Source organism: Enterobacter cloacae complex sp. IR5450 (assembly GCF_049238665.1).
In the GTDB taxonomy this organism is placed as follows: Bacteria; Pseudomonadota; Gammaproteobacteria; order Enterobacterales; family Enterobacteriaceae; genus Enterobacter; species Enterobacter hormaechei_C.
Map to the genome: position 1 here is coordinate 115,344 of NZ_JBMKIC010000002.1, position 115,343 is coordinate 230,686.

At 55.7% G+C, this 115,343-nt stretch carries 98 protein-coding genes, 1 pseudogene and 1 riboswitch (2 of these 100 cut by a window edge); of the genes and pseudogenes, 47 read left to right on the top strand and 52 right to left on the bottom strand.

From position 1 onward, the window contains the following. The 13 genes from wcaI to ACOTYB_RS02955 all read right to left on the bottom strand — a co-directional run. On the bottom strand, positions 1–405 hold the start of the coding sequence (wcaI, locus tag ACOTYB_RS02895; protein WP_022651482.1) for a colanic acid biosynthesis fucosyltransferase WcaI. 819 nt of this gene lie to the left of the window's left edge; the window shows 405 of its 1,224 coding nt (coding positions 1–405); it begins with the start codon at positions 403–405; its stop codon lies beyond the left edge, outside the window. Continuing rightward, entirely contained in the window at positions 402–881 is a 480-nt protein-coding gene (locus ACOTYB_RS02900) for a GDP-mannose mannosyl hydrolase (protein ID WP_003863519.1), read from the bottom strand. The genes wcaI and ACOTYB_RS02900 overlap by 4 nt, the downstream gene beginning before the upstream one ends. Positions 882–883: 2 nt before the next feature. Next, complete coding sequence (gene fcl / locus ACOTYB_RS02905; RefSeq protein WP_003863516.1) at positions 884–1,849, bottom strand: GDP-L-fucose synthase; 966 nt, start codon at positions 1,847–1,849, stop codon at positions 884–886. A gap of 2 nt (positions 1,850–1,851) precedes the next feature. Continuing rightward, a complete protein-coding gene (gene gmd / locus ACOTYB_RS02910) occupies positions 1,852–2,973 on the bottom strand; it encodes a GDP-mannose 4,6-dehydratase (protein ID WP_003863514.1) in 1,122 nt (373 codons plus the stop codon). A 21-nt stretch (positions 2,974–2,994) separates the two neighbouring features. Further along, on the bottom strand, positions 2,995–3,549 hold the full coding sequence (gene wcaF / locus ACOTYB_RS02915) for a colanic acid biosynthesis acetyltransferase WcaF (RefSeq protein ID WP_015572376.1): 555 nt from the start codon (positions 3,547–3,549) through the stop codon (positions 2,995–2,997). Positions 3,550–3,565: 16 nt separating this feature from the next. Next, a complete protein-coding gene (gene wcaE, locus ACOTYB_RS02920; RefSeq protein ID WP_003863510.1) occupies positions 3,566–4,312 on the bottom strand; it encodes a colanic acid biosynthesis glycosyltransferase WcaE in 747 nt (248 codons plus the stop codon). 16 nt (positions 4,313–4,328) lie between these two features. Continuing rightward, positions 4,329–5,549 (bottom strand): colanic acid polymerase WcaD, encoded by a 1,221-nt coding sequence (gene wcaD, locus ACOTYB_RS02925; protein WP_003863508.1) that lies wholly within the window; start codon positions 5,547–5,549, stop codon positions 4,329–4,331. Beyond that, a complete protein-coding gene (gene wcaC / locus ACOTYB_RS02930) occupies positions 5,524–6,741 on the bottom strand; it encodes a colanic acid biosynthesis glycosyltransferase WcaC (RefSeq protein WP_058648587.1) in 1,218 nt (405 codons plus the stop codon). Before wcaC ends, wcaD begins: the two co-directional genes overlap by 26 nt. Then, complete coding sequence (wcaB, locus tag ACOTYB_RS02935) at positions 6,738–7,229, bottom strand: colanic acid biosynthesis acetyltransferase WcaB (protein WP_003863505.1); 492 nt, start codon at positions 7,227–7,229, stop codon at positions 6,738–6,740. The genes wcaC and wcaB overlap by 4 nt, the downstream gene beginning before the upstream one ends. After that, complete coding sequence (gene wcaA / locus ACOTYB_RS02940; protein ID WP_017693085.1) at positions 7,229–8,071, bottom strand: colanic acid biosynthesis glycosyltransferase WcaA; 843 nt, start codon at positions 8,069–8,071, stop codon at positions 7,229–7,231. The genes wcaB and wcaA overlap by 1 nt, the downstream gene beginning before the upstream one ends. A gap of 151 nt (positions 8,072–8,222) precedes the next feature. Beyond that, complete coding sequence (gene wzc, locus ACOTYB_RS02945; RefSeq protein WP_220153211.1) at positions 8,223–10,385, bottom strand: tyrosine-protein kinase Wzc; 2,163 nt, start codon at positions 10,383–10,385, stop codon at positions 8,223–8,225. 2 nt (positions 10,386–10,387) lie between these two features. Beyond that, a complete protein-coding gene (gene wzb, locus ACOTYB_RS02950; protein WP_220153212.1) occupies positions 10,388–10,831 on the bottom strand; it encodes a low molecular weight protein-tyrosine-phosphatase Wzb in 444 nt (147 codons plus the stop codon). Positions 10,832–10,837: 6 nt separating this feature from the next. Then, a complete protein-coding gene (locus tag ACOTYB_RS02955) occupies positions 10,838–11,974 on the bottom strand; it encodes a polysaccharide export protein (protein ID WP_003862079.1) in 1,137 nt (378 codons plus the stop codon). A 692-nt stretch (positions 11,975–12,666) separates the two neighbouring features. Here ACOTYB_RS02955 and ACOTYB_RS02960 point away from each other — a divergent pair. Then, positions 12,667–14,250 (top strand): TerC family protein, encoded by a 1,584-nt coding sequence (locus ACOTYB_RS02960; protein ID WP_023314474.1) that lies wholly within the window; start codon positions 12,667–12,669, stop codon positions 14,248–14,250. A gap of 113 nt (positions 14,251–14,363) precedes the next feature. On the opposite strand, the gene asmA is transcribed toward ACOTYB_RS02960, so the two are convergent. The 3 genes from asmA to udk all read right to left on the bottom strand — a co-directional run bounded on the left by asmA (position 14,364) and on the right by udk (position 17,552). After that, positions 14,364–16,214: an outer membrane assembly protein AsmA gene (asmA, locus tag ACOTYB_RS02965; RefSeq protein WP_220153213.1), complete on the bottom strand. Its 1,851-nt coding sequence runs from the start codon at positions 16,212–16,214 to the stop codon at positions 14,364–14,366. A 23-nt stretch (positions 16,215–16,237) separates the two neighbouring features. Then, positions 16,238–16,819: a dCTP deaminase gene (dcd, locus tag ACOTYB_RS02970; RefSeq protein ID WP_013097886.1), complete on the bottom strand. Its 582-nt coding sequence runs from the start codon at positions 16,817–16,819 to the stop codon at positions 16,238–16,240. Positions 16,820–16,910: 91 nt separating this feature from the next. Then, complete coding sequence (gene udk / locus ACOTYB_RS02975) at positions 16,911–17,552, bottom strand: uridine kinase (RefSeq protein WP_000130320.1); 642 nt, start codon at positions 17,550–17,552, stop codon at positions 16,911–16,913. Positions 17,553–17,894: 342 nt separating this feature from the next. On the opposite strand from udk, the gene ACOTYB_RS02980 reads away from it, so the two are divergent. Continuing rightward, entirely contained in the window at positions 17,895–21,224 is a 3,330-nt protein-coding gene (locus ACOTYB_RS02980; protein WP_421765742.1) for a diguanylate cyclase, read from the top strand. On the opposite strand, the gene alkA is transcribed toward ACOTYB_RS02980, so the two are convergent. Next, the gene (gene alkA / locus ACOTYB_RS02985) at positions 21,189–22,061 is read right to left on the bottom strand and encodes a DNA-3-methyladenine glycosylase 2 (protein ID WP_003862082.1); all 873 of its coding nucleotides are present in this window, start codon (positions 22,059–22,061) and stop codon (positions 21,189–21,191) included. The two genes, ACOTYB_RS02980 and alkA, sit on opposite strands and share 36 nt — an antisense overlap. 130 nt (positions 22,062–22,191) lie before the next feature. Between alkA and yegD the strand changes: the two genes are divergently transcribed. The 11 genes and pseudogenes from yegD to yegS all read left to right on the top strand — a co-directional run bounded on the left by yegD (position 22,192) and on the right by yegS (position 39,469). After that, positions 22,192–23,544: a molecular chaperone gene (gene yegD, locus ACOTYB_RS02990; RefSeq protein ID WP_023314478.1), complete on the top strand. Its 1,353-nt coding sequence runs from the start codon at positions 22,192–22,194 to the stop codon at positions 23,542–23,544. Positions 23,545–23,760: 216 nt separating this feature from the next. Then, positions 23,761–24,963 carry an MdtA/MuxA family multidrug efflux RND transporter periplasmic adaptor subunit gene (locus tag ACOTYB_RS02995; RefSeq protein WP_022651490.1) on the top strand — a complete coding sequence of 401 codons (1,203 nt, stop codon included), beginning with the start codon at positions 23,761–23,763 and terminating at the stop codon, positions 24,961–24,963. Further along, positions 24,963–28,085 (top strand): MdtB/MuxB family multidrug efflux RND transporter permease subunit, encoded by a 3,123-nt coding sequence (locus tag ACOTYB_RS03000; protein WP_048240481.1) that lies wholly within the window; start codon positions 24,963–24,965, stop codon positions 28,083–28,085. The genes ACOTYB_RS02995 and ACOTYB_RS03000 overlap by 1 nt, the downstream gene beginning before the upstream one ends. Further along, positions 28,086–31,163: a multidrug efflux RND transporter permease subunit MdtC gene (mdtC, locus tag ACOTYB_RS03005; RefSeq protein WP_220153215.1), complete on the top strand. Its 3,078-nt coding sequence runs from the start codon at positions 28,086–28,088 to the stop codon at positions 31,161–31,163. Beyond that, entirely contained in the window at positions 31,164–32,579 is a 1,416-nt protein-coding gene (locus tag ACOTYB_RS03010) for an MFS transporter (RefSeq protein WP_003862087.1), read from the top strand. It begins immediately after the preceding gene. Further along, a complete protein-coding gene (gene baeS, locus ACOTYB_RS03015) occupies positions 32,576–33,979 on the top strand; it encodes a two-component system sensor histidine kinase BaeS (RefSeq protein ID WP_006811258.1) in 1,404 nt (467 codons plus the stop codon). Before ACOTYB_RS03010 ends, baeS begins: the two co-directional genes overlap by 4 nt. Beyond that, positions 33,976–34,698, top strand: coding sequence for a two-component system response regulator BaeR (gene baeR / locus ACOTYB_RS03020; RefSeq protein ID WP_015572364.1), 723 nt, complete (start codon positions 33,976–33,978; stop codon positions 34,696–34,698). Before baeS ends, baeR begins: the two co-directional genes overlap by 4 nt. 352 nt (positions 34,699–35,050) lie before the next feature. Continuing rightward, positions 35,051–36,412, top strand: coding sequence for a tRNA 5-hydroxyuridine modification protein YegQ (gene yegQ, locus ACOTYB_RS03025; protein WP_022651495.1), 1,362 nt, complete (start codon positions 35,051–35,053; stop codon positions 36,410–36,412). Positions 36,413–36,820: 408 nt separating this feature from the next. Then, positions 36,821–37,786, top strand: a pseudogene (locus ACOTYB_RS03030) (hypothetical protein). A gap of 7 nt (positions 37,787–37,793) precedes the next feature. Beyond that, entirely contained in the window at positions 37,794–38,399 is a 606-nt protein-coding gene (locus ACOTYB_RS03035) for a hypothetical protein (RefSeq protein ID WP_022651497.1), read from the top strand. A 170-nt stretch (positions 38,400–38,569) separates the two neighbouring features. Further along, complete coding sequence (gene yegS / locus ACOTYB_RS03040) at positions 38,570–39,469, top strand: lipid kinase YegS (RefSeq protein WP_023324950.1); 900 nt, start codon at positions 38,570–38,572, stop codon at positions 39,467–39,469. A 57-nt stretch (positions 39,470–39,526) separates the two neighbouring features. On the opposite strand, the gene fbaB is transcribed toward yegS, so the two are convergent. Further along, the gene (gene fbaB, locus ACOTYB_RS03045; RefSeq protein ID WP_000129585.1) at positions 39,527–40,579 is read right to left on the bottom strand and encodes a class I fructose-bisphosphate aldolase; all 1,053 of its coding nucleotides are present in this window, start codon (positions 40,577–40,579) and stop codon (positions 39,527–39,529) included. Between the two features lie 248 nt (positions 40,580–40,827). On the opposite strand from fbaB, the gene ACOTYB_RS03050 reads away from it, so the two are divergent. From ACOTYB_RS03050 to ACOTYB_RS03060, 3 genes are read left to right on the top strand one after another with little or no spacing between them, the layout of a single operon-like run. Then, the gene (locus ACOTYB_RS03050; RefSeq protein ID WP_003859236.1) at positions 40,828–42,105 is read left to right on the top strand and encodes a nucleoside permease; all 1,278 of its coding nucleotides are present in this window, start codon (positions 40,828–40,830) and stop codon (positions 42,103–42,105) included. Continuing rightward, positions 42,102–43,106, top strand: coding sequence for an ADP-ribosylglycohydrolase family protein (locus ACOTYB_RS03055; protein ID WP_220153216.1), 1,005 nt, complete (start codon positions 42,102–42,104; stop codon positions 43,104–43,106). The genes ACOTYB_RS03050 and ACOTYB_RS03055 overlap by 4 nt, the downstream gene beginning before the upstream one ends. After that, a complete protein-coding gene (locus ACOTYB_RS03060) occupies positions 43,103–44,056 on the top strand; it encodes a PfkB family carbohydrate kinase (RefSeq protein WP_058656755.1) in 954 nt (317 codons plus the stop codon). The genes ACOTYB_RS03055 and ACOTYB_RS03060 overlap by 4 nt, the downstream gene beginning before the upstream one ends. Here ACOTYB_RS03060 and ACOTYB_RS03065 read toward each other — a convergent pair. The 3 genes from ACOTYB_RS03065 to thiM are packed head-to-tail and all read right to left on the bottom strand — an operon-like array spanning position 44,030 to position 46,386. Continuing rightward, on the bottom strand, positions 44,030–44,776 hold the full coding sequence (locus ACOTYB_RS03065; protein WP_058656756.1) for a GntR family transcriptional regulator: 747 nt from the start codon (positions 44,774–44,776) through the stop codon (positions 44,030–44,032). The two genes, ACOTYB_RS03060 and ACOTYB_RS03065, sit on opposite strands and share 27 nt — an antisense overlap. A gap of 42 nt (positions 44,777–44,818) precedes the next feature. Further along, positions 44,819–45,619 (bottom strand): bifunctional hydroxymethylpyrimidine kinase/phosphomethylpyrimidine kinase, encoded by an 801-nt coding sequence (thiD, locus tag ACOTYB_RS03070; RefSeq protein ID WP_003859244.1) that lies wholly within the window; start codon positions 45,617–45,619, stop codon positions 44,819–44,821. Next, on the bottom strand, positions 45,616–46,386 hold the full coding sequence (gene thiM, locus ACOTYB_RS03075) for a hydroxyethylthiazole kinase (RefSeq protein ID WP_032609682.1): 771 nt from the start codon (positions 46,384–46,386) through the stop codon (positions 45,616–45,618). The genes thiD and thiM overlap by 4 nt, the downstream gene beginning before the upstream one ends. A 35-nt stretch (positions 46,387–46,421) precedes the next feature. Then, positions 46,422–46,518: riboswitch (TPP riboswitch) on the bottom strand. A 615-nt stretch (positions 46,519–47,133) separates the two neighbouring features. Here thiM and ACOTYB_RS03080 point away from each other — a divergent pair. The 4 genes from ACOTYB_RS03080 (at position 47,134) to ACOTYB_RS03095 (ending at position 52,027) form a co-directional block, all read left to right on the top strand. Further along, positions 47,134–48,225 (top strand): YadA-like family protein, encoded by a 1,092-nt coding sequence (locus ACOTYB_RS03080; protein WP_276523956.1) that lies wholly within the window; start codon positions 47,134–47,136, stop codon positions 48,223–48,225. Positions 48,226–48,410: 185 nt separating this feature from the next. Further along, positions 48,411–48,854 carry a hypothetical protein gene (locus ACOTYB_RS03085; RefSeq protein ID WP_104469175.1) on the top strand — a complete coding sequence of 148 codons (444 nt, stop codon included), beginning with the start codon at positions 48,411–48,413 and terminating at the stop codon, positions 48,852–48,854. Positions 48,855–49,165: 311 nt separating this feature from the next. After that, positions 49,166–50,542, top strand: a complete 1,377-nt coding sequence (locus ACOTYB_RS03090) for a diaminobutyrate--2-oxoglutarate transaminase (RefSeq protein WP_015572345.1) — start codon at positions 49,166–49,168, stop codon at positions 50,540–50,542. Between the two features lie 18 nt (positions 50,543–50,560). Continuing rightward, entirely contained in the window at positions 50,561–52,027 is a 1,467-nt protein-coding gene (locus tag ACOTYB_RS03095) for a pyridoxal phosphate-dependent decarboxylase family protein (protein WP_023314529.1), read from the top strand. 44 nt (positions 52,028–52,071) lie between these two features. Here the strand turns inward: ACOTYB_RS03095 and ACOTYB_RS03100 are convergent, their stop codons facing one another. From ACOTYB_RS03100 to ACOTYB_RS03110, 3 genes are read right to left on the bottom strand one after another with little or no spacing between them, the layout of a single operon-like run. After that, positions 52,072–54,270, bottom strand: a complete 2,199-nt coding sequence (locus tag ACOTYB_RS03100) for a polysaccharide biosynthesis tyrosine autokinase (protein ID WP_409248739.1) — start codon at positions 54,268–54,270, stop codon at positions 52,072–52,074. Then, complete coding sequence (locus ACOTYB_RS03105) at positions 54,270–54,719, bottom strand: phosphotyrosine protein phosphatase (protein WP_023314531.1); 450 nt, start codon at positions 54,717–54,719, stop codon at positions 54,270–54,272. The genes ACOTYB_RS03100 and ACOTYB_RS03105 overlap by 1 nt, the downstream gene beginning before the upstream one ends. Continuing rightward, positions 54,719–55,858, bottom strand: a complete 1,140-nt coding sequence (locus ACOTYB_RS03110; protein WP_045331179.1) for a polysaccharide export protein — start codon at positions 55,856–55,858, stop codon at positions 54,719–54,721. The genes ACOTYB_RS03105 and ACOTYB_RS03110 overlap by 1 nt, the downstream gene beginning before the upstream one ends. Positions 55,859–56,338: 480 nt before the next feature. On the opposite strand from ACOTYB_RS03110, the gene ACOTYB_RS03115 reads away from it, so the two are divergent. Next, entirely contained in the window at positions 56,339–56,671 is a 333-nt protein-coding gene (locus ACOTYB_RS03115) for an RcnB family protein (RefSeq protein WP_003859260.1), read from the top strand. Further along, complete coding sequence (locus ACOTYB_RS03120; RefSeq protein WP_421765743.1) at positions 56,622–57,101, top strand: GNAT family N-acetyltransferase; 480 nt, start codon at positions 56,622–56,624, stop codon at positions 57,099–57,101. The genes ACOTYB_RS03115 and ACOTYB_RS03120 overlap by 50 nt, the downstream gene beginning before the upstream one ends. 89 nt (positions 57,102–57,190) lie before the next feature. On the opposite strand, the gene apbC is transcribed toward ACOTYB_RS03120, so the two are convergent. Then, on the bottom strand, positions 57,191–58,300 hold the full coding sequence (gene apbC, locus ACOTYB_RS03125) for an iron-sulfur cluster carrier protein ApbC (protein ID WP_409248738.1): 1,110 nt from the start codon (positions 58,298–58,300) through the stop codon (positions 57,191–57,193). 137 nt (positions 58,301–58,437) lie between these two features. Here apbC and metG point away from each other — a divergent pair, with 137 nt between their 5' ends. After that, on the top strand, positions 58,438–60,471 hold the full coding sequence (gene metG / locus ACOTYB_RS03130; protein ID WP_421765744.1) for a methionine--tRNA ligase: 2,034 nt from the start codon (positions 58,438–58,440) through the stop codon (positions 60,469–60,471). Positions 60,472–60,580: 109 nt separating this feature from the next. Here metG and ACOTYB_RS03135 read toward each other — a convergent pair whose 3' ends face one another. From ACOTYB_RS03135 to ACOTYB_RS03145, 3 genes are read right to left on the bottom strand one after another with little or no spacing between them, the layout of a single operon-like run. Further along, positions 60,581–61,051 (bottom strand): DUF1456 family protein, encoded by a 471-nt coding sequence (locus ACOTYB_RS03135; RefSeq protein ID WP_015572337.1) that lies wholly within the window; start codon positions 61,049–61,051, stop codon positions 60,581–60,583. 46 nt (positions 61,052–61,097) lie between these two features. Further along, positions 61,098–61,817, bottom strand: a complete 720-nt coding sequence (btsR, locus tag ACOTYB_RS03140) for a two-component system response regulator BtsR (RefSeq protein ID WP_022648676.1) — start codon at positions 61,815–61,817, stop codon at positions 61,098–61,100. Continuing rightward, complete coding sequence (locus ACOTYB_RS03145) at positions 61,811–63,496, bottom strand: LytS/YhcK type 5TM receptor domain-containing protein (protein WP_409248736.1); 1,686 nt, start codon at positions 63,494–63,496, stop codon at positions 61,811–61,813. The genes btsR and ACOTYB_RS03145 overlap by 7 nt, the downstream gene beginning before the upstream one ends. Positions 63,497–63,714: 218 nt before the next feature. Here ACOTYB_RS03145 and mlrA point away from each other — a divergent pair, with 218 nt between their 5' ends. Both mlrA and ACOTYB_RS03155 read left to right on the top strand, forming a co-directional pair. Beyond that, positions 63,715–64,455, top strand: a complete 741-nt coding sequence (gene mlrA, locus ACOTYB_RS03150) for an HTH-type transcriptional regulator MlrA (RefSeq protein ID WP_045350289.1) — start codon at positions 63,715–63,717, stop codon at positions 64,453–64,455. A gap of 69 nt (positions 64,456–64,524) precedes the next feature. Beyond that, positions 64,525–64,638, top strand: a complete 114-nt coding sequence (locus ACOTYB_RS03155) for a protein YohO (RefSeq protein ID WP_022648678.1) — start codon at positions 64,525–64,527, stop codon at positions 64,636–64,638. On the opposite strand, the gene ACOTYB_RS03160 is transcribed toward ACOTYB_RS03155, so the two are convergent. From ACOTYB_RS03160 to bglX, 5 genes are all read right to left on the bottom strand, one after another. Further along, on the bottom strand, positions 64,613–65,350 hold the full coding sequence (locus ACOTYB_RS03160; RefSeq protein WP_003859277.1) for an ABC transporter permease: 738 nt from the start codon (positions 65,348–65,350) through the stop codon (positions 64,613–64,615). The two genes, ACOTYB_RS03155 and ACOTYB_RS03160, sit on opposite strands and share 26 nt — an antisense overlap. Beyond that, a complete protein-coding gene (locus ACOTYB_RS03165) occupies positions 65,334–66,284 on the bottom strand; it encodes an ABC transporter ATP-binding protein (RefSeq protein ID WP_421765745.1) in 951 nt (316 codons plus the stop codon). Before ACOTYB_RS03165 ends, ACOTYB_RS03160 begins: the two co-directional genes overlap by 17 nt. Continuing rightward, entirely contained in the window at positions 66,277–67,434 is a 1,158-nt protein-coding gene (locus tag ACOTYB_RS03170) for an ABC transporter permease (protein WP_409248735.1), read from the bottom strand. The genes ACOTYB_RS03165 and ACOTYB_RS03170 overlap by 8 nt, the downstream gene beginning before the upstream one ends. 12 nt (positions 67,435–67,446) lie before the next feature. Continuing rightward, positions 67,447–68,364: a glycine betaine ABC transporter substrate-binding protein OsmF gene (osmF, locus tag ACOTYB_RS03175; RefSeq protein ID WP_003859284.1), complete on the bottom strand. Its 918-nt coding sequence runs from the start codon at positions 68,362–68,364 to the stop codon at positions 67,447–67,449. A 136-nt stretch (positions 68,365–68,500) separates the two neighbouring features. Continuing rightward, on the bottom strand, positions 68,501–70,798 hold the full coding sequence (gene bglX / locus ACOTYB_RS03180; RefSeq protein WP_022651510.1) for a beta-glucosidase BglX: 2,298 nt from the start codon (positions 70,796–70,798) through the stop codon (positions 68,501–68,503). 189 nt (positions 70,799–70,987) lie between these two features. Between bglX and dld the strand changes: the two genes are divergently transcribed. Together dld and ACOTYB_RS03190 are read left to right on the top strand one after the other, a co-directional pair. After that, entirely contained in the window at positions 70,988–72,745 is a 1,758-nt protein-coding gene (gene dld, locus ACOTYB_RS03185) for a D-lactate dehydrogenase (RefSeq protein ID WP_003859288.1), read from the top strand. A 102-nt stretch (positions 72,746–72,847) separates the two neighbouring features. Continuing rightward, a complete protein-coding gene (locus ACOTYB_RS03190; RefSeq protein ID WP_003859289.1) occupies positions 72,848–73,402 on the top strand; it encodes a GNAT family N-acetyltransferase in 555 nt (184 codons plus the stop codon). Between the two features lie 96 nt (positions 73,403–73,498). On the opposite strand, the gene pbpG is transcribed toward ACOTYB_RS03190, so the two are convergent. Beyond that, positions 73,499–74,422 carry a D-alanyl-D-alanine endopeptidase gene (pbpG, locus tag ACOTYB_RS03195; RefSeq protein ID WP_129256076.1) on the bottom strand — a complete coding sequence of 308 codons (924 nt, stop codon included), beginning with the start codon at positions 74,420–74,422 and terminating at the stop codon, positions 73,499–73,501. Between the two features lie 167 nt (positions 74,423–74,589). Next, a complete protein-coding gene (locus ACOTYB_RS03200; protein WP_220153235.1) occupies positions 74,590–75,177 on the bottom strand; it encodes a Yip1 family protein in 588 nt (195 codons plus the stop codon). Between the two features lie 157 nt (positions 75,178–75,334). Between ACOTYB_RS03200 and ACOTYB_RS03205 the strand changes: the two genes are divergently transcribed. Beyond that, on the top strand, positions 75,335–75,907 hold the full coding sequence (locus tag ACOTYB_RS03205) for a DedA family protein (RefSeq protein WP_045340718.1): 573 nt from the start codon (positions 75,335–75,337) through the stop codon (positions 75,905–75,907). A 56-nt stretch (positions 75,908–75,963) separates the two neighbouring features. On the opposite strand, the gene ACOTYB_RS03210 is transcribed toward ACOTYB_RS03205, so the two are convergent. The 3 genes from ACOTYB_RS03210 to dusC all read right to left on the bottom strand — a co-directional run bounded on the left by ACOTYB_RS03210 (position 75,964) and on the right by dusC (position 79,465). After that, positions 75,964–76,728 carry an SDR family oxidoreductase gene (locus ACOTYB_RS03210; RefSeq protein WP_220153236.1) on the bottom strand — a complete coding sequence of 255 codons (765 nt, stop codon included), beginning with the start codon at positions 76,726–76,728 and terminating at the stop codon, positions 75,964–75,966. A gap of 50 nt (positions 76,729–76,778) precedes the next feature. Then, the gene (mdtQ, locus tag ACOTYB_RS03215) at positions 76,779–78,197 is read right to left on the bottom strand and encodes a multidrug resistance outer membrane protein MdtQ (protein WP_045343062.1); all 1,419 of its coding nucleotides are present in this window, start codon (positions 78,195–78,197) and stop codon (positions 76,779–76,781) included. Between the two features lie 332 nt (positions 78,198–78,529). After that, positions 78,530–79,465 carry a tRNA dihydrouridine(16) synthase DusC gene (gene dusC / locus ACOTYB_RS03220; RefSeq protein WP_045343060.1) on the bottom strand — a complete coding sequence of 312 codons (936 nt, stop codon included), beginning with the start codon at positions 79,463–79,465 and terminating at the stop codon, positions 78,530–78,532. 168 nt (positions 79,466–79,633) lie between these two features. Here dusC and ACOTYB_RS03225 point away from each other — a divergent pair, with 168 nt between their 5' ends. From ACOTYB_RS03225 to ACOTYB_RS03250, 6 genes are all read left to right on the top strand, one after another. After that, complete coding sequence (locus ACOTYB_RS03225) at positions 79,634–80,029, top strand: CidA/LrgA family protein (protein WP_003859308.1); 396 nt, start codon at positions 79,634–79,636, stop codon at positions 80,027–80,029. Then, a complete protein-coding gene (locus tag ACOTYB_RS03230; RefSeq protein WP_003859310.1) occupies positions 80,026–80,721 on the top strand; it encodes a CidB/LrgB family autolysis modulator in 696 nt (231 codons plus the stop codon). Before ACOTYB_RS03225 ends, ACOTYB_RS03230 begins: the two co-directional genes overlap by 4 nt. Before the next feature lie 128 nt (positions 80,722–80,849). Continuing rightward, a complete protein-coding gene (cdd, locus tag ACOTYB_RS03235) occupies positions 80,850–81,734 on the top strand; it encodes a cytidine deaminase (RefSeq protein ID WP_003859312.1) in 885 nt (294 codons plus the stop codon). Positions 81,735–81,861: 127 nt separating this feature from the next. After that, a complete protein-coding gene (gene sanA / locus ACOTYB_RS03240; protein ID WP_003859314.1) occupies positions 81,862–82,572 on the top strand; it encodes an outer membrane permeability protein SanA in 711 nt (236 codons plus the stop codon). Between the two features lie 134 nt (positions 82,573–82,706). Beyond that, positions 82,707–84,056: a type II toxin-antitoxin system HipA family toxin gene (locus tag ACOTYB_RS03245; RefSeq protein WP_023314540.1), complete on the top strand. Its 1,350-nt coding sequence runs from the start codon at positions 82,707–82,709 to the stop codon at positions 84,054–84,056. Further along, positions 84,053–84,490: a helix-turn-helix transcriptional regulator gene (locus ACOTYB_RS03250; protein WP_003859317.1), complete on the top strand. Its 438-nt coding sequence runs from the start codon at positions 84,053–84,055 to the stop codon at positions 84,488–84,490. The genes ACOTYB_RS03245 and ACOTYB_RS03250 overlap by 4 nt, the downstream gene beginning before the upstream one ends. A gap of 38 nt (positions 84,491–84,528) precedes the next feature. Here ACOTYB_RS03250 and mglC read toward each other — a convergent pair whose 3' ends face one another. From mglC to ACOTYB_RS03285, 7 genes are all read right to left on the bottom strand, one after another. Further along, positions 84,529–85,539, bottom strand: a complete 1,011-nt coding sequence (gene mglC, locus ACOTYB_RS03255) for a galactose/methyl galactoside ABC transporter permease MglC (RefSeq protein WP_003859318.1) — start codon at positions 85,537–85,539, stop codon at positions 84,529–84,531. 15 nt (positions 85,540–85,554) lie between these two features. Beyond that, positions 85,555–87,075, bottom strand: a complete 1,521-nt coding sequence (gene mglA, locus ACOTYB_RS03260; protein WP_003859320.1) for a galactose/methyl galactoside ABC transporter ATP-binding protein MglA — start codon at positions 87,073–87,075, stop codon at positions 85,555–85,557. A 79-nt stretch (positions 87,076–87,154) separates the two neighbouring features. Continuing rightward, on the bottom strand, positions 87,155–88,153 hold the full coding sequence (mglB, locus tag ACOTYB_RS03265) for a galactose/glucose ABC transporter substrate-binding protein MglB (RefSeq protein WP_017383382.1): 999 nt from the start codon (positions 88,151–88,153) through the stop codon (positions 87,155–87,157). A 295-nt stretch (positions 88,154–88,448) separates the two neighbouring features. After that, the gene (galS, locus tag ACOTYB_RS03270; protein ID WP_045337656.1) at positions 88,449–89,471 is read right to left on the bottom strand and encodes an HTH-type transcriptional regulator GalS; all 1,023 of its coding nucleotides are present in this window, start codon (positions 89,469–89,471) and stop codon (positions 88,449–88,451) included. Between the two features lie 155 nt (positions 89,472–89,626). Then, positions 89,627–90,784 carry a DUF418 domain-containing protein YeiB gene (gene yeiB, locus ACOTYB_RS03275; protein ID WP_003859326.1) on the bottom strand — a complete coding sequence of 386 codons (1,158 nt, stop codon included), beginning with the start codon at positions 90,782–90,784 and terminating at the stop codon, positions 89,627–89,629. Positions 90,785–90,802: 18 nt separating this feature from the next. Next, entirely contained in the window at positions 90,803–91,471 is a 669-nt protein-coding gene (gene folE, locus ACOTYB_RS03280) for a GTP cyclohydrolase I FolE (protein WP_003859328.1), read from the bottom strand. A 102-nt stretch (positions 91,472–91,573) separates the two neighbouring features. Beyond that, positions 91,574–92,722, bottom strand: a complete 1,149-nt coding sequence (locus ACOTYB_RS03285) for a YbfB/YjiJ family MFS transporter (RefSeq protein WP_058675071.1) — start codon at positions 92,720–92,722, stop codon at positions 91,574–91,576. Between the two features lie 137 nt (positions 92,723–92,859). Between ACOTYB_RS03285 and fghA the strand changes: the two genes are divergently transcribed. Both fghA and ACOTYB_RS03295 read left to right on the top strand, forming a co-directional pair. Continuing rightward, the gene (fghA, locus tag ACOTYB_RS03290; protein WP_104469184.1) at positions 92,860–93,687 is read left to right on the top strand and encodes an S-formylglutathione hydrolase; all 828 of its coding nucleotides are present in this window, start codon (positions 92,860–92,862) and stop codon (positions 93,685–93,687) included. 267 nt (positions 93,688–93,954) lie between these two features. Then, the gene (locus ACOTYB_RS03295) at positions 93,955–95,940 is read left to right on the top strand and encodes a ligand-gated channel protein (RefSeq protein WP_421765746.1); all 1,986 of its coding nucleotides are present in this window, start codon (positions 93,955–93,957) and stop codon (positions 95,938–95,940) included. A 56-nt stretch (positions 95,941–95,996) separates the two neighbouring features. Here the strand turns inward: ACOTYB_RS03295 and ACOTYB_RS03300 are convergent, their stop codons facing one another. Both ACOTYB_RS03300 and yieE read right to left on the bottom strand, forming a co-directional pair. After that, complete coding sequence (locus tag ACOTYB_RS03300; protein WP_003859336.1) at positions 95,997–97,463, bottom strand: amino acid permease; 1,467 nt, start codon at positions 97,461–97,463, stop codon at positions 95,997–95,999. 170 nt (positions 97,464–97,633) lie between these two features. After that, the gene (gene yieE, locus ACOTYB_RS03305) at positions 97,634–98,500 is read right to left on the bottom strand and encodes a DNA-binding transcriptional regulator YeiE (protein WP_220153238.1); all 867 of its coding nucleotides are present in this window, start codon (positions 98,498–98,500) and stop codon (positions 97,634–97,636) included. A gap of 97 nt (positions 98,501–98,597) precedes the next feature. Here yieE and ACOTYB_RS03310 point away from each other — a divergent pair, with 97 nt between their 5' ends. Together ACOTYB_RS03310 and nfo are read left to right on the top strand one after the other, a co-directional pair. Next, positions 98,598–99,644, top strand: a complete 1,047-nt coding sequence (locus ACOTYB_RS03310; RefSeq protein ID WP_220153239.1) for a YeiH family protein — start codon at positions 98,598–98,600, stop codon at positions 99,642–99,644. 64 nt (positions 99,645–99,708) lie between these two features. Beyond that, the gene (gene nfo, locus ACOTYB_RS03315) at positions 99,709–100,566 is read left to right on the top strand and encodes a deoxyribonuclease IV (RefSeq protein ID WP_032623904.1); all 858 of its coding nucleotides are present in this window, start codon (positions 99,709–99,711) and stop codon (positions 100,564–100,566) included. Positions 100,567–100,612: 46 nt separating this feature from the next. Here the strand turns inward: nfo and fruA are convergent, their stop codons facing one another. The 3 genes from fruA to fruB are packed head-to-tail and all read right to left on the bottom strand — an operon-like array spanning position 100,613 to position 104,383. Beyond that, the gene (gene fruA, locus ACOTYB_RS03320) at positions 100,613–102,298 is read right to left on the bottom strand and encodes a PTS fructose transporter subunit IIBC (RefSeq protein ID WP_003859344.1); all 1,686 of its coding nucleotides are present in this window, start codon (positions 102,296–102,298) and stop codon (positions 100,613–100,615) included. Between the two features lie 16 nt (positions 102,299–102,314). Then, positions 102,315–103,253, bottom strand: coding sequence for a 1-phosphofructokinase (fruK, locus tag ACOTYB_RS03325; protein ID WP_006811313.1), 939 nt, complete (start codon positions 103,251–103,253; stop codon positions 102,315–102,317). After that, the gene (gene fruB, locus ACOTYB_RS03330) at positions 103,253–104,383 is read right to left on the bottom strand and encodes a fused PTS fructose transporter subunit IIA/HPr protein (RefSeq protein ID WP_220153240.1); all 1,131 of its coding nucleotides are present in this window, start codon (positions 104,381–104,383) and stop codon (positions 103,253–103,255) included. Before fruB ends, fruK begins: the two co-directional genes overlap by 1 nt. Before the next feature lie 75 nt (positions 104,384–104,458). Between fruB and ACOTYB_RS03335 the strand changes: the two genes are divergently transcribed. Together ACOTYB_RS03335 and setB are read left to right on the top strand one after the other, a co-directional pair. Beyond that, the gene (locus ACOTYB_RS03335) at positions 104,459–104,638 is read left to right on the top strand and encodes a hypothetical protein (RefSeq protein WP_139152730.1); all 180 of its coding nucleotides are present in this window, start codon (positions 104,459–104,461) and stop codon (positions 104,636–104,638) included. A 103-nt stretch (positions 104,639–104,741) separates the two neighbouring features. Next, the gene (setB, locus tag ACOTYB_RS03340; RefSeq protein WP_220153241.1) at positions 104,742–105,923 is read left to right on the top strand and encodes a sugar efflux transporter SetB; all 1,182 of its coding nucleotides are present in this window, start codon (positions 104,742–104,744) and stop codon (positions 105,921–105,923) included. Here the strand turns inward: setB and ACOTYB_RS03345 are convergent. Beyond that, positions 105,920–106,174 carry a YkgJ family cysteine cluster protein gene (locus ACOTYB_RS03345; protein WP_003859353.1) on the bottom strand — a complete coding sequence of 85 codons (255 nt, stop codon included), beginning with the start codon at positions 106,172–106,174 and terminating at the stop codon, positions 105,920–105,922. The two genes, setB and ACOTYB_RS03345, sit on opposite strands and share 4 nt — an antisense overlap. Before the next feature lie 164 nt (positions 106,175–106,338). Here ACOTYB_RS03345 and yeiP point away from each other — a divergent pair, with 164 nt between their 5' ends. After that, on the top strand, positions 106,339–106,911 hold the full coding sequence (gene yeiP, locus ACOTYB_RS03350; RefSeq protein WP_003859355.1) for an elongation factor P-like protein YeiP: 573 nt from the start codon (positions 106,339–106,341) through the stop codon (positions 106,909–106,911). A 116-nt stretch (positions 106,912–107,027) separates the two neighbouring features. On the opposite strand, the gene uxuA is transcribed toward yeiP, so the two are convergent. Next, entirely contained in the window at positions 107,028–108,218 is a 1,191-nt protein-coding gene (gene uxuA / locus ACOTYB_RS03355; protein WP_023324974.1) for a mannonate dehydratase, read from the bottom strand. 205 nt (positions 108,219–108,423) lie between these two features. On the opposite strand from uxuA, the gene ACOTYB_RS03360 reads away from it, so the two are divergent. From ACOTYB_RS03360 to ACOTYB_RS03385, 6 genes are all read left to right on the top strand, one after another. After that, on the top strand, positions 108,424–109,890 hold the full coding sequence (locus ACOTYB_RS03360) for a mannitol dehydrogenase family protein (RefSeq protein ID WP_100154429.1): 1,467 nt from the start codon (positions 108,424–108,426) through the stop codon (positions 109,888–109,890). Between the two features lie 123 nt (positions 109,891–110,013). Beyond that, a complete protein-coding gene (locus tag ACOTYB_RS03365) occupies positions 110,014–111,000 on the top strand; it encodes a CobW family GTP-binding protein (protein WP_003859361.1) in 987 nt (328 codons plus the stop codon). A gap of 33 nt (positions 111,001–111,033) precedes the next feature. Beyond that, complete coding sequence (locus ACOTYB_RS03370; RefSeq protein ID WP_003859363.1) at positions 111,034–111,747, top strand: phosphatase PAP2 family protein; 714 nt, start codon at positions 111,034–111,036, stop codon at positions 111,745–111,747. Between the two features lie 415 nt (positions 111,748–112,162). Beyond that, the gene (gene mepS / locus ACOTYB_RS03375) at positions 112,163–112,732 is read left to right on the top strand and encodes a bifunctional murein DD-endopeptidase/murein LD-carboxypeptidase (protein ID WP_003859364.1); all 570 of its coding nucleotides are present in this window, start codon (positions 112,163–112,165) and stop codon (positions 112,730–112,732) included. Between the two features lie 127 nt (positions 112,733–112,859). Then, complete coding sequence (locus ACOTYB_RS03380) at positions 112,860–114,413, top strand: cyclic di-GMP phosphodiesterase (protein WP_003859366.1); 1,554 nt, start codon at positions 112,860–112,862, stop codon at positions 114,411–114,413. 75 nt (positions 114,414–114,488) lie between these two features. Next, positions 114,489–115,343: the 5' portion of an extracellular solute-binding protein gene (locus ACOTYB_RS03385; protein ID WP_220316991.1), read on the top strand. Its footprint extends 951 nt past the window's final position; the window shows 855 of its 1,806 coding nt (coding positions 1–855); the start codon lies at positions 114,489–114,491; its stop codon lies off the right edge, out of view.

The window sequence follows — 115,343 nt, forward strand, 5'->3', positions numbered from 1 at the left end:
CAGCAGGGTGCGCGCGCCGGAGAGTTTTCCCAGCAGGCGCATGCCTGGCGTGCAGAACAGGGTCGGCACCACGCCGATGATGCGATCCGGCTTCCAGCGACGCTGCGCCATCAGCGGGAAGAAACTGCTCAGGGCAAAGCTGCCCAGATGAATTAAACGTTTCAGCGTCGAGGGCTGTTTCGGCACGTAGAGCGGGCAGCGCCAGACGGTCGCGGCGCCCTCTTCGCGGCGGTAGCGCCAGCTGGAATAGCGTTCGCCTACCTTCCACTCCGGGTAATACGGCGGGGCAGTAATCACCCGCACGTCATGTCCCTGGCTCGCCATCCACTCGACCATCTCGCCGGTGTATTTCCCGATACCGGTAAGCTCCGGCGAGTAGTTAATTCCGTAGACGAGGATTTTCATAGACCTGGCACCTCGGCCTGACGTTCCGCAAGGAAGTACGCCCGACTGTTGTCATGGACGTTGTCGCTTGCCAGCAGCGCCTCTGGCGTTAACCAGCGGTAATCGTCATGCTGAGAATCAGGCAGACGCAGGTCTGCCTCACTCACCTTCAGGCGGAACCCCAGCACGACGTAGTGCGTGGTGAACCCGGTGCCTGAAAAGTTATCGTCATAGAAGTGCTGCCAGACCCCGTAAAATTGGCCCGCTGCCATCGGCAGTTGCAGGCCCAGTTCCGCCAGAGTGAGACGCTCAAACGCATCTGTAAGCGTCTCATCCTTCTGCACGCGCCCGCCGGGCACGAACCAGAAGCCCTGTGCAGGACGATTGGTTCGTTTCCCCAGCAAGAACTCGCCGCGTTCGTTCTCCACGATCAAATCAATTGAGATCAGCGGAGTGGAACGCACTACCGTGGCAAAATCTTCCTGACTTAAAAACATCATTACCCCCGGAAGCGGTGCTGGTTTTCCAGGAACCACTGGTAGGTGCTGGCCAGCCCCTGCTCCAGTGAGACCTCGTGATACCAGCCCAGCTGATGCAGACGGGTCACGTCCAGCAGCTTGCGCGGCGTGCCGTCCGGTTTGGTGGCGTCAAACACCACGCGTCCTTTGTAGCCCACCACCTGCGCGATGGTCTGCGCCAGCTCGCGAATGGTGCAGTCCACGCCGGTCCCGACGTTAATGTGCGACAGCATCGGCTCGGTGTTTTCCTGCCACACTTCGCGATCCAGCTCCATGACGTGAATGCTGGCCGCCGCCATATCGTCCACGTGAAGGAACTCGCGCATTGGCGTACCGCTGCCCCACACCACCACGTCCGGGGCGTTTTCGGCAGTCGCCTCGTGGAAACGACGCAGCAGCGCCGGGATCACGTGGGAATTGCTCGGGTGGAAGTTGTCGTGCGGTCCGTACAGGTTGGTCGGCATCACCGAGCGATAGTCGCGGTTATACTGACGGTTGTAGGATTCACACAGCTTGATCCCGGCAATTTTGGCAATCGCATACGGCTCGTTGGTGGCTTCAAGCGTGCCCTGCAACAGTTCGCTCTCGGCGATCGGCTGCTTCGCCATTTTCGGGTAGATACAAGATGAGCCGAGGAACAGCAGCTTGTTCACGTTGTGCAGATGCGCCGCGTGAATGATGTTGCTCTCAATCATCATGTTCTCGTAGATGAAATCCGCCGGGTAGGTATTGTTAGCGATAATGCCGCCCACCTTCGCCGCCGCCAGATACACCTGGTCGATACGTTCGCTGGCGAAGAAGTCCTGCACCGCTTTGCTGTCAAGCAGGTTCAGCTCGTCGCGGGTGCGAACAATCACCTCCACGTCACCGCGCTGTTCCAGCTGGCGAACAATCGCGGAACCCACCATTCCGCGATGACCGGCGACAAAAATACGTTGTTTTGTCATTCTCAGGACTCCAGCGCGATGGCAACCTCGTAGCCATGAGACTTGAGCAGGGAGTGTTTTTTCGCTGCTTCAAGATCTTTGGCCACCATCTCGGATACCATTTCTTGCAGGGTGGTTTCTGGTTTCCAGCCCAGCTTCTCGTGCGCTTTGGTTGGGTCGCCCAGCAGGGTTTCCACTTCAGCAGGACGGAAGTAACGCGGATCAACCTGGACAATCACGTCGCCTGGCTTCACGCCCGGTGCGTCATGGCCGGTCACGGAAACAACGATACCCTTCTCTTCCACGCCGGTGCCTTCGAAGCGCAGCTTGATGCCCAGCTGTGCCGCAGCCATCTCAACGAACTGACGTACGGAGTACTGCACGCCGGTCGCAATCACGAAGTCTTCTGGCTGCTCCTGCTGCAACATCATCCACTGCATTTTCACGTAGTCTTTCGCATGGCCCCAGTCACGCAGGGAATCCATGTTGCCGAGGTGCAGGCAAGACTCCAGGCCCTGAGCGATGTTAGCGATCGCGCGGGTGATTTTGCGGGTCACGAAGGTTTCGCCGCGACGTGGAGATTCGTGGTTGAACAGAATGCCGTTACAGGCGTACATGCCGTAGGATTCACGGTAGTTCACGGTGATCCAGTAGGCGTACAGTTTCGCCACAGCGTACGGAGAACGCGGGTAGAACGGCGTGGTCTCTTTCTGTGGAATTTCCTGCACCAGACCGTACAGCTCAGAGGTAGATGCCTGGTAGAAGCGGGTTTTCTTCTCAAGACCCAGGAAGCGAATCGCTTCCAGCAGACGCAGCGTACCCATGGCGTCCACGTCAGCGGTGTACTCCGGGGACTCGAAGGAAACCGCAACGTGGCTCATCGCGCCCAGGTTGTACACTTCATCCGGCTGTACTTCTTGCAGGATACGGGTCAGGTTGGAGGTATCGGTCAGGTCGCCGTAGTGCAGATGGAATTTCGGGTTTGCCGCATGCGGATCCTGGTAAATGTGATCGACACGCTCGGTGTTGAATGAAGAGGCACGACGCTTAATACCGTGAACTTCATACCCTTTTTCCAGCAGCAATTCTGCCAGGTAAGAACCATCCTGCCCGGTAACGCCGGTGATGAGAGCGACTTTAGACATGTTTATATTCCTCTGTACTTATCAAAGTTTTTCAGTTTCAACGCGTTCGCGTATCACCACTGCGGGGTTGCCACGGCAAATTTTATTTGCCGGAAGCGATTTAAAAACGCTGCTGCGGGCACCGACTACCGTGCCATCGCCAACAGAAACACCGGGTGCAACAAAGACGTCTGTTGCCAGCCAGCATTTTTCACCGATCACAACAGGCGAAGCGGTAATATCAAAATGCGGGCTCATAAAATCGTGGCTGCCGGTGCACAAATAACACTTCTGTGAAACCACCGAATTTGCGCCAATCGTAATCTCACCAAGGGTATATAACACTGCGTCATCCCCAACCCAGGCGTAATCCCCAAGCGTTAATTTCCAGGGATAAGTAATTTTCACCGAAGGTCGAATGACTACGTTTTTTCCTATTTTTGCGCCAAACAGACGCAGTAAAAATGCGCGCCAGCGGTACAGTATTTGCGGCGACCAGGCAAATAACGTTGCCTGTACAGCCCACCACAGTTGAACTTTAATACCGCTCCCTCCCCGAAAACCTTTAGGTACGGAGAATCCATTTAATTCCTGCATTACGTTTCCTTATATCTCAGGCTTTGTTATATAAGGCTTTCGCTTTACCCGTCGTTTTCAGACGTAAGAAATAAGATAATTCCGCCCAGAACCCTGGCACGCGTAATATTTTACGCTGCACGTTTTTTGCATCCTGGCACAGTTCCAGATTATTTGAGGTTGACACGCCGCCCATTGAAAATTCAGATACCAGTCCTTTAATTCGACGGAACGGGTAGCCAGATTTGTAAAGGCTGGCGGCCAGGGCATAATCTGATGACACTTTATAGCGCAAATCGTAAGGCTGTTTTTTCAGGCCGCTCATTGGGAAGAAAATAGCCTGATGGCTGGCCGGGAGGCTGTGGTAGATATACCAGCCTGGTTTCGCACCGCGCAGCACTTTTTTCCCCTCGCCGAAATCAAGCAGCGCATCACCGATAAACATGGCATCTTCTTTCTGGCGCGCCAGCTGACGGGCAAACAGCGCCACATCTTCATGGAACACATCGCCGGAATTGAGGAAGATGGCGTAACGCCCCTGCGCCATGTTGATGCCTTTATTCATGGCATCGTAAATGCCTTTATCTTTCTCGCTGATGTAACGTAAGTTGAACTCACCGTTGAGTTTTTCCAGGAACTCCGCCGTGCCGTCGTTCGAGCCGCCATCGACCACGATCCACTCAAACGTGAGGCTCGGATCGCGCGCCAGGTTGCGCAGCGAGCGCCAGGTTTTTACCACCCCTTCGTAGTTACGAAAGGCGACAGTAATGACGCTAAGAAACATAAATCACCTCATTTCGTCATACGCTCGTAATATTCAGCGCCTTGCGCAAAATAAACGGACATACAATTAAGAATGCATATTCCGGGCTAAATATTGACCCGGTAAAAAACAACGACACCGGTGTGAACAGATAAAGTTGCACGCGAAAGTTCTGGTTATCACCAAACGCGTTAATCATCATTTTGAAAACTTTAAACAGATACCACAGTGTCAACAGTACGGCGAACCAGGAAAAATAGATAATTAACAGGTACAGACCATTGTCTATGGTTTTACCGACATCCGCACCGTTAAAAATTCCGAATGATGCAACATATTCATAAAGTGAGCCGAATCTTACTACGCCATCTATATGGGTTAAGGAATAACCCACCATCACCAGTGGACCAATGATGCGATAATAGGACGATGACCCTTCCGTTCCCAAATCACCCAGACGCTCAGAAATGTACGGAAACGCAAATATCACGCCCACTAAAAATACCGTCAGAGAGATTATCGCCAGCGGCAGTTTTTTCTTAATCGCCTCTTTGTTCAGGTACTGGAACGCCCACTCCAGCAGGTAAAACAGAATAAACGTCATTACCCCGGAGAACGACCCTGACAGAACGATTCCTGCAAGAATCATAGCATCGGTCTTGGGGGTTTTGATACCGAACTGTTTGATGCTGAGCCAAATTGAGATTAATGCCAGAGCAAAAAACGCCGGTTCAAAATAGAGCGCGGTTGTACGCTTGCCACCAAACTTAATGAAGTTCAGTACATAGCTGTTACTGTATATAAGATATTTCGAAATTATTTCCATCAGGCTGCTTCCGCCTGTGAGAATAATTTGCGCCATCTCCATTGCCGCAAGCACAACAATCAGCCCGACGACAATATAAAAGAACCTGAGGATTTTCCTATAATTGTGCGGAGAAATAGTTTTAAAGCGAATACTCCACACCATGCCAATAATGATAACGATATAAACAAACAGCATGGTGGAGGTGACATATTTGCTGGCGTCCAGCGACTGACCAAAGATGTAGTTAAACGCCGTAAGACCAAACCCGATGCCCAGCGCAATCATCAGCTTTTTGAGGTTAAGCTTGTCAACGTAAAGCAACAGCAGAACCGGCAGGAAGGTGACGATAGTGATCGGGAAGCTTTCGCCGAGCTGGGCAATCTTAACGTTGACCAGCAGGTAGATCAGCGGCAGCAGCAGATAACTACAGATTCTGATAGAACGAGACATACTCCTCCAGCATCTGTTGTCCACTGTACGCTTTACGGCTGCGGTTGCGGAACGATTCCAGGTCAGTGCCAAAAACAGCCTGCGCGATATCGGCCTTCGACAACTGCACCAGCGGCAGCACCTCGTTTTCACTGAAGGTTTTACCGCCGGATTTCTCCAGCACTTCCCGCGCGGCGTCGCTGTGGGTGGCAATCACCGGCACGCCGATGGAAAGCGCTTCGCACAGGATCAGCGGGTAGTTGTCCACGCGGGAGCTGAACACCAGCGCGTCCATACCGTTCAGCGCGCTCATCAGTTTGCGTTTGTCGGTTTCAAACCCGTGGTTCACCACGTTAGCGCCTTCAAACGGGGAGAATTTGCCAAAGGTATGCAGCTCAATCTTGTCGCCGAGCGCCATCATGTCGCGCACCAGCTGCTGGTTAGTTTTGCCGTCGTAACGCAGGTCATGGGCGACGACCGCAATTTTCGGCTTACCGGCGGTAACGGCTACGGGCGTCAGTTCGGCCAGGATCGCTTCCGTCGCCACATCAATACCGTTGTTGATGATCTGGCAACGCCCTGCTCCGTACAGGCTATTAAAAGCATCCGCCACGTGCTGGCTTGGGGAGATAAAGGTGCAGCCGAGCGAGAGCATATCGCGGAACAGCTGACGCTTACCCTCAACCAGCTGATGCGCGCGATCGATCTTCACCGGCGGGTAGTTGCTGAGCGTAGGGCATTTCTGACAGTTATCTTTCCAGCCTTCGCAGCCGTCGGTAAAGGCGCAGCGTCCGGTCACGCTCCAGTGGTCGTGCAGCGTCCAGACGAATCGGGTATCCGGCTTATGCGCCTTCACCTTGCCACAAAACGCCACCACCTCTTCCAGATTCAGCCAGTAGCTGTGCAACACGTGAAAGTGCAGCACAACCGGGCCGCGAGTGCGGGTGACGGTGCGGTAGAGATTGTTCAGGTTGCCGAACAGGTCGCGGTTAAACAGGCGGAACAGCGCGATATTGGCGATGGAGGTCAGACGTGGCGTCTGCTTCAGCACCTGCGGATAGTTATCATGGCTGACGCTTTTCTTGCCACCTTTGCCGTAACCGTAAACGAAGCGCGACTGTAATCCTTTTTGCAGCGCGCGCTGGTGCAGATCCAGCGCTACGCCTGCCGCCCCGCCCTCTGCGAGGCGTACGTTAAATTGCAGAATGTTCATTTTATCACCTTCACGCGGGCTTTCTCGCCCACCACCAGCGCGTTGTCCGGAATGCTGTCCAGCACCACGCTGCCTGCGCCAATCGTCACGTTATTGCCCACGGTAATGTCCCCAATCATCACTACGTTGGCACCCAGCTCGACGTTATTGCCGATGACCGGGCAGGCCAGGCTGTCCGGCCCGCGGTTGCCGATCGTCACCCCGTGGCGAATGGTGAAATCATCACCCGCGACGACGAACTTGTTGATGACCACCGCATAACCGTGATGAATGGTAAAGCGGCGGCCAATGGTGGCTGCGGCCTGAATTTCATAGCCAAAAAAGCATTCGGTGATGATGCGGTACAGCACCAGCACCGGCGCGGCCCAGATATTGTTCAGCACATTTTTTTTGCGCCACACCGAGCAAAAGTGCGCAATACGGTAGGCCAGAACCATGCAGCACGGGCGCAGGCTCCAGCTGTTAGCGCGACAATCTTCCAGAAACATTATTTCCCCCGAAGCCCGTCAGCCAGACGCTTGCCGTTACGTACCGACAGCAACGTCAGCAACGTGCGCCAGTTCATGCGCTTGTTACGGATCTGATACAGGGTGAAGAGCTGATACTTTCGGCTGGCACGGTCAAACTTGTCCTTGTGCTTGCGGTAAAAATGGAAGTAGCCCGAGAATTTCTTCGGCGACGAGGTGATTTGCATCTCCCCGTGATTGATGTGCAGGATCTGCGTGGCCTCTTCCACCTTCCACGGCTCGCCGTACTCCACCACCATCCGCAGGAAAATGTCGTAATCCTGCGCGGCCTTCAGCTCGGTATCGAACAGGCACTCCTTAAAGCGCCATGCCCAGGTAAACACCTGATTGCCGATAATGTTGCGCTTGTAGAACAGGCGGCGGGAATACGGTGATTTCGGATACAGCGGCAGGCTGGCCGGCTGCGAATAGACCTCGCCCTGGCAGACATAGTCATTGGCATACAGAAACGCGTGGGTCACCAGCTGCGCTTTGTGCGACAGGAAGATCGACAGACGGTTTGGCGTCCATTCGTCATCGTCGTCGATACCGGTCAGATACTGCCCTTTCGCCTGCATAATCGCCTGGTTGCGCACCGCACACGCCCCGGAGTTGATAGCGTTGTGCGTGTACATCACGCGTGGGTCGTTCAGGTCTTCTACAAACTTTTGCAGTTGTTCGTAAGAGGAGGAACAGTCATCCACGATAATCAGTTCCCAGTTATCGTAATCCTGACGCAGGACCGATTTAATCGCGCGGATCGCCAGCTGCTGACGATTCCATGTCGGCATATAGATAGAAATCAAAGGGCGTTGTGTGGTCATATTTTCCCCTCACCCCGGCCCTCTCCCCATAGGGGAGAGGGTGAAAGGCATCCAGTGGTTATCATTACGTTCGTCCCCCAAATCCAGCACCGAACAGTCCCCTCTCCCCTTTGGGGAGAGGGTTAGGGTGAGGGGTGTGGGGTGCATTTTGTTATTTACTGTCAGACTTGTATTCGTACTCGTAGTAGCCGTAATCCTGATACCCGGTCGCGCGGCGGAAGATGGAGTTCAGAATGACCCCCTTCACCTCAATACCGTTCTGCTCAAAGCGGCTCAGGCTGGTTTCCACTTCCTTAAGGGTGTTCACCGCATAGCGTGCGACCATCAGCGTGGTGCCCGCATGACGCCCTACCACGGCAGCGTCGGTGACCGCCAGAATTGGTGGGGTATCGATCAGCACCAGGTCATAGTTTTTGCTCGCCCACTCAATCAGATGCGTGAAGCGCTCGCTCATCAGCAGTTCAGACGGGTTCGGCGGCACCTGTCCACGCGGGATCAGGTCAAATTTCGGAATCGACGTCGGCTTGGCGCTCTCGCTGATTTCCCCTTTACCGAGCAGGATTTCCGACAGTCCGTTAACGTTGTTGGTCCCCAGCAGCTCGTGGGTGTAGCCCTTACGCATATCGCAGTCGATCAACAGCACGCGCTTGTTGGTCTGGCTCACCACCGCCGCCAGGTTGGCGCAGACGAAGGTTTTACCGATTGATGGGCTAACGCCGGTCATCATCAGGACGTTGTTTTTGGCCTGCATCATGGCGAAGTGGAGGCTGGTACGCAGGCTGCGCACCGCTTCAATCGCCAGGTCAGTCGGGTTACCCACGGCCAGCAGCTGGCTCTGTTTGTAACGCTTGACGCCCTTAACGGTTTTGACGCTGTCACGGGACTTCTGCCACTCGGAGAGCGGGATGCTGGCGTACACGCTGATCCCGTTCTCTTCCAGCACCTGCGGGCTTTCGATACCGCGGTTGAACAGCGAGCGCAGCAGCACGCCGACGATGGAAAGCATCAGGCCGAGAATAATACTGCCGAGGATAATCAGCGCCTTCTTCGGCTTCAGCACGCCCGGCTGGGTAATCGCCGGGTCAACGATACGCACGTCGCCGACGGTGCTGGCTTCGGTGATTTTCAGCTCCTGCTGTTTGTTCAGCAGCTGCATGTAAACCTGCTGGCCGGATTCCACATCACGCGTCAGGCGTACAATTTCCTGCTGCGTCTTCGGCATCGCGGTCACGCGGTCATTCAGCTTCGCCTTCTCTTCTTCCAGGGTACGACGTTTCTCCAGCAGCGTGCGGTACGCCGGGTGACGTTTGGTATAGAGCTTGGAAATCTCCGCCTCTTTGAAGGTCAGCTCGTTCAGCTGCGCATCAATATTCACCATGGAGTCGAGAACCGATTTCGCCTCCAGCGGCAGATCGACGGAATCCTTGTCCTGACGGTACGCGTTCAGCTTGTTCTCAGCGTCATCCAGACGGGCGCGCACCTCCGGCAGCTGTTTACTGAGAAACGCCAGGCTTTTTGCGGCTTCCGCTGACTTGCGCTCAACGTTCTGCTCCAGATAGTTGCGGGTGATGCTATTGAGGATGTCGCGAATTTGATCCTTGTCTTCACCGGTGAAGGTCATGCTCAGAACGCCGGTGTCCTTGCCGTTTTCGGTGACGGTCAGGTTGTTTTGCAGGTTGTTGATCATCCCGAGCGTCGAGAATTTGGTGACCGTAAACTCCCCGCCCTCATGCGCCTGAATTGCGCTGACCTTGATGCTGACGCCCTCTTTGGTCAGCATCTGCCCCACCTCGCCGCGCGCGCTGAAGCCCGCGTCGCTGGTCAGCTGATACTGTTTTGGTCCCAGCACGGTCAGGGTAAAGGTTTGGTCCCCTGCCCCTTTTGGGATCACGAAGTCGGTCACTTTTACCGTATCGTTACTGCGCCCCATCAGGCGATCCCAGCCTGCGCCAAACACCGGGAAGGTGTTTTTGGTGACCGCGATATCCAGCCCCAGGTCGTGAACCGTTTTGCCCAGTACCAGGCGCGACTGAATCAGCTGAATTTCGGCTTCCGATGCCGGCGGCTTGTTGGCCAGCGCCGAGCCGATATCCTGAACCAGCGAGTTTCCGGTATTTTGTTCGATCTGCACCAGCGCGTCGGCGCTGTAAATAGGCGTCGCGAACAGCGTATAAACGATCGCCGCCACGGCAAAAATGGCGGTAATACCCAGCACGCACCATTTCGCTTCAATAACGGTCCCGACCAGGCGACCGATATCGATTTCATCACTGCCCGACGTCGGGGCGGCAGAAGGTCTTGTTTTTTCTGTCATTGTTATCCCTGCTGAGCTTTCAGTGCCTGCGCCCACTGACGGGCAGACTGGTCTAGTAAGGTGTATACCGCCTCAAAGGCCTCGCGGCTCTTGCGATACGGATCGGGAATTTCGCGCTCACCATCCCAGTGACCAAACAGCATCACCTTGCCGCGCATCTCCGGTGCGATATCGCACAGCGCGTGAATGTGGCGTTTTTCCATCGCGAGGATCAGGTCATATTCCCGGCACATCCGGCCAGAGACCTGACGGGCAACGTGCCCGTCGAGTGAGAGGTTATGCTTAAGGGCAACGCTTGCGGCACGTTCGTCGGCACCTTTTCCGACCAGCGCGCCCAGCCCTGCGGAGTCGACCGTTAACGCAGGCTGGTAATTTTTCAACAGCCTTTCAGCCGTGGGGGAACGGCAAATGTTCCCCACGCACACCACCAGAATTTTGTTAAACATCGCGGCTTACCAGTTATGAACGTCGCTCGCCGTATCCGTCATGTAGCGAACGCCACTGATGGTAGGCAGCAACTGGTTGATCAGACGGTTCCAGCGGGCGACCGGCGCGGTGGTGACATAGACCACATCGTACGGCTGGAGACGGAACGACGTTGCCATGACCAGCGACGTCGCGTCGGACATATCCAGCTGGTAGATGTTGGCAATCTTGCCCTTCGCGTTCTCGCCTTTGATAGGACGGATCACGAAGATACCGCTGGCGTTGGAGGCGGTCAGGTCGATGCCTTCCGCATTGCCCAGCGCTTCGGTCAGGGTCATACCGCTGAAGTCCATCTTGAGGGTGCTCTGTTTCTTCACTTCACCCATCACGAACACTTTCAGATCGTCATTGCGCGGCACGTACAAAATGTCGCCCGGATAGAGGAGGCGGTTCTGGGTCAGGTCACCGTTTTGCATCAGCGCCTGAAGCGAAATGCGCTGCTCTTTGCCGTTGTGGGTTAGCACCACGTTGCGCCAGTCAGCGCCGTCGGTTAAGCCGCCTGCGGCATTGATCGCATCAAGAACGGTGAGCGGGACGTTAGTAATAGCCTGCTGGCCGGATTTATTGACCTGGCCAGAGATATAGGCTTTCTGGGATCGGAACGCGGCGATATTAACGTCCACCTGCGGGTCAGCAATGTACTGCGCCAGGCGGCCGGTAATATCACTACGGATCTCAGCAAGCGTTTTGCCCGCGACGTGCACTTTGCCAATGTAGGGATAGAACATGGTGCCATCGGACTGTACCCAGTTACCGGTGTCGCTTGAGCTGCGGTACTGGCCCGCAGGCGTGGTCAGCTCCGGGTGATCCCAGACGGTCACGTTAATGACATCACCCGGACCCACGCGATACTGGTAAGAGGCAATTTCCTGGTCCAGAGACATATTTGGCTGAGCAACATTTGGACGTGGGCGTAATTGTTCCACCAGACGTGGGGTTAATGGATACACATTCACCATTTTGTCGAGATCAAAATCAGCATCCTGCTGTTTAATCACATCCTTGCCCATTGTCGACATATTGCTGCCGGGAAAGACCGTGCAACCACTCATCAAGGTCACAGACACCAATAATGGCATCAATTTCATTTTGGATTTCATCATTGATTATTTATCACTTTGGCAGAGTAATTATCCTGTGCAATTAAAATAAGCGCGGGTCGAGGTGACAATCAGAATGCAGTTAATCATTTAGCAATATAACTGGCATCAGTCCTAAAAAAAGCTTATTCATCAATTGGCTATTGACAGAATAATTGAGGCTGATTCACACGCTTTCAGGCACGCTACCGCCCTTGGCTTTCAGTTACCAATCCACTGACTAAACAATGCGTTATGGTTAGACACCCTCTTGGATAAGGCCTTTTGCGAAATATATCAAACGCCTCACAGGGGCGATTGATAATGTATAACCTTCACCAAAGACCGAAACAAAATAGCAACAAGGAGTTTTAACATTTGATGCTGGAAGAATTGTTGCAGCTAACCTAATAGCAGGCAAGGAGACAACCGTCCTAATATCCGTTTTTAAGATTAATATTAAGAGCAAAGTTTTAAGGTTTTCGGATTTTCTTTATATTGACAAAATAGAACGCCGGACCATTTATTGCGATATTTCCTAAATAACGACTTCTGTAATTAAACCTTCGCAATTAACTTATTTACACCGCCCGGCAAACGGGGTTTACCTGAGTGTAGCATTAAGAGAAATCTCACCCCGGCATTGCAATTTCCGTCGGCTTTATCCATGATCGAAGTGTGACATTAGTCATATAACAGAAGGTATTGCATTTACTATGGAATGGATTGCCGATCCATCAATCTGGGCCGGGCTGGTGACGCTGGTCGTCATCGAATTAGTGCTCGGCATTGATAACCTGGTGTTTATCGCCATCCTTGCCGATAAATTACCCCCTTCACAACGCGACCGCGCCCGCGTGACGGGTCTTCTGCTCGCCATGGTGATGCGTCTGCTGTTACTGGCCTCAATCTCGTGGCTGGTGACGCTGACCAAACCCTTATTCAGCGTGCAGGGTCTGAGCTTTAGCGCCCGCGACCTGATCATGCTTTTCGGCGGATTGTTCCTGCTGTTCAAAGCCACGGTTGAGCTTAATGAGCGGCTGGAAGGAAAAGACAGTGAAAACCCCACCCAGCGACGCGGCGCTAAATTCTGGCCGGTGGTCGCACAGATAGTGGTGCTGGATGCCGTCTTTTCTCTCGACTCCGTGATCACGGCCGTCGGGATGGTTGACCATCTGGCGGTGATGATGGCCGCCGTGATCATCGCCATCACCCTGATGGTGCTCGCCAGTAAAGCCCTGACGCGCTTCGTGAACAGTCACCCGACTATCGTCATCCTCTGTCTGAGCTTCCTGCTGATGATTGGCTTTAGCCTGGTAGCGGATGGTTTTGGCTTCCATATCCCGAAAGGGTATCTGTACGCCGCCATTGGTTTCTCGGTGCTGATTGAGTTTCTCAACCAACTGGCCATTTTCAACCGTCGCCGTTTTCTTTCCGCGAACCAGACATTACGGCAGCGCACCGCAGATACGGTGATGCGCCTGCTGAGCGGCAAAAAAGAGGATGCCGAGCTGGATGCTGAATCCGCGGCGATGCTTGCCGACCACAGCGACGGGCAGATCTTCAACCCGCAGGAACGCCGGATGATAGAGCGCGTGCTTAACCTCAACCAGCGCACAGTGAGCAGTATCATGACCTCCCGCCATGACATTGAGCATATTGACCTGACGGCGCCGGAAGAGCAGATCCGTGCCCTGCTGGATAAAAACCAGCACACCCGCGTGGTCGTGACCGGCGGTGAAGAGGAAGAAGAGCTGCTGGGCGTGGTACACGTGATTGACCTGCTGCAACAGCAGCTTCACGGCGAGCCGCTAAACCTGCGCGCGCTGGTGCGCCAGCCGCTGGTCTTCCCGGAAGCGCTGCCGCTGCTCTCCGCGCTGGAGCAGTTCCGCAACGCGCGCACCCACTTCGCGTTTGTCGTTGATGAGTTTGGTTCTGTGGAAGGGCTGGTGACGCTCAGCGACGTGATGGAAACCATCGCCGGTAATCTGCCTAATGAGGTGGATGAGATCGATGCGCGCCACGATATTCAGAAAAACGCCGACGGCAGCTGGACCGCCAACGGCCATATGCCGCTTGAAGATCTGGTGCAGTTCGTTCCGCTTCCGCTGGACGAGAAGCGCGAATACCACACCATCGCCGGTTTGCTGATGGAAAATCTGCAACGTATTCCGCAGCCGGGGGAAGAGGTCCAGGTGGGGGATTACATGCTCAAAACCTTGCAGGTTGAGAGCCATCGCGTGCAGAAGGTGCAGCTGATACCGCTGCGCGGTGAAGATGAGATGGATTTTGAGGTGTAGGTAAAAAGCAAAACGGCAACCTCGTTGCCGTTTTTAGTGTTTGCTCCCTCTCCCCGTCGGAGAGGGCCAGGGTGAGGGCATCAGGCCGTACATGCCACCCGGCACAACAGGCATCACAGCTTATCGAGCAGTTTTTTCACGTCCTTACCTGACTGAGTCTCTTTATTGCGGTCCGCCCAGTCATTCAGCCGACGTTTCGCTTCACCCTGAAGGTGCTTACGCAGGATCTGATCGACCTGCAAACTGTAATTCAGCGCCTGCCATTTTCCGTAAACGCGCAGCGGTATCGGCGTCTCTTTCAGGAACTCTACAAGCTGGCCTTCGCCTTCCCAGCCAGCCTTCACGCGGACGTTGAAGCGGGTGTCTGCCGTCTCTTTCACCAGATCCAGCGCGCCGGTTCCGGTCAGCGCCAGCAGTGACGAAGTGCCCTGCATGTCGTCAAGCGAGAGCTGACCGTCGTCGAGGGCAAGCTCACTGGTAAAGCTGTCGAGACGGGTTGCGCTGTCGTAGTTTTCATTCGCTTTCACGCTGCTGCTGCGCTCTACCGCCTGCTGCACCAGCTGCTGGAAGTTCAGCCCTTCCATGCGCGTATCTTTCAGCTCAACGTGCGCCTGCCCCTGCCAGCTACGACGGAAGGCATCCGCATCAATCTTCGTGCCAGAGAAATCCCCTGCCAGCGACAGCTGCCCCGTGAGGGCAATTGGGTAATTAAAGGCTTTCAGGATGGTGCCAATTTCAACGTTTTCCAGACGCGGCTGGAACGCGGCGCTGGCAACGTCTTTGCGTACATCCAGCGTGCCCGGCAGCGAGAGGTTCCCTGCTCCCATTTTTCCGCTGAGCTCGGAGATGACCAGCAGGCCGTTGTGGTTGAACATCTGGCTGCTGACGTCGGTAAAATCAATTCCACGCCAGCGCACGCTGTTCGCTTTCAGCAGAATGTCGGCGGTAAATCCGCGCAGGCCGTTGTAGTCAGGCAGATCGAGATTTGAGGAGATCACCGGACGCGACTGCGTGGCCTGGCTTTGCCCTACCTGCGTGGCTCCCTCATCGGTCGCGTTCACCGGTTGGAGCGGAAGCAAGTTCTCGAGATTCAGCTTGTCGAATTGCAGATCCAGCACCCACTTAGGTTTCTCATCAAGCGTGACGCTCGCCTGCCCCTTCAGGGAACTGTCGTTGGCCTGGAGGTTGAGCGCGTTCAGTTCGAGCTGTTTGCGCTCTTCATGCCACACCGCCTGCATCGTGCCCTGGCCGGCAATCCCCTTCGCGGGTAAATCCGCGCCGGTCAGCTGCCAGTTGAGCTGCTGAACGTCCGCCGTCAGCTGGTGCGGATAGTCAGAAGCGTTCACGTTTGCGTTCATCGACAGGTTGAGATCGCGCTGATTGCGGTTGATCCGCCCGGAGAACTCCATGGTGGCGTGATGATTGGCGTCCTGCTCCATCCTGAGATTGATATTGCGTACGGTGATCTGTTCGTCATCCTCATGCTGGAAAACCAGCACGCTGTCAGCAACTTTCAGATTACCAATATCGAACGACCAGCCGGTATCAGAGGGGACGTCAGGCAAGGTGTTTTCACGCGGTGCGACCGGCGCATCCGCCTGACGAACGGCTTCGGTTTGCGGCGTAAGCTGAATCACCGCCCCTTTCAGCATCACCTGTTCAACCTGGAGCTGATGGGATAAGAGCGGGATGAGCGCAACATCAAGACGCATGTTATCCGCCGTCACCAGCGGCTGCGCGGCGCCCGGCGCGGTGAGCGACATACGTCCGGAGAGAATGCTGAGCTGCGGCCAGACGTGCCAGCGCAGGGGCCCGTCCAGCTTGAGTTCATACCCGCTGCGCGCTTCCACCTGCCGCACCATGTAGGCCCGGAAGTCATTCGGGTTAACCAGCAGCACCAACGCTGAAAGGCCAGCCACCAGCACCACCAGCAAAATCATCAGCGTTGTCAGAACTCTTCTCATGGCTTCCTCAGTGAACTCACAGATCAGTCTTTATCGATACGACTGGCAACCGCACCCTGCTGGTCGCGATATTTTGCGTCCTGACGGCGGTTATAAGGACGGTCTGCCGGGCCGGTCAGCGGTTCGAAGCTCAACGCACCAATCATCATTCCCGGACGAAGCGCCAGCGGCAGTTTACCGGCGTTAAAGAACTCCAGCACGATACGGCCCGACCAGCCCGGATCGATACGGTGCGCGGTGACGTGCACCATCAGGCCCAGACGCGCCAGGGAAGAGCGTCCGTCAAGCCAGCCGACCAGATCCGCAGGCAGCGTGACCGATTCAAAGGTCACCGCCAGCGCCAGTTCGCCGGGATGGAGATAAAACGCCTCTCCTTCGTCGATGACGATTTCGTCGCTCATGACGCGATCCAGCGCCGCGCTGACTTCGTCTTTCGGCCCGCTGAGGTCGATAAACGGTGCCGTGTGGCCGCTGAAGGTGCGGAATTTATTCCCCAGACGCACATCGACGGTCACGCCGTTAATACGCTCAACCGGCGGACGCGGGGTGATAGACAGGCGGCCTTCATCCAGCCAGGCTTCTATATCGCGGTCACAAAGACGCATGGCACTTTCTCCTTTCGTGCATCGCGCCCTGAAGCCTTACGGCGTCAGGGCAAAACCAGGTTATCTCTGAACGGTACACAATTCACACGGCTTATTCAAAAAACTGACTGATTTTCGCTTTTAAGATATCAATGGCAATACGGTTTTTACCGCCACGAGGCACGATAATATCGGCGTATTGTTTCGAAGGCTCAATAAATTGCAGGAACATCGGGCGAACGGTTTTCTGATATTGCGCCATCACCGAGTCCATGGAGCGGCCACGTTCATTAACGTCGCGTTTGATACGCCGCATCAGGCAGATATCCAGAGGAGTGTCGACGAAAATCGAGAAGTTCATTGATTCGCGCAGACGGGCGTCGGTGAGCAGCAAAATCCCTTCAAGGATAATCACCTTCTTGGGCTCGATACGGATCGTTTCCTGGGTGCGGGTATGTTCCACGTAGCTGTAGACGGGCAGCTCAATTGCCTCGCCGCGCTTTAGCGCTTCCAGATGCTGGAACAGCAGGCTGTGATCCATCGCACTGGGGTGGTCGTAGTTGGTTTTTACGCGCTCTTCCATCGAAAGATGGGATTGATCTTTGTAATAGCTATCTTCGGGAATAACACCGATATGCTCATCACCCACTTGTTCACGTAGTTCGCGATAAAGCGTACTGGCAATAAGACTTTTACCTGAAGCCGATGCGCCGGCGATGCCTATGATGACGCACTGATGAGACTTATCAGTCATAAATTTAGCGACCTGATTAACCTGGATGTAAGGAAGGACGACGCCGGAGCGTCAAACGCGGCAATTATAGGGATTTCGGGGGCGTGATACCAGTCGAATGCGCAGGTTATGCGAGGCGGGCTGAAAAGCGCCGTTTCACGCCTTTAGCGAAATTTTTACGCGCGGATTTTCACCATTTCATCACCATTCTTCGCAGAGTAACTATTTTATAAGTCTATGAAGTCAAAATCTGAGCACTCGGCATATGAATTGTAAAATGTTTGTACTAGCATAAACCAAATTATTAATTTCACGCGTCCGGACCTGGCTCCTGACAACATGGCGTCCCTGGATAGAGCGGTAATGAATAAACAATACCAGCGGGTTTTGGTTACTACCCCACATCCTTTACTGCGGCTTGTCTGTCTGGGTCTGGTCACGTTCATCTTCACCTTATTTTCCCTCGAGCTGACTCGCTTCGGTACGCTGCTGGCGCCATTGTGGTTCCCGACTTCAATAATGATGGTAGCGTTTTACCGCCACGCGGGAAAAATGTGGCCCGGCATTGCCCTCGCCTGCTCTTTTGGCAATATCTTTGCCTCGTGGATGCTCTTCTCATGGGAATCGCTCAACATCACCTACACGGCGATCAATATCATTGAGGCCACGGTTGGCGCGCTGTTACTGCGTAAACTGCTCCCCTGGTATAATCCGCTGCAAAACCTCAACGACTGGGTCCGGCTTGCCCTCGGCAGTGCCCTTGTGCCGCCGCTGGTGGGGGGCGTTCTGGTTCATTTTCTGGTGCCGAGCGCGGAGCCGCTGCGTAATTTCCTTGTCTGGGTACTTTCAGAGGCCATTGGCGCGCTGGCGCTGGTGCCTTTAGGTCTGCTGTTTAAACCGCATTACCTGCTGCGCCACCGCAATCCGAAACTGCTGCTGGAAACGCTGGTGACCCTGGTCGTTACGCTGGTTCTTTGCTGGACGGCAATCACCTGGCTGCCGTGGCCATTCACCTGCATCATCGTTCTGCTGATGTGGAGCGCGGTACGTCTGCCGCGTATGGAAGCGTTCCTGATATTTTTATTCACCATCATGATGGTGTCCCTGATGATGGCGCGAAATCCGCTCTCCATGACGCCCTCCTCCATGATCGTCACCTTCAACGCGCCGTGGCTCCCCTTCCTGATGATGCTGCTCCCCGCCAATATTATGACGATGGTGATGTATGCCTTCCGGGCCGAGCGTAAACATATTACGGAAAGCGAAGAACGTTTTCGTAATGCGATGGAATATTCCGCGATTGGTATGGCGCTGGTGGGCATTGAGGGCCAGTGGCTCCAGGCCAACAAGGCGCTGTGCAATTTTCTCGGTTACAGCCAGTCTGAACTCCAGTCGCTCACGTTTCAGCAGTTAACCTGGCCAGAAGATTTAAATACCGACCTGGAGCAGTTGGGACAGCTGATTAACGGGGAGATCAATAGCTACAGCCTCGAAAAACGCTACTACACTCGCAGCGGCGCGGTGGTGTGGGCGCTGCTGGCCGTCTCCGTTGTGCGCCATACCGACGGCACCCCGCTCTACTTTATTGCCCAGATTGAAGATATCAACGACCTGAAACAGACCGAGTGGGTCAATAAGCGCCTGATGGAGCGTATCACCCTCGCGAACGAAGCCGGTGGCATCGGGATATGGGAGTGGGATCTCGAGCCGGACGTGATCAGCTGGGATAAGCGGATGTTTGAGCTGTACGAGATCCCCCCGCACATTAAACCCACCTGGCAGCTCTGGCATGCGGCCATGGTGCCTGAAGATCGCACCCACGCCGAACAGGTGCTGCGAGAATCCCTTCAGGCCAGGGTGCCTTTCAAGCTGGAATTTCGCATTCGCGTCAAGGATGGCATCCGCCACATTCGTTCGCTGGCGAACCGGGTACTGAACAAACAGGGCGAAGTGGAGCGGCTGTTAGGGATCAACATGGATATGACCGAGGTGAAGCAGCTGAACGAGGCGCTGTTCCAGGAAAAAGAGCGCCTGCATATCACCCTCGACTCCATCGGCGAAGCGGTGCTGTGCACCGATATCGACATGAACATCACCTTTATGAACCCGGTCGCCGAGAAGATGAGCGGCTGGTCGCAAAGCGAAGCGCTGGGTCAGCCCGTTCTGAAGGTGCTGCACATTACCTTTGGCGAGAACGGTCCGTTAATGGAAAACATCCACAGCGGCGATATGTCCCGTACCGATATCGAACAGGACGTGGTGCTTAACTGCCGCAATGGCGGCAGTTTCGACATTCATTACAACATTACCCCCCTCAGCACTCTGGAAGGTAACACCATCGGCTCGGTGCTGGTGATTCAGGACGTGACCGAGTCGCGCAAAATGCTGCGCCAGCTGAGTTACAGCGCCTCACATGACGCCCTGACTCACCTGGCGAACCGCGTCAGCTTTGAAAACCATCTGAAGCGTCTGTTGCAGACAGTACAGGAGACCCATCAGCATCACGCGCTGGTCTTTATCGATCTTGACCGTTTTAAGGCGGTGAACGATACGGCAGGCCACGCGGCGGGCGACGCGCTCCTGCGCGAACTCTCTTCGCTGATGCTGACCATGCTGCGCTCCAGCGACGTGCTGGCGCGTCTGGGCGGCGACGAGTTTGGCCTGCTGCTGCCGGACTGCAACGTCGAAAGCGCACGCTACATTGCGGGCCGGTTGATCGACGCCATCAACAACTATCATTTTTCCTGGGAAGGACGCCTGCACCGTATTGGTGCCAGTGCGGGGATTACGCTGATTGACGACACCAATTATCAGGCTGCGGAAGTGATGTCTCAGGCCGATATCGCCTGCTACGCCTCGAAAAACAGCGGGCGCGGCGTGGTCACCGTCTACGAACCCCAGCAGGAGAGGATCCACAGCACGCGCAGCATGATGTCGCTGGATGAGCAGTGGCACATGATTAAAGATAACCATCTGCTGATGATCGCCCGCAGCGTCGCCTCGCCGCGCATTCCCGAGAGCAGTAGCTTCTGGCTGATTTCCTTGCGGCTGTGGACCAGCCAGGGGGAAGTGCTGGAAGAGCATGCCTTCCGCGCCGGGCTGGCGGAGCCGGAGCTGCTGCACGCCCTGGACCGACGTATCTTCAGCGAATTCTTCCGTACCTATGCCGCACAGGTGGCGGCCAAAGGAATGGGCGTCGCGCTGCCGCTCTCAGAAGCGGGTTTAGCCAGCGTCACGCTGGTGGATGAGCTGCTCGACCTCATTTCCAAAGGTCCGCTGCCGGCGCGGCTGCTGCATCTGGCGATTGCCGCTGATGTGCTGAGCAATACGGATGAAAACGTGCAGCAGGGTCTGCAAAAGCTTCGTCAGGCTGGCTGTCGCGTGGTGCTGTCGCGGGTTGGACGCGATATGAACGTCTTCAGCCAGCTCAGCGCCAACACCGCTGATTATCTGCTGCTGGATGCAGACGTGGTGACCAACGTCCACGGCAATCTGATGGACGAGATGATGGTGACCATCATTCAGGGCCATGCCCAGCGTCTGGGCATAAAAACCATTGCCGGGCCATGCCATCAGTCGATCATGATGAATACGCTGTCGGGCATCGGCGTTGACTTTATCTACGGCGACACCATTGGGGAAGCGCAGCCGCTCGATCTACTGCTGAATACCAGCTATTTCGCCATCAACTGACGGCGACCAACCGTCGGTGTACCAAATATGTAACAGCGCATACGAGCGCCACGGCTGCCAGCGCTCGGCGTAGCGACGGATCTGCGCGGGCGTCATACCGGCAAAGCGCTGTTTAATCAGATAATCATCCGGCAGGAAAACATCCTTCGCCTGCCAGCCGCGCAGGGCCAGATAATTCGCGGTCCAGCGCCCGATGCCGGGGCGCTGCTGTAGCGCCTTCATCCCGTCCTCAACGTTCGCGGGCGGGAACAGCGGGAATTCACCGTCCACCACCGACTGCGCCAGATGAATCAACGACTCCGCACGCTTGAGCGGCATCCCGAGTGCTTTCAACGCCAGCGGATCCACCGCGGCCAGTACCTCTGGCGGAGGAAAGCAGAGGTAGCCCGGCGCGTCCTGGATGGGTTCACCGCACAGCGCCACCACCCGTGACGCCAGTTTAGCCGCCATCGCCACGCTTACCAGTTGTCCAAGAATGGCGCGCACGCCCTGCTCGTAAGCATCCATTGCGCCGGGCAAACGTAACCCCGGCCGCGCCGCGCCGAGATCGCCGAGGGTCTGTGCAATGTGCTGCGGGTCGCAATCGAGGTCAAAAAGGCGGGCGATGCGGTCCAGGCAGATATCCGCCACCGGGATCAGGCCAGGGCTAAGCGACACCGCAAGCGTATGGGTTGCGCTGTCTGGCGTAACCCGGAAAACGCCCTTGTGCCCGGCATAGCCAAAACTGCGCTCGTAGTAATCCTTCGTAACGGTCTCAACCCCCGTGACCGCACGCGCGGCAAGAAAGCCAAACATCCACGACCAGTCGTAAGGCGGTTGCCAGTTCAGGGTGTACATTGTCTCTCCTTTTGTATTTACCTCAGCATAAACCGAAAGATCGCGTTGCGCCTTGCTTTCATATTCCTGTTGTCGCCTGGCAGACATTTCGCTAAAGTCTCGCCCCTTCTCACCGGCATGGGGATTTATTGTGTTTATTGGATTCGACTATGGCACCGCAAACTGCTCGGTTGCGATAATGCAAAACGGACAACCGCAGCTCCTGAAAATGGAAAACGGCAGTACGCTGTTGCCGTCAATGCTCTGTGCGCCGACGCGTGAAGCGGTGAGCGAGTGGCTGTTCCGCCATCATCAGGTTCCTGCTACCGCAGCGGAAACCCAGGCGCTGCTGCGCCGTGCGGTCAGCTTTAACCGCGAGGAAGATATCGACGTTACCCCTTCCAGCGTGCAGTTCGGCCTCTCTTCCCTCGGGCAGTACATTGAAGATCCGGAAGAGGTCTACTTCGTTAAATCGCCGAAATCCTTCCTCGGCGCCAGCGGCCTGAAGCCACAGCAAGTGGCGATGTTTGAAGATCTGGTCTGCGCGATGATGCTGCACATCCGTAATCAGGCGCAGTCCCAGGTGCCGGATGCCATCACCCAGGCGGTGATTGGCCGTCCGATCAACTTCCAGGGGCTGGGCGGCGACGAAGCCAACCAGCAGGCGCAGGGGATCCTTGAGCGTGCAGCGCACCGGGCTGGCTTCCGTGACGTGGTATTCCAGTATGAGCCGGTTGCAGCGGGGCTGGATTTTGAAGCCACGCTGACAGAAGAACAACGGGTGCTGGTAGTGGACATCGGCGGCGGAACGACGGACTGCTCATTACTGCTGATGGGTCCGAAGTGGCATCACCGTCGCGATCGTGAAAACAGTCTGCTGGGGCACAGCGGCTGCCGAGTGGGCGGTAACGATCTGGATATTGCCCTGGCATTCAAGAGCCTGATGCCGCTGCTCGGCATGGGCGGTCAAACCGAGAAAGGCATCGCCCTGCCGATCCTGCCGTGGTGGAACGCGATTGCCATCAACGACGTCCCTGCCCAGAGTGATTTTTACAGCACCGCGAATGGCCGTTTCCTCAACGATCTGGTGCGTGATGCACAGGATGCAGAGAAGGTCGCGCTGCTGTATAAGGTGTGGCGTCAGCGCCTGAGCTACCGCGTGGTGCGCACCGCCGAAGAGAGCAAAATCGCCCTTTCCGATCGTCCTGAGCATGCGGTTTCGCTGCCGTTTATCAGTGACGATCTGGCTACGGCTATCACCCAGGAAGGGCTGGAAATGGCGCTGACTCAGCCGCTTCAGCGTATTCTGGAGCAGGTGCAGCTGGCGCTTGAGAATGGCAAAGTGAAGCCGGACGTGATTTACCTGACCGGCGGTAGCGCCCGTTCGCCGCTGATCAAGAAAGCGCTGGCGGAACAGCTGCCGGGGATCCCGATTGCCGGCGGCGATGACTTTGGCTCCGTTACAGCAGGGCTGGCGCGCTGGGCGCAGGTGGTGTTTAGCTAATGGAGTTGTGCCGGGTGGCGGCTTCGCCTTACCCGGCCAACAAGATCCTCCAACCGTTGGCCGGGTAAGCGCAGCGCCACCCGGCGAAGGCGAAACCGCGGCACCACACTCAGACCATTCCTGACAGTCTTCCATATTTCCTCCATTTTTCCACTGTGTTACCTGACTAAACTAGTATCATTCCCCGAAAGAGTTTCAGGATGAGAACGTATAACGATGAAAGGCAGTAACAAATCCCGCTGGGCAATCGCCGCTGGTCTGATTGTGGTGGTCCTGGCCGCCGCCTGGTACTGGCACAGCCAGTCCGCGAACTCCACGGCACCTGCTGGCGCCAGTAGCCCCTCACAACGCCCAACGGGCGGCGGGCGCCACGGTATGCGCGGCGGTGCGCTGGCACCGGTGCAGGCGGCAACGGCGGTGAATAAAGCGGTGCCTCGTTATCTCTCCGGGCTGGGAACCATCACTGCCGCCAACACCGTGACGGTACGTAGCCGCGTGGACGGTCAGCTGATGGCCATCCACTTCCAGGAAGGTCAACAGGTGAAAGCGGGCGATCTGCTGGCGGAAATCGATCCAAGCCAGTTTAAGGTGGCCCTGGCGCAGGCGCAGGGGCAACTCGCGAAAGACAAAGCCACCCTCGCCAATGCCCGCCGCGATTTAGCCCGCTATCAGCAGTTGGTAAAAACCAACCTCGTGTCGCGCCAGGAGCTGGATACCCAGCAATCTCTGGTCAGTGAATCTCAGGGCACCATCAAGGCCGACGAAGCCGCGGTCGCCAGCGCCCAGCTCCAGCTCGACTGGAGCCGGATCACCGCGCCGATTGACGGCCGCGTGGGCCTGAAACAGGTTGATATCGGGAACCAAATCTCCAGCGGCGATACCACGGGCATCGTGGTGATCACCCAGACGCACCCTATCGATCTCGTCTTTACCCTGCCGGAAAGCGACATTGCGACGGTGATACAGGCGCAGAAGGCCGGAAAATCGCTGGTAGTTGAAGCCTGGGATCGCACCAACAAGCAGAAGCTGAGCGAAGGTTCGCTGTTGAGCCTGGATAACCAGATCGACACCACCACCGGCACCATCAAGTTAAAAGCACGCTTCAACAATCAGGACGATGCCCTGTTCCCGAATCAGTTCGTCAATGCGCGAATGCTGGTCGCGACCGAAGAAAACGCCGTGGTGATCCCGACGGCGGCCCTGCAAATGGGCAGTGAAGGCAACTTTGTCTGGGTGCTGAACAGCGAAAACAAGGTCAGCAAACACCTGGTGAAAACCGGGATCCAGGACAGTCAGACGGTGGTGATCAGCGCCGGGCTGTCCGCAGGCGACCGCGTCGTAACCGACGGTATTGACCGGCTGACCGAAGGGGCGCAGGTCGAGGTGGTGGAAGCGCAGAATACAGGAGCAAAAGCCTGATGCAGGTGATGCCGCCGAGCTCTACAGGTGGGCCATCACGCCTGTTTATCTTACGTCCAGTTGCGACGACCCTGTTGATGGTGGCGATCCTGCTGGCCGGGATCATTGGCTACCGTTTTCTGCCCGTGTCGGCGCTGCCGGAAGTGGACTACCCGACTATTCAGGTTGTCACCCTCTATCCGGGCGCCAGTCCGGATGTGGTGACATCCGCCATCACCGCCCCGCTGGAGCGTCAGTTTGGCCAGATGTCTGGCCTGAAGCAGATGTCCTCCCAGAGCTCGGGCGGCGCCTCGGTCGTCACGCTTCAGTTCCAGCTCGCCCTGTCGCTGGACGTCGCGGAACAGGAGGTGCAGGCCGCCATTAACGCCGCCACCAACCTGCTGCCGTCTGACCTGCCGAACCCGCCGGTTTACAGCAAGGTGAACCCGGCAGACCCGCCGATCATGACGCTTGCCGTCACCTCCTCCGCCATGCCGATGACGCAGGTGGAAGACATGGTCGAAACCCGCGTGGCGCAGAAGATTTCGCAGGTGACCGGCGTCGGGCTGGTTACGCTCGCAGGGGGACAACGCCCCGCGGTGCGCGTTAAGCTCAATGCCCAGGCCATTGCCGCGCTGGGGTTAACCAGCGAAACCATTCGCACCGCCATCAGCAGCGCCAACGTTAACTCAGCGAAGGGCTCGCTGGACGGCCCGACCCGCGCGGTCACGCTCTCCGCCAACGACCAGATGCAGTCCGCCGATGAATACCGTCAGCTGATTATTGCCTACCAGAACGGCGCACCGATCCGCCTGGGCGACGTGGCAACCGTCGAACAAGGCGCGGAAAACAGCTGGCTCGGGGCGTGGGCTAATAAGCAGCAGGCGATTGTCATGAACGTTCAGCGCCAGCCGGGCGCGAACATTATTGATACCGCCGACAGCATTCGCACCATGCTGCCGCAGCTGGTGGAAAGCCTGCCAAAATCGGTCAGCGTGAAAGTGCTCTCTGACCGCACCACGAATATTCGCGCGTCAGTGACTGACACCCAGTTCGAGCTGATGCTGGCGATTGCGCTGGTGGTGATGATCATCTACCTGTTCCTGCGCAACGTTCCGGCAACCATTATTCCCGCCGTTGCCGTGCCGCTCTCGCTGGTCGGGACGTTCGCGGTAATGGTATTTCTCGACTTCTCGATTAACAACCTGACGCTGATGGCGCTCACCATCGCCACCGGGTTTGTGGTGGACGACGCCATCGTGGTAATCGAAAACATCTCGCGCTATATCGAGAAAGGTGAAAAGCCGTTAGCCGCCGCGCTGAAGGGCGCGGGGGAGATCGGCTTTACCATTATTTCGCTCACCTTCTCGCTGATTGCGGTGCTGATCCCGCTGCTGTTTATGGGCGATATCGTCGGGCGGCTGTTTCGCGAGTTTGCCGTGACGCTGGCGGTCGCCATTCTGATCTCTGCCGTGGTGTCGCTGACGCTGACGCCGATGATGTGCGCCCGCATGCTGAGCCACGAATCTTTGCGCAAGCAAAACCGCTTCTCCCTCGCCTCCGAGCGGATGTTCGAGCGCATTATTGCCGCCTACGGCCGCGTGCTGGCGAAAGTCCTGAACCATCCCTGGGCGACGCTCGGCGTGGCCCTCGGCACGCTGGCGCTCAGCGTCATGCTGTGGGTTTTCATTCCGAAAGGCTTCTTCCCGATTCAGGACAACGGCATTATTCAGGGCACGCTTCAGGCGCCACAGACGGTCTCCTTCGCCAACATGGCGCAGCGCCAGCAGCAGGTGTCTGAGATCATCATGAAAGATCCGGCGGTGGAAAGCCTGACTGCCTACGTGGGCGTGGACGGCACCAACCCGTCGCTTAACAGCGCGCGCCTGCAAATTAACCTTAAACCGCTCGATGACCGTGACGATCGCGTCAACGCGGTTATTGAGCGTCTGCAAAGCGCTGTGGCGCGCGTACCGGGCATTGAGCTGTATCTGCAACCGATCCAGGATTTAACCATTGATACGCAGGTGAGCCGCACGCAGTACCAGTTTACGCTCCAGGCCACCTCGCTTGATGCACTCAGCACCTGGGTGCCGCAGCTGGTGGACAAGCTGAAAGCACTGCCGCAGATTTCTGACGTCAGCAGCGACTGGCAGGATAAAGGGCTGGCGGCGTACGTGAACGTCAACCGCGACACCGCCAGCCGTCTGGGCATTACCATGTCCGACGTGGATAACGCGCTGTATAACGCCTTTGGCCAGCGCCTTATCTCCACCATTTACACCCAGGCGAACCAGTATCGCGTGGTGCTGGAACATAACACCGAGAACACGCCCGGGCTTGCCGCGCTGGACTCGATACGCCTGACCAGCAAAGACGGCGGAATTGTGCCGCTCAGCGCCATTGCCAGCGTGGAAGAGCGTCACACCCCGCTGTCGATTAACCATCTCGATCAGTTCCCATCCACCACCATTTCGTTCAACGTGCCGGACGGTTATTCCCTGGGCGAAGCGGTGGAGGCCATTCTGGGTGCGGAGAACGAACTCAGCTTCCCGTCAGATATTCAGACCCAGTTCCAGGGCAGTACTCTGGCGTTCCAGGCCGCGCTGGGCAGCACCGTCTGGCTGATTGTCGCGGCGGTGGTGGCGATGTATATCGTGCTTGGCGTGCTGTATGAAAGCTTTATCCACCCGATCACCATTCTCTCCACCCTGCCGACGGCGGGCGTGGGGGCACTGCTGGCGCTGATGCTGGCGGGGAGCGAACTGGACGTGATTGCGATCATCGGCATCATTCTGCTTATCGGCATCGTGAAGAAAAACGCCATCATGATGATCGACTTTGCGCTGGCCGCCGAGCGCGAGCAGGGTATGGCGCCGCGCGAGGCCATTTACCAGGCCTGTCTGCTGCGTTTTCGCCCGATCCTGATGACCACCCTCGCCGCCCTGCTGGGCGCGCTGCCGCTGATGCTGAGCACCGGCGTGGGGGCCGAACTGCGCCGTCCGCTGGGCATCGGGATGGTCGGCGGCCTGCTCGTAAGCCAGGTGCTGACGCTGTTTACCACGCCGGTTATCTACCTGCTGTTTGACCGTCTGGCCCTGTGGACGAAAAGCCGCTTCCCGAAACGTGAAGAGGAGGCGTAAGTGAAGTTTTTCGCCCTCTTCATTTACCGTCCGGTGGCGACGATTTTACTCTCCGTCGCTATCACCCTGTGCGGCGTGCTGGGCTTCCGGCTGCTGCCGGTGGCCCCGCTGCCGCAGGTCGATTTCCCGGTGATCATGGTCAGCGCCTCGCTGCCGGGTGCCTCGCCGGAAACCATGGCCTCATCGGTGGCGACGCCGCTTGAGCGCTCGCTTGGTCGAATTGCCGGGGTTAACGAGATGACCTCCAGCAGTTCGCTGGGCAGCACGCGCATCATTCTGGAATTCAATTTCGACCGGGACATCAACGGCGCGGCGCGTGACGTGCAGGCCGCGATTAACGCCGCCCAAAGCCTGCTGCCGAGCGGCATGCCGAGCCGTCCAACCTATCGCAAGGCCAACCCCTCCGACGCGCCGATCATGATCCTGACGCTTACGTCAGAGACCTACTCCCAGGGCGAGCTGTACGATTTTGCCTCCACCCAGCTGGCGCAAACCATCGCCCAGATTGACGGCGTGGGCGACGTGGACGTCGGCGGCAGCTCCCTGCCCGCCGTGCGCGTGGGGCTGAATCCGCAGGCGCTGTTTAACCAGGGCGTGTCGCTGGACGACGTGCGTTCCGCCATCAGCAACGCCAACGTGCGTAAGCCGCAGGGCGCGATTGAGGACAACAGCCACCGCTGGCAGATCCAGACCAACGATGAGCTGAAAACCGCCGCCGAGTATCAGCCGTTGATTATTCACTACAACAACGGCGCGGCGGTGCGCCTGAGCGACGTCGCCAGCGTCACCGATTCGGTGCAGGACGTGCGTAACGCCGGGATGACCAACGCCAAACCGGCGATTTTGCTGATGATCCGCAAGCTGCCGGAAGCCAACATCATTCAGACGGTGAACAGCATCCGCGCGCGCCTGCCGGAGCTTCAGGAAACGATTCCGGCGGCTATCGATCTCCAGATTGCGCAGGACCGCTCCCCCACCATCCGCGCCTCGCTTGAGGAGGTAGAGCAAACGCTGATCATCTCCGTCGCGCTGGTGATCCTGGTGGTGTTCCTGTTCCTGCGCTCGGGGCGCGCAACGCTGATCCCGGCGGTGGCGGTGCCAGTATCGCTGATAGGCACCTTTGCCGCCATGTACCTGTGCGGCTTTAGCCTTAACAACCTGTCGCTGATGGCGCTGACGATTGCCACCGGGTTTGTGGTGGATGACGCCATCGTGGTGCTGGAGAATATCTCGCGCCATCTGGAAGCGGGCATGAAGCCGCTCCAGGCGGCGCTTCAGGGGACGCGCGAAGTGGGCTTCACGGTCCTGTCCATGAGCCTGTCGCTGGTGGCGGTATTCCTGCCGCTGCTGCTGATGGGCGGCCTGCCGGGGCGACTGCTGCGCGAATTTGCCGTCACGCTCTCCGTCGCCATTGGTATCTCACTGGTGATTTCGCTGACGCTGACGCCGATGATGTGCGGCTGGATGCTAAAGCGCAGCCAACCGCACTCGCAGCCGCGCAGGAAAGGCTTTGGCCGCGTCCTGATGGCGATGCAGTCCGGCTACGGCAAATCGCTGAAATGGGTGCTGAACCACACGCGTATTGTCGGGCTGGTGCTGATCGGCACCATCGTCCTCAACGTCTGGATGTATATCACCATCCCGAAAACCTTTTTCCCGGAGCAGGATACCGGCGTGCTGATGGGCGGTATTCAGGCGGACCAGAGCATTTCGTTCCAGGCGATGCGCGGCAAACTGCAAGACTTTATGAAAATCATCCGGGAAGATCCGGCCGTGGATAACGTCACCGGCTTTACCGGCGGCTCGCGCGTTAACAGCGGGATGATGTTTATTACCCTTAAGCCGCGCGGTGAACGTCACGAAACGGCGCAGCAGATCATTGACCGCCTGCGGCTGAAGCTTGCCAAAGAGCCGGGGGCAAATCTGTTTTTGATGGCCGTTCAGGATATCCGCGTCGGCGGACGACAGGCTAACGCCAGCTATCAGTACACCCTGCTCTCGGATGACTTAGCCGCCCTGCGCGAGTGGGAGCCGAAGATCCGTAAAGCGCTGGCCGCGCTGCCGCAGCTGGCGGACGTGAACTCTGACAGCCAAAACAACGGTGCGGAGATGGCGCTCACCTACGATCGTGAAACCATGGCCCGCCTGGGCATTAACGTGGAGGCGGCCAACAGCCTGCTGAACAACGCCTTCGGGCAGCGTGAAGTCTCTACCATCTATCAGCCGATGAACCAGTACAAGGTGGTGATGGAGGTGGATCCGCGCTACACCCAGGACATCAGCGCGCTGGACAAGATGTTTGTGATCAATGATGACGGTAAGGCGATTCCGCTGTCGTACTTCGCCAGCTGGCAGCCGTCGAACGCCCCGCTGTCGGTGAACCACCAGGGGCTTTCCGCCGCCTCGACCGTCTCGTTTAACCTGCCAACCGGCTCGTCGCTGTCTGAGGCCAGCGATGCCATTAATCGCGCCATGACCCAGCTCGGGGTGCCCTCCTCGGTGCGCGGCAGCTTTGCCGGTACGGCGCAGGTGTTCCAGGACACCATGAACTTGCAGGTTATTTTGATTCTGGCGGCCATTGCCACGGTTTATATCGTGCTGGGCGTGCTGTACGAAAGCTACGTGCACCCGTTGACCATTCTCTCCACGCTTCCCTCTGCGGGCGTGGGGGCGCTGCTGGCGCTGGAGCTGTTCGGTGCCCCATTCAGTCTTATCGCGCTTATCGGGATCATGCTATTGATTGGCATCGTGAAGAAAAACGCGATAATGATGGTCGACTTTGCCCTGGACGCCCAGCGCAACGGCAACCTGACGCCGGACGAGGCGATATTCCAGGCCTGTCTGCTGCGTTTTCGCCCGATCATGATGACTACCCTGGCCGCGCTGTTCGGCGCGCTGCCGCTGGTCATATCCGGCGGTGACGGCTCTGAACTGCGCCAGCCGCTGGGGATCACGATCGTTGGCGGCCTGGTGATGAGCCAGCTGCTGACGCTCTACACGACGCCGGTCGTCTATCTGTTCTTTGACCGCCTGCGGCTGCGTTTTTCGCGTAAAAAGAGAACCACGGTGACCGAGTAAATGACCGACCTACCCAGTAACGTTCGCTGGCAATTGTGGATCGTCGCGTTCGGCTTCTTTATGCAGTCGCTGGACACGACTATCGTGAACACCGCCCTCCCCTCGATGGCGAAAAGCCTGGGGGAGAGCCCGCTGCACATGCATATGGTGATTGTCGCCTACGTGCTGACGGTCGCCGTGATGCTGCCTGCCAGCGGCTGGCTGGCGGATAAAGTCGGCGTGCGAAACATCTTCTTCACCGCCATTGTGCTGTTTACCACCGGGTCGCTGTTTTGCGCCCAGGCCAATACCCTCGACCAGCTGGTGATGGCGCGCGTGCTACAGGGCGTCGGCGGCGCGATGATGGTACCCGTCGGGCGGTTAACGGTGATGAAAATTGTTCCGCGCGCGCAGTATATGGCGGCGATGACCTTCGTCACCCTGCCCGGTCAGGTCGGCCCGCTGCTTGGCCCGGCGCTGGGCGGGATTCTGGTGGAGTATGCCTCCTGGCACTGGATCTTCCTGATCAACCTGCCGGTCGGTATTATCGGCGCGATTGCCACCCTGACGCTGATGCCGAACTATAAAATGCAGACCCGGCGCTTTGATTTCTTTGGCTTCATCCTGCTGGCAGCTGGCATGGCGACGCTTACCCTCGCGCTCGACGGGCAAAAAGGGCTGGGGATCTCCTCCCTGTCGCTCGCCCTGCTGGTAGCGCTGGGTGTCACCGCCATTCTCTGGTATCTGTGGCATGCCAGAGGTAACGCTAACGCGCTGTTCAGCCTGAATCTGTTCAAGAATCCCACCTACCGTCTTGGTCTGTTCGGCAGCTTTGCCGGACGCATCGGCAGCGGCATGTTGCCGTTTATGACGCCGGTATTTTTACAGATTGGGATGGGCTTCTCGCCGTTCCATGCCGGGCTGATGATGATCCCGATGGTACTTGGCAGCATGGGGATGAAGCGTATTGTGGTGCAGGTGGTGAACCGCTTTGGCTATCGCCGCGTGCTGGTGGCCGCCACGATCGGGCTGGCGTTGGTCTGCCTGCTGTTTATGGCCGTGGCGCTGCTGGGCTGGTACTACATCCTGCCGCTGGTGCTGTTCTGCCAGGGGATCATCAACTCCATGCGCTTCTCGTCGATGAACACCCTGACGCTGAAAGATCTGCCGGACGAGCTGGCAAGCAGTGGTAACAGTCTGCTGTCGATGATCATGCAGCTCTCCATGAGCGTGGGGGTCACGGTCGCCGGATTGCTGCTCGGCATGTACGGTCAGCACCATCTCAGCGCCGACACCCCCGTCGCGCATCAGGTCTTTTTATACACTTACCTCAGCATGGCGGTAATTATCGCTCTGCCCGCTTTTATCTTTGCCAGAGTGCCGAATGACACGACCAAAAACGTCGTGATCCGACGCGGCAAAAGGAGTGCACCATGAAATTCTGGCGTCCGGGGATCACCGGTAAGCTTTTTGTGGCGATTTTCGCCACCTGTATCGTCCTGCTGATTACTATGCACTGGGCGGTGCGGGTCAGCTTTGAGCGCGGCTTTATTGACTACATCAAGCACGGTAACGAACAGCGTTTACAGGGCTTAAGCGACGCGCTGGGGGAACAGTATAGCCTGCACGGTAACTGGCGTTTTCTGCGCAACAACGATCGCTTTATATTTCAAATTCTGCGCTCGCTGGAGCACGATAATGACGACGACCGTCCGGGACCGGGCATGCCACCGCACGGCTGGCGCACCCAGTTCTGGGTAATTGATCAGGAGATGCGCGTGCTCGTTGGCCCACGCTCTCCGGTACCGCCGGACGGCACAAAGCGCGCCATTACCTCGAACGGCGCCACGGTGGGCTGGGTTATCGCCTCCCCGGTCGAGCGGCTGACGCGCAACACCGACATCAACTTTGACCGCCAGCAGCGTCAGACCAGCTGGTTGATTGTCGCGCTTTCTACCCTGCTTGCGGCGCTCGCCACCTTCCCGCTGGCGCGCGGCCTGCTGGCGCCGGTTAAGCGCCTGGTGGAAGGCACGCACAAGCTGGCGGCGGGTGATTTCTCGACCCGCGTGGACACCCGCAGCCAGGATGAACTGGGCAAGCTGGCGCAGGACTTCAACCAGCTCGCCAGCACGCTGGAAAAAAACCAGCAGATGCGCCGCGATTTTATGGCCGACATTTCGCACGAGCTGCGCACCCCGCTGGCGGTGCTGCGCGGCGAGCTGGAGGCGATTCAGGACGGCGTGCGGCAGTTCACCCCCGAGTCGGTGGCCTCGCTTCAGGCGGAAGTCGGTACGCTGACCAAACTGGTGGACGATCTGCATCAGCTTTCCATGTCCGACGAAGGCGCCCTGGCTTACCAGAAAGCACCGATCGATGTGATCAATATCCTTGAAGTCGTGACCGGCGCATTCCGCGAGCGCTTCGCCAGCCGTGACCTGAAAATCAACCTTTCGCTGCCGGACAGTGCGGTGGTGTTCGGCGACAGAGATCGCCTGATGCAGCTGTTCAATAATCTGCTGGAGAACAGCCTCCGCTACACCGACGGCGGCGGCGCGCTGCATATCTCCGGCAGGCAGGAAAACGGGCGCTTTGCCCTGACCTTTGCGGACTCCGCCCCTGGCGTGAAGGATGCGCAGCTGGAAAAACTGTTCGAGCGCTTCTATCGCACCGAAGGTTCACGCAACCGCGCCAGCGGCGGTTCCGGCCTTGGGCTGGCCATTTGCGTTAACATTGTGGAGGCCCATGGCGGCACCATCCGCGCCGCCCATTCGCCTTTTGGCGGGGTTAGCATTACAGTAGAGTTACCTCTGGAACGGGATTTATCGAGGGAAGCATGACCGAGTTACCGATTGACGACAACACACCGCGTATTTTGATCGTGGAAGACGAGCCTAAACTTGGGCAACTGCTGATCGACTATTTGCGCGCTGCGAGTTACGCGCCAACGCTTATCAGCCACGGCGACCAGGTGCTGCCCTACGTGCGCCAGACGCCGCCGGATCTGATCCTGCTGGATCTGATGCTGCCGGGTACCGACGGCCTAACCCTGTGCCGCGAAATTCGTCGTTTCTCCGATGTGCCCATCGTGATGGTGACGGCCAAAATCGAAGAGATCGATCGTCTGCTGGGGCTCGAAATCGGCGCCGACGATTACATCTGCAAGCCTTACAGCCCGCGGGAGGTGGTCGCTCGGGTGAAAACCATCCTCCGCCGCTGTAAGCCGCAGCGTGAATTGCAGGTGCTCGATGCGCAAAGCCCGCTGATCGTCGACGAAAGCCGTTTCCAGGCGAGCTGGCGCAGCAAACTTTTGGATCTCACCCCCGCAGAGTTTCGCCTGTTGAAAACGCTCTCCCACGAGCCGGGCAAAGTGTTTTCCCGCGAGCAGCTGCTCAACCATCTGTATGACGATTACCGCGTGGTGACCGACCGCACCATCGACAGCCACATCAAAAACCTGCGCCGCAAGCTGGAGGCGCTGGACGCCGACCAGTCGTTTATTCGCGCGGTGTACGGCGTGGGGTATCGCTGGGAAGCGGATGCGTGCAGGATTGCCTGAATAACCCCCCTCACCCTGCCGTCTCCCCAAAGGGAGAGGGTTCCCCAGCAATTTGAAAGCAAAAGCTATAACGTTGCCTCAGAATAACTGAGGGCTTTCAGCGATGCCTCGGTCCGGCTGTAAATCGCTGAGGCGTTTCCTGTAGGCCGGGGCGAGGCGCAGGGATGCGCCGAGAGGGCGGGCTTTACAGGGATGTTACCTCCGCCCCAAAGGGGAGAGGGTTAGGGTGAGGGGCAAAGCTTTACCTCTCTTCCCCGCAGCGCTACAATGCCCGCCCTTAAAGTGGGGGATCTCCCCTTACCGCTGCATCAGGTGCATGCGGATCTGACCTGTCATCAGAACGAGAACAAACATGTTTAAACCGGAACTCCTTTCCCCGGCGGGAACGCTGCAAAATATGCGTTACGCTTTCGCCTATGGCGCCGACGCCGTCTACGCGGGCCAGCCGCGCTACTCGCTGCGCGTGCGTAACAACGAATTCAACCACGAGAATCTTCAGCTCGGCATCAATGAAGCGCATGCCCTGGGCAAAAAATTCTACGTGGTGGTGAACATCGCGCCGCACAACGCCAAGCTGAAAACATTCATTCGTGACCTGAAGCCGGTCGTGGAGATGGGGCCAGACGCGCTGATCATGTCGGACCCGGGTTTAATCATGCTGGTTCGGGAGAATTTCCCGGAGATGGACATTCACCTCTCAGTGCAGGCTAACGCCGTCAACTGGGCAACGGTGAAATTCTGGAAACAGATGGGGCTGACCCGCGTCATTCTGTCCCGCGAGCTGTCCCTCGAAGAGATCGAGGAGATCCGCACCCAGGTGCCGGATATGGAGATCGAAATCTTCGTTCACGGCGCGCTGTGCATGGCCTACTCCGGCCGCTGCCTGCTCTCTGGCTACATCAACAAGCGTGACCCGAACCAGGGTACCTGCACCAACGCCTGCCGCTGGGAATATAACGTTCAGGAAGGCAAAGAGGATGACATCGGTAACATCGTGCATAAACACGAGCCGATTCCGGTCACCAACGTTGAGCCAACGCTGGGAATTGGCGCGCCTACCGACAGCGTGTTTATGATCGAAGAAGCCAAACGTCCGGGTGAGTACATGACCGCCTTCGAAGACGAGCACGGCACTTACATCATGAACTCTAAAGATCTGCGCGCCATCGCGCACGTCGAGCGTTTAACCAAGATGGGCGTACACTCCCTGAAAATCGAAGGCCGCACCAAGTCTTACTACTACTGCGCTCGTACCGCACAGGTATATCGCAAAGCCATCGACGATGCCGCTGCCGGTAAACCGTTCGACACCAGCCTGCTGGAAACGCTGGAAGGTCTGGCGCATCGCGGCTATACCGAAGGTTTCCTGCGTCGTCACACTCACGACGACTACCAGAACTACGAGCATGGCTATTCGATTTCCGAACGCCAGCAGTTTGTAGGCGACTTCACCGGCGAGCGTAAAGGCCCGCTGGCTGCCGTCGCCGTAAAAAACAAATTCACTAAAGGCGACAGCCTGGAGCTGATGACGCCGCAGGGCAACATGAACTTCCGCCTGGAGCACCTGGAAAACAAAAAAGGTGAGGCGATTGAGGTCGCACCTGGCGACGGCCATGTGGTCTGGCTGCCGGTTCCTGAAGAGGTGGAGCTGGAGTTTGCGCTGCTGATGCGTAATTTTGAAGGTGAAAATACCCGAAATCCACACGGCAAATAGTCAATCAACGGGATTTTTTCACGCTGGGATAATTCTTAGAATCGGATCACATACCGCTTCGTTCAATACGGGTATTATCCCCCCGCTGAAAAACATAACCCATAAATGCTAGCTGTACCAGGAACCACCTCCTTAGCCTGCGTAATCTCCCTTACGCGGGCTTATTTTTTTGTTAACTCCTGAAATTTTTCCCCCTGATAAATATGGCGTTGCATTGACCCGGGAAAGGTTGTGTCAGCATTAGGCGTATCATCTAAGCAAATCGAACGAACAAAGGATCCTAATCACATTTTTTAATGGATTTGAGAGGGATGAACACTATTCGGAACATTCCTAATTTTAAGTGTTAACAGGACCTTTACTCTTGTTTTATTAACAATCAACATTTCACACGGACGGAGAGATGAAGTGACATTCACAGGACAATTTTCAAAGGATCTTCCAGATTACGCACTCGCACGCAGTCTTGGTCTTGCCTCTGGCGGCGATATAAATTTCACAGCACTTGCAGGTCAACTGGACTGTAGCAGAAATTTTAGCCAGGCCGGGATTATCTACTCAGACGGTACACGTCAGTGGCTAGTACGGCCATCAAGAAGGATTGCTACACCAAACGAAAGCTCGGTTAGTCATGTAGTCATAACCAAAGTAAATGCCTCATTAGTTAACCCTGTTCAGGCAACAACGGCGACGATTAATTCCCCTTCCCTGGCAACTGAAATTGGTTCAACGGCCATTTCCTGCGGAGCCGCAATTCTTACTGTTGTACTTGCGGCAGGGGCCGGTATGGCTATACCTCTCACTGCAGGGTCTTCCGGTGCTATAGCCGCTGTGATTTTAGCCGGTGGTGTAGCAACTGGAATTTAATGTGCAAATGGGCTTGGCCGACTATCGTTGATTGCTATGAATCATGATGATTACGTTGCGTGGATGGATTCCCAGGAGTGGTATACAGCAACCAACACAGCCCTGGATGCGATTTCTCTTGCCGGGGCTGCTGCGGGTTTAAAAAGCGCTGCATTAACATATCGCCTTCTTAACCGTTCATCGTCTGAGAGTTTGCTCTCCTTATTACAAAAAATGAGCCGGGCCGACCGTACGCGATTAACAGAGGAGATTATTCGTATCCGCAATCCCGGCATCTCGAATTCAGGTGTAAAAGCAGCAATGAAGGCAGGCGTGTATCCCAAACGTTATCCGTCAGAAGCGTTGCAGTTGCTCTTACAGCGTGAGTTGCTGAATACCATTTCAAATTCTTCTGCCTTCGTTGGAAGTGCCATCTCAGGAAATATCAGAAATCCACAGAATGTTGCACAAACGGGTAAATACATTTTTGGTTTAATTCAGTCTTTTTCATTTACAGGAAGTTATTGACCCGTCCATGATGAAATACATTAAAGATAGCCTTGCATTAAGTGCTTTGGTTAAAAGTAAAATGGCGACCGATGATCTCAACCAGCTTGAAACATTAAAAGAACAGTTAAAAGATCGGTTCGGCGTTCCTGTGGGCGTCCATATGACAGGAATTCCTTTGGCAGTGAGCACGTTACTGGCTATTTTTTGCTACGCCATGCTGCAAGTGTCCCTCTGGTTGTTGCTGTTTCGCTGGCTCGGCTTACCCGAATTTAAGGTTATGATGGGAGTATTCATTGCAGCGATTGTGTATTGTCTGGTAGTGATGAGCACGATGTTTCTGACTACACGAGGTTCTTTACCTGGATATAAACTGCATATTTTCGTCATTACGCTGACAGGCATAATGAGCATCATTTATTTCATCTGGACGGGGATTTCGCTTTTATTCGGCCCTGTTGAGAACTACACACCGCAAATAACCTCTTTGCTGGGGCTGGGATGTTTCTTTCTGAACATTATGTGGATGAATTCATCGATTTTTTACCGCTCCATTGCGCTAACGCTACATAATCGGGTCTGGCGTAAGCAGCTCAAAATCGAGGCAAGGCCAATGTCACACCTCAAACGTTGACCACAATAGTCAATTGAGCGGCAGTAGTATGCACTGTAAGCGCTACGGGGTTCTTTAGTCGATTTCAAAGCCCTTACGCGGGCTTATTTTTTGCCTTTCATCCTGTTCTTACCCGCTTTTTCCCTCTCTGGGATACACTCTTTCTATAGCTAAAAAAGGGAGCAACCCGGATGGCAACCTATCCAGACAGTTTATTAATTCTTAACGGCAAGAGTGCAGGCAACGATCTGTTGCGCCAGGCGATCACCGAATTGCGTGAAGATGGAGCATGCATTCACGTGCGCGTGACATTTGAAAAAGGCGATGCGGCGCGCTACATCGACGAGGGCATCAGATTAGGTGTTCAGACCATCATTTCCGGCGGCGGCGACGGAACAATCAACGAGATTGCTGGCGCGCTTATTGATCTCGACACAGCCCATCGCCCGGCGATGGGCATTTTACCGCTCGGTACCGCCAATGATTTTGCCACCAGCGCCGGTATTCCGGAGGATGTAGGCAAAGCACTGCAACTGGCTATCCTCGGGAAAGCTACCGCCGTCGATATTGCTCAGGTGAATGAAAAAACCTGCTTTATCAATATGGCGACGGGCGGTTTCGGCACCCGCATTACCAGCGAAACGCCGGAAAAACTGAAGGCCGCGCTGGGCGGCGTTTCGTATCTCATCCATGGCCTAATGCGCATGGACACCCTCAAGCCCGACAGCTGTGAAATTCACGGTGAGAACTTCCACTGGCAGGGCGACGCGCTGGTGATTGGTATCGGCAACGGGCGGCAGGCGGGGGGCGGTCAGCAGCTTTGCCCGGAAGCATTGATCAACGACGGTCAATTACAGCTGCGTATTTTTACCGGCGACGGGCTGCTGCCTGCGCTGTTTACGACGCTGACGCAGCCAGAGGAGAGCCCCAATATCATCGACGGGAAATCCGCGTGGTTTGAAGTGATCGCCCCACACGGCATGACCTTTAACCTCGACGGAGAGCCGCTCAGCGGCGAACGATTCCGCATTGAGGTCTTGCCCGGGGCGTTGCAGTGCCGATTGCCGCCGGACTGCGTGCTGTTGCGCTGATGTTTGACAGGGTGCGCGATAATGCCCTCTCCTTTGAGGGAGAGGGATACGGTGGCGTCAGGCAATCGTGACTTTACTGTCCAGATAGACATCCTGAACCGCATTAATCAGCTTCACGCCGTCGGCCATGGATTTTTTAAACGCCTTACGGCCCAGGATCAGCCCCATACCGCCCGCACGTTTGTTAATGACCGCCGTGCGCACCGCGTCGGTCAGGTCGGTTTCACCGCCTGCCGCACCGCCGGAGTTAATCAGCCCGGCGCGGCCCATGTAGCAGTTCGCCAGCTGGTAGCGCACCAGATCGATCGGGTTGTCGCTGGTCAGCTTGCTGTACACGCGGTCGTCGGTATAGCCAAAGTTCACCGCTTTATAGCCGCCGTTATTCTCGGCCATTTTCTGCTTCACGATGTCCGCGCCGATGGTTGCTGCCAGGTGGTTTGCCTGACCGGTCAGATCCGCTGATACGTGGTAATCCACGCCGTCTTTCTTGAATGACGCGTTACGCAGATAGGCCCACAGCACGGTTACCATGCCCAGCTCGTGGGCACGCTCGAACGCCGCGGAGATTTCTTCAATCTGACGTCGCGACTGTTCAGAGCCGAAATAGATGGTTGCCCCGACCGCCACCGCGCCCATGTTGAACGCCTGCTCGACGCTGGCGTACAGCGTCTGGTCATATTCGGTTGGGTAGCTCAGGGTTTCGTTGTGGTTCAGCTTGACGAGGAACGGAATGCGGTGAGCATAGCGGCGAGAAACGGAGGCCAGCACGCCATACGTCGATGCCACACAGTTACACCCTGCTTCAATCGCCAGCTCGACAATGTTTTTCGGGTCAAAGTAGAGCGGGTTAGCAGCAAACGACGCTCCCGCCGAGTGCTCTACGCCCTGGTCAACGGGCAGAATGGAGAGATAGCCGGTCCCGCCCAGACGGCCGGTATTGTAAAGCGTCTGCATGTTTCGCAGTACGGCAGGCGGACGGTTGTTGTCGACCATGACCCGGTCTACGTAATCATGGCCAGGCAGATAAAGCTGGTCGGCTGGAATGGTCATACAACGATGCTGTAAAAGGCTGTCGGCGTCTTTGCCAAGCAGCTGCGCAATATCAGTCATAGTGATGCTCCCGTAAGTCCGACATGATGTCGGAGCGTGTGATCCAAGCCCACGTTTTTGCAGGCAGAGTAAGCCTGGTACCGACTTAACCTATTTTCCACCATTTGCAACTTTTTTAAGCACAATCTGCTGGCTCGTTTCGTGTACAACATTTTTGTTACACTGATCAAACAATCGCCTTAAAGGTATTTAAAAGGTATTATCACATGGTATGTTACATGCGTACCTCTGACATGCAGGATTAAAAAATGAAAACGAAAGTCCAACTGTCATTCATGATGTTCGTTGAATGGTTTATCTGGGGCGCATGGTTTGTGCCGCTGTGGCTGTGGCTGAGTAAGAGCGGGTTTACCGCCGGGGAAATTGGCTGGTCGTATGCCTGTACCGCGATTGCCGCGATCCTCTCTCCTATCCTGGTCGGCTCGCTGACGGACCGTTTCTTCGCCGCCCAGAAAGTGCTGGCCGTGCTGATGTTCGCTGGCGCGATTCTGATGTATTTCGCAGCACAGCAAACCCAGTTCAGCACCTTCTTCCCGCTGCTGCTGGCCTACTCCCTGACCTATATGCCGACCATCGCGCTGACCAACAGCATCGCCTTCGCAAACGTCGATGACGTAGAGGCTGATTTCCCGCGCATCCGCGTGATGGGCACCATCGGCTGGATTGCCTCCGGCCTGGCGTGCGGCTTCCTGCCGCAGATGATGGGCTATAGCGACATCTCTGACACCAATATTCCGCTGCTAATGACCGCTGCCAGCTCCCTTCTGCTCGGCGTCTTCGCGTTGTTCCTGCCGAATACCCCGCCGAAGAGTACCGGCAAGCTGGATTTCAAAGTGATGCTGGGGCTGGATGCGCTGATCCTGCTGCGCGATAAAAACTTTCTGGTGTTCTTCTTCTGCTCGTTCCTGTTCGCCATGCCGCTGGCCTTCTACTACATCTTTGCCAACGGCTATCTCACCGAAGTGGGGATGAAAAACGCCACCGGCTGGATGACCCTCGGCCAGTTCTCTGAAATCTTCTTCATGCTCGCTCTGCCGTTCTTTACCAAACGCTTTGGTATTAAGAAGGTCTTGCTGCTGGGCCTGATCACCGCCGCCATTCGCTACGGTTTCTTTGTTTACGGCGGCGCCGAGCAATACTTCACCTACGCCCTGCTGTTCCTCGGCATTCTGCTGCACGGCGTAAGCTATGACTTCTATTACGTCACCGCGTACATCTACGTGGATAAAAAAGCGCCCGTGCATATGCGCAACGCGGCGCAGGGCTTGATCACGCTGTGCTGTCAGGGCTTTGGTAGCCTGCTGGGTTACCGTCTCGGCGGCGTGATGATGGAAAAAATGTTCGCATATAAAGAGCCGGTGAATGGGCTGACCTTCAACTGGGCCGGAATGTGGACGTTTGGTGCAATCATGATTGTGGTGATTGCCGTGCTGTTTATGCTGTTTTTCCGCGAATCGGATAAAGAGATCACCGCAATTGAGGTGGTTGATGGCGATACCGCGCTGACACGAGGGGAAGTTAAATGAAACAAGACCGTATTCTCGGTGCTCTTTACGGGCAGGCGTTAGGGGATGCGATGGGAATGCCGTCGGAGCTGTGGCCGCGCAAGCGGGTGAAAGCGCACTTCGGCTGGATCGACCGTTTCTTACCCGGCCCGGCTGAGAATAATGCCGCCTGTTACTTTAAGCAGGCCGAATTTACGGATGATACGTCGATGGCGCTGTGCCTGGCCGATGCGATTATCGAATGCGACGGGGAAATTAACCCTGACGTTATCGGTAAGCATATTCTGGACTGGGCGCTGGATTTTGACGCGTTCAATAAGAATGTGCTCGGCCCGACCTCCAAAATTGCCCTGAACGCCATCCGTGACGGCAAGCCGGTGAGCCAGCTGGAGAACAACGGCGTCACCAACGGGGCGGCGATGCGCGCCTCCCCGCTGGGATGCCTGCTGCCGGCCACGCGTCTGGCGCACTTTGTGGAACAGGTTGCGTTAGCCTCCAGCCCGACCCATAAATCGGATCTCGCCATCGCCGGTGCGGTGGTGATCGCCTGGGCGGTTTCACGCGCTATCGACGGCGAGCGCTGGCAGAACATCGCCGATGCCCTGCCGGGTATTGCCCGTGCGGCACAGGAGGCGAAAACGACCACCTTCAGCGCATCGCTTTCCGCTCGTATTGAGCTGGCCCTGAAAACCGTGCGCGAAGCCAACGGTACCGAGTCCGCCAGCGAGCAGATCTATCAGCTTATTGGCGCGGGCACGAGCACCCTTGAGTCCGTTCCGGCGGCGATTGCGATGGTCGAACTCGCGGGCACCGATCCGAACCGCTGCGCGGTGTTATGCGCCAACCTGGGCGGTGATACTGACACTATCGGCGCGATGGCAACGGCCATCTGCGGTGCGCTGCACGGTGTACAGGCCATTGATCCGGCACTCAAAAACGAACTTGATGCCGTAAACCGGCTCGATTTCGGCCACTACTGTGAAAAACTGCTGCACTTCCGGGAGCACAGGGAGGGCGTATGAGTGCTTTTGCCCGCCGTCTCGAAACCCTTCACGCCACGCGTCCCGTAACGGTGCTCGGCGCGGCGGTCATCGACGTGATTGCCGACGCCTACGCCCTGCCCTGGCGCGGGTGTGATATCGAACTGAAGCAACAGGGAGTGAATATTGGCGGCTGCGCGCTGAATATTGCCATCGCCCTGAAGCGGCTCGGCATTGCTGCACAAAACGCGCTTCCTGTCGGCCACGGCGTGTGGGCCGATATTATCCGTAACGCCATGGCGAAGCAGGATCTGCACAGCGCCGTGGAAGCGGAAACGGGCGATAACGGCTGGTGCCTGGCGCTGGTGGAGCCTGACGGTGAACGGACCTTTATGTCGTTCAGCGGCGTGGAGAATCAGTGGCAGCAGCGCTGGCTGGACGGGTTAAGCGTGCCGGCAGGGAGCCTGATCTCTTTGTCCGGCTACCAGCTGGCGTCCCCCAGCGGTGAGCTGCTGACGGCCTGGCTGGAAAGTCTTCAGGATGCGACGCTCTTTATCGATTTCGGTCCGCGCATCGCGGATATTCCCGACCCGCTGATGGCAAGGATTATGGCCTGCAAACCGATGGTCTCGCTTAATCGTCAGGAGGCGGAACTTGCCGCAGAATGGCTTGGCGTAAGCGTGGAAGAGCTCGGCACACGGTGGCAGCAGAGGTTTGGCGCTGCGCTGATCATACGCCATGATAAAGACGGGGCGGTCTGGTATGACGGTGACGCTTCCGGACACGTTCCGGCGTTTCCTGCTACCGTGGTCGATACCATCGGCGCGGGTGACAGCCATGCGGGAGGTACCCTTGCCGGTCTGGCCGCGGGATGGTCACTGCCAGAGGCGGTGCAGCTTGGCAATGCCGTAGCCGCCTGGGTAGTCAGCCATCGCGGTGGCGACTGCGCCCCCACGCGCGAGGCCCTACTCCTCGCACACAAAGACGTATAGGTCGCTGCGGCAGTAGCTGATGCTGTACTCAATTGGCCGGTGCTGTTGATCGAGCGCGACTTGCTTGATCACCAGCACCGGTATCTTATCGTCCATCTTGATATGCGCCTGAAACTCGCTGTCCGGCATCCGGGCGCTGACGCGGGACCGGGTGCACTGCGGAAAGATATTCTGGCTGCGGAAGTAATCATAAAGCGAGACGCCAATGTCGTCCGGGTTGGGAATTAATCCTACTGGTACCCAGGACTCCTCTATCGATACTGCATCGTCATCCACATAGCGGATGCGCTTAAGCAGAAATACATCACTGTCTGGCGCAAGGGAAAGGTGGCGGGCGATCTCCTCCGGACATTTCACGACGCGTTTATTAACCCACAGCGTGTTGGGCGTTTTGCCCCGCAGCACCACCTGCTGAGAAAACCCGCGCGCCTCTTTTAGCGAATATTCAAAGATATTGTTGATTTGCGTCCCGTATCCACGCGCGCGGGTGACGACGCCAGCCTCTTCCAGCGCCTGCATCGCTTTACGCACCGTAATGCGCGACACACCGGCAAGCTGGCTCAGATCGCGCTCGCCAGGCAAAATATTACCGTGCGCGAGCACGCCGCTGCGTACCGCGTTTTTAACCGTTTCGGCAAATTTCAGATACAGCGGCGTGTTGTCCGGTGCGGCAATTCGTTCCTTGAGTTGAGCAATTAACCGGGTATGCGCTTGTTCCATCTCTGTTTTTCTCTGGCATAAGGTTTTATGCCAGTATACGGCTTACCACCATGCATGAAAATGGTGAACCGGCCCAATACCGTGACCCACTTCCAGAGAATCGGCTTTTGCCAGCGCGTCCGAGAGCCAGATCTTCGCCTCCTGTACCGTATCCGCCCAGTTCGCGTTTCGGGGACGCAGCGCCGCCAGCGCCGCCGAGAGCGTACAGCCCGTGCCGTGGGTGTTTTTGGTCTGTACGCGCGGGGCGGTGAAACGTTGCGCGCCATCGTGGGTGAAGAGCCAGTCCGGGCTTTCTGCATCATCGAGATGACCGCCTTTCATCAGTACCGCGCGACACCCCATCGCCAGCAGCGCATTGCCCTGCTCTTTCATTTCACGTTCGTTTTGCGCGTGTGGCGCATCCAGCAGCGCGGCGGCCTCAGGCAGGTTTGGCGTGATCAGCGCCACCTGCGGCAGCAGCTTTTTACGCAGGGTGTCGACGGCCGAGGCGGAGAGCAGCGGATCGCCGCTTTTGGCCAGCATCACGGTATCGAGCACCACGTTTTTTATCTGATAACGTTTGAGACGTTCCGCGACCGCTTCAACAATGTCCGCCTCTGCGAGCATGCCAATTTTGGTGGTGTCGATACGTACATCGCTGAATACCGAATCCAGCTGTGCGGCGACAAAATCCGGCTCAATGCGATACACCGACTGTACACCGCGCGTGTTTTGCGCCACCAGCGCGGTGATAACCGAACATCCGTAAGCGCCGAGCGCGGAGAAGGTTTTCAGGTCTGCCTGGATCCCCGCTCCGCCGCTGGGATCGGTTCCCGCAATAGTCAGGGCATTTATGCGTGTCATACCTGTTCCTCCAGCGCGTAAAGCGCGTCCAGAAACGCGGAGGAAAAGCTGCCGGGCCCCCGGCTTTGAGTCAGGGCAACTGACCCTGCGCGCTTCATAAAGCCGCAGGCAGCCGTCGCGTTATCAAGCCTGTCGCCAGGCAGCGAGCAGCAGGCGGCGACGACCGCCGAGAGCGCACAGCCAGTTCCTACCACGCGGGTCATCAGCAGGTCGCCGCCCGCGACCGTACGGGTTCGCTGACCATCAGTGATGTGATCCACTTCTCCTGTGACGACCACAACGGCATGGGTCTGACGGGCGAGCGTCTGCGCAGCGGTCAACGCGCTCGCTGCCGTATCGGTGGAATCAACCCCCCGCCCGCCCGCACTCATTCCGGCAAGGGCGAGGATTTCGGAGGCGTTTCCACGAATGGCCGCAGGTTTAAGGGATAATATTTGCTGGCAAAAACGGGTGCGGAACGCCAGCGCGCCAACCGCAACCGGATCCAGAACCCAGGGTGTGCCCGCGGCTACAGCGCTCTCAATAGCCCGACGCATCGACTGGGCGCGCGGTGCGGTGAGTGTACCCACGTTGATGAGCAGAGCATCGGCAAGCGCGGCAAACTGTTCCGCTTCCTCGGCTTCGATCACCATTGCCGGGGAAGCGCCCAGCGCGAGCAGCACGTTGGCGGTGAAGGTCTGCACGACATCGTTGGTCATACAGTGCGTGAGCGGGGAACGGGTTCGGAATTGATGTAAAACGTGTGAGTCGAGCAGGTCAGGCTGCATGGTTTCGCTCCTGCCGTGCGTGAAGAAGCGATGACCGGGTAGGCATCTGACTTCCCTACGCTGGCATTATCCAGATCAGGTAATACGGGTATTTCTCAGCCTTCACAAAGAAGGGCACCCCGAGTCAAATTGCTTATAAAACAGTTACTTACAAAATGGCATTTCGTAGTCATGTAGTGTAACCGGGGGGTAACCCGGGTGCAAGGAGTTTTGGGCTGTCCGTTAACCCCCTGTAACGAACAATAAACGACAAGATATTAACTACGCTCAATATGTATACATTATTGTTCAGTTAATTATCCCGCCATATTTGTTAAGAACTCATTAAATATAATATTCACTTTCTGTGCTGAGAAATTTTATTTTTATCCATAATGACTCACCGGGAGTGATTTTATAAGACAGCCCACCTGCTTTCGTATGAAATAAACTCAGGCATCAATGTAAACATTTATTTTGCAGAAATTTATTTCTGTCAATTACTTAATCTGACCCTCTCATTTCCCTCGTCATTTTCACTTTAATGTTTACATTAATAACAACCGCAAAATGACTTTTACGCCCTCGGAACTATTCATAGTATTTATGACTTAGATCAACATCATTGATCTGCGTTTAATTGATAGTTCACTCGCGTTACTAAATAAGATTTAGACAACCTTCAACCGTTTTTTAAATCCAAAAAATAAAGCTGTTCAGCTTCAGTATTTTCGATAATTAATGATGTGAGCTTTTTAAATGAAATCTATGAATAAAAACTTTACTGCTATTTTTGTAATGGGCATTGTCTTAGCGGGTACAATGAGCCAGGCTGAAGCCGCGAATACGGTTTGGGACGATCAGCAAATCACTAATATTGTAAATGACCATCAAGATCAAATTACACAAAACAACGCTGATAGTATTAACCGTGATAGCGCAACGGATAACCGCTTAACGCAGGTTAACAACGACCTTCAGTCCACAAAACTGGGCGTGTTAGTCGTGGATAAAATGGCTAACGACGCACATCAGAAAGCGTTGCTTGCTGGCGCACTTGCCGATACCGCCAGTCTGAAAAGTGAGACGGCCTTACAGGGTGTGGCGACTAACGGCACAGCCATTATCAACCTTCAACACGTCGATAATATTCAGGATAGCCGCCTTACTGCTCTCGAAAATGCACCTAAACCCATCAACGGTGCAGATGGAGCGAAAGGTGATAAAGGGGATACCGGTGCGACTGGCGCAAAGGGTGATAAAGGGGATACCGGCGCGACTGGCGCAAAGGGCGATAAAGGGGATACCGGTGTAACTGGCGCGAAGGGTGAAAAAGGCGATGCTGGCGCGACAGGTATGAAAGGTGATAAGGGTGATACTGGCGCACAAGGCATTGCGGGAAGAAACGGTCGCGACGGTGCAGACGGTCATAACGGTAAAGATGGTGTGACAACCACCGTGACACAACGACAGCTGGATACAGCTACCCAGGCGAAGGTCGCTAAAAATAGCCTGGCTGTTACTGCCGCCACGCAGGATCTGCAAGCCACCAGGCAGTCATTACAGGCAATGAATACTAACACCAGCCAGCAATTTAAATCTCTGCGTGATGAAGTGGACAATAATAAGAAGCAGGCTAATGCCGGTATTTCAGGGGCGATGGCGATGGCGGGTTTGCCACAAGTGCAAACCAATCAGCGCGTCATGTTCTCTGCTGGTGGTGCGACTTACAACGGTGAGAGCGCGCTTGCTGTCGGTGCGTCCGTTAACTTTAATTCCCATGTCATCGCGAAAGTGAGCTTCTCAGATGACACTGCGAATAATATGGGCGCTTCGGTTGGGATTGGTATGGGCTTTTAAAGCGTAAAACAATCGTCGGGACAAGTATAAAACCTCATTTTAACGGATGAGCATTTCGTTGATACAAAAAGATGTCTAAATATATTTTTATTTCGGTAGCCCTGTACCTAATGCTGATTTCGGTCGGGATCTGGATCGGCGTGATGTATGTCTCCTGGTATTTGTGTCGTTTTTAAGGCAATAAAATGAAAAAATTAATGATGTTAGTCATAAGTGGTACCGTGCTTGCAGGTTGTGTCTCGCCTGCGCACGCCATAAACGCCCATTATCGCGCTCAATTAGAACGTTCGGGATGCACGCAAATTAGCGCTGGCAATGGCTCTTGCGATGTCAGCAAAACCAAAGCGGAAAACACGGCACAACACGAACCAACGGCATCCGTTCACGATCCCCTGCGTGAAGCCTCGTTCTCGTCGGATACGGTTAACGCCACGCTTTCTAACGGCTTTTTTAGCGCTACCGTGAACGGCAAAAAAGCCAGCGTTAAACGTCTGAATGCGAATTTCTATGAGATCCATGGTAACGGTTTTGTGATATCGATAAGCCTGGATGAAAACGGTATTACGGACGCGTCATGGAATAAAACGAAGGGACGCGAACACGGCATTTTACGCGTTAGTCAGAAATAAACAGCGTAAGGAGGCTCTCTGCCTCCTTTTCGCCTGCCAATCGCACGATTTGTCACACTCTTTTGTCTGATTTTACAATGCTGACAAATCATACGTAAGCTGCTGTTTTTATTTAGCATAAAGTGCAATCTTCCCCATACAAACGGCGTTCTTCCCTGCCCTGTGCCCTGTGTCACAAAACAGTAAACAAATTAACCATTGAGCCCGGTGACAAAAGGCTCTATATTGGCGGCGTTTTTTTCAGGCCCCATCTGTTTTTTAACTTTTTATTCAATCGTGGCTCATAACGAAGCGGCGGTTGTAGGAGTGATATGATGACGGATAAAGTCCGTATTGACACCGTAGATGCCCACAAAAGCAACGAAACCTATCTGGCCCGTCAGGCCGAATTTGAATCTAACGTCAGGAGTTATCCGCGCAAACTGCCTTTAGCGATCACAAAAGCAGAAGGCGTGTGGATCACCGATGCAGATAATAAAGAATACCTTGACTGTTTAGCAGGCGCAGGCACCCTCGCGCTTGGACACAATCATCCTGATGTGCTGAAAAGCATCCAAAATGTCATTACCAGCGGCTTGCCGTTACATACCCTGGATCTGACCACGCCGCTGAAAGACGCGTTTTCAGAATACCTTCTCTCTCTGTTGCCTGGTCAGGGCAAAGAGTACTGCCTGCAATTTACTGGCCCGTCCGGGGCTGACGCCGTTGAAGCGGCGCTGAAGCTGGCGAAAAAAGTGACCGGTCGTAGCGGTATCATCAGTTTCTCTGGTGGTTACCACGGTATGACCCACGGCGCACTGTCCGTCACCGGCAACCTGTCTCCTAAAGAAGCGGTTGACGGTATGATGCCAGAAGTCCAGTTCATGCCTTACCCACACGAGTACCGTTGCCCACTGGGTATCGGTGGTGAAGCGGGCGTGAAGGCGCTGACCTACTACTTCGAAAATCTGATTAACGACGTTGAAAGCGGCGTGCGTAAACCTGCCGCGGTGATCCTCGAAGCCGTTCAGGGTGAAGGCGGCGTGAACCCGGCGCCTGTTGAGTGGTTGCAGCGCATCCGTAAAGTCACTCAGGAACACGGTATCCTGCTGATCCTCGACGAAGTCCAGGCTGGCTTTGCCCGTACCGGTAAATTCTTTGCCTTCGAACACGCAGGTATCGAGCCAGACATCATCGTGATGTCTAAAGCAGTCGGTGGCGGTCTGCCGCTGGCCGTGCTCGGTATCAAAAAGCAGTTCGATGCATGGGCGCCAGGCCACCATACCGGTACCTTCCGCGGCAACCAGCTGGCGATGGCAACCGGTCTGACGACGCTGAAGATCCTGAAAGACCAGAATATCGCGGGCAAAGTGGCCGCACAGGGCGAATGGCTGAAAGGCCAGCTGAAAGAGATGGCGAAACGCTATCCGGTTATCGGTCACGTTCGCGGCCTGGGCATGATGATCGGTATTGAGATCGTTAAGCCGCACGAAGCCGCTGACCACATGGGTTGCTTCCCGGGCGACGGCGAGCTGTCTGCACTGATTCAGAAGAAGTGCTTCGAAGCAGGCTTGATTCTGGAGCGTGGCGGCCGTAACGGTATCGTTCTGCGTCTGCTGCCTTCTCTGCTGATCAGCGATGACGAGCTGAAAGTCTTCCTGGATAAATTCGAGCAGGCACTGCTTGCTGCGGGCGTTAGCCCGGCGTAACCGGAGTTATTGATTACGATGTCTGATTCAAACCCAATTTTGTTCTCCTCTGCGCAGAGCATTGAAGCTTACCAGCAGGCGATTGAACAAAGCACTCAGGCTGTGATGCAGTGGCTGAAACAGCCTGAGATGTACCAGGGCAAAACGGTCGCGGAGCTGCGCGACCGTATTAAGCTGGATTTCAACCCGAAAGGGCTGGGTAACGAAGCGGCGATTGAACGCGCCGTGGAGTTCTTCCTGAAAGACAGCTTGTCCGTTCATCACCCGCAGTGTGTGGCGCACCTGCACTGCCCAAGCCTGGTGGTTAGCCAGGCGGCGGAAGTACTGATTAACGCCACCAACCAGAGTATGGACTCCTGGGATCAAAGCCCGTCCGCAACCATCATCGAGATCAAACTGATCGAGTGGCTGCGTACCCGCGTGGGTTATCAGGCTGGCGACGCAGGCGTCTTCACCAGCGGCGGTACCCAGAGTAACCTCATGGGGCTGATGCTGGCGCGTGACGCGTTCTTTGCGCGTCAGGGCCACTCGGTTCAGCAGGACGGTCTGACAGGCGATCTGCGTAAGATCCGCGTGCTGTGCTCGGAAAACGCACACTTCTCCGTGCAGAAAAACATGGCGCTGATGGGTCTGGGCTACCAGTCCGTGGTGCAGGTGAAAACGGACGAATTTTCCCGCATGGATCTCACCGATCTGGCGGCGAAAATCGAACAGTGCAACGCGAACGGCGAGCAGATCCTGGCGATTGTGGCCACGGCCGGTACGACCGATGCGGGTGCTATCGATCCGCTGCGTGCTATTGCTGAGCTGGCTGCGAAACACAATATCTGGGTGCACGTTGATGCGGCCTGGGGCGGCGCGCTGCTGATGTCTGAGCAGTATCGTCACTACCTGGACGGTATCGAGCTGGTGGATTCCGTCACCCTGGACTTCCACAAGCAGTTCTTCCAGACCATCAGCTGCGGTGCGTTCCTGCTGAAAGAAGCGCGTCACTATGAGCTAATGCGCTATCAGGCGGCCTATCTGAACTCTGAGTTCGATGAAGAAGCGGGTGTACCTAACCTGGTCTCCAAATCTCTGCAAACCACGCGCCGTTTCGACGCGCTGAAACTGTGGATGAGCCTGGAAGCGCTGGGTCAGGAGCAATACGCGGCAATCATCGATCACGGCGTGACGCTGGCACAGCAGGTTGCGGCTTACGTGAAAGAGCAGTCTGCTCTGGAACTGGTGATGCAACCCCAGCTGGCAAGCGTGCTGTTCCGCTTCCGTCCGCAGGCGCAAATGGATGACGCCGGTATTGCCCTGCTGAACCAGAAAATTGGCGATGCGCTGCTGGAGTCTGGCCGTGCAAACGTCGGTGTGACCGAGCATAACGGTATCACCTGCCTGAAGCTGACTCTGCTGAACCCAACCGTGACGCTGGAGGATGTTAAAGTCCTGCTGTCTCTGGTTGAGCGTACCGCGCAGGAAGTGATGGCGAAGTAATGCTTATCCCTCTCCCACCCGGGAGAGGGATTGTTTTTCCCGCTCTAACGCCTGTCTCCTTTTTTCCTCGAAGCATAACCGTAATCACACTGGCTGTACCCCGAGCTGTAAAACAGCGCTGCGGATTGAACAATATCGTTGAGGATTGTGCCGCTGACCTTCACACCAACATGCTGGAGACGTTTAACGGTATTCTCCATCTCTTTCACGCTGGTTTTATCGAAACGGGCAACCATTAGCGTTGTTCCGGCTGCTCTGGCGACCAGCGAGGCATCGGTGACGGCCAGGACTGGCGGTGTATCGATGATGACAATGTCATATTGCTCGTTAACCCAGGACATGATGTCAAGGAAGCGTTCGCTTAACAGCAATTCTAACGGACGCAGGGGTTCCGGGCCGCAGGTGATGACGTCAATTCCCGCTTTTTCAGCATGCTGAATGACCTCCGTAAAGTCGCATTTCCCTTCGAGCAGGCAGGACAATCCGTAGCGGTTCTCCAGGCCAAAAATATTATGAACATAGCCCTGGCGCATATCCGCATCAATAAACAGCACCCGCTGACCGCTCTGCCCGGCGACGGCCGCCAGATTCGTCGCCACCAGCGTTTTTCCGCAGTCCTGAGTGGGGCCAGAAATCATCACAATGCGGTTCTCAGCCTCCATCATGGCGAAATACAGACTGGTTCGCAGCCCGCGTACCGCTTCAACAAACATATCAGCAGGGCGATCGACGGGCAGGAAAGGCACATCCGAGGTTTTGTGTTTCCAGCGACGAGAGAACGGATTTTTTCTGCGCAAATGCGTTTTACTCCACAGCCACTGGGAACGTGGCAACGTAGCCAGAACCGGCAGCCCCTGCGCTTCCAGCTGCTCGGAAAGCGTGATCCCACGTTTGAACGCCTGACGTACCAGCACGGTCCCCATTGCGAGCATTAGCCCGAACAGCGCGCCAAGAATGATGATTAACGCTTTTCGCGGCTTTATCGGATCCGGGTGCGTAACCGCCTCATCAATGATCCTCACGTTCCCTACAGCGCTGGAGCGGGAAATATTTAGCTCCTGCTGACGCGTCAATAGCTGTAAATAAATGGTGCGGCCCGACTCAACATCGCGGCTCAGGCGTAAAATCTCCTGCTGCGTGGAGGGCATAGCTGACACACGGTTATTCAGGCGATCCCGTTCCCGCTCAAGGGTCTGTCTCTTTTCATGCAATGCACGATAGGTAGGGTGACTCTTTTTAAAGAGCTGGGAGATCTCTGCCTCCCGGAACGTCAGCTCATTTAGCTGGTTCTCAACGTTAACTACCTGATCCAGTACGGATTTTGCCTCTAAAGACAGATCCACCGAGTCACGCTGCGCCCGATAAGCATTCAGCCGTGCTTCAGCCTGATCCAGATCCGCTCTGATTTTCGGCAACTGCTCCTGTAAAAAATCCAGACTACGAGAATCCTGAGCCTCCTGGCGCGCGATATTTTGCTGAAGATAATTGTCAGCAATCGCATTCAGCACCCGGGCGATGTTGTCAGGATCTTCACCCGTCAGGGTTAAGGTCACGATACCACTCTGTTTCTCCGACTCCGCAACCGTGAGGCTCTTCTTCAGGGCGCTGATCGTCTCCAGCCGCGTCAACGATTTAAGCGAAAATTGCGTGCCTGGCGTCGCCTCAATCGACGTCACCAGCAGAACGATCCCTTGCGTGACCAGCGTTTTCCCAACCCGACCGTCTGCCTCAATGTTTTCGCCCGTCAGGTGATATTTTCCCGCTTCCTGTACGGTCAGCGTGAGCGCTTGCGCCTTGCCTTCCACCTGCGGGATCTGGAGTTCGCCTAACGTGATCTTACCCTGCCCGCGCCCTTGCAGACGCTGCCAGAGACGCCCCACCACAGGCAAAACGCGCTGCTTTGCCTGCTGCGTCAGACCTAATTTGTCGACGGTCTCGCCGAGGATCATGCGTGATTTCAGCAGTAAAATTTCAGGGGCAACATCCGGCGAAACATCGGTGCCCAGCTGACTCAACCCTTTAAGCAGACTGTTATCCTGTTTGCTTTCTATTTGCACCATGGCATCCGCCTGATAAACAGGGGGTGTAACCCAGGCATAGAGACCGGCGCATAGGGTGAACAGGAATGTCACGCACAGAATCATCGTGCGGTGGTCGATCATCTCGACGAGCAAACGAACGAGATCGACTTCATGTTGTTGGGGTGCCGCTGCACCATAATTGTCTGTTGTGTAAGACGACATTAATGCTTCATTCCTTTCTGACCTAAACGACGTGCCCATTCCTGGCTGGCTTTACCCAATAGCCCGAACACATATTCAAACGCTTCCCGGCTTTTACGGTAGGGATCGGGGATATCCTGCGGCTCCAGCCATTGCCCAAAAAGCAGCGACTTTCCCCTGCTCTCCGGCGCCATGGCCGCAATGAAGCGAAGATGTTCCGGCTCCATCACCAGGATAAGATCGGCTCCCTGCATCAGATTGCGTGTCAGCCGGCGCGCCACATGACCGTCGAGGGAGATCCCATGCCGCCAGGCCACGTCCTGGGCGCTGTCATCCGCCGGGCACCCCTCAAGCCCGTATATCCCCGCCGAGGCGATATGTCTGTCGGGCAGGTGCTGGCGTAAAAGCCGCTCCCCAATCGGAGAACGGCAGATATTTCCGGTGCAAACCACGAGTATTGATTTGAACATTATTGCGGCCACGATCTGATGTAACGAACCGTTTCGGTAAGGTCATGCACCCCGCTGATGGTCGGAACAAGCTGTGATATCACGCGATTCCAGCGGGACAGTGGTGCAGTGGTGACATAGACAATGTCATAAGGCTCAAGCTGAAACTCGGTGCCTAACACCATGGCTGATGCGTCCTGAGCATTGAGCTGGTAGATGTTGGCAATTTTCTCTGAACGCTCGCTTTTCGGCAGCGAACGAATGACAAAAATTCCGGTGGCATCGGCCATATTCTGGTTCAGCCCACCCGCATTGCCCAGCGCTTCGGCCAGGGTCATGCCGCTGCGATCCATTTTCAGCGTGCTCTGTTTAACGACCTCGCCCATGACGAACACTTTCAGCGCATCGTTACGGGGGACAAACAGAATATCGCCGGGATAGAGCAGCTTATTTTGGGTGAGATCGCCATGCTGCATCAGCGCATATAGCGAGAGGCGCATATCCTTCCCATTATGCGTCAGCACGACATTGCGCCAGTCCGCGTCGGCAGAGAGCCCCCCTGCGGCGTTCACGGCATCCATTACCGTTAACGGGATATTGGTGATAGCCTGCTGCCCCGACTTCACCACCTCGCCCGTCACATAGGCTTTTTGCGAGCGGAAAGAGGCGACGCTGACGTCCACCTGCGGACTTTCAATGACATTGTTCAGCCGGGCCGTGATCTCCTCGCGTACCCGTGCGACCGTTTTGCCTGCCACCTGCAATTTACCGACATAAGGATAGAAAAGCGTACCGTCGGCATTAACCCAGTTACCGGTGTCACTGGCGCTGCGATACTGCCCTGCCGGGGTTGTCAGTTCAGGGTGATCCCAGACGGTGACGGTCAAAATATCCCCAACGCCGATACGGTATTCCCAGTTTTTGACCTGTTCATCCAGCTTAGGATTTGCCTGAGATTTCAGGGCCGATGGTCGCAATTTTTCAATTAACGAAGGCGTAAGAGGATAAACATCAATCCGCTTCTCCAGACGATCGTTTGCATTTTCTGTGGCCATCACCTGTTTTCCAGCAAGATCCAGATGCTGACCCGGTGAAAATACGCAGCCAGATAATGGCGTAATAATTAAAAACAATATCGAAAAGACTGTTGTGTTTTTCATTGAGTAAAAATTTCTTTTTATAGTATTGATTATCGAATACGTACCGAAATGATTCTTTCCATTCTAAAACAACCCCTTACCGCTAAATTAATTAACAGTGATGGCAGTAATATTTAAAAAACCACAGCATTCCTGCGGCCTGGCTTTTACAGCCATGCATCGTCTGACTTACGGATTAGGAAAGAGGGTTTCGGGCAATCTTAAATGTTCTATTCGTTTAATGCATGCCTGGATCTTTGTAAATTTGCTTTGAAAAAGTTTTTTCAGAATTAATTAATAAACCCATAATTATGTTATCTGCGTAAGCCAATATTTATTCATCGAAGAAATAATTAATGACGGTTGCGACTACACAAAACCGTGCGCTTTTGTTACATTTTTTGCAAACTCACCCTGTGAGGATACTTAAAATGAACTGTCTGCCATCCGTTTGCGGATCTGCACACAAAAAGTATCAGTAACGATATGACTGGAGAAAAAATGGCTAAGCGTAAATTGTTGCTTCTGGGTGTATTAGTGTCACTGGCGGGGGCCGCGCACGCTGCACCGCAAGCGTCGACAGCGCCTTCCGGCATCAAGGCCTACGAAGAACAAGAGTTTATTGCCGATTTTACGAAGTTCAAAATTGGCGACACCGCGCCCGCGCAGTATCAGACGCCCGAGTACACCATCAAACAGTACCAGCTACGTAACCTTCCTGCGCCCGATGCCGGCACACACTGGACCTACATGGGCGAGAATTATGTTCTGATTGGCGATGCCGATGGCAAAATCTACAAAGCCTATAACGGAGATATTTTCTATCACCGCTGATACGATCCTAATCCGTCCGTGGCAGGAGAGCGATCGCCCTTTCCTGCGCACGCTGTTCCTCCACGCCCGGCGTGAAGCCTGGCCGTGGCTGGACAGTTCTGCGTGGCAGTTTGAAGATTTTGACGCGGCAACCCTGGACGAAGAGATTTGGGTGGCGGAGCAGGATGGGCACCGACTTGGCTTTGCCTCAGTCTGGACGAACGATAATTTTCTGCACAACCTGTTTGTCGATCCGCAGTATCAGCGTCTGGGAGTGGGTCATTTGTTACTGGAACAGGTACAGAAGACATTTACCAGTACAGGCGCGCTGAAGTGTCTGGTGAAGAATGAACGGGCTATTGCGTTTTACCATCGCCACGGCTGGCACATTGAAGCGACGGGAGATTCTCCGGACGGGGAGTATTATTTGATGCACTATCGGCTTGGGTAAAGTCAGGTGGCGCTATGCTTACCTGACCTACAAAATCGAGGTAGGCCGGGTAAGGCAAAGCCGTCACCCGGCACTAACGCGCAGAGGCGTTACACCGCGCGGAAGGCGATTTCACCCGGGATCACTTCCCCCTGCCAGTAGAGCTGCGCCGCAACGCGCCCTGCAAGCTGGCGATACATCTGGGCAAATTCGCTGTCCGGGCGGCTGACCACCGTTGGTTTCCCGCTGTCCAGGTCTTCACGCAAGGAAATATGCAGCGCCATCTGCCCCAGCAGCTGGGTGTGATACTGCGCAGCCAGCTTCTCCGCACCGCCGGTACCAAAGATGGGCTCATGGTGCCCGCAGTTGCTGCAAATATGCATGCTCATGTTCTCGACGATACCCAGTACCGGCACCTCTACCTTCTCGAACATGACAATGCCTTTTTTGGCGTCGATCAGCGCGATATCCTGCGGCGTGGTGACTACGACGGCGCCGGTAACCGGAATGTTCTGCGCCAGCGTCAGCTGGATATCACCGGTGCCCGGCGGCATGTCCAGCACCAGATAATCGAGGTCAGGCCACATTGTCTCCTGCAACATTTGCAGCAGCGCCTTGCTGGCCATCGGGCCACGCCAGACCATCGCGTTATCGTCAGTAACCAGATATCCAATGGAGTTGGTCGCCAGACCGTGCGCCACGATTGGCGCCATGTGGGTGCCGTCCGGCGAAGTTGGACGCTGGTTTTCCGCTCCCAGCATGTTTGGAATGGACGGGCCATAGATATCCGCATCCAGAATGCCGACCTTCGCCCCTTCTGCCGCCAGTGCAAGCGCCAGATTCACGGCGGTAGATGATTTACCCACCCCGCCCTTGCCAGAGCTGACGGCGATGATGTTCTTCACGCCGTTAACGCCCGGCTGATTTTTCACGCGCTTGAGCGTGGCGATGCTGTGGCTTAGCTTCCAGTCAATTGCTTTTGCGCCAGTAATGCGCAGCAGCTCAGAGCTGGTTTGCTCTTTCAGGGCATCAAAGGCGCTGGTCCAGACGAACGGCATCTGTAGCTCGATGTGAAGCGTATCGTCCAGCCATGCGACGTGATGAAGCGCTTTCAGCGTCGTGAGATTGTGCTTCAGGGTTGGATGCTGAAAATTAGCCAGCGTCCCGGCGACCATTGCTCGTAAGGCTTCCGGTGATTTGGCCTGGGATTGAGAACTCATCCCGACTCCTTTGTTCTTGTGAATAAGACCTTAGACAAACAAGTTTACCTGAAAGGCCGCGGTTTGTGCTTACTTAATAATGCCCCTTTTGGTAATATCGAAAACCCTTTTCACAGTTAAAAGAAGTAATGCCTACTATGACTCAAGTCGCGAAAAAAATTCTGGTAACGTGCGCCCTGCCGTACGCCAACGGCTCAATCCACCTCGGCCACATGCTGGAGCATATCCAGGCTGATGTCTGGGTCCGTTACCAGCGAATGCGCGGCCACGAGGTGAACTTTATCTGTGCGGACGATGCCCACGGCACGCCGATCATGCTGAAAGCGCAGCAGCTGGGCATTTTCCCGGAACAGATGATCGCCGAAATGAGTCAGGAGCATCAGACCGATTTTGCTGGCTTTGACATCAGCTATGACAACTATCACTCCACACACAGCGACGAAAACCGCGAGCTGTCGGAGCTGATCTACACCCGTCTGAAAGAGAACGGTTTCATTAAAAACCGCACCATTTCTCAGCTGTACGATCCGGAAAAAGGCATGTTCCTGCCGGACCGTTTCGTTAAAGGCACCTGTCCGAAATGTAAATCCCCGGACCAGTACGGCGATAACTGCGAAGTGTGCGGCGCGACCTACAGCCCCACCGAGCTTATCGAACCGAAATCCGTGGTTTCCGGCGCGACGCCGGTGATGCGTGACTCCGAGCACTTCTTCTTCGACCTGCCGTCGTTCAGCGAAATGCTGAAGGCATGGACCCGCAGCGGTGCATTGCAGGAGCAGGTCGCGAACAAAATGCAGGAGTGGTTCGAATCCGGTCTGCAACAATGGGATATCTCCCGCGATGCGCCATACTTTGGCTTCGAAATCCCGAACGCGCCGGGCAAATATTTCTACGTCTGGCTGGATGCGCCGATTGGCTACATGGGCTCCTTCAAGAATCTGTGTGACAAGCGCGGCGACACCGTAAGCTTCGACGAATACTGGAAGAAAGATTCCGATGCCGAGCTGTATCACTTCATCGGTAAAGACATCGTTTACTTCCACAGCCTGTTCTGGCCAGCAATGCTGGAAGGCAGCAACTTCCGCAAGCCGACCAACCTGTTCGTACATGGCTACGTAACGGTGAACGGCGCGAAGATGTCTAAATCTCGCGGGACGTTTATTAAGGCCAGCACCTGGCTGAACCACTTCGACGCGGACAGCCTGCGCTACTACTACACCGCGAAGCTCTCTTCCCGCATCGACGATATCGACCTGAACCTGGAAGATTTCGTGCAGCGCGTGAACGCGGACATCGTCAACAAGGTGGTGAACCTGGCGTCACGTAACGCAGGTTTTATCGCCAAACGCTTTGACGGCGTGCTTTCTGCCGAACTGGCCGATCCTGAGCTGTATAAAACCTTCACCGACGCCGCCGCTGCGGTTGGCGAAGCCTGGGAAAGCCGTGAATTCGGTAAAGCCATTCGCGAAATCATGGCGCTGGCAGACGTGGCCAACCGCTATGTGGACGAGCAGGCGCCGTGGGTGGTGGCGAAACAGGAAGGTCGCGACGCCGACTTGCAGGCGATCTGCACCATGGGTCTGAACATGTTCCGCGTGCTGATGACCTGGCTGAAGCCGGTTCTGCCGCAGCTGGCAGCCCGCGCGGAAGCATTCCTGAACACCGAACTGACCTGGGATGCCATCCAGCAGCCGCTGCTCGGCCACAAGGTGAACACCTTTAAAGCGCTGTACAACCGCATCGAGATGAAGCAGGTTGAAGCCCTGGTGGAAGCATCCAAAGAAGAGGTGAAAGCGGCTGCCGTACCGGTGACCGGCCCGCTGGCGGACGATCCGATTCAGGAGACCATCACCTTTGATGATTTCGCTAAAGTCGACCTGCGCGTGGCGCTGATCGAAAACGCGGAGTTCGTGGAAGGCTCTGACAAACTGCTGCGTCTGACGCTGGATCTGGGCGGCGAGAAACGTAACGTCTTCTCCGGCATTCGTTCCGCGTACCCTGAACCGCAGGTGCTGATCGGTCGTCAGACCGTGATGGTGGCAAACCTGGCGCCGCGTAAAATGCGCTTCGGCATCTCCGAAGGGATGGTGATGGCCGCTGGCCCGGGCGGAAAAGACATCTTCCTGTTAAGCCCTGACGAAGGTGCGAAGCCGGGTCAGCAGGTGAAGTAATAAAAAAGCCGGATGAGAATCCGGCTTTTTTTTGCCTGGCGGCGCTACGCTTGCACGGGCCGACGGGTTTTGTAGGCCGGGTCAGGCGAAGCCGCCGTCCGGCTAAAAATCACCCCTTCTGGTTATGCACCCGCTGCGTCAACCCACGCAGGAAATAACGCAGAAATTGATCCCCACACTCGCGGTAATTCTTATGATCCGGCGCGCGCATCATGGCGGTGATTTCCGGCATCGACACGCGAAATTTCTGCTCGGTCATGATCGCCAGAATGTCGTCAGTTTTCAGGGAGAAAGCAATACGCAGCTTTTTCAGCACCGTGTTGTTATTCACCCGACGCTCCAGCGCCAGCTCAGGAGCAGATTCATCTTTGCCGCGCTTGTCGTAGATCAGGCCGTTCAGAAAGCCCGACAGAATGATGTCCGGGCAGCGAACAAAACCCTCTTCATCTTCTTTAGTCATCCAGGTGTCGAACCCGGCGGACGTGGATTCCATGTCGGAGAGCGCAAGAATGCGCACCATGTCATTATTGTTCGCTTTCAGGGTGTAGCGCAGGCTACGAAGAATATCGTTACTTAGCATAGAGCCTTCGAATGTCGATGATGCAATGGCGCGCAGTGTACCAGTTTTACAGCCCTATCGCCTCTTTCAAACTTTTCAGGTAGCGACGACTGACGGGAACGGTTTGCCCGGCACGTAACACCAGCTCGGCCTGGCCGTTATCTTCCAGGCGGATCTCCTTCAGGTGCGCCATATTCACCAGATACTGACGATGGCAGCGGATCAGCGGCGTGCGGCTCTCCAGCGTGCGCAGGGTCAGCTCGGTAAAGCCTTCGTTGCCTTCGGCGCTGGTGACGTATACCCCGCTCAGACGGCTGCTGACAAAAGCAACGTCGTCCATTTGCAGAAGGTAAATCCGGCTGTGCCCGGTACAGGGGATAAACTTCAGGGGCTGCTGATGCTCCGGCAGCAGCGTCACGTCCTGCGCGGTACGCTCCTGGCGCAGACGGGTCAGGGTCTTTTCAAGCCGTTTCTCTTCAATCGGTTTCAGCAGATAATCAAACGCGTGCTCTTCAAACGCCTTTACCGCGTACTCATCAAAGGCCGTCAGAAAGACGATATAGGGACGGTGCTCCGGGTCGAGCATGCCGACCATCTCCAGCCCGCTGATGCGCGGCATCTGAATATCGAGGAACAACACGTCAGGGCGCAGTTTATGCACCGCACCGATGCCTTCAATGGCATTGGCACATTCCCCCACAACCTCGATATCACTCTGCTCCTGCAACAGGACACGCAGGTTTTCCCGTGCTAACGGCTCATCATCAACAATCAGCACTCTTAACATGCGTTCTCCTCCAGCGGCAATCGTAAGGTAATTCGGGTATAGCGGTCTGGCTCACAGGCGACGGTGATACCGCAGTCGTCACCAAAATGCGCGCGCAGGCGTTTATCCACCAGGCTCATGCCCAGACCGCCTGACGCGGAAGCTTCATACAGCCCCGCGTTGTCTTCAATATCCAGCACCAGATGGTGGTTAAAACGGGACGCGGAAATCATGATTTCTCCGGTACCCAGCAGCTGCGAGGTCCCATGCTTAATGGCGTTCTCTACAATCGGTTGCAGGGTAAAGGCCGGAAGATGCTGATACGCCAGCTCATCCGGGACGGATAACGACACCTGTAAACGTGACTGGAAGCGCGCTTTTTCAATTTGCAGATAGGCGTTTACATGCTCAATCTCGTCCGCGAGGGTGACGATCTCCGAGGGAAGCTTCAAATTTTTGCGGAAAAAGGTCGACAGAAATTGCACCAGCTGCGCGGCCTGATCGCTGTCGCGGCGGATCACTGCCTTCAGCGTGTTAAGCGCGTTAAACAGGAAATGCGGATTCACCTGAGCGTGCAGGAGCTTAATTTCTGACTGCGTCAGCAGCGCTTTTTGCCGTTCATACTGCCCCGCCAGGATTTGCGCCGAAAGCAGCTGGGCGATCCCCTCCCCCAGCGTGCGGTTAATGGAGCTGAACAGGCGGTTTTTGGCTTCGTAAAGCTTAATGGTGCCCATAACGCGCTGGTTTTCGCCCCGCAGGGGAATGACCAACGTAGAGCCGAGTTTGCACTGCGGATGCAGGGAACAGCGGTACGGCACTTCATTTCCGTCGGCATACACCACTTCACCCGTTTCAATAGCGCGCAGGGTATAGGCCGATGAGATCGGTTTGCCCGGCAGATGGTGGTCGTCGCCGGTGCCGGTAAACGCCAGCAGCTTTTCGCGATCGGTAATCGCCACGGCCCCGATATCCAGCTCTTTATACAGCACCTGCGCCACCTTCATGCTGTTCTCCTCGTTGAATCCCTGCCTCAGGATCCCTTCCGTCGACGCCGCAACTTTTAAGGCGGTGGCAGAAAATGCCGAGGTGTATTTTTCGAACATGGCGCGTTTGTCGAGCAGAATGCGCATAAACAGCGCGGCACCTACGGTATTGGTGACCATCATCGGTGCGGCAATGCTGCTGACCAGATGTAACGCATCGTCAAACGGGCGCGCGATCAGCAGGATGATCGCCATCTGCGCCATTTCCGCCACGAAGGTGATCGCCCCTGCGGTAAAGGGACTGAACACTTTATCCGGGCGACCACGCTTAATCATATAGCTGTGGACGAGACCACCGAGCAGCCCTTCGACGATGGTGGAGATCATGCAGCTCAGCGCCGTCATACCGCCCATCGAATAGCGGTGCAGGCCGCCGGTTAACCCCACCAGACCGCCGACAACCGGGCCTCCGAGCAGCCCGCCCATTACCGCGCCGATGGCGCGCGTATTGGCGATGGAATCTTCGATATGGAGACCAAACCAGGTCCCCATAATGCAGAATATGGAAAATACGACGTAGCAGAGGAATTTGTGCGGCAGACGGACGGTGACCTGCATCAGCGGAATGAACAGACGCGTTTTGCTCATCAACCAGGCGATGACAAGAAACACGCACATCTGCTGAAGCAACAGCAGCACCAGATTAAACTCGTACATACTCACAAACCGCACATTCTAAAAACGCGTAACATACACTGATAGCGGTTAACTTTCTTTGAAACGTGCCAAAAAAGCGATAAATCGTGTCCGTCATCACACCTTTTGCCGGAGATAACCTGTCTTTCGTATAATTTGTACAAAAAAGAATCAAATCTTCCTGGTTCCGCAAAGCGGGTCTACAGTTAAGCTGGGGACGCGCAAGCCTGGGGGCGAAAATGGCGCTTTACACAATAGGTGAAGTGGCACTCCTGTGTGATATCAATCCCGTTACGCTACGGGCGTGGCAGCGACGGTATGGATTGCTTAAGCCGCAAAGAACGGACGGCGGGCACCGCCTGTTTAACGATGCGGATATTGACCGGATCCGCGAGATCAAAAGCTGGATCGACAACGGCGTACAGGTCGGCAAGGTAAAATCGCTTCTGAGCCAGGACGATCCTGATACGCAACATCTCTGGCGCGAGCAGCAGGAAACGCTGCTGAGGCTGTTGCAGACCGGCAATTTGCAGCGTCTGCGCGGCTGGATCAAAGAACAGGGTCGAGACTACCCGGCGCAAACCCTGATCACTCATCTTTTTATTCCCCTACGGCGTCGGCTTCAGTGTCAGCAAACCACCTTACAGGCGCTGCTCAGCATGCTTGATGGCGTGCTGATTAACTATATTTCCGTCTGTCTTGCCTCAGCGCGGAATAAAAACAGCAAAGATGCACTGGTGATCGGCTGGAACGTACACGATACCACCCGGCTGTGGCTCGAAGCCTGGATTGCCACCCAGCAGGGCTGGCGCGTTGACGTGCTTGCCCACTCCCTGGCCCAGCTCAGGCCGGAACTGTTTGAGGGACAGACGCTGCTGGTCTGGTGCGGCGAAGTCCCCTCCGCTTCCCAGCAGCAGCTCCTTACGGAGTGGCGCGAACATGGTTATCCCGTTTACTCACTGGGTCCAAATGCGTCGTAACGGCATTTAATGGTTCATTAACAGCTGCGCTTCACCGTATAATTGTTCCGTTAACAACAGGAGCACATGATGAAGGCAACGAAACTGGCCGTAATTACCCTTTTTGCACTGATGGCTGTCAGCGGTATCGGTGGCGTTATGCTTGCAGGTTATTCATTTATTGTTCGCGGCGGTGTTGGCTGAGGTATCCGGCCAGGCGTTCAAACAGGCGATCCACCACAATTGCCGCCAGCGCAACCAGAATCGCCCCCTGAATAATGTAAGCCGTATTAAACCCGCTTAACCCGATAATGATCGGCGTTCCCAGCGTATTGGCTCCGACCGTCGAGGCGATGGTTGCCGTACCAATGTTGATTATCACGGACGTTCGCACGCCAGCGATGATCACCGGTGCGGCCAGCGGCAGTTCGACCTTCACCAGCCGCTGCCAGGCGCTCATCCCCATTCCTTCCGCTACGCTCAGCACCGATGCAGGCACCGCCGCAATCCCTGCCAGCGTCCCTTGCAGAATGGGCAACACGCCGTACAAAATCAGCGCAATGATGGCAGGCTCCTGCCCAAAACCGATCGCCGGCACGGCAATCGCCAGCACGGCCACCGGCGGGAAGGTCTGCCCCGTTGCGGCGATGGTCTCCACCAGCGGACGGAACTCCCTGCCCGCAGGCCGCGTCACCGCAATACCGGCGCCTGTGCCCAGGACGATGGCAATCACGCTTGACACTGCCACCAGCCAGAAGTGCGCCAGGGTGAGATTAACAAAGCTCTCCTGCTGGTACACCGGGCGCGGCAGCCCGGGAATAAGCGCATTAAACAGCGCCGCGCTGTGCGGCATCAGGTAGAGTAAGGCGATAAACAGCCCTGTCAGCCAGAGTAATGGATCACGGACCCACTTCACGCGTCACCTCCCCCGCCAGCAGATCGCGAAAATGGATCGTCCCGCATGGTGTCCCCTGCCCGTCCGCAACGGGTAACACCTCACACTGCCGGGCGACAAACGCCGACAGGGCATCGCGCAGGCTCATCCCGTCATGCAGCGGTTCACCACCGATTTGCGCATCCTGCGGACGCAGATAGTCCCTGACGGTGCGCAGCGAGAGCAGCCTGACGCCCAGCTCGCTGCGGCCAAAAAACTCACGCACAAAATCATTCGCCGGCGAGGTTAACAGCTCAAGCGGCGTACCCTGCTGGACGACTTCGCCGTGATCCATCAGTACCAGACGATCGGCCAGCCGCAGTGCTTCGTCGATATCATGCGTCACCAGCACGATGGTGCGCCCGAGAATACGGTGGATGCGGCTCATCTCGGCCTGAAGTGCGCCGCGGGTGACCGGATCCAGTGCGCCGAAGGGCTCATCCATCAGCAGTACCTGCGGGTTAGCGGCCAGCGCGCGCGCCACCCCGACCCGCTGCTGCTGTCCGCCGGAAAGCTGGTGCGGATAGCGGTTACGAAGCAACGCGTCCAGGCCCAGCAGCGCCATCAGTTCGTCGACACGCTCATTGATCTTCCCCCGGGACCATTTTTCCAGCTGTGGCACGGTGGCAATGTTCTGCGCCACCGTCCAGTGGGTAAACAGGCCGATGGACTGAATGGCGTAGCCCATACGCCGCCGCAGCTCCAGCACCGGCAGGCTGCGGATCTCCTCTCCGGCAAAGCGAATCGTCCCGCTGTCGTGTTCCACCAGCCGATTGATCATCTTCAGCGTCGTCGATTTTCCCGACCCCGATGTCCCGATCAATACCGAGAACGCCCCCTCGGCAAAATGCAGATTAAGGTGGCTTGCCGCCGGACGGCCCGCAAAGGTTTTACTCACATCATGAAATTCAATCATTGGCTCTTCTCCTGAGCAGCGCGAGCCACAGGGCAAACAGGGCATCCAGTACGACCGCCAGCGCAATTGTGGGCACGACGCCCAGCAACACCAGATCCAGCGCGCTACTGAGCAGCCCCTGGAAGACCAGTGCCCCAAAGCCGCCCGCCCCGATCAGCGCGGCAATCACCGCCATCCCCACGGTTTGCACTGCCACCACCCGCAGGCTGCGAACCAGCAGCGGAAGCGCAAGCGGCAGCTGTATTTTCCAGAAACACTGGCGCGCGCTCATCCCCATCGCATGGGCGCTTTCCAGCACGTCGGGCGGAACCTGGCTTAACCCCGCCACCACGCCGCGCACCAGCGGCAGCAGCGCATACAGCACAAGGGCAATCAGCGCTGGCGTCAGCCCGGTTCCGGCAATGCCTGCCGCAGCCAACGCAGGGAAGGATTTCACCAGACCGGCGAGGGGGGCAATCAGCAGGCCAAACAGGGTGACGGAGGGGATGGTCTGAATAACGTTGAGCACGGTAAAGACGGCGCCCTGGCGGCTGGTATGTCGGTAGCACCACATGCCCAGCGGCACGCCCAGCAGCAGCGCCGGGATCAGCGTCCCGAACAGGATCGTCAGATGTTGCGCCAGCGCGTTGTCAAATACCTCCTGGCGGTTGACGTACTCTTTTAACAGCGAGAGCTGATTCAGATCGCCGCTGAAGAGGATCAGCAGAGGGATAACCCAGAATTGCGCGTTCAGCAGCCAGCGCCAGACGGGTTGCGGCGTCAGACGGCGAATGGCATCGCTACAGACCAGCAGACAAAGTGCCAGCCACAGCCACAGCCCGCTACCAACCGACGTGCGCGCCAGCGGGCTTTCAACCGCGGCCATCTGCGTTGCCGCCTGTCCCGCGCTCCAGAAAAGTACGATAAACAGCGCTTCGCTGAGCAAAAACGTCAGCCACAGGGCGGTTCGCCCCGGCCAGAAGGCTAAAGCAACAGTACTCGCCAGCGCCGCGCCCAGCAGCAGCGGCGTAAATGCCCAGATCTGCCAGAGCGCGCGCGGTTCGCCCGACACCAGACGGTTTGGCGCGACATTCACAAAAGGTAACGCGACCGCCACGATGGCCACACAGGCCAACAGCAGCAGGACGCGGTTATGGCATTTTATTGGCACAGCCTTATCCCGTTACTTCACAAGCCCTTGTTGTTTCAGGAAGTCGGCAGCCACTTTTTTGGCATCCAGCCCCTCAACGGCAATGCTGGCATTCAGCTGTTGCAGCGTTTTCGCATCCAGTTTTTCAAATACCGGTTTGAGCCATTCCGCAATATCCGGGTAGGCTTTCAGCACCGCCTCGCGCACGACCGGGGTTGGGGCGTAAATAGGCTGAACGCCTTTCGGGTCGGTCAGGGTTTGCAGGCCAAGCGCCGCGACCGGGCCGTCTGTGCCGTAGGCCATCGCCGCGTTGACGCCGGAGGTTTGCTGCGCCGCCGCCTTAATGGTCACTGCCGTGTCGCCGCCTGCCAGAGAGAGCAGCTGTGCCTGATCGAGCTTGAAATCATAGGCTTTTTCAAACGCTGGCAGGGCATCAGCGCGCTCGATAAACTCTGCCGAGGCCGCGAGCTTAAACTCGCCCTTCTCTTTCAGGTAGCGGCTGAGATCGTCAAGCGAGGTGAGCTTGCCTTTCTCGGCGATATCTTTGCGCACCGCGATGGTCCAGGTGTTGTTGGCCGGTGCCGGCGTTAGCCAGACCAGCTTATTTTTTTCTGCGTCCAGCTTTTTGACTTTTTCGTACCCGGCTTTGGCATTTTTCCAGGCCGGATCGTTTTCATCCTTGAAGAAGAATGCCCCGTTGCCGGTGTATTCCGGGTAGATATCCAGCTCGCCGGAAGTGATGGCACCGCGCACGACAGGCGTGGTGCCAAGCTGTACTTTATTGACCGTTTTCACGCCGTGACTTTCGAGTACCTGCAAAATGATATTACCGAGCAACGCGCCCTCGGTATCAATTTTGGAACCCACCTTAACCGGCTCTGCGGCCTGTAACGGCAGGCTCAGCGCCGCCAGAAGCACCGCCGACCCTGTTATCCCCTTAATCATCGTCATTCTGCTTTCCTCATTATTTTGTGGCATTTTTCATAGGCTTGAGAGAAAAGCGTAGCTTAAAACAGTGAATTTAACCGTTTTTCGTACAAGATGAGAGGCATCCCCCGCCAGGCGGGGGAAAGGGAGAAAGGTAAGATTATTGCAGTTCGAACTCGGCTTTGTTCACGCGGGCGGAATCCACGCCGATGAAGACGTTGAATTTGCCAGGCTCAGCATCGTATTTCATCTGCTGATTCCAGAACTTCAGCGCATTTACGTCAATCGGGAAGCTGACCGTTCTGGTTTCGCCCGGTTTCAGGTTGACCTTTTCGAAGCCGCGCAGCTGTTTCACCGGACGGCTCATGGAGGCCGTGACGTCCTGAACGTACATCTGGATCACCGTCGCGCCTTCGCGTTTGCCGCTGTTGGTCACCTCTACGCTGGCGGTCACTTTGCCGTCACGCTTCAGGGTCGGCGCCGACATTTTGACGTCAGACACCTTGAAGGTGGTGTAACTCAGGCCATAGCCAAACGGATAGAGCGGGCCGTTAGCTTCGTCGAAGTAACGGGACGTGTACTTGTTCGGCTTGTCGGCGTTATACGGACGACCGGTGTTCAGGTGGCTGTAGTAAACCGGGATCTGCCCGACGGAGCGCGGGAAGGACATCGGCAGCTTGCCGGACGGGTTGTAATCGCCAAACAGCACGTCGGCAATGGCGTTACCGCCTTCGGTACCGGCGAACCAGGTTTCCAGAATGGCGTCAGCCTGCTGATCTTCTTTCACCAGCGCCAGCGGGCGCCCGTTCATCAGCACCAGCACCAGCGGCTTGCCGGTGGCTTTCAGGGCCGCGATCAGATTGCGCTGGCTTTGCGGGATAGTGATGTCGGTCCGGCTGGAGGCTTCGTGCGCCATCCCCTGCGCTTCACCCACCACCGCGACCACCACGTCGGACTGCTTCGCGGCGTTAACCGCTTCGTCGAGCATCTCTTTCGGCGTGCGCGCATCCACCTTCACCGCTTCCTCATACTGGTTGAGGAAGGTCACGATGTCTTTATCGTCGGTGACGTTCGCACCTTTGGCGTAAACCACTTTTGCGTTATCACCCACGGCGCTCTTAATGCCGGTCAGCACGGTAACGGACTGATCCGCCACGCCTGCGGCGGACCAGCTGCCCATGACGTCGCGCTTGCTGTCGGCCAGCGGACCGACCACGGCAATGGTGCCGGATTTTTTCAGCGGCAGCGTGTCGAGACGGTTTTTCAACAGCACCAGGCTTTCGCGAGCTACTTCCCGGGCTTCTTTACGGTGCAGACGGCTTTCGGCGTTGGTGTCCGCCGGGTCTGAATCCTTCGGCCCCAGATGGCTGTAAGGATCGTTAAACAGTCCCATGTCATATTTCACGTTCAGCACGTGGCGAGCGGCGTCGTCCAGCTCTGCCATCGTCACCTTGCCGCTCTTCACCAGCCCCGGCAGGTATTTGCTGTAGTACTCGTCGCTCATGCTCATGTTGATGCCGGACTTGAGCGCCACGCGTACCGCATCTTCCGGGTCAGACGCCGTGCCGTGTTTGATCAGCTCTTTAATCGCGCCGTGGTCAGAAACGGTGATGCCCTTGAAGCCCCACTGGTCGCGCAACACGTCTTTCAGCAGCCACGAATCGGAGGTGGCAGGCGTGCCGTTGAGAGAGTTCAGCGCTACCATCACCGCCCCGCTGCCCGCGTCCAGCCCTGCCTTGTATGGCGGCATGTAGTCGTTAAACAGGCGCTGCGGGCTCATGTCGACGGTGTTGTACTCTTTACCGCCCTCCACCGCGCCGTAGGCGGCGAAGTGCTTGACGCTGGTCATCACCGAGTAACGATCTGCCGGACTTTTGCCCTGCATCGCTTCCACCATGGTTTTGCCCATCGTGGCGGTTAAATACGTGTCTTCTCCAAAGCCCTCCGAAGCGCGGCCCCAGCGCGGATCGCGAGAGACGTCAACCATCGGCGCCCAGGTCATGTTCAGGCCGTCGTCTGCGGCTTCATATGCCGATACGCGCCCGACGGTTTTCACCGCATCGAGGTTAAAGGAGGAGGCTAAGCCGAGGCTAATCGGGAAGACGGTACGCTGGCCGTGCACCACGTCATAAGCGAAGAACAGTGGGATTTTCAGGCGGCTCAGCTCCATCACCTGATCCTGCATCTTGCGGATATCCTGGCGGGTAACGGTGTTAAAAATGGCTCCTACCTGCCCGTCTTTGATCATCTCGCGAATGGCTTCTTTCGGGTTATCCGGGCCGACGCTGATCAGGCGCAGCTGGCCGATTTTCTCATCGACCGTCATCTTTTTGAGTAAATCCGTGACAAAGGCGTCGCGGGCTTCGGGCGTGAGCGGGTGATTACCAAACAAATCCTCTGCCAGCGCAGGTTGCAGCGCCAGGCTGACGGCGACACCTACAGAACATAGCCATTTCATGTTGTTATTCTCTCTCATCAATAACCGCGGGAAGCACCCGGCCAGACCGTGCGAAAAGCGCAGTGTGCCACAAAGCCTGAAAACCTTGCAGGGTTATTCTCTGATTTTTCTCATGAATACCCGACCGCTCAACGGCTAATCGCGCTATGCTTTACAGCGAGAAATTTGCCCCACCACAAGGAGTGGAAGATGTCTTCTGTTCGAACTGACGATAACACTACATTTATTAACGAACTGTCGCGCCTGGTTGGTCACTCTCACCTGCTTACCGACCCGGCTAAAACCGCCCGCTACCGCAAGGGCTTCCGCTCCGGTCAGGGCGAGGCACTGGCGGTGGTCTTCCCCGGTACGTTGCTCGAACTGTGGCGCGTGCTCAGCGCCTGCGTTGCGGCAGACAAGATTATTTTAATGCAGGCTGCTAACACCGGCCTGACTGAAGGCTCCACGCCGAACGGCAACGATTACGATCGTGACATCGTGATTATCAGCACCCTGCGCCTCGACAAACTGCACCTGCTGGACAAGGGCGAACAGGTACTCGCCTTCCCCGGCACCACGCTCTACTCGCTGGAAAAGGCGCTTAAGCCGCTGGGTCGCGAACCGCACTCGGTGATCGGCTCGTCGTGCATTGGCGCCTCGGTGATCGGTGGGATCTGCAATAACTCCGGCGGCTCGCTGGTGCAGCGCGGCCCGGCCTACACGGAGATGTCGCTGTTTGCCCGTATCGATGAAAACGGCAAGCTGACGCTGGTTAACCATCTGGGGATCGATCTGGGCGTAACGCCAGAGCAGATCCTCAGCAAACTTGACGATGACCGCGTGAAGGACGAAGACGTTCAGCACGATGGCCGTCACGCGCATGACCACGATTACATCACCCGCGTGCGCGATATCAATGCCGATACGCCAGCGCGCTATAACGCCGATCCGGATCGCCTGTTTGAATCCTCCGGCTGCGCGGGCAAGCTGGCCGTTTTTGCGGTGCGCCTCGATACCTTCCCGGCAGAGAAAAAGCAGCAGGTGTTTTACATCGGCACCAATCAGCCGGAGGTGCTGACGGAGATCCGCCGTCATATTCTGGCCGAGTTCACTCACCTGCCGGTGGCGGGCGAGTATATGCACCGGGACATTTACGACATCGCCGAGCGCTACGGCAAAGATACCTTCCTGATGATCGACAAGCTCGGCACCGACAAAATGCCGTTCTTCTTCACCATGAAGGGCCGCACCGATGCGATGCTGGAGAAAGTGTCGCTCTTCAAGCCGCACTTCACCGACCGCTTTATGCAGAAGCTGGGCAACGTCTTCCCGGCGCATTTACCGGAGCGGATGAAGACCTGGCGCGACAAGTATGAGCACCATCTGCTGCTGAAAATGGCCGGGGACGGAATTGACGAAGCGCAGAGCTGGCTCACCGAATTCTTCAAAACCGCCGACGGGGATTTCTTTGCCTGCACGCCGGAAGAAGGCAGCAAAGCCTTCCTGCATCGTTTCGCCGCGGCGGGTGCCGCTATCCGTTATCAGGCGGTGCATTCCGAAGAAGTGGAGGATATTCTGGCGCTGGATATCGCCCTGCGTCGCAACGATACCGAGTGGTTTGAACATCTGCCGCCGGAGATCGACAGCAAGCTGGTGCATAAGCTCTATTACGGCCACTTTATGTGCTATGTCTTCCACCAGGATTACATCGTGAAAAAAGGGGTTGATGCACACGCGCTGAAAGAACAGATGCTGGCGCTGCTGCACGAGCGTGGCGCGCAATATCCTGCCGAGCACAACGTGGGACACCTGTATAAAGCGCCGGAGACGCTTAAACAGTTTTATCGCAAAAATGACCCTACAAACAGTATGAACCCCGGCATTGGTAAGACAACGCGGAAGAAATACTGGAAAGAGAGTGCCGAATCAGAGCAGCACAATACGCAAGCCTCTGATGAACTCATATAGCCAAATTTAAGAGATTGTTAAGCTCTCCTCAAACGTACTAGAGTATCTGCCTGTTGCCAGAGAAACGTTTCTCTGGCTTTCCAAACAAGGAGCGGGCAGAACATGTCGGCTGTAGAAACTTTCCCCGAAACTGAAATCGAGGTGCGCGACGCCCTTCCTGACGATGCGCATGCCATCTCGGCGATATACGCCTGGCATGTGCTTCATGGCCGTGCGTCCTTCGAGGAAGTTCCCCCCACCGTCGATGAGATGCGTCAGCGGATGAAGAGCGTGACCGACAGCGGTTTACCGTGGCTGGTTGCGCTGTATCGCGGCATTGTTGTCGGCTACTGCTACGCCACGTTTTATCGTCCACGCCAGGCTTATCGCTATACCCTTGAAGAATCCATTTATGTGGATGCCAGCACCACCGGCCGCGGGTTTGGCTCGGCCTTACTCCAGGCACTGATCGCCCGTTGTGAACAAGGACCGTGGCGGCAGATGATTGCCGTGGTCGGCGACGGGCAAAATAACCCCGGGTCGTTGCGGCTGCATAAAAAGCACGGTTTCGAAATTGTGGGCCAGCTCAGAAGTGTGGGATATAAAAAAGGCGACTGGCGGGACACGGTGATGATGCAGCGCCCGCTCAACGACGGGGACTGGACGCTGCCGGAATAAACGCAGTGCGGTCTGGTGCCCTCACCCCGGCCCTCTCCCACAGGGAGAGGGAGAAAACATAAAAAACGGTAACATGCGTTACCGTTTTGCTTTTTCCTAATCGTTCTGCGCCGTCGCCATCTGTTCCGCTTTCTGCTTTTTATACGCCAGCGCTGAAGCCGGCACCGGCTGCACTTTCCCGGTTTCAATCCAGGTACGCAGGCGGCTGGCATCCGCGAAGTGGGTATATTTGCCGAAGGCGTCCATCACCACCAGCGCCACTGGCTTACCGTTAAATACGGTGCGCATCACCAGGCAGTGTCCTGCCGCATTGGTGAATCCGGTCTTGGTTAACTGAATATTCCAGTTATCGCGATACACCAGATGGTTAGTGTTGCGGAACGGCAGCGTATACGCCGGGTTCGAGAATGTCGCCATCTCCTCACGCGTGGTGCTGAGCTGACCAATCAGCGGGTATTGCTTACTGGCGATCAGCAGCTTTGTTAAATCACGCGCCGTCGAGACGTTATGGATCGACAGACCGGTTGGCTCCACGAAATGGGTATTTTTCATCCCCAGCGCTTTGGCTTTGGCATTCATCGCGCGGATAAACGCGTCGTAACCGCCAGGATAATGGTGGGCAAGGCTCGCCGCCGCGCGGTTCTCTGAGGACATCAGCGCCAACAGCAGCATATTTTTACGGCTGATTTCACTTTTCAGACGCACGCGAGAGTAGATCCCTTTCATCTCTGGCGTGTGGCTGATATCCACTTTTAGCTTTTCGTCCAGCGGCAGTCGTGCATCAAGCACCACCATCGCGGTCATGACTTTGGTTATGGAAGCGATCGGGCGCACCAGATCCGGATGACTGGCGTAGATCACCTTGTTGGTATTCAGGTCAACGATCATCGCGCTGCCGGACGCAATCTGGGGTTGCGCAGCAGCGGTGGCGACTGCGGTCGTTTTGGCGATGGCTGGCGCGGTAGCGTAGACGCCCAACAGCAGCGCAAGACTAAGGAGTGACACTCGAAATTTCAGCATGATGAGACTTCTGATAATGATTCACGCACGTTATGACGTACACCGCCTGTGTCGACGGATAAACACAGGCTGGCTTCGGCATCATAGCGGTCACCGTGCGTTGTCGCCAGCGGAGAATCATAACCAGATGCTGCATTGCTGGCATTTACGCCAGCAATGCAGGGAACTTAGAAGAGACGGTATCCATAACCCCAAAGAATAACTGTCAGGGCCAGTAGCGCCTCCAGGACCAGTACGCCGATGGCAAGCGTAGAGCTGGAGAAGCTCAGGCCCTCTTCTTTATTGATATTGAGGAAGGTTGGCACCCCTACATACAGCAGATATCCGGTATAAAAGAGGGCAACCGTACCGATCAGCGCGCACAGCCAGACCAGTGGATAGAGCGCGACAATACCGCTTAAAAACAGCGGGGTCGCGACGTATCCGGCGAAGACCATACAGTGTGCCAGCGACGGGCGCTGCGGATAGTTGCGCGCCATCCAGTGGATGACCCGCCCCATCACCGCCACCCCGGCCAGCATCAGGCCATAAAACAGAATGGCCAGGTACAGTCCGGTGAACCAGGAAAGCTGAACCACGGTGCCGTCACCAAAGTTCCAGCCTATCTGCGTAGTACCAATAAATGCGCAGAACACCGGCACCGCTGCCATCAGCAGGACATGGTGGGTATAGTGATGCGCGACCGTTTCGTTCTCGTTACGGATGACCTGCATTTCACGATCGGGATGGGAGAAAAGTCCCCAGACATGGTTCATAACGCCCCCTTGTTGTCGGCCCGTCAGCGATAGCTTAAGTATAATGCAGGCTTTAGATTATTTTATGTACAGTGGGAAATTTCCGTTGATTGCCGCGCGGTTAATGGATGGGGTATATGATTAACGCAGGCACAGTAAGGGAGACGACGTTTACGTAATGGATATCAACGGTCTTATTGAACAATATGGATACGCCGCGCTGGTGATCGGCAGCGTGGCGGAAGGCGAAACTATCACGCTGCTGGGCGGGGTGGCCGCACACCAGGGATTGCTGAAATTTTCGCTGGTGGTCGCCGCCGTCGCGTTGGGCGGTATGATTGGCGATCAGCTGCTCTATTTTCTGGGGCTGCGCTTTGGCCCGACGCTTTTGCAACGTTTTGCCAGGCATCAAAAGAAAATTCGCCGTGCTCAGCGGCTTATCCAGCGACGTCCCTGGCTGTTTGTGATTGGTACCCGCTTTATGTACGGTTTTCGCATCATTGGGCCGATACTGATTGGCGCGAGTCGTTTACCACCGAAAATTTTCCTGCCGCTGAACATTCTCGGGGCGATTGCCTGGGCGTTGATTTTCACCACGCTTGGCTACGCGGGTGGCGAAGTGATTGGCCCATGGCTGCATAATCTTGACCAGCACCTGAAGCACTGGGCGTGGTTGATCCTGGTGGTTGCGGTGGTGATTGGGGTACGGCTGTGGCTGAAGCATCGTGAAAAGCGGCGGGATGAAGAGTGAGTTCGGCCTGCTGCCCTCACCCCGCCCCTCTCCCACAGGGAGAGGGAGAAGGGTATCTACCCTTCCGGCTTAAACTGCGGATTCGCCAGCATAAAACCGCCGTCAACGATAAACGACTGCCCGGTGGTGTAGCTGGCGTCACTGTCACACAGCCACGCCACCAGGCTGGCAATTTCTTTGGTATGCCCTGGCCGTGCCAGCGGGATTTCCGGCATTGAGCCTTCTTTCACTTCGCTGTCGTCCATATCATTCATCGGCGTGGCGATCGCACCGGGCGCAACGGCGTTCACCAGGATCTTATGCTGCACCAGTTCCAGCGCCATTGATTTGGTTAACCCGCCCAGAGCGTGCTTTGCGGCGGTGTAGGCGCTGGCATCCGGCAGCGGAGTATGTTCATGAACCGAGGTGATGTTCACGATCCGCCCCCCTTCCCCCTGCTTCACCATCTGACGCGCCGCGATTTGCGAGCAGAGAAACGCACCGTCCACGTCAACGGTGAAAATGTTTCGCCAGTCATCAAATGACAGTTCCAGAAAAGGCGCTTTGTTCATCGCCCCGGCATTGTTAACCAGCACATCCAGCCGCCCGAAACGCGTAATCAGGGTTTCAATGGCCTTTGCGCCTTCCGGTGAATGGCTTAAGTTGAGTTGAATGGCCTCGGCACGCTGCCCGCGCGCTTCAATTTCACGGCAGGTTGCCAGCGCCCCTTCCTCATCTGAGTGCCAGGTCACCCCGATATCAAACCCGCGCTCGGCCAGCATCAGGGCCGTCGTTTTGCCAATTCCTGAATCCGATGCGGTAACAATTGCGACTCGCGTCATACTCACCTCCTGAAAATCTGCAAAGAGGTAAGTATAGATAATGCGCAATGTTAGCCGTGATGATATCCGCCACCCAGCGCGGAGGTGAGCTGGAGCGTGGCATCCACGTACTGACCTTTCAGCATCAACCCGGCAATACGCTCTTTGAGCGCCGGAATTTTTGCTTCACTCACCCGGGAGCCGGCAATGATCCCCGCCCTGAAGCGCGCCTGCGCCAGCGCGACGACGCGCGCCGCATCTTTTTCGATCTGCTGCTGGTGCTGATTTTTGGCGGTCAGCGTTTCCACTTCGCTGGCCGTCCGGGCGACCTGGTTTACGGCATCTACCACGGCCTTGTTGTAGTTCGCCACGGAGAGGTTGTTTTGCGCCTGGGCGATATCCAGGTTCGCATTCAACCGACCGCTGTCAAAAATTGGCAGCGTCAGCCCCGCGGTTACGCCCATTTGCTGCGCAGATGAGCGGAACAGGTCGCTCAGGTGCAATGCATCCTGCTGCAAGAACGCCATCAAATTGATGTCAGGGTAGAACGCGGCTCTGGCGGCATCGACTTCGCTCATGGATGCTTCGATATACCAGTGCGCCTCCTGCAAATCCGGGCGCCGAGCCAGCAGTTCATAACCGAGCGTTGATGGCAGCGATGCCTCTGCGTCAGGTAAGGCATGCCGTGCGAGCGTGACTGAAGGGGTATTGGTCAACGCATTCAGACGCGCCTCAATGGCCTTCATTTTGCCGTGCACGTCAGCGAGCTGTTCATCGGTTTTGCTGGCACTGATATCCGTTTCAACCCCTTCCACCGAGGAGGTAATGCCGTGCTGATAAAGCTCCCGATCGGCACCGATGATATTTTCCTGCTCCCGTTTGATCTGCGCGAGCACGTCACCCACCGCGGCCTCGGTCTGCCAGTCCCAGTACAGCCGCGCGACGCTGCTGGCGAGCAGCTGGCGGGTCTGCTCCAGCTCCGCTTTTTGCGCATTCACCTTACCGATGCGGGCCTCAATTTGGGCGCGGTTTTTACCCCATAAATCCAGATCCCAACCCGCCGTCAGACCAAAGGTGCCGTTGGTATACCAGGGGCCGGTGGTCCCCGCTGCCGGGTCGGTCAGTGCAAATGGCCCCATCAACCCCTCTGCCGACATCTTTTGCCGTTCCACATCTGCGGAAAAATCCAGTTGTGGACCCTCAGCAGCGACAGCGGCTTTCGCCTGTGCTTCCGCCAGGGTGATACGCTGACGGGCAATTTGCATATCCGGCGCATCCGCCAGCGCTTTGTCGATCAGCGCGTTGAGCCGGGGGTCGTTAAAGTCTTTCCACCATTCGCTTTTTGGCCAGTCGGCATGACGCAGTTGGGTATTTACAGTTGCGGCGGCGGCTTGCGTTTTTACTGGTGACACCGTGGCATGTTCCGGCGCGCAGGCGGCCAGCATAAAAACAAGAGGAGCACTCAGAGATAAAGTAAGAGAACGTTTCATTACGCCATGAACTCAAAAAAAATAAAGGCGCAACTTACGCTTACTGACGTTCCGTTTTTTAGTAACGCGTGGCAATCCGCATATTGTTATACATTTTCATATCCGGAAATTTATTCCCCAAGACAATGAGTTAATTTCATGTATTCATGCTAATTATGAATTGACTGCTACACTTACTTCGACAGACATACGCAGGAGAGGCGAATGAAAATATTATTGTGGGTTATTTTGATTATATTTCTGATAGGGCTGCTGGTGGTAACCGGCGTATTCAAGATGATTTTCTGATTCCGTTGCCCGGCTCCGCGCCGGGCAAACTCTTCACACTTCGCTCAGGACTTCGACTGGATCACCCGGGCAATATCCGCAGACGTCTGTAGGGTACGGATCTCCTGAAATAATCCCAGCGCGTCGTCGTACTCTTTACGCAAATAACTCAGCCACTGTTTAATGCGCGCGACGTGATACAAGCCGGTATCGCCCTGTTTTTCCAGCCGCGTGTATTTTTGCAGTAGTTTCACCACATCCGCCCACGGCATCCGCGGTTCATTATATTTCACCACCCGGCTGAGGTTCGGCACGTTCAGCGCACCGCGGCCAATCATCACGGCATTACAGCCGGTCTCTTTGAGGCAGGCCTGCGCGCTCTCGTAATCCCAGATTTCGCCGTTGGCAATCACCGGAATCGTAAGCCGTTTGCGGATCTCGCCAATCGCCTGCCAGTTAATGCGCTCGGCTTTATAACCATCCTCTTTGGTTCGCCCGTGCACCACCAGCTCGGTGGCGCCCGCCTGCAGCACCGCGTCAGCAATTTCAAACTGCTTATCGCCGCTGTCCCATCCCAGACGGACTTTGACCGTCACCGGCAGATGCGATGGCACTGCCTCACGCATGGCCTTTGCGCCGCGATAAATCAGCTCCGGATCTTTAAGTAGCGTCGCCCCCCCGCCGCTGCCGTTGACCAGCTTTGACGGACAGCCGCAGTTAAGATCGACGCCGTACGAACCAAGCGCTACCGCGCGGGCGGCGTTTTCAGCCAGCCACTCAGGATACTGGCCGAGCAGCTGGACGCGCACCAGCGTACCGGACGGCGTGCGGCTCTGACGATGCAGTTCCGGACAGAGACGATAAAATGATTTTTCTGGCAGCAACATATCGACCACGCGCAGAAACTCCGTCACGCAGAGATCGTAATCGTTCACCTCGGTAAGCAGCTCGCGCACGAGAGAGTCGAGCACGCCTTCCATCGGGGCCAGTAAAACACGCATTCTGAGTACCTGTGAAAAAAGACGCGCTATAGTAGCTGCTCTCTATGTATGTTGAAAGCCCGGCGTTCCATTCCGGAATGTCTGATATGCCCAAAATTCATGATGTGATCCGTGGCACATTTTCAGGTTTAATTGTATGATGAATACGTCTCAGCAAGGACTTTCACCATGAGCAAATCACTGAATACTATCTGGCAATACCTTCGCGCCTTCGTCCTCATTTATGCCTGCCTGTACGCCGGCATTTTTATCGCTTCGCTGCTGCCGATTACGATACCCGGCAGCATTATCGGCATGCTGATCCTGTTTGTACTGCTGGCATTACAGGTGCTGCCCGCAAAATGGGTCAACCCAGGGTGCTTCGTTCTCATTCGCTACATGGCCCTGCTTTTTGTGCCTATCGGCGTTGGGGTTATGCAGTATTACGATGTGCTTAAAGCGCAGTTCGGCCCGATTGTGGTCTCCTGCGCCATCAGTACGCTGGTGGTTTTCCTGGTCGTCAGCTGGAGTTCACACATTGTGCATGGCGAACGTAAGGTCGTCGGGGAGAAAACAAAAAAATGATGGCGAATATCTGGTGGTCCCTGCCGTTAACCCTGGTGGTGTTCTTTGCTGCGCGTAAGCTTGCGGTGCGTTTCAAAATGCCGTTGCTCAACCCGCTGCTGGTCGCCATGGTGGTGATTATTCCTTTTCTGCTGCTCACCGGCATTTCTTATGAGCGTTACTTCGCCGGGAGCAAGATCCTTAACGATTTGTTGCAGCCTGCCGTGGTGGCGCTGGCGTTTCCTTTATATGAGCAACTGCATCAGATCCGCGCGCGCTGGAAATCCATCATAACCATCTGCTTCGTGGGGAGCCTTGTTGCGATGATCACCGGCACCTCGGTGGCCTTAATGATGGGCGCATCGCCGCAGATCGCCGCCTCTATCCTGCCTAAATCCGTCACCACGCCGATTGCCATGGCCGTGGGCGGCAGCATCGGGGGCATTCCGGCCATCAGCGCCGTGTGCGTGATTTTCGTCGGTATCCTGGGCGCGGTGTTTGGTCATACGCTGCTGAATATCATGAAAATTCGTACCAAAGCGGCACGCGGTCTGGCGATGGGTACCGCCTCGCACGCGCTGGGCACCGCACGCTGCGCGGAACTGGATTATCAGGAAGGGGCATTCAGCTCGCTGGCGCTGGTGATCTGCGGGATTATCACTTCCCTGGTCGCGCCGTTTATCTTCCCGATTATTCTGGCAGTAATGGGCTAAAATTTGCGATGCGTCGCGCAAATTTCATTTTCATTTCATAAGTTGCACACATAATGAGATTTGGATCACATATAAAGGCCGTACGGCTCCGTACACTACCGATCCATTAACCTTGATGAGGCAACGTCATGCATCCACGTTTTCAAGCTGCTTTCTCTCAGCTTGCAGAGAATTTGCAATCAGCCCTGGCTCCGGTTCTGGCGGATGCGCATTTCCCCGCCCTGCTGACGGCAGATCAGGTCACGACGCTTAAACAGGCAACGGGGCTGGACGAAGACGCGCTGGCTTTCGCCCTGCTGCCCCTGGCGGCTGCCTGCGCCCGCGCTGACCTTTCCCATTTTAACGTAGGCGCAATTGCGCGCGGTGTGAGCGGGACCTGGTACTTCGGCGGAAACATGGAGTTTCTCGGTGCGACCATGCAGCAAACCGTCCATGCGGAGCAGAGCGCCATCAGTCACGCCTGGCTACGCGGCGAAAAAGCCCTGCGCGCCATCACCGTCAACTATACCCCTTGCGGCCACTGCCGCCAGTTTATGAATGAGCTGAACAGCGGTCTTGAACTGCGTATCAACCTGCCGGGACGCGCACCGCATACGCTGCGTGATTACCTGCCGGATGCTTTCGGCCCGAAAGATCTTGAGATCAAAACCCTGCTGATGGACGAGCAGGACCACGGTTATGCGCTCTCAGGGGATGAGCTGAGCGAAGCGGCCATTGCCGCCGCCAATAAAAGCCACACGCCATACAGCAAATCTCCAAGCGGCGTCGCCCTTCAGTGCCGCGACGGCCGCATCTTCACCGGCAGTTACGCAGAGAACGCCGCGTTTAACCCGACGCTGCCTCCGCTTCAGGGCGCCCTGAACCTGCTTAGCCTGAACGGGTATGACTACCCGGATATTCAGCGCGCAATCCTGGCTGAAAAGGCCGATGCGCCGCTGATCCAGTGGGACGCGACCGCAGCCACGCTGAAAGCGCTGGGCTGTTCAACCATTGACCGCGTGCTGCTGGCATAATCTGTTCGGCGGGCAGAGTTGCCCGCCAGTCTGACGAAAAACCCCTCAGTTGAATCGCTGTTTCTTGCGCTAACCAGGCGGGTACAGTAGCCTGAGGGAAATTTCATCATCGGTACGAGCCATCTGCATGTTAAAGCGCGTGTTTTACAGCCTGTCTGTCCTGGTCGGCATACTGCTGTTGATCGTGCTGGGTCTCGACCGCTGGATGAGCTGGAAAACAGCCCCCTACATTTTTGATGACCTACAGGACCTCCCCTACCGTCAGGTTGGCGTGGTGCTTGGCACCGCCAAGTATTACCGCACCGGCGTCATAAATCAGTATTACCGGTATCGTATTCAGGGCGCGCTGAACGCCTATAACAGCGGCAAGGTGAACTATCTGCTGTTGAGCGGCGATAACGCGCTGCAAAGCTATAACGAGCCGGTGACGATGCGCAAAGATCTGATTGCCGCAGGCGTCGACCCGGCCGATATCGTGCTCGACTACGCCGGATTCCGCACGCTTGATTCCATCGTGCGTACCCGCAAGGTGTTCGACACCAATGATTTCATCATCATTACCCAGCGTTTCCACTGCGAGCGGGCGCTGTTTATCGCCCTGCATATGGGCATTCAGGCGCAGTGTTATGCGGTGCCATCGCCAAAAGATATGCTGAGCGTGCGCGTGCGTGAGTTTGGCGCCCGTTTCGGCGCGCTGGCTGACCTGTACCTGTTCAAACGTGAACCGCGCTTTTTAGGCCCGCTGGTGCCGATCCCAACGATGCATGAAGTGCCGGAAGATGCGCAGGGTTATCCGGCGGTAACGCCGGAGCAGTTGCTGGAAATTCAGAAGAAGTAATCCAGATCTACAGTGCGTGATATAAAACGCATTACTCTCTTTTTAGACACCTAATGAGTGATATAAGTAGCAATACTTGTTTTTATCACTGACTATGAGTAATATTTTACACATTGTCGCGTTATGGAGGTGAGATGGAGACGTTAACCGTACAGGCATATCTGAACGAAACATGGACGGATATCGCTCTCATCAAATATCCTGGAAGTGAAAAAAATGACTGGAATACCACGCAGTTAGACTATCTTACTGAGTATGCGATTAATTTTCTCGACTATGATGATTTTCACGCAGTCTCAGTCAATCACCCTGTATCACTCTTTTTTGATGACCATGGCCAACCGGGCTGGCTGCGATTTATCGACGATATCATTCCCGCCGGAGCAAGCCGCCGTTACTGGATTAATGCGCTCGACATCAGTGAGTTACCCGTTGGCCAGCAAAATTTCTTATTGCTGAAATTTGGCACAATGTCCCCTGTGGGGAATTTGCGCATAAAGGAATCCGTCCCAGAATGGAATAAATTCGCCAGCACTAAAACGTTTACGGTTGCGGACGTCATCGATCGTGCGGCCGATTTTCTGGATTATGCCCAGGAAAGAGGCGCGGCGGCGGGTGGTGCAACCGGTGCTGGCGGTGAAGCGCCTAAACTTTTGCTGCGCTGTAGTGAAACTGATGCCATCTGGATCGATACCTGGCAAAACGAGCCGGATAACCGGGACCGCTATTATTTGGTTAAATATCCACGCGGTAACAGGACAGAAGTGGATTGTAATATTCTGCGAGCTGAATTCCATTATTATCATGAGCTTAACGCGATGGGTTTTTCCACGATCCCAGTGGAAACAATGCGCCTTGAAGAAGGTAGCCATTACCCGTCTCTGTGGTTACCGCGTTTCGACATAGTGAGAAATGAGCAGGACCAACTGGTCAGGCTGGGTATGGAATCGGTGTATTCGCTATTACAAAAGGCACCCGGCACCCTCCTTGATCATGAGACAACGTTGCGCGCGTTAATTAATAAAATCACCTCCAGCCATATGGTCCAGCAGCAGGGTTATCATTTTGATATTCCGGGATTTGTAACAGAATGGGTGCGTCGCGATCTGCTAAATATTATTTTTGGAAATAGTGACAACCATGGGCGAAATACCGCCTTTGTGAAGGCTGAAAATCAAATTATGCTCTCCCCTGTATATGACTTTGCGCCGATGAAAGCCGATCCTGAAGGGATACCAAGAACCCTGAAGTGGTCATTATCTTGCGAATCAGGGGGGGATTATAATTTCAACACTATCGCACAAACGCTGGCGGAGTGGATCCCTCCCGCAACATTACTTGATGCTCTGCATGAAACAGCCGTTCAGCTTATTGATCTCCCGGAAAGGCTGGCGGCGCGAGGCGTTCCCGAACAGATAATGGAAATGCCCGCGATGGGTTTTCGCTACATCCCGGATAAACTTTCCCGTTGGGGTTTATTATGAAAACACCTAATGAAGCTGAATCAGAGCTTTTACAGACATTAGCTCAAGTACGCAGCGTAAATAAAAAGCGACATCATGACGAGGCGGAAGAGCCGGATAAGCCATCGGTAGTGAAGAGGCAACGCGTTACACAAGGCTTAACGCGGATTAGTACTCTCGATCGCCAGGCTGTACTGCATGCAGCCATACGGGACATTTTGCTGGGGAAAATCACACAGGGAGAGGCGCTGAAAAGGCTCAGGGTCGAGGTGTTAGGGCTGAAGCAGGATGAATATGCAAAGCTGGTCAGCGTATCCCGGAAAACATTGTCGGATGTAGAAAATAACAGAGGCAATTATTCCGCTGACGTCATAAATAAAATCTTTAAACCCTTTGGGCTTCAAACCGGACTAGTGCCCGTTTCAAAATCGCTTATCGCTTCACTTTTCTCATAAAAAAACCCGCATCGCTGCGGGTTCTTTCATTCCAGCGCTTATTTCTTACGCGCGTACTTCAGTGAATCCAGGGCAACCGCGAAGATGATGATCGCACCCTTGATTATGTACTGCCAGTACGGGTTCACACCGATGTAGGTCAGGCCGTAGTTGATAACGGTGAAGATGATCACACCGGTCACCACGCCCAGCACGGTACCCACGCCGCCGCTGAAGGAGACGCCGCCAACCACGCAGGCCGCAATCGCATCCAGTTCGTACATAAAGCCGAGGTTGTTGGTTGCAGAGCCGATACGGCCTGCTTCCAGCATCCCGCCGAAGGCGTAGAAGACCCCGGACAGGGCATAAATCATCAGCAGGTTCAGAGCCACGTTGACCCCGGAGACCTTCGCCGCTTCCGGGTTACCGCCGATAGCAAAGATGTTTTTACCGAAGCGGGTTTTGTTCCACAGGATCCAGACGAATGCCACCGCAATCAGCGCATAGAAGGTGATATAGGAGAGACGGAAGCTGCCGAGCGCAACAAACCCCTGCGTGAAGGTCGAGAAGCCGCTGTCGAAGCCAGAGATTGGAGACGCGCCGACGAAATCGTAGTACAGGGAGTTGATACCATAAACGATGATCATCGTGCCAAGCGTAGTGATGAATGGCGTCACGTTCAGGTAAGCAATGATGATGCCGTTAATCAGGCCAATTACCGCGCCGATGGCACATACGATCAGGATCACCACGAAAATCGGCATGGTCGCCATCTCCGGGAATACCTTGTTGGCGTTTTCCATCGACTGCAACAGGGTCGCCGCAATGACCGCCGCCAGACCCACCTGGCGCCCTGCCGAAAGGTCAGTCCCCTGGGTAACGATAAGTCCCGCCACGCCAAGCGCGATAATAATACGTACGGAAGACTGGGTCAGAATGTTACTCAAGTTCAGCAGACTTAAGAATGTAGGGTCCTGGAAAATAATAATCGCCAGCAAGACTAAAAGAACAACGTAAATACCGCCTTCTTTCAGATAAGTGAGAAAACTTTTTTTATTTAACGCACTCATGAGGAGCCCCTGATCTTAAAGGTGCAAAGACGCAAGACGCAAAATTTCGTTTTGCGTTGTCGTTTTGGTTTCAACAATACCGGCAACGAGACCATTGCTCATAACCAGAATACGGTCTGTGATCCCTAACAATTCCGGCATTTCGGAAGAAATAATAATGATCCCTTTATCTTTTTTCGCCAGCTCTGCGATAAGCTGGTAAATCTCGAATTTTGCACCCACGTCGATACCGCGCGTAGGTTCATCCAGCATCAGAATTTCAGGCTGGGTTAATAGCCAGCGACCAATAATGACTTTCTGCTGGTTTCCTCCCGAAAGTGAGCCAATTTGCGTGCGGTGGCCCGGCGTTTTCACGCGCATGGAGTCAATCACCCACTGGGTATCGCTCTTCATGCGGGAATTATCCAGCAGCCCGACCTTGTTTTTGTAATTGCGAATATTAGAAATTAACGAGTTAAAGTTAATATCCAGATAAGCGTAAATACCGGTGGAACGACGCTCTTCCGTCACCAGCGCAAAGCCATTATTAATGGCTTCGTTGGCGTTGTGGTTGTTGATCTTCTTACCGTGCAGCGTAATGGTGCCTTCGGCTTTCTCACGGATACCAAACAGGGTTTCCACGATATCGGTGCGCTTAGCGCCCACCAGCCCTGCGATGCCAAGGATCTCCCCCTTGTGCAGATCGAAAGAGACATCGCGGATAGACGGCTGACGCAGCGAGGTCAGGTTACGTACCTCCAGAATCACTTCGCCTGGCTTGTTTTCTTTATCCGGGAAGCGCTGGTTCAGAGAACGGCCAACCATCATGGCAATGATCTTGTCCATGTCCAGCCCTTCCAGCGGCTGGGTGGCAATCCACTGACCGTCGCGCAGGATGGTGATTTCATCGCACAGCTGGAAGATCTCTTCCATTTTATGTGAGATATAGACAATGCCACAGCCGCGATCTTTCAGCTTACGAATAATGGTAAAAAGGTGGTTAACCTCTTTTTCCGTTAATGACGATGTCGGTTCATCCATGATCACAATTTTCGCATCATAGGAGAACGCTTTGGCAATTTCGATCATCTGCATCTGGGAAACGGATAATGTCCCGACGCGGGCGCGCGGGTCGATATCAATATCCAGCTCATCAAAAATGGCTTTGGTGTCGCGATACATTTTATCCTGATCGACAAAGACACCTTTGGTTGGATAACGACCCAACCACATATTATCCATAACTGAACGTTGCAGGACCAGGTTTAATTCCTGGTGTACCATCGAGATACCGTTCTCCAGCGCTTCTTTCGCTGAATGGAAGTCGATCTCTTTTCCCTGAAAAAGAATGCTGCCAGAATCTTTTTGATAGATCCCAAAAAGGCATTTTAATAATGTTGATTTACCCGCACCGTTTTCACCCATTAATGCATGAATAGAGTGAGGACGAACTTTTAAATTAACATTATCGAGCGCCTTAACACCGGGGAATGACTTATTGACACCGGTCATTTCCAACAAGTATTCACCGGACGACTGAGTAGTTGTGCTGACCATAATTATACCTTGTTGGCCTCGCATATCGCGTTATAAAAGGGCGCAACGAATTGCGCCCAGTGAAGACAATGCAGATAACTTATTTACCGATAAACTCAGCCAGGTTGGACTGGTCTACGCCCACGTAAGGAACGCGAACGATTTTGTTGTCAATTTTCCAGTTAGTCCCGTCAGCGGCACCTTTACCATCGGCCAGGTTTTTCGCCAGATCGAAGGTGGCTTTCGCCTGGTTGTTAGCATCGTTCAGCACGGTACCGGCCATAGCGCCAGATTTCACCAGCGCCAGCGCTTCTGGCAGGGCATCCACGCCGAATACAGGAATGGCGGATTTGTTGTGTGCTTTCAGCGCTTCTACCGCACCCATTGCCATCGCATCGTTGTTGGCAATGACCACTTCAATTTTGTTGGCGTTAGGGCCGGACAGCCACGCGTCCATCTTATCTTTCGCCTGAGCGGTGTCCCACATTGCGGTGTCTAACGCCAGCTGCTGGGTTTTAAGGCCCTTGTCGTTCAGCTCTTTAATAACGTAGGTGGTACGTGCTTCAGCATCCGGATGGCCCGGTTCGCCTTTCAGCAGAACGAACTGAATCTGACCATCTTTGTTCAGATCCCAGTTTGGGTTCGCCGCCCAGTGTTTCGCAATCAGATCGCCCTGGATAATCCCGGACTCTTTGGAGTCGGTACCCACGTAATACGCTTTGTCGTAGCTGTCCAGCGCTTTACGGGAAGGTTCTTTGTTGAAGAAGACAATTGGCACGTTCTGGCCGCGCGCTTTCTCGATCACCGTGCCTGCCGCAGCCGGGTCAACCAGGTTAATAGCCAGCGCTTTCACGCCTTTTGCCAGAAGAACGTCAATCTGATCGTTCTGTTTGGACTGGTCATTCTGGGAATCATTCATCAGCAGCTGCACGTCTGGCGCTGATTTAGCATCTTTTTCAATTGCTTTACGCACAACGGACATGAAGTTATCGTCGTATTTATAGATAGTCACGCCAATACGGGTATCCGCTGCGTGTGCTGCTGCGCCAAAAAGCATGCTTGCCATGACAGCAGACAGAGTCAACACCTTCTTATTCATGGTATCTCCGGTTTTTTTTATGCAGGGTAGTTCTTGTGAAAAACGGTCGGCGGGCAGATATTAATAAAACGTTACTGATCGCCGAAGTTCACTTATAAAATGTCCAGCTTCCGTGTTCGGTAACGCTCCAGAAATGCGTTTTATTCGTTGTTTGAGGCATTGTGATAACGGTAAAAGTGAATAATCACCGTTACATTGTGTTTCAGCCCCTAAAACGCTGACATCATAGACAGCGGCTTGTTAAGATACTGTGAATTTACTCACAGATTGAAAACGGTTACATCACGTGATGTTATCAGTTAGTGATCGGAGCCACAGTTTGCCGGATAGCGACCGAATGGCGGCGTACTAAAGTCGGCATAAAACAATGCGTTGCGTCAGGATCTAACAGCCCAGCCGCCCCCTGTAACGCCAGCTCTGTCGCCAGTTTCGCCATCGACGCAATGGGATAACGTACCGTTGTCAGCTGCGGATCGGTGTAACGGGCAATGGGGATATCATCAAAACCGATCAGCGATAAATGCTGCGGTACCGCAATGCCATTATCTTTCAGCGCGGTAAGCGCACCTGCCGCCATGCTGTCGTTATAGGCAAACACGGCCGTCAGCTGAAGATTACGCCCCAGCAGTTCAACCATTGCCGCTTCACCGCCCTGCATGTCCGGCGAACCGGTACCTACCCAGCTCTCCAGCGGCGCAATGCCCTGCTCTTTCAGGGCGTTTTGCCAGCCCTCGCGGCGCATCATGTCGTCTTCAATACCGTGGCTGGAAGCCAGATAACCTATGCGCTGATGGCCGTTGCTGATGAGCATCCGCGTCGCCATCATCGCGCCGCTGATGTTATCCAGACTGACGCAGCGATGCGCGTAGCCGGGGACGATACGGTTGATCAGCACCATGCCGGGGATCTGCTCCATAAACCCGGCCAGCTCTTCATCGCTCAGGGCTTTAGAGTGCACAATCAGGGCGTTACAGCGCTGGCGGATCAGTACCTCAATGGCATAACGCTCTTTTTCAGCCTCGTGATAGCTGTTGCCAATCAGCACATATTTCTGGTGCTGCTGGGCAACCACATCCACCGCTTTGACCAGCGCGCCGAAGAAAGCGTCCGACACGTCCATCACCACTACGCCAATGGTATCGCTGACCTGCGTCGCCAGCGCCTGGGCATTGGCGTTTGGCCGGTACCCCAGCTGGGTCACGGCTTTCATTACGGTTTCACGCGTTTCAGGGCTGACCAGCGCACTGTTGTTCAGCACACGGGAGACAGTAGCAACAGAAACACCCGCCTGGCGGGCGACGTCACGAATGGTGATCATATTCACCACCCTTTAAAGGATTGCAGCAACTCACAGACACCCCCTGTGTTTAGCAAGGTGGCTATTCTGGCAGCGAGAGAGAGGAGACTACGTGAAGAAGCTCACACAGATGAAAACGCTTACATCCGTTTTGTTAATGATTGTGATCCAGATCGTTATCTGGATGTATTACGCAATGACACGCCCGAAGCACGAGCGGTTAACTGTCGCCATGCCCATTCCAGCGGGCCCTGACGGAAAAAACGCAGCCAGACAACTGAAAACACCACGTTAACAATCCAGACCGGAATAACAAACGCCAGCAGCGTCAGGCGATCGAATTTCATAAACAGGCCGAATCGGTAGAAAAGCGTGGTGCATATCAGCGTTTGCAGGATGTAATTGCTTAACGCCATCCGCCCAACGCAGACCACCGCACTGACGATCCACAGGCGAGAAAGCTGGGGCCAGAAGCCATAGATCAGCGCCGCATAGCCAATGGTCTGGAACGGCGCGCTCAGTTCGCGCGGCACCTGCAACAGGAACGCACACCAACGGTAATCCCATTGTAGATGCCACTGCATCATCACCGCCGGGAGGTTGATGATCACGCCGAGCAGCACCAGCCCTGCACCCGTACGACGATAGTGTCGCAGGCTAAATTCCCCTTTCAGCCAGCCGGTGCGCATCAGGGCTGCACCCATCAGCATCATCCCCGCCAGCTGCCAGCCGTATTGCGCGCCCAGCGCCAGCAGGTTATCGCCGAGCATATCGGCCCGGTTGCCGATCGCTTCCATGCCGCCTTTCAGCTTCCAGAACTGCTCATATTGCAGGTTGGCCGCATCCGGGATCCATGAACGACTGGTGGAATCATCGGCAATCATGCCAAGCAGCAATAACACGGCCAGTCCCATGACATAGAGCATCACGCCGGTGTTAAACAGACTTTTCACACCGGGTGCGTCGCGGATCAGCCGCCAGCAAATCAGGCCCACCAGACCATACGCGAGCAGAATATCGCCGTCCCAGAAAAGCAGCCCGTGAATAAAACCGAGGATAACCAGCAGCGTTAAACGCGACTGGATCCAGCGCGTACCGCGTTTGAGCAGAAGCTGAAGTCCCGCGCCAAACAGAAGCGCAAAGAGGGTCAGGAATTTCACCTGTGCAAAGAGATCGAGGATTGCCCACGTCCAGGCGTCGCTACGCGTGATGTCGCCATACCACGCAGGATTCAGATAGGCGGCCTTCGGCAGACCGAAGGCGCTGATATTCAGCAGCAGGATACCGAGAATGGCGACGCCGCGAACAAAATCGAGCGTGACGTTTCGCTCCATGGTCCCTGCCCTGTCTGATTAGTTGTGGTGACGCACGGCGCGCAGGAACTCCTGGCGGGTGTTCTGGCTCGATTTGAACAGGCCGCCCAGCGAAGTGGTGGTGGTTGCGCTGGTAGCATCACGCACGCCGCGCGCTTTCACGCAGTAGTGCACCGCGTCGATAGACACCGCCACATTGTTAGTCCCCAACAGGGTTTGCAGTGCGGTCAGGATCTGCTGCGTCAGACGTTCCTGCACCTGCGGACGCTGGGCAAAGAACTGCACGATGCGGTTGATCTTGGACAGGCCAATGACCGTATCTTTTGGAATATAGGCCACCGTTGCTTTACCATCGATGGTCACAAAGTGATGCTCGCAGGTGCTGGTCAGCGTGATATCGCGTACCGTCACCATCTCATCGACCTTCATCTTATTTTCAATGACGGTGATTTTCGGGAAGTTCGCGTAATCCAGGCCGGAGAAAATTTCGTCGACGTACATCTTCGCGATGCGGTGCGGCGTCTCCATCAGGCTGTCGTCGCTCAGATCGAGATTCAGCAGTTGCATGATCTCCGTCATATGGCCGGCGATCAGACGCTTGCGGGTAACATTGTCCAGCTCCTGCACGGGCGGGCGCAGTGGCGTTTCAAGACCGCGCGCAACCAGCGCTTCATGGACAAGGGCTGCTTCTTTACTGAGTGATGACATTCTTTTCTCCTGCAGGTGTGGCGTCTTTTGCCCTCGTTGTGGCAAAAGTGTGCGCTCATTGTGCGTGAGGCGACGCACATAATCCAGTATTCACGACGATAATTATTGCAATTGCTGTTGCCTTTCAGCCTGACGGTTCCAGACTAACGCTCCGCCAACGAACAGCGCGATCCCCGCCAGCCCCAGCGCAGGTTCCAGACGGTGCGTGAGCCAGGTCGACAGAGCCGACGTGACCGGACCCACCAGCTGACCAATGGCATACCCGGTGGTGAGCAATCCCGCCATGTAACGCGTGTGGTCTGGCGCCAGCTCGCGACCGTACAGAAGAGAGAGCTGCACGGCGCAGAGGAACCCGCCGCCCACCAGCAGCCCTCCCGTCAGCAAGCCGCCTATGCCCGGCAGCAACCAGGCCGCCAGCACGCCAATCCCCTGTAACCAAAGAACAATCGCCAGCCTGCGGTTAGCGCTTGATGTATGCCGCAGGGCAATGCTCAGCGCAATCCCCACCACCGAGGCGGCGCCAAATATTGGCCAGACAAACTGGGCAAACAGGCTGCCGGGAAAACGCACCGCCGCCATTTGCGATAAAAAGGTCGCCGGGAGGATATAGCCGAACCCTGCCAGGCTGTAGCTCCAGACCAGACGCCTGAGATCCGCAGTCAGCAGCAACGGCTCAGGCGCGGTACCAGGGCGATGAAGCTGACCTGCGCGCGGCAGGTAGCGCGCCACCAGTACGATCAGCACCAGCGCCAGTACGCCGTAGATTTGCCATGCCGCCCCGGCGGACAAGGATTTCGCCTGAATATAGACCGCCAGCAGGCCGCTCAGGGCGATGCCGGCCCCGGGTCCGGCAAAGACGGCCGCACTGAGTCCCGGTTTGCCCAGCTGCCCCAGCCGCTCGTTGGTCCAGGCGGCAATCAGTACCATCGACCAGCCGCTCATGCAGCCGATCACAAAGCGCAGCAGACCGTGAACGACGGCATTCTCTGCCGCCGCGGAGAGCAGCGTCAGCGCCACCGCACCGGTGATGCCAAGCCAGAGACGTGTTTCAACGAAGCGATGGGCGCGCATGGCATCCCATGCCCCTACCAGATAGCCCAGATAGTTCATTGCCGCCACCAGCCCCGCGCTGGTAAGCGTGAGTTGCCCGGCGGCTATCATCAGCGGCACCTGAGGTGTGAAGGCGAAGCGCCCTATCCCCATCGCCACGACCAGAACCGCAAATCCGCTGAGCGCGATACGCAGCGCCATGATCGCTCCAATTGTTAAAGAAAAGTAAATTTATGATGCAACATCTCGCCGTCCTGCGAAAGTGAAAGTTGCTCACAGGTCAATGAAAACTCTGTATTATGCGTTTTATGAATAGTCTTTCGTATAAGGAGCCCTGCATGGAACTGCTCGAAGAGCATCGTTGTTTTGAAGGTCGACAGCAGCGCTGGCGGCACGACTCCACCACGCTGAATTGTGCTATGACGTTCAGCATTTTCCTGCCCCCTGCGGACACCCCACCGGTGCTGTACTGGCTTTCAGGCCTGACCTGCAACGACGAAAACTTCACCACCAAAGCGGGCGCCCAGCGTATTGCCGCCGAACTGGGCATTGCGCTGGTGATGCCAGATACCAGCCCGCGTGGCGAGGACGTGGCCGACGATGCCGGATACGATTTGGGTAAAGGCGCCGGCTTCTATCTCAACGCCACGGAACAACCGTGGGCGAGCCATTACCGCATGTATGACTACATTCGCGATGAACTGCCTGCCCTTGTGCACTCTCAGTTCGCGGTCAGCGAGCGCTGCGCGATAAGCGGACATTCGATGGGTGGGCACGGGGCGCTGATAATGGCGCTGAAAAATCCGGGGAAATTCACCAGCGTGTCCGCATTTGCGCCGATTGTGAACCCAACGCAGGTGCCGTGGGGGCAAAAAGCCTTTAGGCACTATCTGGGTGAAGATGTAGAGAAATGGCAGGAATGGGATAGCTGCGCGCTGATGCTGGCGAGCCAGTCAGAAGACGCTATCCCGATGCTGGTGGATCAGGGTGATGCCGATCAGTTCCTCGCCGGGCAGTTACAGCCTGCGGTGCTGGCGGAAGCCGCGCGCCAGAAGGACTGGCCGCTAACGCTGCGCATTCAACCGGGATACGACCACAGCTATTACTTCATGGCGTCCTTTATTGAGGATCATCTCCGCTTCCATGCGGAGCATCTGTTCAGGTAAGTTCCGCCTTTTGCCCGGTAGCGCCTCCTGCCTGCCGGGTCTTTCCCCTCCCCTCTTTACATACTTCTATCCGCTTGAATCCAGCCTGTTTTCCGTCGTCATCACTCAAACACAAATGATTTCAATTATCATTTGTGTTTACAATTCTACATTCTTTTGTACAATTCCAGGCTCTTCTCCATCTCAAAGAGTTCTTACAAGACAAAAACATACAGTTCTCAGGGTTATCCCGATGGAGTTTTTTTCATTTTTATACGGAATGTACAAATGACAATACCACGCATTAAGCTCCTGGCCGTCGCCATTGGCGCTGCCACATGTTCCCCCTTCGTTCACGCAGCCGATCAGGACACCGTTGTCGTCACTGCAACGGGTTTTGAACAAAAGATCCAGAATGCCCCCGCCTCCATCTCTGTGATTTCAAAACAGCAGATTGAAGATAAAGCCTACCGTGATGTTACCGATGCCCTGAGAGATGTCCCGGGTGTTGTCGTGACTGGCGGCGGGAGCAGCAGTGATATCAGTATTCGCGGCATGGCCTCTCAGTACACCCTGTTCCTGGTGAACGGCAAACGCGTCAGTACGCGAAGCACCCGCCCCAACAGCGACAACTCGGGTATTGAACAAGGCTGGCTGCCGCCGCTGGAGTCCATTGAGCGCATCGAGGTCATCCGCGGCCCGATGTCCTCGCTTTACGGCTCCGATGCGATGGGTGGCGTCATTAACGTCATTACCAAAAAAGTCTCGAACACCAAAGCCTGGACCGGTTCGTTGCATGGCGATGCAACCTTCCAGGAAAATCATGATTCCGGCGATATCTTCCAGACCAACGCCTACGCCTCTGGTCCCCTGATCGACGGACTTCTGGGCGCAAAGGTGACGGGGCTGTTGTCACGCCGCGCAGAAGATAAAATCGTGAACGGCTATAACGAGCAGAAAATGCGTAACGGTGGCATTACGCTAAACTTCACGCCGGACGAGAAGAACGATTTCGACCTCGACTTTGCTCGCGAACTTCAGGACAGAAACAGCACCCCGGGGATGTCGAAAGCGGCTGAAACCTGCCGGGGAACAACCTGTACGCCAAATACCAAAAGCGACTCGCGCTATGAGCACACGACCTACTCGTTAACCCACAGTGGTTATTACGAAGACTTCAATACCACCAGCTATATCCAGCAGGAAGAGACCAATACTCCAGGTCGCGAAATGCGCTCCTATAACACCACCTTCAACAACCAGAACCAGATTTTCCTCGGCGATCATACGTTGACCCTCGGCGGGCAGTATCGCTATGAGAAACTGCGCGACAACGGTAATCAGCTGGAAGCTGCTGACGGCCTGAACAAACTGACGCGCTGGAGCTGGGCCCTGTTTGCCGAAGATGAATGGTCAATGACGGAAAGCTTTACGTTGACCGGCGGCCTGCGTATGGACAAAGACCAAAACTACGGTACTAACTGGACGCCGCGCGGTTACGGCGTATGGCACCTGGCCGATCAGTGGACGTTGAAAGGCGGGGTTTCTGCTGGCTATCGTGCGCCGGATCTGCGTCAGTCGTCTGCCAGCTGGGGCCAGGTGACAGGTGGCGGCCGTCTTGACGGTATCATCGTCGGCAACCCGGATCTGAAACCAGAGAAGAGCCTGAGCGAAGAGCTCGCCCTGCTCTGGGATAACAACGATGACCTGAATGCCGGCGTAACGCTGTTTAATACCGACTTCAAGGACAAAATTACGGAAGTTCGCCGCTGTAACAGCAGCGCCGATCCCGCCTGTACGATTGGCGGTCACAGCTATGATTTCGTCAGCGATCGCGTCAACGTGGACAAAGCCAACATGCGCGGTGTGGAGTCCTCCTTCGGGTGGAAGATCACGCGTGATGTGAACTGGACTGCAAACTACACCTATACAGAGTCCGAGCAGAAGAGCGGCCAGTTCTCCGGCAAGCCGCTGAACAAAATGCCGAAACACATGTTCAACACCACCCTGGACTGGCAGGCGACGCCAGACGTCGGGTTCTGGAGCCGTCTGAACCTGCGCGGTAAAACGTCTGAGTACCTGAGCCGCACGTCAATGTCCCAGGGTACGCCGTCCTACACTCAGGTTGATGTCGGTATGCGCTACAACGCCAACAAAAACCTGCTGGTTACTGCCGGTGTGTATAACGTGCTCGATAAGCAGATTGATTACGATACGTATGACACCGTGCTGGATGGCCGCCGCTATACCGTTGGCATGACCTACAGCTTCTGATCTGCCATAAAAAAGCCCGCTCAACTGAGCGGGCTAAAAGAGAGGAAGTGCGGTTATTATTTAAATCGTTCCGGGAAATCCATTTCACTGTAGCGAACGAAGCGTGTTCCTTTCGTCAGTTTGTAGCCAAACCAGATGATCAGGAACAGCGGAATGCCAATATAGGTGGCCGTGACGGCGCCCCAGTCAATGGTGTCCGCAAGGAAGGCCTCATAGTTCTGACCCAGGGTAATAATCAGGCACAGAACGAAGGCGAAGATCGGCCCCAGCGGGAAGAATCCTGACCGGTACGGCAGGTTATTCAGATCATGCCCCTGCTTGACGTACCCGCGACGGAAACGGTAGTGGCTGATGGCAATGCCCAGCCAGGCAATGAAGCCCGTCATACCAGAGGTGTTCAGCAGCCACAGGTAGACCGTCTGGTTGCCGAACATGGAGGTCAGGAAACAGAGACCCGCAATCACCGTGGTCGCATACAGCGCGTTGCGTGGCACGCCACCGCGAGACAGTTTCGAGAAAATACGCGGTGCTTTACCGTCGCAGGCCAGGGTGTAGAGCATGCGGGTGGAGGCGTACATCCCGGAGTTACCCGCAGACAGTACCGCCGTCAGGATCACCGCGTTCATCACCGCCGCCGCTGAGAGCAGACCCGCGTGCTGGAAGACCAGCGTGAACGGGCTGACGCTGATGTCTTTTACGTCGTTACGCAGCAGGCTTGGGTCGGTATACGGAATGATCAGGCTGATAATCAGGATCGCGAACACATAGAACAGCAGGATACGCCAGAACACCTGACGCACCGCGCGCGGAATATTCTTCTCCGGGTTTTCGGATTCACCGGCCGCGATACCAATCAACTCGGTACCCTGGAAGGAGAAGCCGACAATCATCGCCACGCCAATCATCGCCGAGAAGCCCCCGGCAAACGGCGCATCGCCTATTGTCCAGTTACTCCAGCCCGCCGGTTCAGCCCCTTTGAAAATACCAACGATCATCGCCACACCGACGACGATAAAGATGATGACGGTTGCCACTTTAATCAAAGAGAACCAGTATTCCGCTTCGCCGAAACCGCGCACGGAGATGTAGTTCAGCAGGAAGATGACCGCCAGGAACAGGGCGCTCCAGATCCAGCCGGGCGTGTCCGGGAACCACCAGGTCATTACCAGCTGTGCCGCGACGAGGTCAACGGCGATGGTCACCGCCCAGTTGTACCAGTAGTTCCAGCCCAGCGCGAAGCCGAAGCCTTCCTCAACGTATTTTTGTCCGTAGGTCGAAAACGAACCAGACACCGGCATGTATGCCGCCAGTTCGCCCAGGCTGGTCATCAGGAAGTAGACCATCAGGCCAATCAGGATATAAGAGAATAATGCCCCACCCGGGCCGGCTGCCGAAATTGTTGCGCCAGAGGCAACGAAAAGACCCGTACCGATGGAGCCGCCAATGGCGATCATCGTCAGGTGACGCGCCTTAAGTGCGCGACGTAGCGCGGGCGCTTGTGTGGTTTTAGTTTCTGAAACCATGTGAAAATGCTGTCCATTCAATAAATGAGGCGCGATTGTAGCAGACGATCTGCGTTGCTTCCGGCAGAAATACTCAGTTATAAGAGAGCTTCATGACTCGGCCAGGATTATAAGTAAAGCATAATTTTTCCCTCTCCCCTTTGGGGAGAGGGCCAGAGTGAGGGGCGCTTTTACATCTCGCAGTAGCGCATAAAACGCTGGAGCGAGCTGGAAAGGTGTTTCTGACGATGATGGATGCACCACAGCGTGCGCACCAGCTTCGGCAGCGGAACGGGGATCTCAACCAGTGAGCCGGTTTCCAGCTGTTCGGCAATCACCCGTCGGGAAAGACAGCTAATGCCCAGACCATGGCGTACGGCATGCTTAATGGCCTCGGAGTTACCTAATTCCATCCCTAACTGGAACTGCGGTAGATGGGACAGCAGCAGATAATCGACAATCTCACGCGTGCCGGAGCCCTGCTCTCGCAGGATCCACTGCGCTTGCGCCAGCCGCTCCAGCGTGACCTCGCCCTGGAGTAAAGAAGAGGCCGGAGAGGCAAACACCACCAGCTCATCCTCCAGCCAGGGCTCCGCAATGATATCCACGTTGTGGCACGGCCCTTCGATAAGCCCGATGTCCACGCGGAAATCAATCACCGCGTTGATCACGTCCTGGCTGTTGCCGACGCTCATCTCCAGCGGCAGGGTCGGAAAATCCCGGCGGTAGCGGGCAATCACTTCCGGCAGGATGTAGTTACCGATCGTGCTGCTAGCGTAGACGCGAATAGCGCCGTTGTCCTCGCGGAACAGCTGTTCGATCTCCGTCGCCTGCTCCAGTAAAGCCAGGGCACGCGGATACAGCAGGCGGCCATGTTCGTTCACCACCAGCCGCTTCCCTACCCTGTCGAAAAGCTGGACGCCCAGTTGCCCTTCAAGATCGGTCAAGGCCGCGCTAACGGCGGACTGCGAGAGCGCCAGCATTTGTGACGCCTGGGTTGTCGAGCCGCTTTTCAGCACCTCGGCAAAAACTTCCAGCTGACGCAATGTAATGTGCATGGTTACTTACCACTTATAAAGATTGATTATAAATATATAATCAATTTTATTTTTAAGCCAGAGCGCCGTAACCTTTAGCCAGACAAAGGAGAAGGTTATGTCAGAAATCACCTTACAACATCATCGTACAGTGTGGCACTTCGTGCCGGGTCTCGCGCTCAGCGCCGTGGTTACCGGCGTGGCCTTATGGGGCGGCAGTATACCGGCGGTTGCCGGTGCAGGGTTCAGCGCCCTGACGCTGGCCATTCTGCTCGGCATGGTGGTCGGGAACACCGTTTACCCGCACATCTGGAAATCCTGCGACGGCGGCGTGATTTTCGCCAAGCAGCATTTATTACGTCTCGGGATCATCCTTTATGGCTTCCGTCTCACCTTTTCGCAGATTGCGGATGTGGGTGTCAGCGGGATTGCCATTGACGTCCTGACCCTTTCGAGCACCTTTTTACTGGCGTGCTTTATCGGCCAGAAGATCTTTGGACTGGACAAACAGACCAGCTGGCTGATCGGTGCGGGTAGCAGCATCTGCGGCGCAGCGGCGGTACTGGCAACAGAACCCGTCGTTAAAGCCGAAGCCAGTAAAGTCACGGTTGCCGTCGCGACGGTAGTTATCTTCGGTACGCTGGCGATCTTCCTGTATCCGGCCATGTATCCGCTGGTGGCGCACTGGTTTAGTCCGGAAACCTACGGCATTTATATCGGCTCAACCATGCACGAAGTGGCACAGGTGTTGGCGGCAGGTCACGCCATTAACCCCGAAGCGGAAAACGCGGCGGTCATCGCCAAAATGCTGCGCGTGATGATGCTGGCCCCGTTCCTGATTTTCCTCGCGGCGCGGGTTAAACAGCTTGCTCCGGCAGGCGACAGCGGGAAAAGCAAAATCACCATTCCGTGGTTTGCGATCCTGTTCATCGTGGTCGCTGTCTTCAACTCTTTCCACCTGCTGCCAAAAGCGATGGTGGATATGCTGGTCACGCTGGATACGGTCCTGCTGGCGATGGCAATGGCGGCGCTGGGCATCACCACGCACGTGAGCGCCCTGAAAAAAGCCGGTGCGAAGCCGCTGCTGATGGCGCTGGTGCTGTTCATCTGGCTGATAGTTGGCGGCGGTGCGATTAACCTTGCGGTACACAGCCTGCTGGCATAAACCATCTCGTCCTTCTCCTGTTAACCCGTTATCATAGGCATTTCGGGTTAACAGGAGTCTTTTTATGAAATATGTTGGAGCGCACGTCAGCGCTGCCGGTGGCCTTGCGAATGCCGCCATTCGCGCCGCCGAAATCGAGGCGACCGCTTTCGCCCTGTTCACCAAAAACCAGCGCCAGTGGCGCGCAGCTCCCCTCACTGCGGAAGTGATTGATGACTTCAAAGCCGCCTGCGAGAAATACCGCTACGGGCCTGGCCAGATCCTTCCCCATGACAGCTACCTCATTAACCTTGGTCACCCGGTTGCCGAGGCGCTGGAAAAATCCCGCGAAGCGTTCCTGGATGAGGTTCAGCGCTGTGAACAGCTGGGGCTAACGCTGCTGAATTTCCATCCCGGCAGCCATCTGATGCAAATCGACGAAGACGCCTGTCTGGCGCGCATCGCCGAGTCAATTAACATGACGCTGGATAAAACCCAGGGCGTGACGGCGGTGATTGAGAATACCGCCGGTCAGGGCAGCAACCTCGGCTTTAAGTTTGAGCATCTGGCGGCGATCATCGACGGCGTGGAAGACAAATCCCGCGTGGGCGTGTGCATTGATACCTGCCACGCGTTTGCGGCCGGTTACGACCTGCGCACAACCGAGGCCACAAAAAATACCTTCGAGGAGTTCGAGCGTATTGTTGGTTTTAAATATCTTCGCGGTATGCACTTAAACGATGCGAAAAGCGCCTTTGGTAGCCGCGTTGACCGCCATCACAGCCTGGGCGAAGGCAACATCGGCCACGATGCGTTCCGCTTTATCATGCAGGACGCTCGCTTCGACGGTATTCCGATGGTGCTGGAAACCATCAATCCGGACATCTGGGCAGAAGAGATTGCCTGGCTGAAGGCACAGCAAACCGCTGAACAGGCGGCATAAAAAAAGCCGGGTTGCATTAGCACCCGGCTTTTTTATTGCTTACCGCTTACGCTGCTTTCGCCACAACTTCCGCTTCCGGACGTTTCAGCACCGCGTAAGAGAGGCCCGCCACCAGCGTACCGGCAACAATCGCCAGCAGATAACCCAGCACCGGCGTGATGGCGCCAGGGATCAGCAGGACAAACAGACCGCCGTGCGGCGCCATCAGTTTCGCACCTACTGCCATGGAGATAGCCCCCGTCACCGCACCACCCACGATACAGCACGGCAGAACACGCATTGGATCGCGCGCCGCAAACGGAATTGCGCCTTCGGTGATGAAGCACAGGCCCAGCACCAGCGCAGCTTTACCGCCTTCCTGCTGCGCTTTATCGAACTTACGACGGGCAATGATCGTCGCCAGGCCAAGCGCCAGCGGTGGCACCATACCTGCCGCCATGATCGCCGCCATCGGCGCGTAGGTCTGGGTACTCAGCAGGCCAACGCCAAACGCATATGCCGCTTTGTTCACCGGCCCCCCCATGTCGGTACACATCATACCGCCGAGGATTGCGCCCAGCAGCACCGCATTCGCCGTCCCCATGGTTTGCAGCCAGTGGGTCAGACCTTCCAGAATGCCCGCGACCGGCTTACCAATCAGGTAAATCATCGCCAGACCGACCACCAGGCTGGAAATCAGCGGGATGATCAGGATAGGTTTCAGCGCTTCCATACTCTGCGGCAGCTTCAGCTTCGAGCTGATCAGCTTCGCCACATAACCGGCGAGGAAACCGGCAATGATACCGCCGATAAAGCCAGAACCGGTGCTCACGGCCAGCATACCGCCGATAAGACCCGGCGTCAGACCCGGACGGTCAGCAATGGAGAAGGCGATAAAGCCCGCCAGCACTGGCACCATCAGCGCAAACGCGGAGCCGCCGCCAATCTGCATCAACGCGGCCGCCAGCGTGCCCGGCTCTTTAAACGCCTCGATACCAAAGGCGAAGGAGAGCGCAATACACAGGCCGCCCGCCACCACCATCGGCAGCATGTAGGACACGCCGGTCAGCAGGTGACGATACGCACCCGCAGACTCTTTTTTCCCTTCAGTCGCAGTTTTAGCCGCACCGGTTGCCTGATACGGTTTGGCTTCTGCCAGCGCCTTATCAAACTCCTGCGCGGTCTTCTTCAGCGCCAGGCCGGTAGAGGTACGGTACATCGGCTTGCCGGCAAACTTCGCCAGATCCACTTCGATATCCGCCGCCACAATCACCAGATCGGCTTCCGCCACCTCTTCAGGCGTGATGGCATTGCCCGCGCCAACAGAGCCGCGAGTTTCAACCTTCACCCACCAGCCACGTTTTTTCGCTTCGGTTTCAATGGCTTCAGCCGCCATAAAGGTGTGCGCCACACCTGTCGGGCAGGCCGTTACCGCAACAATGCGTTTCGGCCCAACGGCGGCAACCGGCGCCGCCTCAACAGGTGCGCTGTAAACCGTCGCATGACCTTTTGCTTCGCTCAGAAACAGTTCAGGATGTGCCACCGCGCGATTAATATCACCCAGCCACACTTTTTTGCCGTTCAGGGCGCTGTCAGCGGGGATTTTGTCGCCCAGAACAATCGCCATTTCAGCATCACCCGGGTTATCAATGATATCCAGGTGCGCTTTTTGTGCCGCCGCGCCCAGCAGGGTCTTCGCCATATAGGCACGAGCCTGTCCGAGACCGGAGTCAATGATCAGCAGCGTTTTCATTATTCCTCTCCTGCTGTTAGTTAAAAGGTTTTAAGTCAACGCGCGCCATCATCGCGGCTAACTGGGTACGATCGGTAATACCGACATTGCTCTGGCTCACGGCCAGGGCCGCAACGGCGGTAGCAAGACGTAAGGTATGTTCACTGGATTCGCGCATCAGCAGACCGTAGATCAGACCGCCAACCATCGAATCCCCGGCACCCACGGTGCTGACCACCTCCATTGAAGGCGGTTTGGCAATCCATTCCCCGGAGGCGTTAACCCACAGGGCACCTTCTGCACCCAGCGAAATCACCACGTGAGCGATACCCTGCTCGCGCAGCGCATGGGCAGCGTCAATCACATCCTTTAATTCTGGCAGCTTACGGCCCGCCCAGATCTCCAGTTCGCGGCGATTAGGCTTAACCAGCCACGGAGAGGCTTTCAGACCGGCGACCAGCGCGTCGCGGCTGCTGTCGAAAATAATGCACGGGCACTGGCTGCGCAGGCGCGTCATCCAGTCGGTGAACGCTTCCGGGCTGACGCCGGAGGGCAGACTGCCGCTGACGCACACCATGTCAAACTGGCCCAGCCAGCTCAGGGAATCGGCAACAAAGCGCTCCCAGTCAGCCGGGGTCACTTCGAAGCCGGAGAAGTTCAGATCGGTCACTTCACCGTCTTTCTCGGTCAGCTTAACGTTAATGCGGGTACGGCCCTGCACAACCTGAAAACGGTTGGCGATGCCCAACTCGCTGAACAGCTGCTGAAAACCGTCCTGGTTGTCTTTACCGAGGAAGCCGCCAACGGTGACGTCGATGCCGAGATCTTTCAGCACTTTCGCCACGTTAATGCCTTTCCCTGCGGCATGCAGGCCGGTCGTCCGCACCAGGTTAACTTCGCCACGCTCAATTTCCGGGCAGAAACCCACCAGATCGTAAGCCGGGTTCAGCGTAATGGTCGCAACACGTCTGCTCATTATGCGCCCTCCCCCAGACCAGCCGCGATGGCGTCGCCAATCGCTTTCAGCGCCTGTTCAGCATCCGCACCCTGCGCGGTAAAGCGCAGACGATGGCCTTTCTTCACGCCCAGCGCGACAACTTTCATCAGGCTGCGCCCGTTGGCTGGTTTACCCGAACCGTCCAGATTGGTCACGGTGATCTCACTTTCAAATTGTTTAATGGTATTCACCAGCATGGTGCCCGGACGGGCATGCAGGCCATGTTCGTTACGCACCACGTACTCTGCGCTCAGCAGGTCATCCGTCAGCGCATCGTCGCTGGTCAGCAGAGCCAGCACCGTCGCCGCGTCTGCGTTCAGCAGTTTTTCAGCTTTATTGTTCAGCAGCAGATCGCCCAGACGCTTCAGCACGGAAACCGGCTGAACGTCAGTCATGGCAACCGTTACCAGCATCGCGGCGCGTTCGCCGTCGGTCTCAAAGGCAACCGCAGCACGGCTGACCGCGATAGCGCTGCGCAGGTTACCTTCAGCGCTGTCGTTCAGCCAGATGCCCTGCCCCAGGTTTAATGGCTTATCATTGATTGCGCGCGTCACAAAAGCGGTATCCGCCGCACCGACCTCTTTCAGGCGAGCCGCATTCAGCGCCTGGAGCGTTACCAGATCGGACGCAACGACGTCCAGCGTCAGGGTTTCATTATCCAGCTTCAGCGCTTCGCTCTGTTTTTCGCCCATCAGCAGGGCACGCAGTTCTTCAGCAGTGGTGGCGGATTTAAGCTGTTCCGCGACGGCATCATCACTCAGCACGTGCGTCAGCTGACGCAGCAGGCCCAGGTGTTCGTCACCGCTGGCCGCGATGCCGATCGCCACATAAGCCACCTGACCCTCGCCCCACAGCACGCCCTGCGGGAACTGGAAGACCTGCACACCGGTTTTCAGCACCTGATCGCGGGTGTCCGTGGTGCCGTGCGGAATTGCAATACCGTTACCGAGGAAGGTGGAGGTCTGCTGTTCACGCGCCAGCATGCCGTTGACGTAGCCGTCAACCACGTTGCCAGCCTGCACGAGCGCAGCGGCGACCTGGCGAATAGCCTCTTCTTTATTCCCGGCCTGTTCGCCCGGGTGAATATCCTGAACAGATAACTGGAACATGATTCTCCTCTCCTGCTGAAATTGAATCGTTTCAGCTTAACTGAGAAAATAGGCGCTAACCTGCTTCTTCAGGACATGCAAGATAGCGCTGAAACGTTTCAAGAAGTCTTGTCTTTTCTACAAAAGGTTGCAAGAAAAGTTACATTTCTTGTTGCAGAATTTAGAAGTGCAGCACATTTCTTCTTCAGTTCAGGGGATTTTGCTGATGTTCAGCAAACAGGTTCAGCACGCTTCAGCGAGGCGGCGCGAAAGTGAAATGCCATTTTGATTTTTTGTAGCAATCTTGACTTTACCCTCTGTTTATTTAATGACGGGCGGCGTAAACTCCGCCTCTCTCTGTTACTCGCAAAGACTGAACATGCATAACACCCCCGCTGCCGCCTCACCAAAGCCCTTTGATTTGACGTCAACGGCGTTTTTGATCGTTGCTTTCCTCACCGGTATTGCCGGTGCGTTACAAACGCCTACGCTGAGCCTCTTTCTGACCAACGAAGTCCACGCCCGCCCGGCGATGGTTGGCTTATTCTTTACCGGGAGCGCCATCATTGGCATTTTTGTCAGCCAGTTTCTTGCCGGTCGTTCAGACCGCAAAGGCGATCGCAAAAGCCTGATCGTTTTTTGCTGCCTGCTCGGGGTATTTGCTTGCCTGCTGTTTGCCTGGAACCGTAACTACTTCATTCTGCTGTTCGTGGGCGTCTTCCTGAGCAGCTTCGGCTCGACCGCCAACCCGCAGATGTTCGCCCTTGCCCGCGAGCATGCCGACCGCACCGGGCGGGAAGCGGTGATGTTCAGCTCAATACTGCGTGCTCAGGTGTCGCTGGCCTGGGTAATTGGCCCCCCGCTCGCCTACGCGCTGGCGATGGGTTTTGGCTTTACGGTGATGTACCTCAGCGCAGCCGTGGCCTTCGTGGTATGCGGCGCGATGGTCTGGTTCTTCCTGCCCTCCATGCGTAAAGAGCCGAAAGTGGCGACTGGTACGCTGGAAGCTCCGCGACGCAACCGCCGCGACGCACTGCTGTTATTCATTATCTGTACGCTGATGTGGGGAACGAACAGCCTCTATATCATTAATATGCCGCTGTTTATTATTGATGAGCTGCATCTGCCGGAGAAGCTGGCCGGGATCATGATGGGAACCGCCGCGGGGCTTGAGATCCCCACCATGCTGATTGCGGGTTATTACGCGAAGCGCTTCGGCAAGCGCTTTTTGATGCGCGTCGCCGCCGTAGCCGGGCTGCTGTTTTATGTCGGTATGCTGACGGTTCATACGCCAGCACTGCTTCTGGCTTTACAGCTGCTGAACGCCATTTACATCGGTATTCTGGCCGGTATCGGCATGCTCTACTTTCAGGACCTGATGCCGGGTCAGGCAGGCTCTGCCACCACCCTTTATACGAATACCACCCGCGTGGGCTGGATTATTGCAGGCTCACTGGCGGGCGTTGTGGCTGAAATCTGGAACTATCATACGGTGTTCTGGATTGCGCTGGTGATGTGCGTCATGACGCTGAGCTGCCTGACGCGAATCAAAGACGTTTAAGGCGCGGTGAGCGCTTCCAGCTCAAGCAGATAAGTGATGGCCTGCTGGCGCGTACTGCCGCACATTTCGGCGGTTGGCTGGAGCCCGGAGCACACCTTCGGGCGTAAAGGCGAGCCAAAGATCATGCACAGGTTAGTGTCAGAGAGCTGAACGCAGCGGGTATTGGCAGGCTTGCCCTCCGGCATGCCTGGAATGGGGCTTGAGATGGACGGTGCGGTACAGCACGCGCCACAGTCGGAACGACAATCCATACATGCTCTCTGTTGGTGGCAGATGCCCGCGCAGTCGGGCATTGCGCGCACAGTAACACCTTTTATGTATTGATAGCAAAACCCACGAATTCCGCTTGCCTGAAAGGCCGCGCGCGAGTAATTTGGCGCGATATTTTTTACCTCCCGTAAACAGGATTACTGCAATGCCAAGAGCGAACGAAATTAAGAAAGGTATGGTACTGAATTACAACGGCAAACTGCTGATTGTGAAAGATATCGACATTCAGGCACCCAGCGCCCGTGGCGCAGCAACGCTGTACAAAATGCGTTTCTCCGATGTCCGCACCGGCCTGAAAGTGGAAGAACGTTTTAAAGGCGACGATATCGTCGATACCGTAACCCTGACCCGTCGCTACGTTGATTTTTCCTACATTGACGGCAACGAATACGTGTTCATGGATAAAGAAGATTACACCCCGTATATCTTCACCAAAGATCAGATCGAAGAAGAGCTGCTGTTTATTCCTGAAGGTGGGATGCCGGACATGCAGGTGCTGACCTGGGATGGCGTGCTGCTGGCGCTGGAGCTGCCGCAGACCGTTGATCTGGAAATTGTTGAAACGGCACCGGGCATCAAAGGCGCGTCTGCAAGTGCGCGTAACAAACCGGCTACCCTGACTACCGGTCTGGTCGTACAGGTGCCAGAGTACCTGTCGGCGGGCGAGAAAATCCGTATCCATATCGAAGAAAAACGCTATATGGGTCGTGCTGACTGATTGTGGCATTTGCCGGGTGGCGGCTACGCCTTACCCGGCCTACAAAAACACAAAAACCGGCCTCAGAGCCGGTTTTTCGTAGGCCCGGTAAGCGTAGCGCCACCGGGCAATGAGACTTAAAGAAGTTCAGGATACTTCGTCATTTTCAGCGCCAGCTCGATACCGCGAACTTCCGCCATCCCTTTCAGACGGCCAATCGCCGAATACCCTGGATTCGTTTTCTTGCGCAGATCGTCCAGCATCTGGTGCCCGTGATCCGGACGGAACGGGATAGGACGAACATCTCCCGCCTGCTTACGACGAACCTCTTCAGAGAGAATGGCATCCACCACCGCAACCATGTTCACGTCGCCGCCAAGATGGGCTGCTTCGTGGAAGGTTTTTGGATTCTCTTCACGGCAGGTTGCACGCAGGTGGGTGAAATGAATGCGATCGCCGAAGGTTTCGATCATCCGCACCAGATCGTTATCCGCCCGCACCCCATACGAGCCCGTACACATGGTAAAGCCGTTGTAGATGCTATCCACCGTCTCTTTTAGCCACTGCATATCTTCAATCGTAGACACAATACGCGGCAGGCCGAGGATAGGACGCGGTGGATCGTCCGGATGAACCGCCAGCCGCACGCCGACTTCTTCTGCCACCGGCACGATAGCGCGCAGGAAGCGCGCCATGTTTTCACGCAGCTGGTTTTTATCGATATCGCCATATTCCGCCAGGCGCGCGCGGAACTGATCGAGGGTATAGCCCTCTTCCGCCCCCGGCAGGCCCGCGATGATATTGCGAACCAGCTTCTCAATGTCCGCTTCACTGGCGGCATTGAACCACGCCAGCGCCTGCTGCTGCTCTTCGGCGGTGTAGTCTGCTTCCGCACCCGGACGCTTCAGAATGTGCAGCTCGAAAGCCGCAAAAGCGATTTGATCGAAACGCAGCGCCTTCGAACCATCGGCCATTACATATTCCAGGTCGGTACGCGTCCAGTCCAGAATCGGCATAAAGTTGTAGCAGACGGTATCAATACCGCAGGCTGCCAGGTTACGAATGCTCTGCTGATAATTCGCAATCCAGGTATCACACTCACCGGAGTGGGTTTTGATATCTTCGTGAACCGGAATACTTTCCACAACAGACCAGGTTAACCCCTTCTCTGCCAGCTGAGCCTGACGCTTTTGGATTTCCTCCACCGGCCACACCTGACCGTTCGGAATATGATGCAGCGCCGTGACCACACCCGTTGCGCCAGCCTGACGCACATCATCAAGAGAAACCGGATCGTTCGGCCCGTACCAACGCCAGGTTTGTTCCATTGCCCCACCCTCTCAAGTTGTTATACCAATACGTGTTACCTCAATGACGACTACCATACATGTTTAATCGAAGTGGTCAATACAGCGCGTGACATTGATTGATCAAACTCACATAACAGGGATATTTACGGCTTACCAATTTAATTTGTTGTCATATAACTTTACACTGGCATTGTTAATTAATGGTTAATCAGGTGTGTACTACATGAAGACTATTGCCTCCACCGCGCTTCCTGCTCATGTCCAGCAGCCCCGCTACGATCGCGAGCAGTTACGCTCCCGCATCGTCCATTTCGGTTTTGGCGCGTTCCACCGGGCGCATCAGGCGTTGTTAACAAACCGGGTACTGAATGCCAGAGGAGGCGACTGGGGAATTTGTGAGATTAGCCTCTTTAGCGGCGATGTCCTTATGCGCCAGCTCCGGGCGCAGGATCATCTGTTTACCGTTCTGGAGAAAGGTGCCGAAGGCAATCAGCCCATTATTATCGGTGCAGTAAAAGAGTGCCTGAACGCCAAACTCGACTCGCTGGCAGCCATTATTGAGAAGTTCTGCGAACCACAGGTGGCAATTGTCTCCCTCACCATTACCGAAAAAGGCTACTGCATCGATCCGGCGACGGGAAAACTGGATATGCAGAACAGCCGTATCCTGCACGATCTCGAGCATCCGTCTGAACCACATTCCGCACCGGGTATTCTGGTCGAAGCGCTTCATCGCCGCCGCGAGCGTGGCCTGCCGGCGTTTACCGTGCTCTCCTGCGACAATATTCCCGACAACGGCCACGTGGTGAAAAATGCCGTTCTCGGCATGGCCGGAAAGCGTTCCGCAGAGCTGGCCGCATGGATCGAGGCGCACGTGAGCTTCCCTGGTACCATGGTCGACCGAATCGTGCCCGCCGCCACCGACGCCTCACTCGCGGAAATCACCCAGGAACTTGGCGTTGAAGATCCCTGCGCCATCAGCTGTGAACCGTTCATTCAGTGGGTAGTGGAAGATAACTTTGTCGCCGGGCGTCCGGAATGGGAGGTTGCAGGCGTACAGATGGTTGAGGATGTCCTGCCCTGGGAGCAGATGAAGCTGCGGATGCTGAACGGCAGCCACTCCTTCCTGGCGTATCTGGGCTACCTTGCCGGCTACGCACACATAAATGAATGTATGCAGGACGACAGCTTCCGCGAGGCTGCCCGCAGGCTGATGCTGAATGAGCAGGCCCCTACGCTGCGCATCACCAACGTTGATCTGACAGCCTATGCTGACAGCCTGCTTGACCGCTTCGCCAACCCGGCCCTACAGCATCGTACATGGCAAATCGCCATGGACGGCAGCCAGAAGCTGCCTCAGCGCATGCTGGACGGGATCCGCGTGCATCTTGCGCGCCAGACCCCCTGGCCACTGCTGGCGATGGGCGTCGCAGGCTGGATGCGCTACGTCAGCGGGACGGACGACCAGGGCAACGCCATTGACGTGCGCGATCCGCTGAGCGAAAAGTTTAATGCGATTGCTGAAGCCAGCAGCGACGCGGAGCGCGTTAACGCCCTGCTGACGCTGAAAGAAATTTTTGGCGACGACCTGCCGCAAAACCCTGTCTTTGTCGACGCGATAGCCGGGGCGTACCGGCGCATCACCCGCCTCGGCGCGCGTCAGGCCGTTATCGAAACGTTAAAAATTTAGCGATTATTGCGTTTAAGGCGAACGGTTTTACGCTCCGTTCGCCCTTCCTCTTCTCAATGCCCGATTTTTTCGTCAGGATGATAGGTAGTTGCTACTACATCACAATTATTTATCGGAGCGCACGTGACCAAAACCAACCTGATCACCGGTTTTCTCGGCAGCGGTAAAACTACGTCCATTCTACATTTGCTGGCCAATAAAGATCCGGCGGAAAAGTGGGCCGTGCTGGTCAACGAATTTGGCGAAGTCGGCATCGACGGCGCGTTGCTCGCCGACAGCGGCGCGATGGTGAAAGAGATCCCGGGCGGGTGTATGTGCTGCGTGAATGGTCTGCCGATGCAGGTCGGGCTGAATACGCTGCTGCGTCAGGGCAAGCCGGACCGGTTGCTGATTGAGCCTACCGGGCTGGGTCATCCTAAGCAAATCCTTGATTTACTGACCGCCCCGGTCTACGAGCCGTGGCTTGAGCTGCGTGCGACGCTTTGCCTGCTCGACCCCCGCCAGCTGCTGGATGAAAAAACGATCAACAACGACAATTTCCGCGACCAGCTCGCCTCGGCAGATATTATCGTGGCGAATAAATCCGATCGCGCGACGGCTGAGAGTCAGGCCGCGTTCGAGTCCTGGTGGCAGCAGGCTGGCGGTGGACGTCAATACGTGCAGACCACCCAGGGCAACATTGATGGCGCCCTGCTCGATCTTCCCCGCCTCAACCAGACGCAACTGCCTGCCAGCGCAGAGCATTCGCATAGCCACGGCGCGAAGCAAGGCCTGGCTGCACTGAGCCTGCCGGAACATCAGCGCTGGCGTCGAAATTTGAACAGCGGTCAGGGGCACCAGGCCTGCGGGTGGATCTTCGATGCCGATACGGTTTTCGACACCATTGGTATACTGGAATGGGCGAGACTGGCGCCGGTTGAGCGGGTAAAAGGGATCATGCGCACTCCGGATGGTCTGGTGCGCATTAACCGTCAGGGCGAGGATTTCTTTATTGAAACCCAGAATGTCGCGCCACCCGACAGCCGGATAGAGTTAATTAGTGCGGTTAATACCGACTGGAATGCTCTCCAGTCAAGCCTGTTGAAGCTTCGTTTAAGTTTGGGCGGCTAACGTTGCCCCTGATTTCACACATTGCTGAAGACTATGACGACTCGACTTCCTGCTATTTTATTGCTCAACGCTGCCGGTCTGGCGCTCTTTTTCTCCTGGTATATCCCGGCGGATCACGGTTTCTGGTTCCCGCTGGATTCCGGGCTGTTCCACTTCTTTAACCAGGCGCTGGCGAAGAGTGAAGCCTTCCTGTGGCTGGTGGCGATCACCAACAACCGCGCGTTTGACGGCTGTTCGCTGCTGGCAATGGGCTGTCTGATGCTCTCCTTCTGGCTGAAGGAAGACAAAACGGGTCGTCGCCGTATTCTGATTATCGGCCTGGTGATGCTGCTGACGGCCGTGATTATCAACCAGCTGGCGCAGCATCTGATGCCGGTTAAACGCGCCAGTCCGTCGCTCTTTTTCCCGAATATTAACCGCGTCAGCGAGCTGCTTCATATTCCAACCAAAGATGCCTCGAAGGACAGTTTCCCGGGCGACCACGGTATGATGCTGCTGATTTTTGCAGGCTTCATGCTGCGCTATTTTGGTAAAAAAGCCTTCGCCATCGCCCTGGTTATTGTGGTGGTATTTGCATTCCCGCGAGTGATGATTGGTGCTCACTGGCTGACAGATATCGCCGTAGGCTCCCTCACGGCGGTGTTAATTGGTTTACCGTGGGTGCTGATGACCCCACTGAGCGATCGCGTAATAGGTATTTTTGATCGCTATCTTCCCGGTAAATTTAAACAAGTCAGAAACAAATAAATAACGCAAATTAACACCATTCATCGGGGATCGTTTTCGGTCCCTGAGTCTCTTCTTTCCGGCGTCATTCAACGCTGTCATCATCCTGTCATACAATTCGTGATAAAAATGAAGCAATTGCAGGGATTATCGGTATGAATGGCGGCATTTTGAGCAATTCCGCGCTGTAACTTTGTGTATCACATTTTCTTATAAAAAATCGGACTTTTTTGCTCGCAATACCCCGTGCAATCGGTTAACCTCAAACTCGTTTTGCCCCACTGAGATAATTATTATCATGGTGAATAATTTTGTGCGTTGAGCCACAGTTTTCACCATAAAGAATTGTCTCATTGTGAACAGATAATTAGTCTCGTCACGGTTGGCATTTTTATAACGATATTTTCGTTAAGGACTTCAAGGGAAAACAAACAAAATGGTCAAATCTCAACCAATCTTGAGATATATCTTGCGGGGGATCCCGGCGATTGCAGTGGCGGTTCTGCTTTCGGCATGTAGTACGACGAATACCGCGAAGAATATGCATCCTGAGACGCGTGTTGTGGGAATGGAAGATTCCTCTTCACTGCAAGCCTCTCAGGATGAATTTGAAAATATGGTACGTAATCTCGACGTTAAGTCGCGTATTATGGATCAGTATGCTGACTGGAAAGGCGTGCGTTACCGTCTGGGCGGCAGCACCAAGAAAGGCATCGATTGTTCCGCTTTCGTACAGCGTACGTTCCGTGAGCAGTTTGGGTTAGACCTTCCGCGTTCTACCTATGAACAGCAGGAAATGGGCAAGTCCATTTCGCGTACTAAACTACGCACGGGCGATTTAGTCCTGTTCAGAGCAGGTTCAACCGGTCGACACGTTGGCATCTATATCGGTAACGATCAGTTTGTCCATGCTTCCACCAGCAGCGGTGTGACGATTTCCAGCATGAACGAACCTTACTGGAAGAAACGCTACAACGAAGCTCGCCGCGTTCTGAGCCGTAGTTAATATTGTTGTCGTATCGTTGGTTATCCCTTGGCTGGCGATACGATAAAAAAAGCACTGCTCCGGCAGTGTTTTTTTTTGCCCGTTACACTGATAACTATCCAGCGGCATTTCAGGAATCACGACATCTATGTTAACCCGCTACTTCTCCAGCAACCGCAAGATACTGTTTATCAGTTTCCTTACAGGGTTATTCACTGCCCTGCTTCTGGGAGCATTACAGTTTTACTGGAGTTATCACAAGCGAGACGTCAGATTCGATACTCTCATTACCGATTTAAGCGTTTACATGGAGAGCTATTTCGATGAGCTCAAAATGTCGATTGATACGCTCCAGCCACTCACGCTGAACAGCTGCGAGGAAGTGAGTGCCGCCCTGACCTCCCGGGCGGCCTTTAGCATCAACGTGCGCGCCTTTTTGCTGGTCAGGGATAAACAGGCCTTCTGCTCCTCGGCAACAGGCCCGATGAATACCCCGATGGAAAAGCTTATCCCTCAGCTACATATCAGCAAACCTGTTGATATCGCGCTCCTGCCGGGCACGCCAATGCTGCCGGATAAGCCCGCGATCGCCATCTGGTATCGCAATCCGCTGGTGAAAGACGGCGGCGTGTTTACGTCCGTCAACCTCAACCTGTCGCCTTATCTTCTCTATACGTCACGTCAGGATGAATTTGCCGGGATATCGATCGTCATTGGCGATTCCGCGTTATCTACACAGTCCGGAATGCTGATCCAGGCGCGGGATTTGCCTGACGTCCCTGCCCGTAGCGCCACGCTGAAAAATATTCCATTGACCGTTAACGTTTATGCGCAAGCCTGGACAACCGATGAACTGCTCTACGCGGTGTTTTTCGGCCTGGTCTGCGGTATCGCGGCGGGCCTGTTGAATTTCTATATTCTTACTATCCGTCTCAATCCGGGGAAAGAGATCCTCACGGCCATCAAGCACGACCAGTTTTACGTGGTCTATCAACCCGTCGTGGATGCGCAGTCGCTCAGAATGACCGGGCTGGAAGTCCTGATGCGCTGGAAGCATCCGGTGATGGGCGAAATTCCACCGGATGCCTTTATTAACTTCGCTGAAGCGCAGAAGCTGATTGTCCCGCTGACGCTGCATCTTTTTGACCTGATTATCCGCGATGCCCCTGTCCTGCAAACGGTGCTCCCGCCTGGGGCCAAGTTTGGGATCAACATCGCGCCCGGGCATCTGCATGCGGAAAGCTTTAAAGAGGATATGCGCGCGTTTCTCGCCGCCCTTCCGCCCGATCACTTCCAGATTGTGCTGGAAATAACCGAGCGCGACATGATTAACCACCGCGAGGCAAATCAGCTGTTCGAATGGCTGCACAATGAAGGTTTTGAAATCGCCATCGATGATTTTGGCACTGGCCACAGCGCGCTGATCTATCTGGAACGCTTCACGATGGATTACCTGAAAATTGACCGTGGCTTCGTGAATGCCATCGGGACTGAAACCGTCACCTCGCCAGTGCTTGACGCGGTGCTGACGCTGGCAGAACGTCTGAATATGATAACCGTCGCCGAGGGTGTTGAAACGCCCGAGCAGGCGGCGTGGCTGCGCGAGCATGGCGTAAACTATCTTCAGGGCTACTGGATTGGCCGCCCGATGCCGCTGGAGCAGTTCAGGACGTGGCAACCCGATATCACGCTCGGGGAATAATTTCACAATCACGGCGCTGTCCCTTATTATTCTGTTCAACCGAGCCTGTCTGTGAACAAAGGGATCCGCCGCACTATGATTATGCGCGTTGTGTTGACGCTGTTGGCGCTGGTGAGCCTGTCGAGCCAGGCGCAGACCATCAAAGAGAGCACGGCCTTTGCCGTCATTGGCGAGCCGAAGTACGCGGTTAACTTTAACCACTACGATTACGTCAACCCAGCCGCCCCGAAAGGCGGAAACGTGACGCTTTCCGCCACGGGAACATTTGACAACTTTAACCGCTTTGCCCTGCGCGGCGTAGCGGCAGCGCGTACCGAATCCCTCTATGACACGCTGTTCGTCACCTCCGACGACGAGCCCGGCAGCTATTATCCCCTGGTCGCCGAGAACGTACGTTACGCCGAAGATTTCAGCTGGGCAGAAATCGCGATTAATCCGCGGGCGCGTTTTCACGACGGTACGCCGGTTAGCGCCCGCGACGTGGCGTTCACCTTTCATAAATTTATGACCGAAGGCGTGCCGCAGTTTCGTCTGGTGTACAAGGGCACCACGGTGAAAGCCATCGCCCCGCTGACCGTGCGAATCGAACTCCCTGAGGCGAACAAAGAGAATATGCTGAGCCTGTTCTCCCTGCCCGTCATGCCCGAATCCTTCTGGAAAAACCATAAGCTGAGCGATCCCCTCTCTACCCCGCCGCTGGCCGGAGGGCCGTATCGCATTACCGACTGGCGAATGGGCCAGTATGTGATCTATTCCCGTGTGAAAGATTACTGGGCAGCCACGCTGCCGGTAAACCGGGGCCGCTGGAACTTCGATACAATCCGCTACGACTACTACCTGGATGATAACGTGGCCTTCGAGGCATTTAAGGCAGGCGCATTTGATTTACGTGTCGAGAACAGCGCCAAAAACTGGGCGACCCGCTATATC

What these genes read in the sequence shown, in the direction of transcription:
- asmA (WP_220153213.1), bottom strand. Translation starts at nt 16,214, where the DNA reads ATGAGAAGAGTTCTGACAACGCTGATGATTTTGCTGGTGGTGCTGGTG.
- ACOTYB_RS03080 (WP_276523956.1), top strand. Translation starts at nt 47,134, where the DNA reads ATGAATAAAAACTTTACTGCTATTTTTGTAATGGGCATTGTCTTAGCG.
- ACOTYB_RS03200 (WP_220153235.1), bottom strand. Translation starts at nt 75,177, where the DNA reads ATGAACCATGTCTGGGGACTTTTCTCCCATCCCGATCGTGAAATGCAG.
- ACOTYB_RS03285 (WP_058675071.1), bottom strand. Translation starts at nt 92,722, where the DNA reads ATGGCGCTGCGTATCGCGCTCAGCGGATTTGCGGTTCTGGTCGTGGCG.
- wcaB (WP_003863505.1), bottom strand. Translation starts at nt 7,229, where the DNA reads ATGTTTCTGGAAGATTGTCGCGCTAACAGCTGGAGCCTGCGCCCGTGC.
- ACOTYB_RS03055 (WP_220153216.1), top strand. Translation starts at nt 42,102, where the DNA reads ATGAAACAAGACCGTATTCTCGGTGCTCTTTACGGGCAGGCGTTAGGG.
- ACOTYB_RS02955 (WP_003862079.1), bottom strand. Translation starts at nt 11,974, where the DNA reads ATGATGAAATCCAAAATGAAATTGATGCCATTATTGGTGTCTGTGACC.
- ACOTYB_RS03295 (WP_421765746.1), top strand. Translation starts at nt 93,955, where the DNA reads ATGACAATACCACGCATTAAGCTCCTGGCCGTCGCCATTGGCGCTGCC.
- fruK (WP_006811313.1), bottom strand. Translation starts at nt 103,253, where the DNA reads ATGAGCAGACGTGTTGCGACCATTACGCTGAACCCGGCTTACGATCTG.
- ACOTYB_RS03205 (WP_045340718.1), top strand. Translation starts at nt 75,335, where the DNA reads ATGGATATCAACGGTCTTATTGAACAATATGGATACGCCGCGCTGGTG.
- fbaB (WP_000129585.1), bottom strand. Translation starts at nt 40,579, where the DNA reads ATGACTGATATTGCGCAGCTGCTTGGCAAAGACGCCGACAGCCTTTTA.
- metG (WP_421765744.1), top strand. Translation starts at nt 58,438, where the DNA reads ATGACTCAAGTCGCGAAAAAAATTCTGGTAACGTGCGCCCTGCCGTAC.
- pbpG (WP_129256076.1), bottom strand. Translation starts at nt 74,422, where the DNA reads ATGCTGAAATTTCGAGTGTCACTCCTTAGTCTTGCGCTGCTGTTGGGC.
- dcd (WP_013097886.1), bottom strand. Translation starts at nt 16,819, where the DNA reads ATGCGTCTTTGTGACCGCGATATAGAAGCCTGGCTGGATGAAGGCCGC.
- ACOTYB_RS02960 (WP_023314474.1), top strand. Translation starts at nt 12,667, where the DNA reads ATGGAATGGATTGCCGATCCATCAATCTGGGCCGGGCTGGTGACGCTG.
- mglC (WP_003859318.1), bottom strand. Translation starts at nt 85,539, where the DNA reads ATGAGTGCGTTAAATAAAAAAAGTTTTCTCACTTATCTGAAAGAAGGC.
- ACOTYB_RS03165 (WP_421765745.1), bottom strand. Translation starts at nt 66,284, where the DNA reads ATGATTGAATTTCATGATGTGAGTAAAACCTTTGCGGGCCGTCCGGCG.
- folE (WP_003859328.1), bottom strand. Translation starts at nt 91,471, where the DNA reads ATGTCATCACTCAGTAAAGAAGCAGCCCTTGTCCATGAAGCGCTGGTT.
- mepS (WP_003859364.1), top strand. Translation starts at nt 112,163, where the DNA reads ATGGTCAAATCTCAACCAATCTTGAGATATATCTTGCGGGGGATCCCG.
- ACOTYB_RS02980 (WP_421765742.1), top strand. Translation starts at nt 17,895, where the DNA reads ATGAATAAACAATACCAGCGGGTTTTGGTTACTACCCCACATCCTTTA.
- thiD (WP_003859244.1), bottom strand. Translation starts at nt 45,619, where the DNA reads ATGACACGCATAAATGCCCTGACTATTGCGGGAACCGATCCCAGCGGC.
- ACOTYB_RS02900 (WP_003863519.1), bottom strand. Translation starts at nt 881, where the DNA reads ATGTTTTTAAGTCAGGAAGATTTTGCCACGGTAGTGCGTTCCACTCCG.
- ACOTYB_RS03090 (WP_015572345.1), top strand. Translation starts at nt 49,166, where the DNA reads ATGATGACGGATAAAGTCCGTATTGACACCGTAGATGCCCACAAAAGC.
- fghA (WP_104469184.1), top strand. Translation starts at nt 92,860, where the DNA reads ATGGAACTGCTCGAAGAGCATCGTTGTTTTGAAGGTCGACAGCAGCGC.
- yegQ (WP_022651495.1), top strand. Translation starts at nt 35,051, where the DNA reads ATGTTTAAACCGGAACTCCTTTCCCCGGCGGGAACGCTGCAAAATATG.
- ACOTYB_RS03010 (WP_003862087.1), top strand. Translation starts at nt 31,164, where the DNA reads ATGACCGACCTACCCAGTAACGTTCGCTGGCAATTGTGGATCGTCGCG.
- ACOTYB_RS03085 (WP_104469175.1), top strand. Translation starts at nt 48,411, where the DNA reads ATGAAAAAATTAATGATGTTAGTCATAAGTGGTACCGTGCTTGCAGGT.
- ACOTYB_RS03155 (WP_022648678.1), top strand. Translation starts at nt 64,525, where the DNA reads ATGAAGGCAACGAAACTGGCCGTAATTACCCTTTTTGCACTGATGGCT.
- ACOTYB_RS03245 (WP_023314540.1), top strand. Translation starts at nt 82,707, where the DNA reads ATGGAGACGTTAACCGTACAGGCATATCTGAACGAAACATGGACGGAT.
- ACOTYB_RS02995 (WP_022651490.1), top strand. Translation starts at nt 23,761, where the DNA reads ATGAAAGGCAGTAACAAATCCCGCTGGGCAATCGCCGCTGGTCTGATT.
- ACOTYB_RS03060 (WP_058656755.1), top strand. Translation starts at nt 43,103, where the DNA reads ATGAGTGCTTTTGCCCGCCGTCTCGAAACCCTTCACGCCACGCGTCCC.
- sanA (WP_003859314.1), top strand. Translation starts at nt 81,862, where the DNA reads ATGTTAAAGCGCGTGTTTTACAGCCTGTCTGTCCTGGTCGGCATACTG.
- wzc (WP_220153211.1), bottom strand. Translation starts at nt 10,385, where the DNA reads ATGACAGAAAAAACAAGACCTTCTGCCGCCCCGACGTCGGGCAGTGAT.
- alkA (WP_003862082.1), bottom strand. Translation starts at nt 22,061, where the DNA reads ATGTACACCCTGAACTGGCAACCGCCTTACGACTGGTCGTGGATGTTT.
- wcaD (WP_003863508.1), bottom strand. Translation starts at nt 5,549, where the DNA reads ATGTCTCGTTCTATCAGAATCTGTAGTTATCTGCTGCTGCCGCTGATC.
- yeiB (WP_003859326.1), bottom strand. Translation starts at nt 90,784, where the DNA reads ATGGAGCGAAACGTCACGCTCGATTTTGTTCGCGGCGTCGCCATTCTC.
- dld (WP_003859288.1), top strand. Translation starts at nt 70,988, where the DNA reads ATGTCTTCTGTTCGAACTGACGATAACACTACATTTATTAACGAACTG.
- ACOTYB_RS03115 (WP_003859260.1), top strand. Translation starts at nt 56,339, where the DNA reads ATGGCTAAGCGTAAATTGTTGCTTCTGGGTGTATTAGTGTCACTGGCG.
- yeiP (WP_003859355.1), top strand. Translation starts at nt 106,339, where the DNA reads ATGCCAAGAGCGAACGAAATTAAGAAAGGTATGGTACTGAATTACAAC.
- setB (WP_220153241.1), top strand. Translation starts at nt 104,742, where the DNA reads ATGCATAACACCCCCGCTGCCGCCTCACCAAAGCCCTTTGATTTGACG.
- mlrA (WP_045350289.1), top strand. Translation starts at nt 63,715, where the DNA reads ATGGCGCTTTACACAATAGGTGAAGTGGCACTCCTGTGTGATATCAAT.
- ACOTYB_RS03345 (WP_003859353.1), bottom strand. Translation starts at nt 106,174, where the DNA reads ATGGATTGTCGTTCCGACTGTGGCGCGTGCTGTACCGCACCGTCCATC.
- ACOTYB_RS03050 (WP_003859236.1), top strand. Translation starts at nt 40,828, where the DNA reads ATGAAAACGAAAGTCCAACTGTCATTCATGATGTTCGTTGAATGGTTT.
- bglX (WP_022651510.1), bottom strand. Translation starts at nt 70,798, where the DNA reads ATGAAATGGCTATGTTCTGTAGGTGTCGCCGTCAGCCTGGCGCTGCAA.
- ACOTYB_RS03210 (WP_220153236.1), bottom strand. Translation starts at nt 76,728, where the DNA reads ATGACGCGAGTCGCAATTGTTACCGCATCGGATTCAGGAATTGGCAAA.
- nfo (WP_032623904.1), top strand. Translation starts at nt 99,709, where the DNA reads ATGAAATATGTTGGAGCGCACGTCAGCGCTGCCGGTGGCCTTGCGAAT.
- ACOTYB_RS03230 (WP_003859310.1), top strand. Translation starts at nt 80,026, where the DNA reads ATGATGGCGAATATCTGGTGGTCCCTGCCGTTAACCCTGGTGGTGTTC.
- ACOTYB_RS03380 (WP_003859366.1), top strand. Translation starts at nt 112,860, where the DNA reads ATGTTAACCCGCTACTTCTCCAGCAACCGCAAGATACTGTTTATCAGT.
- dusC (WP_045343060.1), bottom strand. Translation starts at nt 79,465, where the DNA reads ATGCGTGTTTTACTGGCCCCGATGGAAGGCGTGCTCGACTCTCTCGTG.
- ACOTYB_RS03145 (WP_409248736.1), bottom strand. Translation starts at nt 63,496, where the DNA reads ATGTACGAGTTTAATCTGGTGCTGCTGTTGCTTCAGCAGATGTGCGTG.
- mglB (WP_017383382.1), bottom strand. Translation starts at nt 88,153, where the DNA reads ATGAATAAGAAGGTGTTGACTCTGTCTGCTGTCATGGCAAGCATGCTT.
- ACOTYB_RS03095 (WP_023314529.1), top strand. Translation starts at nt 50,561, where the DNA reads ATGTCTGATTCAAACCCAATTTTGTTCTCCTCTGCGCAGAGCATTGAA.
- wcaA (WP_017693085.1), bottom strand. Translation starts at nt 8,071, where the DNA reads ATGACCACACAACGCCCTTTGATTTCTATCTATATGCCGACATGGAAT.
- ACOTYB_RS03135 (WP_015572337.1), bottom strand. Translation starts at nt 61,051, where the DNA reads ATGCTAAGTAACGATATTCTTCGTAGCCTGCGCTACACCCTGAAAGCG.
- ACOTYB_RS03250 (WP_003859317.1), top strand. Translation starts at nt 84,053, where the DNA reads ATGAAAACACCTAATGAAGCTGAATCAGAGCTTTTACAGACATTAGCT.
- yieE (WP_220153238.1), bottom strand. Translation starts at nt 98,500, where the DNA reads ATGCACATTACATTGCGTCAGCTGGAAGTTTTTGCCGAGGTGCTGAAA.
- ACOTYB_RS03370 (WP_003859363.1), top strand. Translation starts at nt 111,034, where the DNA reads ATGACGACTCGACTTCCTGCTATTTTATTGCTCAACGCTGCCGGTCTG.
- ACOTYB_RS03110 (WP_045331179.1), bottom strand. Translation starts at nt 55,858, where the DNA reads ATGAAAAACACAACAGTCTTTTCGATATTGTTTTTAATTATTACGCCA.
- fruA (WP_003859344.1), bottom strand. Translation starts at nt 102,298, where the DNA reads ATGAAAACGCTGCTGATCATTGACTCCGGTCTCGGACAGGCTCGTGCC.
- wcaE (WP_003863510.1), bottom strand. Translation starts at nt 4,312, where the DNA reads ATGTTTCTTAGCGTCATTACTGTCGCCTTTCGTAACTACGAAGGGGTG.
- galS (WP_045337656.1), bottom strand. Translation starts at nt 89,471, where the DNA reads ATGATCACCATTCGTGACGTCGCCCGCCAGGCGGGTGTTTCTGTTGCT.
- wzb (WP_220153212.1), bottom strand. Translation starts at nt 10,831, where the DNA reads ATGTTTAACAAAATTCTGGTGGTGTGCGTGGGGAACATTTGCCGTTCC.
- apbC (WP_409248738.1), bottom strand. Translation starts at nt 58,300, where the DNA reads ATGAGTTCTCAATCCCAGGCCAAATCACCGGAAGCCTTACGAGCAATG.
- uxuA (WP_023324974.1), bottom strand. Translation starts at nt 108,218, where the DNA reads ATGGAACAAACCTGGCGTTGGTACGGGCCGAACGATCCGGTTTCTCTT.
- thiM (WP_032609682.1), bottom strand. Translation starts at nt 46,386, where the DNA reads ATGCAGCCTGACCTGCTCGACTCACACGTTTTACATCAATTCCGAACC.
- ACOTYB_RS03190 (WP_003859289.1), top strand. Translation starts at nt 72,848, where the DNA reads ATGTCGGCTGTAGAAACTTTCCCCGAAACTGAAATCGAGGTGCGCGAC.
- fcl (WP_003863516.1), bottom strand. Translation starts at nt 1,849, where the DNA reads ATGACAAAACAACGTATTTTTGTCGCCGGTCATCGCGGAATGGTGGGT.
- mdtQ (WP_045343062.1), bottom strand. Translation starts at nt 78,197, where the DNA reads ATGAAACGTTCTCTTACTTTATCTCTGAGTGCTCCTCTTGTTTTTATG.
- ACOTYB_RS03360 (WP_100154429.1), top strand. Translation starts at nt 108,424, where the DNA reads ATGAAGACTATTGCCTCCACCGCGCTTCCTGCTCATGTCCAGCAGCCC.
- ACOTYB_RS03310 (WP_220153239.1), top strand. Translation starts at nt 98,598, where the DNA reads ATGTCAGAAATCACCTTACAACATCATCGTACAGTGTGGCACTTCGTG.
- wcaC (WP_058648587.1), bottom strand. Translation starts at nt 6,741, where the DNA reads ATGAACATTCTGCAATTTAACGTACGCCTCGCAGAGGGCGGGGCGGCA.
- ACOTYB_RS03035 (WP_022651497.1), top strand. Translation starts at nt 37,794, where the DNA reads ATGATGAAATACATTAAAGATAGCCTTGCATTAAGTGCTTTGGTTAAA.
- mglA (WP_003859320.1), bottom strand. Translation starts at nt 87,075, where the DNA reads ATGGTCAGCACAACTACTCAGTCGTCCGGTGAATACTTGTTGGAAATG.
- ACOTYB_RS03300 (WP_003859336.1), bottom strand. Translation starts at nt 97,463, where the DNA reads ATGGTTTCAGAAACTAAAACCACACAAGCGCCCGCGCTACGTCGCGCA.
- baeS (WP_006811258.1), top strand. Translation starts at nt 32,576, where the DNA reads ATGAAATTCTGGCGTCCGGGGATCACCGGTAAGCTTTTTGTGGCGATT.
- ACOTYB_RS03225 (WP_003859308.1), top strand. Translation starts at nt 79,634, where the DNA reads ATGAGCAAATCACTGAATACTATCTGGCAATACCTTCGCGCCTTCGTC.
- yegS (WP_023324950.1), top strand. Translation starts at nt 38,570, where the DNA reads ATGGCAACCTATCCAGACAGTTTATTAATTCTTAACGGCAAGAGTGCA.
- wcaF (WP_015572376.1), bottom strand. Translation starts at nt 3,549, where the DNA reads ATGCAGGAATTAAATGGATTCTCCGTACCTAAAGGTTTTCGGGGAGGG.
- ACOTYB_RS03065 (WP_058656756.1), bottom strand. Translation starts at nt 44,776, where the DNA reads ATGGAACAAGCGCATACCCGGTTAATTGCTCAACTCAAGGAACGAATT.
- cdd (WP_003859312.1), top strand. Translation starts at nt 80,850, where the DNA reads ATGCATCCACGTTTTCAAGCTGCTTTCTCTCAGCTTGCAGAGAATTTG.
- ACOTYB_RS03000 (WP_048240481.1), top strand. Translation starts at nt 24,963, where the DNA reads ATGCAGGTGATGCCGCCGAGCTCTACAGGTGGGCCATCACGCCTGTTT.
- ACOTYB_RS03105 (WP_023314531.1), bottom strand. Translation starts at nt 54,719, where the DNA reads ATGTTCAAATCAATACTCGTGGTTTGCACCGGAAATATCTGCCGTTCT.
- fruB (WP_220153240.1), bottom strand. Translation starts at nt 104,383, where the DNA reads ATGTTCCAGTTATCTGTTCAGGATATTCACCCGGGCGAACAGGCCGGG.
- osmF (WP_003859284.1), bottom strand. Translation starts at nt 68,364, where the DNA reads ATGACGATGATTAAGGGGATAACAGGGTCGGCGGTGCTTCTGGCGGCG.
- udk (WP_000130320.1), bottom strand. Translation starts at nt 17,552, where the DNA reads ATGACTGATAAGTCTCATCAGTGCGTCATCATAGGCATCGCCGGCGCA.
- ACOTYB_RS03100 (WP_409248739.1), bottom strand. Translation starts at nt 54,270, where the DNA reads ATGTCGTCTTACACAACAGACAATTATGGTGCAGCGGCACCCCAACAA.
- baeR (WP_015572364.1), top strand. Translation starts at nt 33,976, where the DNA reads ATGACCGAGTTACCGATTGACGACAACACACCGCGTATTTTGATCGTG.
- ACOTYB_RS03120 (WP_421765743.1), top strand. Translation starts at nt 56,622, where the DNA reads ATGGCAAAATCTACAAAGCCTATAACGGAGATATTTTCTATCACCGCT.
- ACOTYB_RS03335 (WP_139152730.1), top strand. Translation starts at nt 104,459, where the DNA reads ATGCAAGATAGCGCTGAAACGTTTCAAGAAGTCTTGTCTTTTCTACAA.
- gmd (WP_003863514.1), bottom strand. Translation starts at nt 2,973, where the DNA reads ATGTCTAAAGTCGCTCTCATCACCGGCGTTACCGGGCAGGATGGTTCT.
- btsR (WP_022648676.1), bottom strand. Translation starts at nt 61,817, where the DNA reads ATGTTAAGAGTGCTGATTGTTGATGATGAGCCGTTAGCACGGGAAAAC.